Annotated in this window: 114 protein-coding genes and 2 tRNA genes (2 of these 116 running past the window's edge); 55 read left to right on the top strand and 61 right to left on the bottom strand. The window is 56.5% G+C overall.

The features are described 5' to 3' along the window. From ispE to C1N56_RS08405, 3 genes are all read left to right on the top strand, one after another. Positions 1-71, top strand: partial view of a 4-(cytidine 5'-diphospho)-2-C-methyl-D-erythritol kinase gene (gene ispE, locus C1N56_RS08415; RefSeq protein WP_058774563.1) — the 3' portion only. Its footprint begins 787 nt before the window's first position; the window shows 71 of its 858 coding nt (coding positions 788-858); the start codon falls outside the window, past its left edge; its stop codon occupies positions 69-71. A 137-nt stretch (positions 72-208) separates the two neighbouring features. After that, positions 209-1,156, top strand: coding sequence for a ribose-phosphate diphosphokinase (gene prs / locus C1N56_RS08410; protein WP_006118899.1), 948 nt, complete (start codon positions 209-211; stop codon positions 1,154-1,156). 225 nt (positions 1,157-1,381) lie between these two features. Beyond that, on the top strand, positions 1,382-2,551 hold the full coding sequence (locus tag C1N56_RS08405) for a GGDEF domain-containing protein (protein ID WP_394517385.1): 1,170 nt from the start codon (positions 1,382-1,384) through the stop codon (positions 2,549-2,551). Here C1N56_RS08405 and ychH read toward each other — a convergent pair. Beyond that, complete coding sequence (gene ychH / locus C1N56_RS08400; protein WP_021509933.1) at positions 2,548-2,826, bottom strand: stress-induced protein YchH; 279 nt, start codon at positions 2,824-2,826, stop codon at positions 2,548-2,550. The genes C1N56_RS08405 and ychH overlap by 4 nt on opposite strands. Before the next feature lie 261 nt (positions 2,827-3,087). Here ychH and pth point away from each other — a divergent pair, with 261 nt between their 5' ends. The 3 genes from pth (at position 3,088) to C1N56_RS08385 (ending at position 5,887) form a co-directional block, all read left to right on the top strand. Next, complete coding sequence (gene pth / locus C1N56_RS08395; RefSeq protein WP_394517384.1) at positions 3,088-3,675, top strand: aminoacyl-tRNA hydrolase; 588 nt, start codon at positions 3,088-3,090, stop codon at positions 3,673-3,675. 107 nt (positions 3,676-3,782) lie between these two features. After that, positions 3,783-4,874: a redox-regulated ATPase YchF gene (gene ychF, locus C1N56_RS08390; protein ID WP_021509931.1), complete on the top strand. Its 1,092-nt coding sequence runs from the start codon at positions 3,783-3,785 to the stop codon at positions 4,872-4,874. A 398-nt stretch (positions 4,875-5,272) separates the two neighbouring features. Then, positions 5,273-5,887 (top strand): Fic/DOC family protein, encoded by a 615-nt coding sequence (locus C1N56_RS08385; protein ID WP_394517383.1) that lies wholly within the window; start codon positions 5,273-5,275, stop codon positions 5,885-5,887. Between the two features lie 427 nt (positions 5,888-6,314). Here C1N56_RS08385 and uxuR read toward each other — a convergent pair whose 3' ends face one another. From uxuR to uxuA, 4 genes are all read right to left on the bottom strand, one after another. After that, the gene (uxuR, locus tag C1N56_RS08380; protein WP_031280188.1) at positions 6,315-7,091 is read right to left on the bottom strand and encodes a Uxu operon transcriptional regulator; all 777 of its coding nucleotides are present in this window, start codon (positions 7,089-7,091) and stop codon (positions 6,315-6,317) included. Positions 7,092-7,165: 74 nt separating this feature from the next. Continuing rightward, positions 7,166-8,584, bottom strand: coding sequence for a glucuronate isomerase (uxaC, locus tag C1N56_RS08375; protein ID WP_058780684.1), 1,419 nt, complete (start codon positions 8,582-8,584; stop codon positions 7,166-7,168). Continuing rightward, complete coding sequence (locus tag C1N56_RS08370) at positions 8,581-10,062, bottom strand: fructuronate reductase (protein ID WP_394517382.1); 1,482 nt, start codon at positions 10,060-10,062, stop codon at positions 8,581-8,583. The genes uxaC and C1N56_RS08370 overlap by 4 nt, the downstream gene beginning before the upstream one ends. A gap of 64 nt (positions 10,063-10,126) precedes the next feature. Then, a complete protein-coding gene (gene uxuA, locus C1N56_RS08365; RefSeq protein ID WP_264239888.1) occupies positions 10,127-11,305 on the bottom strand; it encodes a mannonate dehydratase in 1,179 nt (392 codons plus the stop codon). Positions 11,306-11,668: 363 nt separating this feature from the next. Between uxuA and C1N56_RS08360 the strand changes: the two genes are divergently transcribed. The 5 genes from C1N56_RS08360 (at position 11,669) to gap (ending at position 18,493) form a co-directional block, all read left to right on the top strand. Then, the gene (locus C1N56_RS08360) at positions 11,669-12,970 is read left to right on the top strand and encodes an MFS transporter (RefSeq protein WP_021509925.1); all 1,302 of its coding nucleotides are present in this window, start codon (positions 11,669-11,671) and stop codon (positions 12,968-12,970) included. Positions 12,971-12,981: 11 nt separating this feature from the next. Continuing rightward, entirely contained in the window at positions 12,982-15,375 is a 2,394-nt protein-coding gene (locus C1N56_RS08355) for a glycoside hydrolase family 31 protein (protein ID WP_394517381.1), read from the top strand. Positions 15,376-15,794: 419 nt separating this feature from the next. Next, positions 15,795-16,046, top strand: a complete 252-nt coding sequence (locus C1N56_RS08350; protein WP_146068790.1) for a hypothetical protein — start codon at positions 15,795-15,797, stop codon at positions 16,044-16,046. A 378-nt stretch (positions 16,047-16,424) separates the two neighbouring features. Next, positions 16,425-17,405 (top strand): GlxA family transcriptional regulator, encoded by a 981-nt coding sequence (locus tag C1N56_RS08345; RefSeq protein ID WP_059009576.1) that lies wholly within the window; start codon positions 16,425-16,427, stop codon positions 17,403-17,405. 77 nt (positions 17,406-17,482) lie between these two features. Further along, a complete protein-coding gene (gene gap, locus C1N56_RS08340; RefSeq protein WP_132462284.1) occupies positions 17,483-18,493 on the top strand; it encodes a type I glyceraldehyde-3-phosphate dehydrogenase in 1,011 nt (336 codons plus the stop codon). Between the two features lie 38 nt (positions 18,494-18,531). On the opposite strand, the gene C1N56_RS08335 is transcribed toward gap, so the two are convergent. Beyond that, a complete protein-coding gene (locus tag C1N56_RS08335) occupies positions 18,532-19,326 on the bottom strand; it encodes a helix-turn-helix transcriptional regulator (RefSeq protein ID WP_058757432.1) in 795 nt (264 codons plus the stop codon). An 86-nt stretch (positions 19,327-19,412) separates the two neighbouring features. Between C1N56_RS08335 and C1N56_RS08330 the strand changes: the two genes are divergently transcribed. After that, positions 19,413-20,588 (top strand): YbfB/YjiJ family MFS transporter, encoded by a 1,176-nt coding sequence (locus tag C1N56_RS08330; RefSeq protein ID WP_394517380.1) that lies wholly within the window; start codon positions 19,413-19,415, stop codon positions 20,586-20,588. Between the two features lie 5 nt (positions 20,589-20,593). Here C1N56_RS08330 and phoA read toward each other — a convergent pair whose 3' ends face one another. Further along, positions 20,594-22,000 (bottom strand): alkaline phosphatase, encoded by a 1,407-nt coding sequence (phoA, locus tag C1N56_RS08325; protein WP_278708643.1) that lies wholly within the window; start codon positions 21,998-22,000, stop codon positions 20,594-20,596. 245 nt (positions 22,001-22,245) lie between these two features. Here phoA and C1N56_RS08320 point away from each other — a divergent pair. Beyond that, a tRNA-Ser gene (locus C1N56_RS08320) sits at positions 22,246-22,333 on the top strand. Positions 22,334-23,133: 800 nt separating this feature from the next. Further along, positions 23,134-23,694, top strand: a complete 561-nt coding sequence (gene hxlB, locus C1N56_RS08315) for a 6-phospho-3-hexuloisomerase (RefSeq protein WP_059009582.1) — start codon at positions 23,134-23,136, stop codon at positions 23,692-23,694. Positions 23,695-23,855: 161 nt separating this feature from the next. Here the strand turns inward: hxlB and C1N56_RS08310 are convergent, their stop codons facing one another. The 7 genes from C1N56_RS08310 to putP form a co-directional block, all read right to left on the bottom strand. Next, positions 23,856-23,993, bottom strand: coding sequence for a hypothetical protein (locus C1N56_RS08310; RefSeq protein ID WP_021509915.1), 138 nt, complete (start codon positions 23,991-23,993; stop codon positions 23,856-23,858). Between the two features lie 196 nt (positions 23,994-24,189). Then, complete coding sequence (locus C1N56_RS08305; RefSeq protein ID WP_394517379.1) at positions 24,190-25,197, bottom strand: XdhC family protein; 1,008 nt, start codon at positions 25,195-25,197, stop codon at positions 24,190-24,192. Between the two features lie 98 nt (positions 25,198-25,295). Continuing rightward, a complete protein-coding gene (phoH, locus tag C1N56_RS08300; protein ID WP_058757427.1) occupies positions 25,296-26,084 on the bottom strand; it encodes a phosphate starvation-inducible protein PhoH in 789 nt (262 codons plus the stop codon). 574 nt (positions 26,085-26,658) lie between these two features. Continuing rightward, a complete protein-coding gene (gene efeB, locus C1N56_RS08295) occupies positions 26,659-27,939 on the bottom strand; it encodes an iron uptake transporter deferrochelatase/peroxidase subunit (protein ID WP_104093195.1) in 1,281 nt (426 codons plus the stop codon). A gap of 2 nt (positions 27,940-27,941) precedes the next feature. Next, positions 27,942-29,060 (bottom strand): iron uptake system protein EfeO, encoded by a 1,119-nt coding sequence (gene efeO, locus C1N56_RS08290; RefSeq protein WP_104093194.1) that lies wholly within the window; start codon positions 29,058-29,060, stop codon positions 27,942-27,944. Between the two features lie 51 nt (positions 29,061-29,111). Beyond that, positions 29,112-29,945: an iron uptake transporter permease EfeU gene (efeU, locus tag C1N56_RS08285; protein ID WP_264239916.1), complete on the bottom strand. Its 834-nt coding sequence runs from the start codon at positions 29,943-29,945 to the stop codon at positions 29,112-29,114. Between the two features lie 256 nt (positions 29,946-30,201). Beyond that, on the bottom strand, positions 30,202-31,686 hold the full coding sequence (putP, locus tag C1N56_RS08280) for a sodium/proline symporter PutP (RefSeq protein WP_058780697.1): 1,485 nt from the start codon (positions 31,684-31,686) through the stop codon (positions 30,202-30,204). Between the two features lie 445 nt (positions 31,687-32,131). Between putP and putA the strand changes: the two genes are divergently transcribed. Then, on the top strand, positions 32,132-36,076 hold the full coding sequence (gene putA, locus C1N56_RS08275) for a trifunctional transcriptional regulator/proline dehydrogenase/L-glutamate gamma-semialdehyde dehydrogenase (protein ID WP_394517460.1): 3,945 nt from the start codon (positions 32,132-32,134) through the stop codon (positions 36,074-36,076). A 155-nt stretch (positions 36,077-36,231) separates the two neighbouring features. Here putA and C1N56_RS08270 read toward each other — a convergent pair whose 3' ends face one another. The 8 genes from C1N56_RS08270 to C1N56_RS08235 all read right to left on the bottom strand — a co-directional run bounded on the left by C1N56_RS08270 (position 36,232) and on the right by C1N56_RS08235 (position 43,600). Further along, a complete protein-coding gene (locus tag C1N56_RS08270; protein WP_394517378.1) occupies positions 36,232-37,314 on the bottom strand; it encodes an acyltransferase family protein in 1,083 nt (360 codons plus the stop codon). 412 nt (positions 37,315-37,726) lie between these two features. Beyond that, entirely contained in the window at positions 37,727-38,479 is a 753-nt protein-coding gene (gene tcyN / locus C1N56_RS08265; protein ID WP_394517377.1) for an L-cystine ABC transporter ATP-binding protein TcyN, read from the bottom strand. Continuing rightward, positions 38,476-39,144, bottom strand: coding sequence for a cystine ABC transporter permease (gene tcyL / locus C1N56_RS08260; protein WP_058757420.1), 669 nt, complete (start codon positions 39,142-39,144; stop codon positions 38,476-38,478). The genes tcyN and tcyL overlap by 4 nt, the downstream gene beginning before the upstream one ends. After that, positions 39,144-39,944 carry a cystine ABC transporter substrate-binding protein gene (gene tcyJ, locus C1N56_RS08255; RefSeq protein ID WP_021509903.1) on the bottom strand — a complete coding sequence of 267 codons (801 nt, stop codon included), beginning with the start codon at positions 39,942-39,944 and terminating at the stop codon, positions 39,144-39,146. The genes tcyL and tcyJ overlap by 1 nt, the downstream gene beginning before the upstream one ends. A 150-nt stretch (positions 39,945-40,094) precedes the next feature. Beyond that, the gene (locus C1N56_RS08250) at positions 40,095-41,081 is read right to left on the bottom strand and encodes a D-cysteine desulfhydrase (protein WP_238561864.1); all 987 of its coding nucleotides are present in this window, start codon (positions 41,079-41,081) and stop codon (positions 40,095-40,097) included. 131 nt (positions 41,082-41,212) lie between these two features. After that, positions 41,213-41,716, bottom strand: a complete 504-nt coding sequence (gene fliZ / locus C1N56_RS08245; RefSeq protein WP_031280184.1) for a flagella biosynthesis regulatory protein FliZ — start codon at positions 41,714-41,716, stop codon at positions 41,213-41,215. 49 nt (positions 41,717-41,765) lie between these two features. Next, a complete protein-coding gene (locus C1N56_RS08240; protein ID WP_021509900.1) occupies positions 41,766-42,488 on the bottom strand; it encodes an RNA polymerase sigma factor FliA in 723 nt (240 codons plus the stop codon). A 143-nt stretch (positions 42,489-42,631) separates the two neighbouring features. Next, on the bottom strand, positions 42,632-43,600 hold the full coding sequence (locus tag C1N56_RS08235) for an HNH endonuclease signature motif containing protein (protein WP_021509899.1): 969 nt from the start codon (positions 43,598-43,600) through the stop codon (positions 42,632-42,634). Between the two features lie 320 nt (positions 43,601-43,920). Between C1N56_RS08235 and rfbA the strand changes: the two genes are divergently transcribed. Genes rfbA through rfbD form a run of 3 tightly spaced genes read left to right on the top strand, consistent with a single transcriptional unit; the run spans position 43,921 to position 46,203 of the window. After that, complete coding sequence (gene rfbA, locus C1N56_RS08230) at positions 43,921-44,787, top strand: glucose-1-phosphate thymidylyltransferase RfbA (protein ID WP_394517459.1); 867 nt, start codon at positions 43,921-43,923, stop codon at positions 44,785-44,787. Between the two features lies 1 nt (position 44,788). After that, positions 44,789-45,337, top strand: a complete 549-nt coding sequence (rfbC, locus tag C1N56_RS08225) for a dTDP-4-dehydrorhamnose 3,5-epimerase (RefSeq protein WP_021509897.1) — start codon at positions 44,789-44,791, stop codon at positions 45,335-45,337. Further along, on the top strand, positions 45,322-46,203 hold the full coding sequence (rfbD, locus tag C1N56_RS08220) for a dTDP-4-dehydrorhamnose reductase (protein ID WP_394517376.1): 882 nt from the start codon (positions 45,322-45,324) through the stop codon (positions 46,201-46,203). Before rfbC ends, rfbD begins: the two co-directional genes overlap by 16 nt. A gap of 32 nt (positions 46,204-46,235) precedes the next feature. On the opposite strand, the gene C1N56_RS08215 is transcribed toward rfbD, so the two are convergent. The 5 genes from C1N56_RS08215 to C1N56_RS08195 all read right to left on the bottom strand — a co-directional run bounded on the left by C1N56_RS08215 (position 46,236) and on the right by C1N56_RS08195 (position 54,492). Then, positions 46,236-47,387: a DegT/DnrJ/EryC1/StrS family aminotransferase gene (locus C1N56_RS08215; RefSeq protein WP_021509895.1), complete on the bottom strand. Its 1,152-nt coding sequence runs from the start codon at positions 47,385-47,387 to the stop codon at positions 46,236-46,238. Positions 47,388-47,571: 184 nt separating this feature from the next. After that, positions 47,572-51,084: a glycosyltransferase gene (locus C1N56_RS08210; RefSeq protein WP_394517375.1), complete on the bottom strand. Its 3,513-nt coding sequence runs from the start codon at positions 51,082-51,084 to the stop codon at positions 47,572-47,574. Between the two features lie 170 nt (positions 51,085-51,254). Further along, positions 51,255-52,187, bottom strand: a complete 933-nt coding sequence (locus C1N56_RS08205; protein ID WP_058757414.1) for a flagellin N-terminal helical domain-containing protein — start codon at positions 52,185-52,187, stop codon at positions 51,255-51,257. A 240-nt stretch (positions 52,188-52,427) separates the two neighbouring features. Then, positions 52,428-53,360, bottom strand: coding sequence for a flagellin N-terminal helical domain-containing protein (locus tag C1N56_RS08200; protein WP_021509892.1), 933 nt, complete (start codon positions 53,358-53,360; stop codon positions 52,428-52,430). A gap of 199 nt (positions 53,361-53,559) precedes the next feature. Beyond that, a complete protein-coding gene (locus C1N56_RS08195) occupies positions 53,560-54,492 on the bottom strand; it encodes a flagellin N-terminal helical domain-containing protein (protein ID WP_058771164.1) in 933 nt (310 codons plus the stop codon). Between the two features lie 235 nt (positions 54,493-54,727). Between C1N56_RS08195 and fliD the strand changes: the two genes are divergently transcribed. The 4 genes from fliD (at position 54,728) to C1N56_RS08175 (ending at position 57,762) form a co-directional block, all read left to right on the top strand. Then, on the top strand, positions 54,728-56,134 hold the full coding sequence (fliD, locus tag C1N56_RS08190) for a flagellar filament capping protein FliD (protein WP_238561862.1): 1,407 nt from the start codon (positions 54,728-54,730) through the stop codon (positions 56,132-56,134). Positions 56,135-56,146: 12 nt separating this feature from the next. Next, positions 56,147-56,548, top strand: a complete 402-nt coding sequence (gene fliS, locus C1N56_RS08185; protein WP_021509889.1) for a flagellar export chaperone FliS — start codon at positions 56,147-56,149, stop codon at positions 56,546-56,548. A 2-nt stretch (positions 56,549-56,550) separates the two neighbouring features. Beyond that, positions 56,551-56,910, top strand: coding sequence for a flagella biosynthesis regulatory protein FliT (gene fliT, locus C1N56_RS08180; RefSeq protein WP_088516921.1), 360 nt, complete (start codon positions 56,551-56,553; stop codon positions 56,908-56,910). 177 nt (positions 56,911-57,087) lie between these two features. Further along, entirely contained in the window at positions 57,088-57,762 is a 675-nt protein-coding gene (locus tag C1N56_RS08175; protein WP_058757411.1) for a class I SAM-dependent methyltransferase, read from the top strand. Between the two features lie 69 nt (positions 57,763-57,831). Here C1N56_RS08175 and yedD read toward each other — a convergent pair whose 3' ends face one another. After that, positions 57,832-58,293, bottom strand: coding sequence for a lipoprotein YedD (gene yedD, locus C1N56_RS08170; protein ID WP_058757410.1), 462 nt, complete (start codon positions 58,291-58,293; stop codon positions 57,832-57,834). Positions 58,294-58,500: 207 nt separating this feature from the next. Here yedD and C1N56_RS08165 point away from each other — a divergent pair, with 207 nt between their 5' ends. From C1N56_RS08165 to C1N56_RS08150, 4 genes are all read left to right on the top strand, one after another. Continuing rightward, on the top strand, positions 58,501-60,045 hold the full coding sequence (locus C1N56_RS08165; protein ID WP_125311399.1) for a methyl-accepting chemotaxis protein: 1,545 nt from the start codon (positions 58,501-58,503) through the stop codon (positions 60,043-60,045). Between the two features lie 9 nt (positions 60,046-60,054). Then, positions 60,055-61,347, top strand: a complete 1,293-nt coding sequence (locus C1N56_RS08160) for an ABC transporter substrate-binding protein (protein ID WP_058780709.1) — start codon at positions 60,055-60,057, stop codon at positions 61,345-61,347. A gap of 72 nt (positions 61,348-61,419) precedes the next feature. Beyond that, positions 61,420-61,743, top strand: a complete 324-nt coding sequence (locus tag C1N56_RS08155) for a DUF6388 family protein (RefSeq protein WP_127834271.1) — start codon at positions 61,420-61,422, stop codon at positions 61,741-61,743. 337 nt (positions 61,744-62,080) lie between these two features. Then, positions 62,081-62,320 carry a DinI-like family protein gene (locus tag C1N56_RS08150; RefSeq protein ID WP_021509882.1) on the top strand — a complete coding sequence of 80 codons (240 nt, stop codon included), beginning with the start codon at positions 62,081-62,083 and terminating at the stop codon, positions 62,318-62,320. Between the two features lie 17 nt (positions 62,321-62,337). On the opposite strand, the gene C1N56_RS08145 is transcribed toward C1N56_RS08150, so the two are convergent. Continuing rightward, positions 62,338-62,604, bottom strand: a complete 267-nt coding sequence (locus tag C1N56_RS08145; RefSeq protein WP_058757407.1) for a hypothetical protein — start codon at positions 62,602-62,604, stop codon at positions 62,338-62,340. 219 nt (positions 62,605-62,823) lie between these two features. Here C1N56_RS08145 and C1N56_RS08140 point away from each other — a divergent pair, with 219 nt between their 5' ends. Next, a complete protein-coding gene (locus tag C1N56_RS08140) occupies positions 62,824-63,414 on the top strand; it encodes an acyltransferase (protein WP_249042759.1) in 591 nt (196 codons plus the stop codon). A 24-nt stretch (positions 63,415-63,438) separates the two neighbouring features. On the opposite strand, the gene C1N56_RS08135 is transcribed toward C1N56_RS08140, so the two are convergent. From C1N56_RS08135 to C1N56_RS08125, 3 genes are all read right to left on the bottom strand, one after another. Then, entirely contained in the window at positions 63,439-63,963 is a 525-nt protein-coding gene (locus tag C1N56_RS08135; RefSeq protein WP_136548001.1) for a hypothetical protein, read from the bottom strand. 82 nt (positions 63,964-64,045) lie between these two features. Continuing rightward, complete coding sequence (locus tag C1N56_RS08130; protein ID WP_248295873.1) at positions 64,046-64,375, bottom strand: hypothetical protein; 330 nt, start codon at positions 64,373-64,375, stop codon at positions 64,046-64,048. Next, positions 64,356-64,745, bottom strand: a complete 390-nt coding sequence (locus tag C1N56_RS08125) for a hypothetical protein (RefSeq protein WP_031280179.1) — start codon at positions 64,743-64,745, stop codon at positions 64,356-64,358. Before C1N56_RS08125 ends, C1N56_RS08130 begins: the two co-directional genes overlap by 20 nt. A gap of 141 nt (positions 64,746-64,886) precedes the next feature. Between C1N56_RS08125 and C1N56_RS08120 the strand changes: the two genes are divergently transcribed. After that, a complete protein-coding gene (locus C1N56_RS08120) occupies positions 64,887-65,522 on the top strand; it encodes a S24 family peptidase (RefSeq protein ID WP_127834274.1) in 636 nt (211 codons plus the stop codon). 57 nt (positions 65,523-65,579) lie between these two features. Here the strand turns inward: C1N56_RS08120 and C1N56_RS08115 are convergent, their stop codons facing one another. Next, the gene (locus C1N56_RS08115; RefSeq protein WP_021509875.1) at positions 65,580-65,828 is read right to left on the bottom strand and encodes a hypothetical protein; all 249 of its coding nucleotides are present in this window, start codon (positions 65,826-65,828) and stop codon (positions 65,580-65,582) included. Positions 65,829-66,071: 243 nt separating this feature from the next. Here C1N56_RS08115 and C1N56_RS08110 point away from each other — a divergent pair, with 243 nt between their 5' ends. Beyond that, entirely contained in the window at positions 66,072-67,283 is a 1,212-nt protein-coding gene (locus C1N56_RS08110) for a diguanylate phosphodiesterase (protein WP_058757401.1), read from the top strand. A 36-nt stretch (positions 67,284-67,319) separates the two neighbouring features. Here the strand turns inward: C1N56_RS08110 and C1N56_RS08105 are convergent, their stop codons facing one another. Beyond that, a complete protein-coding gene (locus C1N56_RS08105; RefSeq protein WP_058757400.1) occupies positions 67,320-67,541 on the bottom strand; it encodes a hypothetical protein in 222 nt (73 codons plus the stop codon). Positions 67,542-67,782: 241 nt separating this feature from the next. After that, a complete protein-coding gene (locus C1N56_RS08100) occupies positions 67,783-68,046 on the bottom strand; it encodes a biofilm/acid-resistance regulator YmgB/AriR (protein WP_262264751.1) in 264 nt (87 codons plus the stop codon). A gap of 538 nt (positions 68,047-68,584) precedes the next feature. Between C1N56_RS08100 and C1N56_RS08095 the strand changes: the two genes are divergently transcribed. The 3 genes from C1N56_RS08095 (at position 68,585) to C1N56_RS08085 (ending at position 69,399) form a co-directional block, all read left to right on the top strand. Beyond that, the gene (locus C1N56_RS08095; protein WP_058757398.1) at positions 68,585-68,785 is read left to right on the top strand and encodes a hypothetical protein; all 201 of its coding nucleotides are present in this window, start codon (positions 68,585-68,587) and stop codon (positions 68,783-68,785) included. A gap of 169 nt (positions 68,786-68,954) precedes the next feature. Next, on the top strand, positions 68,955-69,140 hold the full coding sequence (locus C1N56_RS08090) for a hypothetical protein (protein ID WP_058785645.1): 186 nt from the start codon (positions 68,955-68,957) through the stop codon (positions 69,138-69,140). A gap of 85 nt (positions 69,141-69,225) precedes the next feature. After that, complete coding sequence (locus tag C1N56_RS08085) at positions 69,226-69,399, top strand: hypothetical protein (protein WP_158251397.1); 174 nt, start codon at positions 69,226-69,228, stop codon at positions 69,397-69,399. A gap of 45 nt (positions 69,400-69,444) precedes the next feature. On the opposite strand, the gene fliE is transcribed toward C1N56_RS08085, so the two are convergent. Further along, positions 69,445-69,756, bottom strand: coding sequence for a flagellar hook-basal body complex protein FliE (gene fliE, locus C1N56_RS08080; RefSeq protein ID WP_021509871.1), 312 nt, complete (start codon positions 69,754-69,756; stop codon positions 69,445-69,447). A 277-nt stretch (positions 69,757-70,033) separates the two neighbouring features. Here fliE and fliF point away from each other — a divergent pair, with 277 nt between their 5' ends. From fliF to C1N56_RS08005, 15 genes are all read left to right on the top strand, one after another. Next, positions 70,034-71,752 carry a flagellar basal-body MS-ring/collar protein FliF gene (gene fliF, locus C1N56_RS08075; RefSeq protein WP_211725780.1) on the top strand — a complete coding sequence of 573 codons (1,719 nt, stop codon included), beginning with the start codon at positions 70,034-70,036 and terminating at the stop codon, positions 71,750-71,752. Further along, positions 71,749-72,741 (top strand): flagellar motor switch protein FliG, encoded by a 993-nt coding sequence (gene fliG, locus C1N56_RS08070; RefSeq protein ID WP_021509869.1) that lies wholly within the window; start codon positions 71,749-71,751, stop codon positions 72,739-72,741. The genes fliF and fliG overlap by 4 nt, the downstream gene beginning before the upstream one ends. Continuing rightward, positions 72,734-73,438 (top strand): flagellar assembly protein FliH, encoded by a 705-nt coding sequence (fliH, locus tag C1N56_RS08065; RefSeq protein ID WP_394517374.1) that lies wholly within the window; start codon positions 72,734-72,736, stop codon positions 73,436-73,438. The genes fliG and fliH overlap by 8 nt, the downstream gene beginning before the upstream one ends. Further along, complete coding sequence (gene fliI / locus C1N56_RS08060; protein ID WP_021509867.1) at positions 73,438-74,793, top strand: flagellar protein export ATPase FliI; 1,356 nt, start codon at positions 73,438-73,440, stop codon at positions 74,791-74,793. The genes fliH and fliI overlap by 1 nt, the downstream gene beginning before the upstream one ends. 24 nt (positions 74,794-74,817) lie before the next feature. Then, positions 74,818-75,261: a flagellar export protein FliJ gene (gene fliJ, locus C1N56_RS08055; protein WP_021509866.1), complete on the top strand. Its 444-nt coding sequence runs from the start codon at positions 74,818-74,820 to the stop codon at positions 75,259-75,261. Further along, positions 75,258-76,523, top strand: coding sequence for a flagellar hook-length control protein FliK (locus C1N56_RS08050; protein WP_394517373.1), 1,266 nt, complete (start codon positions 75,258-75,260; stop codon positions 76,521-76,523). Before fliJ ends, C1N56_RS08050 begins: the two co-directional genes overlap by 4 nt. Positions 76,524-76,653: 130 nt before the next feature. Then, positions 76,654-77,139 carry a flagellar basal body-associated protein FliL gene (gene fliL, locus C1N56_RS08045; protein WP_021509864.1) on the top strand — a complete coding sequence of 162 codons (486 nt, stop codon included), beginning with the start codon at positions 76,654-76,656 and terminating at the stop codon, positions 77,137-77,139. Positions 77,140-77,143: 4 nt separating this feature from the next. Further along, positions 77,144-78,151 carry a flagellar motor switch protein FliM gene (gene fliM / locus C1N56_RS08040; RefSeq protein ID WP_021509863.1) on the top strand — a complete coding sequence of 336 codons (1,008 nt, stop codon included), beginning with the start codon at positions 77,144-77,146 and terminating at the stop codon, positions 78,149-78,151. Further along, positions 78,144-78,554, top strand: coding sequence for a flagellar motor switch protein FliN (fliN, locus tag C1N56_RS08035; protein WP_021509862.1), 411 nt, complete (start codon positions 78,144-78,146; stop codon positions 78,552-78,554). The genes fliM and fliN overlap by 8 nt, the downstream gene beginning before the upstream one ends. 2 nt (positions 78,555-78,556) lie before the next feature. Beyond that, the gene (fliO, locus tag C1N56_RS08030) at positions 78,557-78,952 is read left to right on the top strand and encodes a flagellar biosynthetic protein FliO (RefSeq protein ID WP_058757392.1); all 396 of its coding nucleotides are present in this window, start codon (positions 78,557-78,559) and stop codon (positions 78,950-78,952) included. Beyond that, positions 78,952-79,686, top strand: coding sequence for a flagellar type III secretion system pore protein FliP (gene fliP / locus C1N56_RS08025; RefSeq protein WP_031280176.1), 735 nt, complete (start codon positions 78,952-78,954; stop codon positions 79,684-79,686). The genes fliO and fliP overlap by 1 nt, the downstream gene beginning before the upstream one ends. Before the next feature lie 41 nt (positions 79,687-79,727). After that, entirely contained in the window at positions 79,728-79,997 is a 270-nt protein-coding gene (gene fliQ / locus C1N56_RS08020) for a flagellar biosynthesis protein FliQ (RefSeq protein WP_010618647.1), read from the top strand. Beyond that, positions 79,997-80,785: a flagellar biosynthetic protein FliR gene (fliR, locus tag C1N56_RS08015; RefSeq protein WP_021509859.1), complete on the top strand. Its 789-nt coding sequence runs from the start codon at positions 79,997-79,999 to the stop codon at positions 80,783-80,785. The genes fliQ and fliR overlap by 1 nt, the downstream gene beginning before the upstream one ends. Before the next feature lie 627 nt (positions 80,786-81,412). Next, positions 81,413-82,048 carry a transcriptional regulator RcsA gene (rcsA, locus tag C1N56_RS08010; protein WP_021509858.1) on the top strand — a complete coding sequence of 212 codons (636 nt, stop codon included), beginning with the start codon at positions 81,413-81,415 and terminating at the stop codon, positions 82,046-82,048. 163 nt (positions 82,049-82,211) lie between these two features. Beyond that, positions 82,212-83,915, top strand: coding sequence for a methyl-accepting chemotaxis protein (locus C1N56_RS08005; RefSeq protein ID WP_058776029.1), 1,704 nt, complete (start codon positions 82,212-82,214; stop codon positions 83,913-83,915). Positions 83,916-84,160: 245 nt separating this feature from the next. On the opposite strand, the gene dsrB is transcribed toward C1N56_RS08005, so the two are convergent. Both dsrB and C1N56_RS07995 read right to left on the bottom strand, forming a co-directional pair. Beyond that, positions 84,161-84,358: a protein DsrB gene (gene dsrB / locus C1N56_RS08000; protein WP_010618650.1), complete on the bottom strand. Its 198-nt coding sequence runs from the start codon at positions 84,356-84,358 to the stop codon at positions 84,161-84,163. A gap of 67 nt (positions 84,359-84,425) precedes the next feature. Beyond that, on the bottom strand, positions 84,426-84,584 hold the full coding sequence (locus tag C1N56_RS07995) for a YqaE/Pmp3 family membrane protein (protein ID WP_021509855.1): 159 nt from the start codon (positions 84,582-84,584) through the stop codon (positions 84,426-84,428). Positions 84,585-84,900: 316 nt separating this feature from the next. Between C1N56_RS07995 and C1N56_RS07990 the strand changes: the two genes are divergently transcribed. From C1N56_RS07990 to C1N56_RS07980, 3 genes are all read left to right on the top strand, one after another. Continuing rightward, positions 84,901-85,134 carry a YodD family protein gene (locus C1N56_RS07990; protein WP_058757390.1) on the top strand — a complete coding sequence of 78 codons (234 nt, stop codon included), beginning with the start codon at positions 84,901-84,903 and terminating at the stop codon, positions 85,132-85,134. Between the two features lie 359 nt (positions 85,135-85,493). Next, the gene (locus C1N56_RS07985) at positions 85,494-86,291 is read left to right on the top strand and encodes a mannosyl-3-phosphoglycerate phosphatase-related protein (RefSeq protein ID WP_394517372.1); all 798 of its coding nucleotides are present in this window, start codon (positions 85,494-85,496) and stop codon (positions 86,289-86,291) included. A gap of 26 nt (positions 86,292-86,317) precedes the next feature. Continuing rightward, positions 86,318-87,538, top strand: a complete 1,221-nt coding sequence (locus tag C1N56_RS07980) for a glycosyltransferase family protein (protein ID WP_058757388.1) — start codon at positions 86,318-86,320, stop codon at positions 87,536-87,538. Here C1N56_RS07980 and dgcQ read toward each other — a convergent pair. The 6 genes from dgcQ to C1N56_RS07950 all read right to left on the bottom strand — a co-directional run bounded on the left by dgcQ (position 87,535) and on the right by C1N56_RS07950 (position 91,598). Continuing rightward, a complete protein-coding gene (dgcQ, locus tag C1N56_RS07975) occupies positions 87,535-89,187 on the bottom strand; it encodes a cellulose biosynthesis regulator diguanylate cyclase DgcQ (RefSeq protein WP_104188848.1) in 1,653 nt (550 codons plus the stop codon). The genes C1N56_RS07980 and dgcQ overlap by 4 nt on opposite strands. A 133-nt stretch (positions 89,188-89,320) precedes the next feature. After that, entirely contained in the window at positions 89,321-89,500 is a 180-nt protein-coding gene (locus tag C1N56_RS07970; protein ID WP_394517371.1) for a YodC family protein, read from the bottom strand. A 181-nt stretch (positions 89,501-89,681) separates the two neighbouring features. Then, positions 89,682-89,816: a hypothetical protein gene (locus C1N56_RS07965; protein WP_254919505.1), complete on the bottom strand. Its 135-nt coding sequence runs from the start codon at positions 89,814-89,816 to the stop codon at positions 89,682-89,684. Between the two features lie 36 nt (positions 89,817-89,852). After that, positions 89,853-90,764, bottom strand: a complete 912-nt coding sequence (locus C1N56_RS07960; protein ID WP_058757386.1) for a DUF808 domain-containing protein — start codon at positions 90,762-90,764, stop codon at positions 89,853-89,855. Between the two features lie 11 nt (positions 90,765-90,775). Next, complete coding sequence (locus C1N56_RS07955) at positions 90,776-91,051, bottom strand: hypothetical protein (RefSeq protein ID WP_021509848.1); 276 nt, start codon at positions 91,049-91,051, stop codon at positions 90,776-90,778. Between the two features lie 70 nt (positions 91,052-91,121). Further along, entirely contained in the window at positions 91,122-91,598 is a 477-nt protein-coding gene (locus C1N56_RS07950; RefSeq protein ID WP_394517370.1) for a very short patch repair endonuclease, read from the bottom strand. Positions 91,599-91,754: 156 nt separating this feature from the next. Between C1N56_RS07950 and dcm the strand changes: the two genes are divergently transcribed. After that, positions 91,755-93,152, top strand: a complete 1,398-nt coding sequence (gene dcm, locus C1N56_RS07945; protein ID WP_338671011.1) for a DNA (cytosine-5-)-methyltransferase — start codon at positions 91,755-91,757, stop codon at positions 93,150-93,152. Between the two features lie 150 nt (positions 93,153-93,302). Continuing rightward, positions 93,303-94,898, top strand: coding sequence for a methyl-accepting chemotaxis protein (locus C1N56_RS07940; protein ID WP_394517369.1), 1,596 nt, complete (start codon positions 93,303-93,305; stop codon positions 94,896-94,898). A gap of 40 nt (positions 94,899-94,938) precedes the next feature. Here the strand turns inward: C1N56_RS07940 and C1N56_RS07935 are convergent, their stop codons facing one another. Together C1N56_RS07935 and C1N56_RS07930 are read right to left on the bottom strand one after the other, a co-directional pair. Next, a complete protein-coding gene (locus C1N56_RS07935) occupies positions 94,939-95,184 on the bottom strand; it encodes a hypothetical protein (RefSeq protein WP_021509844.1) in 246 nt (81 codons plus the stop codon). Between the two features lie 70 nt (positions 95,185-95,254). After that, positions 95,255-95,959, bottom strand: coding sequence for a phosphohydrolase (locus tag C1N56_RS07930; protein ID WP_058757381.1), 705 nt, complete (start codon positions 95,957-95,959; stop codon positions 95,255-95,257). 580 nt (positions 95,960-96,539) lie between these two features. Between C1N56_RS07930 and C1N56_RS07925 the strand changes: the two genes are divergently transcribed. From C1N56_RS07925 to C1N56_RS07915, 3 genes are all read left to right on the top strand, one after another. After that, positions 96,540-97,220, top strand: a complete 681-nt coding sequence (locus C1N56_RS07925) for an ASCH domain-containing protein (RefSeq protein WP_058771148.1) — start codon at positions 96,540-96,542, stop codon at positions 97,218-97,220. Positions 97,221-97,457: 237 nt separating this feature from the next. Then, positions 97,458-98,234 carry a DgsA anti-repressor MtfA gene (mtfA, locus tag C1N56_RS07920; protein ID WP_394517368.1) on the top strand — a complete coding sequence of 259 codons (777 nt, stop codon included), beginning with the start codon at positions 97,458-97,460 and terminating at the stop codon, positions 98,232-98,234. 103 nt (positions 98,235-98,337) lie between these two features. Further along, positions 98,338-98,413 (top strand) — tRNA-Asn (locus C1N56_RS07915). Positions 98,414-98,470: 57 nt separating this feature from the next. Here the strand turns inward: C1N56_RS07915 and ybiX are convergent. From ybiX to C1N56_RS07840, 15 genes are all read right to left on the bottom strand, one after another. After that, positions 98,471-99,148 carry a PKHD-type hydroxylase YbiX gene (ybiX, locus tag C1N56_RS07910; protein WP_394517367.1) on the bottom strand — a complete coding sequence of 226 codons (678 nt, stop codon included), beginning with the start codon at positions 99,146-99,148 and terminating at the stop codon, positions 98,471-98,473. A 51-nt stretch (positions 99,149-99,199) separates the two neighbouring features. Further along, on the bottom strand, positions 99,200-101,485 hold the full coding sequence (locus C1N56_RS07905) for a catecholate siderophore receptor Fiu (RefSeq protein ID WP_394517366.1): 2,286 nt from the start codon (positions 101,483-101,485) through the stop codon (positions 99,200-99,202). 348 nt (positions 101,486-101,833) lie between these two features. Beyond that, on the bottom strand, positions 101,834-102,001 hold the full coding sequence (locus C1N56_RS07900; RefSeq protein WP_021313248.1) for a hypothetical protein: 168 nt from the start codon (positions 101,999-102,001) through the stop codon (positions 101,834-101,836). A 288-nt stretch (positions 102,002-102,289) separates the two neighbouring features. Further along, positions 102,290-103,480: a cytochrome c biogenesis protein/redoxin gene (locus C1N56_RS07895; protein WP_104188843.1), complete on the bottom strand. Its 1,191-nt coding sequence runs from the start codon at positions 103,478-103,480 to the stop codon at positions 102,290-102,292. Positions 103,481-103,616: 136 nt separating this feature from the next. Next, positions 103,617-104,927: a sensor histidine kinase gene (locus C1N56_RS07890; RefSeq protein WP_127834284.1), complete on the bottom strand. Its 1,311-nt coding sequence runs from the start codon at positions 104,925-104,927 to the stop codon at positions 103,617-103,619. Next, on the bottom strand, positions 104,924-105,664 hold the full coding sequence (locus C1N56_RS07885) for a response regulator (RefSeq protein ID WP_021509836.1): 741 nt from the start codon (positions 105,662-105,664) through the stop codon (positions 104,924-104,926). Before C1N56_RS07885 ends, C1N56_RS07890 begins: the two co-directional genes overlap by 4 nt. A 73-nt stretch (positions 105,665-105,737) precedes the next feature. Continuing rightward, positions 105,738-106,733, bottom strand: coding sequence for an alpha/beta fold hydrolase (locus tag C1N56_RS07880; RefSeq protein WP_141495279.1), 996 nt, complete (start codon positions 106,731-106,733; stop codon positions 105,738-105,740). Between the two features lie 17 nt (positions 106,734-106,750). Continuing rightward, positions 106,751-107,203, bottom strand: coding sequence for a DUF6130 family protein (locus C1N56_RS07875; protein ID WP_394517365.1), 453 nt, complete (start codon positions 107,201-107,203; stop codon positions 106,751-106,753). A gap of 203 nt (positions 107,204-107,406) precedes the next feature. Next, positions 107,407-108,153 (bottom strand): aspartate/glutamate racemase family protein, encoded by a 747-nt coding sequence (locus C1N56_RS07870; RefSeq protein ID WP_275028535.1) that lies wholly within the window; start codon positions 108,151-108,153, stop codon positions 107,407-107,409. Further along, positions 108,146-108,850 (bottom strand): class I SAM-dependent methyltransferase, encoded by a 705-nt coding sequence (locus tag C1N56_RS07865; protein WP_394517364.1) that lies wholly within the window; start codon positions 108,848-108,850, stop codon positions 108,146-108,148. The genes C1N56_RS07870 and C1N56_RS07865 overlap by 8 nt, the downstream gene beginning before the upstream one ends. Positions 108,851-108,866: 16 nt before the next feature. Beyond that, a complete protein-coding gene (locus C1N56_RS07860; RefSeq protein WP_394517363.1) occupies positions 108,867-110,096 on the bottom strand; it encodes a DUF711 family protein in 1,230 nt (409 codons plus the stop codon). Further along, complete coding sequence (locus C1N56_RS07855) at positions 110,096-110,767, bottom strand: NTP transferase domain-containing protein (protein WP_059012212.1); 672 nt, start codon at positions 110,765-110,767, stop codon at positions 110,096-110,098. Before C1N56_RS07855 ends, C1N56_RS07860 begins: the two co-directional genes overlap by 1 nt. After that, a complete protein-coding gene (locus tag C1N56_RS07850; protein ID WP_058757367.1) occupies positions 110,760-111,149 on the bottom strand; it encodes a ParB N-terminal domain-containing protein in 390 nt (129 codons plus the stop codon). The genes C1N56_RS07855 and C1N56_RS07850 overlap by 8 nt, the downstream gene beginning before the upstream one ends. Continuing rightward, on the bottom strand, positions 111,146-111,925 hold the full coding sequence (locus C1N56_RS07845) for an NTP transferase domain-containing protein (protein WP_394517362.1): 780 nt from the start codon (positions 111,923-111,925) through the stop codon (positions 111,146-111,148). Before C1N56_RS07845 ends, C1N56_RS07850 begins: the two co-directional genes overlap by 4 nt. Then, positions 111,915-112,439: the end of a glycosyltransferase family 25 protein gene (locus tag C1N56_RS07840; RefSeq protein WP_211725533.1), read on the bottom strand. 1,326 nt of this gene lie beyond the right edge of the window; the window shows 525 of its 1,851 coding nt (coding positions 1,327-1,851); its start codon lies beyond the right edge, outside the window; it ends in the stop codon at positions 111,915-111,917. Before C1N56_RS07840 ends, C1N56_RS07845 begins: the two co-directional genes overlap by 11 nt.

Raw genomic sequence — 112,439 nt, 5'->3', positions numbered from 1 at the left:
AATGGATGTGCGGATTTGTGGCGCGTGGGCTTAATCTCTCGCCGTTACAGCGTACCCTTTCCGGGCTCTAAGCGTAAACGTGACAGTGTCACCCTGTTCCAGACACTGCACGTGACGCATTAACACACCCGTATGAACAGGCTCAAATGTATTCGCCGGTTATTTTTGAGCGGTTCATTCTCTGGACGCCAAGCCTGAGGTTCTTCTCGTGCCTGATATGAAGCTATTTGCTGGTAACGCCACCCCGGAACTAGCACAACGTATTGCCAACCGCCTTTACACCAGCCTTGGAGACGCCGCTGTCGGCCGTTTCAGCGATGGCGAAGTAAGTGTACAGATTAATGAAAATGTACGCGGTGGTGATATTTTCATCATCCAGTCCACCTGTGCCCCCACCAATGATAACTTGATGGAGCTGGTTGTGATGGTCGACGCACTGCGTCGGGCTTCTGCTGGTCGTATTACTGCTGTAATCCCTTACTTTGGCTATGCCCGTCAGGACCGCCGCGTGCGTTCTGCCCGCGTGCCAATTACCGCCAAAGTTGTGGCTGATTTCCTCTCCAGCGTCGGCGTGGACCGTGTACTGACGGTTGACCTGCACGCTGAACAGATCCAGGGCTTCTTTGATGTCCCGGTGGATAACGTGTTCGGTAGCCCGATTCTGCTGGAAGATATGCTGCAGATTGGTCTGGAAAACCCGATTGTGGTTTCTCCGGACATCGGTGGCGTGGTGCGCGCTCGCGCTATCGCCAAACTGCTCAACGACACCGACATGGCCATCATCGACAAACGTCGCCCGCGTGCGAACGTGTCGCAGGTGATGCACATCATCGGTGACGTTGCTGGTCGTGACTGCGTACTGGTCGACGATATGATCGACACCGGCGGTACGCTGTGCAAAGCGGCTGAAGCACTGAAAGAGCGCGGCGCGAAACGCGTGTTCGCTTACGCCACCCACCCAATCTTCTCTGGCAACGCGGTGGAAAATCTGCGCAAATCAGTGATTGATCAGGTGATTGTTTGCGACACTATTCCGCTGTCGGAAGAGATGAAGTCGCTGCCAAATGTGCGTACACTGACGCTGTCTGGCATGCTGGCCGAAGCCATTCGTCGTATCAGCAACGAAGAATCGATTTCGGCGATGTTCGAACATTAATTGTTCGCGAAAAACCGGGCACCCTGCCCGGTTTTTTATTGCCTGAGCGCGGAGTAATATCCCGATAAAGCCGCTTCCGCTGCCACTATTTGCGCGATAAATGGCCTCAAAATCCGCCAATCTCCCCGCCTTCCACTCTTTTTATCAGACAAGCGCATCCGGGCTTTAGCGGTCCAGTGATTAGTGATATTTTTCACCACACTTTTGCTAAGAACTCCGACCACCATGCCACTCGACATTTATACGTTGTTTATTTGCGAGCTCTACGTGCTGGGGTTTCTGAGCATTATTTTGATTTTTGCCTGGGTCGGGGCGCAGTACGACCGGGTGCTGGGTTTTACCACGCTGACGCTAATACTGACGCTTGCCGCCGTGCTGCTCAGCAGCCTGCGCAGCGCCGGTTTGCACTTTTTGCCGGTGGCGGTCGGGAATGTCATCATGCTGCTGGCTTACGGCACCCTGCTCAACGCCTTTCGTACTTTTTGCCGCTTTCCGCTTGGTTTTTGCTGGATCACTGGTGCGCTACTGTGGGCCCTGCTTTGTGCCTTTCCGCAGTTCTATCACGGCCAGCCGAAACGCGTGCTGGTCATGTGCCTGCTGTGCATCATCTTTACCGCCGCGCTGATTCGTCTGCTGTGGCAGGCACGCGCCACGCTGACCGTCACTTTCTGGCCCGCGCAGATACTGCTGTGGATCCACTTACTGTTCCATCTGGCGCGCATTTTCCTTGACGATGCGGTAGCCACCCCCGTACCGGGCGCCATTGGCGGGTCCGGCTTTTCGGTGTATGTGATTCTGGAGTCGATCCTCTTCGTCATCGGCCTGACATTCACTATCCTGGCGATGGTCAATGAGCGTACGCAGATCGCCCATAAGCTGGCGTCGCTGCACGATCCGCTTACCGGCGTCTGGAACCGGCGCGCACTGTTTGAAGCCGCAGAAAAACTGCTGCTGCGCCACGCACGTTTGCCGCAGCCTTATATTTACAGTGCTGTGCTATTCGACCTAGATCATTTCAAAAGCATCAACGATCGCTATGGCCATCAGCAGGGGGATCGGGTGCTGGTGGATTTTTGTCAGGTGGTAAAAGCGTTAATGCCGGTTGAGGGTCAGTTTGCCCGGCTGGGCGGTGAGGAGTTTGCCGCGTTGCTTCCTGGCGACAGTGAGCAGGCGCAGCGCATATGTGAGCGTATCCGGCTGGCGACACAGCTGTCGCTACCCAACGACATCGGTTATACGGTGAGCATTGGCTTTGCCACTGCCAGCCAGCGGCATCAGGCGTTTCCCGACCTGCTGGCGCTGGCTGATGAAGCCTTGTATCGCGCTAAAGCCGCCGGACGTAACCGCGTCGAAGGTTATCAGACGCCGCAGGCGGCAATGGCGGAAGCCGGTTAGTGCGTTGAGTGGTGATCGCGACGGCAGCGTTTGTCACCGTAGTGACGCAGCCAGTAATAGCGGTCTTCCACCCTCTCCCGTCCGCTGACGCGTGCGCCGACCAGCCACAGTAGCGCACCCACAAAAATACTGAACATCGCTCCATGCGCGAGGAACTGTGGCAGGTTGACCGACGGTAGCTGGTTAATGATGGAATAACCCACCCCTAGCACCATGGTTAACAAGCCGAGACACATCAAACCATTACCGACAGTGCGGCAGTGTTGACGTTTCATGATTTACCTCCATCCTTTTCAGCAACGCAGAAAACAGCACGTTTGGTTAACTGGCCATAAGTTTAGGCAATGGCTGGCGGTTAAGATGCGTACAGGATCACACATCCTTCACAATGTCTGACAAAACTTTACCGCCAGCGCCTTGATTTCGATAGAAATTGATTAGTCACCTTAGGTCATTAATCTGTCATTGCGCCCTTTGTCATCCCTGCCGGCAGGCAGTAAACTATCGCCCTTTCGCAGCGAGACAGGATAAACATCGTGAGCAGCATTAAACTGATTGTGGGGCTGGCCAATCCCGGCGCTGAATACGCGGCAACGCGCCATAACGCTGGCGCCTGGTATGTGGATTTACTTTGCTCGCGCCATAATCAGTCCCTCAAAGAGGAGCCGAAATTTTTCGGCTACACCGCGCGCCTGTCGCTGGCCGGCGAGGATGTGCGCCTGCTGGTGCCCACCACCTTTATGAACCTGAGCGGCAAAGCGGTGGCGGCGATGGCAACGTTCTATCGCATTACGCCGGAAGAGATTCTGGTGGCACACGATGAAATGGACCTGCCGCCAGGCGTGGCTAAATTCAAACAGGGCGGCGGCCATGGCGGTCATAACGGCCTGAAAGACATCATCAGCAAGCTCGGTAATAACAACAATTTTCATCGCCTGCGCGTCGGTATCGGCCATCCGGGCGATCGTAACAAGGTCACCGGATTTGTGCTCGGCAAGGCACCGGCCAGCGAGCAGAAACTGATTGACGAGGCGATCGACGAAGCGGTGCGCTGCACCGAGCTGTGGCTGAAAGAGGACAAGATCAAGGCGATGAACCGCCTGCACGCCTTCAAAGCCAGCTAAGCCAATTCCCGCGCCGCCGCAGGGAATTCTGTGTATAATGCGCGAAAATTTTTGAATCAGTCGGCGCTGTCTGCCAGCGCTGCACACTCAGTGAGAAAGGTAAGATCATGGGATTTAAATGCGGTATTGTGGGCCTGCCGAACGTCGGTAAATCCACCCTGTTCAACGCGCTGACCAAAGCGGGTATCGAAGCAGCCAACTTTCCGTTCTGCACCATCGAACCCAACACCGGCGTTGTGCCGATGCCTGACCTGCGCCTCGATCAGCTGAGCGAAATTGTTAAGCCACAGCGCGTGGTGCCAACCACCATGGAGTTCGTGGACATCGCCGGTCTGGTAAAAGGTGCGTCGAAAGGTGAAGGCCTGGGCAACCAGTTCCTGACCAACATCCGCGAAACTGAAGCCATCGGCCACGTAGTGCGCTGCTTTGAAAACGACAACATCATCCACGTCTCCGGTAAAGTAAACCCGGCAGAAGATATTGATGTCATCAACACCGAGCTGGCGCTGTCGGATCTCGACACCTGCGAACGTGCCATACAGCGCTGCCAGAAGAAAGCCAAAGGCGGCGACAAAGATGCTAAAGCCGAACTGGCCGCGCTGGAGAAGTGCCTGCCGCATCTGGAAAACGCCGGTATGCTGCGCTCGCTGGCGCTGGACGCCGATGAGAAAGCGGCGATCCGTTATCTCAGCTTCCTGACGCTGAAGCCGACCATGTACATCGCCAACGTCAATGAAGACGGTTTCGAGAACAACCCGTATCTCGACCAGGTGCGCGCGATTGCTGAAGCCGAAGGCTCAGTGGTGGTGCCGGTCTGTGCGGCAGTGGAATCGGATATCGCCGAGCTGGAAGATGAAGAGCGCGACGAATTCATGGCCGAACTGGGCCTGGAAGAGCCGGGCCTCAACCGCGTGATCCGCGCTGGTTACGCCCTGCTCAACCTGCAGACTTACTTCACCGCAGGCGTGAAAGAAGTGCGTGCCTGGACCATCCCGGTTGGCGCCACCGCACCGCAGGCAGCCGGTAAAATCCACACCGACTTCGAGAAAGGCTTTATCCGTGCTCAGACTATCGCCTTCGAAGATTTCATCACATACAAAGGTGAACAGGGCGCGAAAGAAGCCGGCAAAATGCGTTCAGAAGGTAAAGAGTACATCGTGAAAGATGGCGATGTGATGAACTTCCTGTTTAACGTTTAAATAAAATGTGCCGTCTCATGAGGTTTCACCGAGCCTCATAGAGAGCGCAATAACTATAAAATCCACGCAATTGCGTGGATTTTTTATTACATGCTTTTTACGGGCGGGGATAAATTGCCAGCGCCAGTCACATCGCACTCTTTACGGCGGCTGGTCAAAATCTCGGCTGCAGCGCTACTTATAGCTCCCCTTACCGAACCACATTACCTGTTTGATCGAAACGGGCAACCGGGCTGATGCTATTGAGGTACAGCCTGGCTGCAACCAACGGTACTCCCTGGATATACAGCAATTTAACTTATCCTGATGAACGAAAGGTTTCGAGGCAGGATTGGCTGATAAACCTGATGGACCTAAATATACTTACGCTTCGTTTGTCATTATTACAGAGCGCACTCATGAGCCGATACCATGTTACTGGCAGTGAAGGTAAGTTTGAAAAAGACTCAGGCGAGCAGGTCATGGCCAATAAGCTGGGGCTCACCGATTCCACTGAGATGAACGAGGCAGAACTTGTTCTGTTAGAACAACTCTACCAGTCAGTTTTTGAAGAAAACTTTCCCGAAGGGAAACTTAACGTCGCGCTACTAAAAAGCTGGCATCGCCGCTGGCTGGGTAACATCTACGAATGGGCTGGACAAGAGAGAACGGTCAATATTAGCAAGAGTGGTTTTATGTTTGCGCCTTCAGCACAATTGCCAAAACTGCTGAACGAATACAACAAGTATCTTGCGCATTACACGCCCTGTAACGTCATGGAAGAAGAAGAACTCATCATTGCTATCGCCGTTACCCATGTCGAGCTGATACTTATACATCCCTTCAGAGAAGGAAACGGACGTTTGTCGCGGCTGTTAGCGGATGTCATGGCGGTTCAGGGAGGATACAAACCGCTGGATTATCAAAGCTGGGAGCAGAATAAAACCCAGTATATTTCGGCTATTCATGCTGGTATGTCAATGGACTACGCGCCAATGAAATACTGGGTCAGTCGGGCACTGAGAAGACACTAAGCCAGTCGAAGATGCGCGAATTTTTTGCGCGCGGCTTCAAGTGAGGCCTCGACGCTAGCTGAGGACTGGCCGGTTTCAACAGCCGTTGACGTTGCTACTGAACGAATGATATCGGAGCGAGAAGGTTTAGCATAACCTGAGTGCGCTTTTTTTCTGTTGTTGGTCATTAAGCCCTCTCTACATCAGTGCAGTTGCGTAAGACACCATAGCCTCAAGAGTATATCAAAGCTTTGAACCAACATCACGTTCCCTTCTGGCTCGGCAAGCTGATGTCCCATCAGGCTTCAAACAATCTCATGAGCCCGGTAAATAAACCCCACGCAAGGCGATGAATCGCGCCGCTACGGCTATTGTGCGAATTGCGGTTTCATTGACTGAATGGCAGCAACGCGGCCGCGCGAATGATTACTGAAGCAGCTACGCCAGGCTAATTATCCGATCCGTTAGTGGCATACAGCGGCCATGACTCAAACAGGTAGCCGTCGAAATCAATGTCGTCCACATCGGAGAACTCCAGCAGCAGCTGCTTGACGTTTTCCAGGTGCTGCCACATCGCCTGTTTCGCGGCGCGGGCGTCTTTCTTGATTAAGGCGGCGAGGATCTTTTTATGATCGTCGAGCCACTTTTTGCGGTAGTTGGTGTTGATCAGATGCCGGTGCAGCTGGCTCCACATCACATTGTCTTCACGCCACTGCCAGGATTGTTTGAACAGCTCCACCAGCATGCTGTTATGCGTGGCTTCGGCAATCGCCAGATGGAAATTACGATCCCCGTTTTCGCTGTCGTTCACTGCGCCTGACGCCAGTTCGCGCTCTTCCAGCGCCAGCGCCTGGCGCATTTTGATGATGTCCTCGCGCGTCGCCTGTAACGCAGCGAATTCGGCGATATTACTTTCCAGCAGCTGGCGGGCCTGTAGCATCTCAAACGGACCGGCCGCATTGCAGGCGGTTTGCGCAGCGGCACGCGGTGCCGGCGTGTCGTTGATCACATAAATGCCTGCGCCACGCCGCACTTCAATCAACCCTTCCAGCTCCAGCATAATCAGCGCCTCACGCACCAGCGTGCGCGTGACGTTCAGCAGCATCGCCAGTTCACGTTCCGGCGGCAAGCGCTCACCAATCGCGTACTGTTTCTGCGTAATCATGTTGCGAAGCATCTCGCCCACTTCCTGATAGGGTCGCTGTGCTGAAGCTTGTGGTTTCATAACGCTCTTTTCTGCTGGTTCAGACATTAGGCCGCCAAATTTTCTACCCTGCACTATAACACAGGGCGTGATTTTCACCGTGGGTTAAGGGTGAAGTAGCGTCGGGCGTTATGGAAGCAGATATCCTGCAACATCGCGCCCAGCGCAGCTTCATCGTGCGGCACAATACCGTCACGCACCCACTCGCCAAACAGGTTGCACAGAATGCGGCGGAAGTATTCGTGCCGCGTATAAGAGAGAAAACTGCGCGAATCGGTCAGCATGCCAACGAACTGGCTTAGCAGCCCCATCTGCGCCAGCTGCTCCAGTTGCCGCAGCATGCCGTCACGCTGATCGTTGAACCACCAGCCAGAGCCGAACTGCATCTTGCCCGCCATCCCTGCGCCCTGAAAGTTACCCGCCATGGTAGCCAGCACTTCGTTGTCACGCGGATTGAGGCAGTAAAGAATGGTTTTTGGCAGCTGGTCATTGGTGTCCATCGCGTCCAGCAGGCGCGCCAGCGGCCAGGCAACAGGATGGTCGCCGATGGAGTCGAAACCGCTGTCCGGGCCGAGCTGACGGAACATGCGCGTGCTGTTATTGCGGATCGCACCGATATGTAACTGCATCGCCCAGCCACGGCGGGCATACTCCGCGCCCAGCCACACCAGCACAGCGGTACTGAACTGCGCAATCTCCAGCTCGCTCAGCGCCGCATTGCTGCGGCGTCTGGCGAGAATGCCATCCAGCACGCTGTCGGCTGGCACCGCAGCATAGCGCAGCGTTTCAATGCCGTGGTCGGCGGCACGGCAGCCATGGGCGGAAAAGTGGTCCAGTCGGCGCAGTAACGCCACACGCAGCGCATCAAAGCTGTCGATACTGACATCTGCGGCGGCTTCCAGCCGGGTCAGGTAATCGGTGAATCCTTCCAGTTCAATCTTGAACACCCGGTCCGGACGCCAGCTCGGTGCCACCTCAATATCAAAGCTGCTGTCTTCAGCTATCTGACGATGGTACTGCAGGGAGTCGATCGGATCGTCAGTGGTGCCCACCATACGCACGTTCATCTGGCGCATGATGCCGCGCGCGGAAAATTCAGGCGTGGCCAGCTTCTCCGCACACTCATGCCAGATGCGTGGTGCGGTTTCTGGTCCAAACAGCGTGTCTGTGATACCAAACGGCCGGCGCAGCTCCAGATGCGTCCAGTGATAGAGCGGATTGCCGAGCGTTTTTGGCACGGTCTGCGCCCAGGCGAGATATTTATCGTAATCGCTGGTGGTGTTACCGGTGATCAGTGATTCCTCTACGCCCGCCGCGCGCAGTGCGCGCCATTTGTAGTGATCGCCCTCAAGCCAGATTTGCCCGAGGTTGGCAAACTGCCGGTCTTCTGCAATCTCCTGCGGATTGAGGTGGCAGTGGTAATCATAGATCGGCATCTGCGCCGCCACGTCGTGATACAGGCGACGCGCCACCTCGCTGTGCAACAGAAAATCGTCATCCATAAAACGCTTCATTTGGCCTCCGGATTGAGGGATGCAACCGCGGCTCTGGCACCCTGCTGGCACAGGCGGTCATAGGTGTGTTGCAGGGCGGCAACAAAGGCCGGATTGGCGGGTAAGTCGTCCGCGAAGATCTCGTTAATGCCCAGCAGCGCCTGCACGCGCGCGGGACCTGAAGGGAACTGCTGATTAATCCGCTCAAACTTAGCCACCAGCGGATCAGCCACCGGGTAGCGCTCGCCCTTTTCGTCTTCGCCGAGGATATATCGCATCCAGCCCGCGATGCCGAGCAGCAGATGCCGGCAGTCACTGCCGTGGTGCAGATGATAGCGCAGCGAATCCAGCATGCGCTGTGGAAGTTTCTGACTGCCATCGCTGGCAATTTGCGCCGTGCGATGGCGCAGCGACGGATTACTGAAGCGCTCAAGCAGTTGATGCGCATACGCGTTCAGATCGCTGCCTGCCGGCATCGTCAGCGTGGCACGCTGTTCAGTCAGCATCAGCGACAGCGCGGCCTGACGGTAAGCGGGCAGCTGCATGGTATCAGCGATAGTTTCACAACTGCCGAGGTAGCCGAGATACGCCAGAAACGAGTGCGTACCATTCAGCAGACGCAGTTTCATCAACTCGTAAGGGGCGACATCCGGAACAAATTGCGCACCAACGCGCTGCCAGTCGGGACGTCCCGCCACGAAGTTATCTTCGATCACCCACTGACGAAACGGTTCGCAGGCGACACCACAGGGATCGGCGATGCCCAGCAGCCCGGTAATCTCGCGCTGCGTCTCTTCCGTCACGGCCGGCACGATGCGGTCAACCATGGTGCAGGGAAATGTAACCTGTTGGTCAATCCATGCCGCCAGCGCCGCATCCTGCCGTTGTGCCAGACTGATGACCGCAGCCCGCGCGACGTGGCCGTTATCACGCAGATTGTCGCATGACAGCACGGTAAAAGGCGCTAACCCGGCTTCACGCCGCAAGCGCAGCGCCTCAACGATAAAGCCAATGGCGGATTTCGGCTGCCGCGGATGGGCCAGATCGTGCACGATCAGCGGATGAGTACTGTCCAGTTCGCCGGTTGCGCCATGAGTGCAATAGCCTTTTTCGGTTACCGTCAGCGAGACGATGGCGGTTTCCGCGCGGGCAAGCGCGTTGAGAATGCCGTCACAACCGTCCAGCGCCGGGTGCAGCGCGGAGTGTACGGAACCAATGATTTTGACGTCATGACGCGTCGCGCCTTGCTCGGTGACGCTGTAGAGCAAATTCTGCGCGCGCAATTGTTCCACCAGCTGTCTGCCGCTGGCCGACATCAGGTTGACCTCGCAAATGCCCCAGTCGCTGTCGCTCATCTCGAGCAGATGGTGCTGATAGAGCGCCTGATGCGCGCGATGAAACGCACCGCAGCCGATGTGCACGATGCGCGGCACCAGCCGCTGCTGCTGCCATGCGGGCCGCGCCACCTTAATGCTGGCGTCGGCAAGGTTGTGTTGCATGTGAACTCCTCAGTGTCCGGCGCGACTGCGCGTCCGCCGGGCAAGCGGTACAGGGCGACCGGCGTCAGAAAAAGGCGCGGTGTATCGCCAGCTCAACGCCACGAATCTCAGCCAGACCTTTCAGCCGGCCAATCGCGGAATAACCCGGGTTAGTTTTCTTATGCAGATCGTCCAGCATCTGATGCCCGTGGTCGGGCCGCATCGGGATCAGGTCTTCCTGCCCCGCATTACGACGGCGCTGCTCCTCTTCGGCAATCGCTTTGATCACCGCAAACATATCGACATCGCCGCCAAGGTGCGCGGCTTCGTGAAAGGTTTTGGGGTTGGCTTCACGCCGGGTTGAGCGCAGATGGGCAAAATAGATGCGCGGCCCAAAACGTTTCACCATGCCGGCTAAATCATTTTCCGCCAGTACGCCGTAGGAGCCGGTACACATCGTGAAGCCGTTGGCCGGGCTGTCGATGGTGTCGATCATCCACTGCAGGTCGTCGGCATTGGAAACGATACGCGGCAGGCCGAGGATCGGGCGCGGCGGATCGTCAGGATGTACCGCCATGCGAATACCGACCTCTTCAGCGACCGGGATAATGCCGCGCAAGAACGTGGCAAAGTGCTCGCGCAGCCGGGCTTTGTCGATGCCGTCATAGCGCGCCAGCTGAGCACGGAACTGCGCCAGCGTATAGCCCTCTTCCGCGCCGGGTAATCCGGCGATGATGTTACGCGTCAGCCGCAGCTTGTGCTCTTCGCTCATGCTGGCGAAGCGCGCAGCAGCCTGGGCTATCTCGTCAGCGCTGTAATCATTTTCTGCGCCCTGACGCTGCAGGATATGCAGCTCAAATACCGCAAATTCAATCTGATCGAAGCGCAGCGCTTTCGCGCCATCCGGCAGCTCGAACGCCAGATCGGTGCGCGTCCAGTCCAGAATCGGCATGAAGTTGTAGCATACGGTGTGGATGCCGCACTGCGCCAGATTGCGCAGCGACTGCTGATAGTTGCTGATCCACTTTTGGCACTCCCCGCTGCCGGTTTTGATCTCCTCATGGATCGGCACACTCTCCACCACCGACCAGACCAGCCCGGCCGCCTCAATCATCGCTTTGCGCTGCAAAATCTCCTCAACCGGCCACACCTCGCCGTTAGGGATGTGATGCAGGGCAGTCACAATGCCGGTAGCGCCCGCCTGTCGGGCATCGGCGAGTGAAACGGGATCGTCAGGGCCATACCAGCGCCAGGTCTGCTTCATGTCGTTCTCTCCTGCGGGCCTGAGCATCATCCTCAAAGCCCTTCCATTTTGGTTGACCAATTTTACAAGCGAAGCGCTTTATGAGTCATAAAAAGCGCCTGCGCAGCGTCAAATTCGGCTTTTCACCGGCGGAAGTCAACCTGATAAATGATTTTGGTTAACCAGATCACAAATACCGCATCAGGCTGGCGACCACCTGGCCTAACTGTGGTTCACTCCCGGCGGATAGTTAAAACAGGACGCATCACGCCACGCCCGGCAATCAAGGGCCAGGGTTATGCGCTGGCCGGTATGGACTCCACCTCCGGCCAGGCAGTCACAGACGTTGCTCACACATGCTGTTAATAATGAATGGAGAATCCGATGAACCGCAGTTTGAACCCAGGGATTGCCGCAACCGGCACGAAACGCGTCATCCGTCATCTGCGCTGGTGGGTGCTGGTGCTGTTTCTCGCCGGTGTCACCGTCAACTACATTACCCGTAACTCGTTAGGCATTCTGGCCCCCGAGCTGAAAACCAGTCTCGGCATCACCACAGAACAATATTCATGGATAGTCGGCGCTTTTCAGCTGGCTTATACCTTCTTTCAACCAATCTGCGGCTGGCTGATTGACGTCATTGGCCTCAAACTCGGCTTCTTCATCTGCGCCACCATCTGGGCGCTGGCCTGTCTGTTCCATGCCGGCGCCGCCAGCTGGTTGCACCTGGCCATCTTGCGCTTTGTCATGGGCGGAGCTGAAGCGGCCGCCACGCCAGCTAACGCCAAAGTGATTGGTGAATGGTTCCCGAAAAAAGAGCGTCCGATTGCGGCCGGCTGGGCCGGCGTCGGCTTCTCGATTGGCGCTATGCTGGCACCTCCCATCATCTACTTTGCCCACGCCTCGTTCGGCTGGCAGGGCGCATTCCTGTTTACCGGCTGTCTGGCTCTGGGCTGGGTGGTGCTGTGGTGGCTGTTGTATCGCGATCCGGAACGTAACCCGAATCTCAGCAGCGATGAGCTGGCCTTTATTCGTCAGGATAATGAGCCACCGGCGGTCAAACTGCCCTTTTTCAAAGCCCTGAAAACCGTCTCCAGAAACAAGCGTTTTTACGGTATCGCCATTCCCGCTTTTATGGCTGAACCGGCATGGGGCGTGTTGAGTTTCTGGGTGCCGCTCTATCTGGCAAAAGACCTGGGAATGGACCTGAAACAGATTGCCATGTTCGCCTGGCTGCCGTTCCTCGCGGCGGATCTCGGCAGTGCAGCCAGCGGCTACCTGACGCGCATCTATACCCGGCTGTTTGGCTTCAGGCAGGTGAATTCCGTTGTCGCCAGCTCGGTCACCGGCGCCTTTCTGATGCTGTCGCTGGCGCTGGTGGCGATGACCAAAGACCCCTATGTCGCGATTGCTCTGATCTCGATTGGCGGTTTTGGTCATCAGATCATCTCCTGCATGTTGAGTGCGCTGGTGGTGGAAAAATTTGATAAGGGCCAGATGGCCACGGTGAATGGCATGCGCGGCTCGTTTGCCTGGATCTCCAGCTTCCTGTTTTCGCTGGTGATTGGCGTGACGGCTGACAAAATCGGCTTTAACCCGCTGTTTGTCGCCATGGGCTTCTTTGACCTGATCGGTGCAGTCTTCCTGATTGCGTTTATTGCTGAGCGTCGTTCAGCGACCCAATGAAGTAGGTAACGATGAAAACCTTAAAAAACTGGTCTTTAGCCCATTCTGATCATCACCATGTGGTGCTTAACGTCGATGGCAAACACCATCTGTGCCTGTACGTGCTGGAAAAAGGTCTGTTCCGCGTGGTGATCAAGCGCCACGGCAACTACAGTCTGGACCGCACCTGGAGCATTGCACCGGAACAGGATGTTCCATGGGAAGGGCGTCCGCGCGACAGCCTGGCCGGGTTTAGCCTGCCCGGTTTTACGCTGGAGGAAGAAGCCAATTGTCTGACCATCAGTACCGACACGCTGCGCGTGATAGTGCGTCAGCCGCTGGCGCTGGAGTGGCGGTACCGTGATGCCGCAGGCGACTGGCAACTGCTGACCGGCGATCGCCCCACCAGCGCCTATCAGATCAACGCACACGGCGACGGCGTGGCGCACTATCAGCGCCGCATGGCGGACGACCGCTACTACGGTCTGGGCGAAAAAACTGGCGATCTGCAACGCAACGACAAACGCTTTGAGATGCGTAATCTGGATGCTATGGGTTACAACGCCTCCTCCACCGATCCGCTGTACAAACATGTGCCCTTCACCCTCACGCGGCGTAACGACGTCAGCTTTGGCCTGTTCTACGATAACCTCAGCACCAGCTGGTTCGATCTGGGTAACGAGCTGGATAACTATCACCAGCCGTATCGCCGCTGGCAGGCGGAGAGTGGCGATATCGATTACTACCTGTTTGTCGGTAAGCGGGTGCTGGATATCACCAAAACCTTCGTGCGCCTGACCGGCAAAACGCTGTTCGGCCCCAAATGGAGTCTGGGCTACAGCGGCTCGACCATGCACTACACCGATGCGCCGGACGCGCAAAACCAGCTGATGAACTTCATCCGCCTGTGTGAGGAGCACGCTATTCCGTGCGACTCCTTCCAGATCTCTTCGGGTTATACCTCGATCAATAACAAGCGTTATGTGTTCAACTGGAACTACGACAAAGTGCCGCAGCCGGAAGCGATGAGCGAGGCATTTCACGATGCCGGGCTGCGCCTGGCGGCCAACATCAAACCCTGCCTGCTGCAGGATCACCCGCGCTATGAAGAAGTCGCGGCTCAGGGACTGTTTATCCGCGATTCGGAAGAAGATGTGCCAGAGCGCTCGGTGTTCTGGGATGATGAAGGATCGCACCTCGATTTCACCCATCCGCAAACGGTGGCCTGGTGGCAGGAGAACGTCACCCGTCAGCTGCTGGAAAAAGGCATCGACGCCACCTGGAATGATAACAACGAGTATGAAGTCTGGGACGGCGAAGCGCGCTGCCACGGCTTCGGTACGCCGATTGCCATCAAGCATATTCGCCCGGTGATGCCGCTGCTGATGATGCGCGCCTCGATGGAGGCGCAACAGCGCTTTGCCCCCGAACAGCGACCGTTCCTGATTTCGCGCTCCGGCTGCGCCGGGATGCAGCGCTACGTGCAAACCTGGAGCGGCGATAACCGCACCAACTGGACCTCGCTGCGCTACAACATTCGCATGGGCCTCGGCATGAGCCTGTCCGGCTTGTATAACGTCGGTCACGACGTCGGCGGCTTCTCGGGGGATAAACCCGACGCAGAGCTGTTTGTGCGCTGGGTGCAGAATGGCGTCATGCATCCGCGCTTCACCATTCATTCGTGGAATGACGATCACACCGTGAATGAGCCGTGGATGTATCCTTCGGTCACACCCGCGATTCGGGCGGCCATTGCGCTGCGCTATCGCCTGCTGCCGTATCTCTACACGCTGCTGTGGCAGGCGCATGCGGACGATGAACCGATGCTGCGCCCGACGTTCCTCGATCATGAACACGATGCCCAGACCTTTGCTGAGTGTGATGAATTCCTGCTCGGCCGCGATCTGCTGGTCGCCAGCGTAGTGGAACCTGGCCTGCGTGAACGCCGCCTGTGGCTGCCCGACAACCAGACCGGCTGGTATGATTTCGCCACGCAGCAGTGGTACAGCGGGGGTCAGTGGATCACCTTGCCTGCGCCCCTGGAAACGCAGCCGCTGCTGGTGCGCGCGGGTGCGGCACTGCCACTCAGCGAGCGTATTGCTCACGTCGACGCCGCCGCAGACGATCGTCGCACGCTGCAGCTCTACCCGTTGCAGGGCAAAGGCGTTAGCCACGGCGAACTGTTCGAAGATGATGGCGAATCCTGGGGTTATCAGCACGGCAATGCGCTGTGGCTGCAGTGGGAAATGCGCTGCGAAGCCACAGCCATTCACCTTACGTTGCGGCGCAAGGGTGATTATGAGCCGGCATGGCAAACGTTGCAGATTGCCCTGCCCGCCGGTGAACAGCGTGCGCTGTTTATCGATGGTGTCGCCGCAGGCGCTGCGTCAGCCGACGTGACGCTGGCGCAGATTTCCCGCAGCTGATAAAAGCAAGAGCGCACCGATGTCGGGTGCGCCTGCTTAACTTCACCACAGCCCGCTTTTCTCTCCCTCAGCGGCTTACACCAACACGCTATCTGCCCGTTTTCTGTCCTGACGTTATCGCGCTAATAAATCTATCCGGTTTAATACGCTTATTTCACCGCCCTGCTCACCCGATTAATCCTGGTTGCTTACTAATATAATAGCTGCGCTTAATGCAGGCATAAGCGTTTATTGCTGAGGCGATTGCGTAAAACATGACGACGCACTGGCTAAGCCATCGTAATAATATGCCTTAACACGGAAACGCCGCGGTTTAAGCAATATTCAACTGTGGCGCGCTATTAGTCATTAAGACGACATTAACCGGGTAATTCCCGACTTCTCAAAGGGCCTCTGTGATGAAAAGATTGCTGTTACCGATGATAGCTTTACTTACCAGCCACGCTACCCTTGCCGCCGACGGTCAAATCACGTTCGTCGGCGCGATCGTTGAACCCTCCTGTGATTATGCCGTGACGCGCAGCGTCTCGCTGAACTGCACGCGCGAAGGGATTAAAAAGAGCGAAACCCTGCAGGTTAATGGTGCCGCGCGTGAATTACCTTACGCGCTGGGCACCGCGCGCATTATCCGTGAGCGTGGTTTGACTTTTCTGCAGGTAGAATATAATTGATGGTTTTAAGCCTGATTTACTCAGCTGCTCATTATCGTAGTCATTATCACTGCATGGCAAAGGAATGCTTTATAAAACAGTGTTTCTCTTAACCTATCCTGGCATTTCACTTCCAAAATAACAGGCACCTGATTAATCTGGCATCCAACGCTTCAGTCTGCAGATATTTTTAACTGCACGATGAGGGAAATAAGCATCATTTGCGACATCATGATTTTATATAAATATAGCGCCTGAACCAACAGGCCCGAGCCGATCAGCGCCTGTACGGTGCCGCCGGAAATGCCCAGTCTGATGGCCGCGGCCGGGTATTCAGCTCGCGCGCCTGATAGCCCTTGCTACATTGACTTCTTTCGTGGCGCAGGTACATTTTACGCCATGAAAACCTTTCTGATTATTGTCCCGGACGGCGGCATGCTGTTCGAAGCGGCGGGTATCGCCGACATCCTCATGCACGCCAACCTGCACCTGCCGGTGGGCGTGGCTGGCGCACGCTATCGTATCAGCATTGCAACCACGCAGCCGCACCAGGTGATCCACGGCCAGTCCGGCCTCAATCTGCTCGCCGACCTCAAACTGGCTGAACTCGATCCGCGCGAACGCTGGGACACCATCATGATTACCGGCCGCGGTGATAACCCCGAAGAACGCAACATGGTGGTGGACTGGATTAAGCTGGCTGCCCCGCAGGCGCGCCGCGTGGTGTCGATTTGCGGGGCGGCAATGCTGCTGGCGGAGGCGGGATTGCTGGATGGCCGGCGCGCCACCAGCCACTGGCGTCTGCTGGACACGCTGCAGGCCAGCTATCCACGCGTGCAGGTTGAAGGCGGCCCGCTGTATATCCAGGATGGCCCAATCTGGACCTCTGGCGGCGTCAGCTCCGGCTTCGATCTGACGCTGGCGCTGGTAGAGGAAGATTTTGGTTTCAGCGTGGCGCGCGACATCGCACAGGATATGGTGATGTATCTGCGTCGTCCCGGCGGCCAGATGCAGTTCAGCCGCTTTCACCTGCAGTCCGTCAGCGAGTCGGGGCCGATTGCTCAGTTGCAGAGCTGGATCGCCGCCCATCTGGCGGAAGACCTGTCGGTGGAGAAACTGGCGGCCCAGGTGGCGATGAGCCCGCGTAACTTTACCCGCGTGTTCAGCCGCGAAACCGGCGTTTCACCGGCGCGCTATGTGGCTGAAGCGCGGCTGGCGGCGGCGCGCGAACGGCTGGAGCAGACGCGCGAGACGCTGGAACGCATCGCCATCGCCACCGGCTTTGGCAGCAGCATTAACCTGCGGCGCAGCTTCGAGCGCCAGCTGCATCTCACGCCCAACGAATATCGCCAGCGCTTTCACAGCCGCAAAATGGCGTAAAGTGATCCTTTTTTGTCGTTTACGCCAGCGCGCCTCCGGCCTAAAGTGACTGCAGTAACTTCACTAAGGAGTCAGTCATGATCAAGGTAGGCATTAACGGTTTTGGCCGTATCGGACGTAACGTATTCCGCGCCGCGCTGGGCAGCAGCGACATCGATATTGTGGCGATTAACGATCTCACCGACAGCAAAACGCTGGCGCATCTGCTGAAGCACGACTCCCTGCTGGGTCGGCTGCCGGCAGAAGTCAGCGCTGGCGACGGCGAGCTGCGCATTGATGGCAAACCAGTGCGGGTGTTCAGCGAGCGCGATCCGGCCAATATTCGCTGGCGTGAAGTGGGCGTGGATATCGTCATCGAAGCCACCGGCTTTTTTACCGAGCGTGACAAGGCCGCGGTGCATATCACGCACGGCGGCGCCAAACGCGTGATCATCTCTGCGCCGGGCAAAAATGATGATTTGACGATTGTGATGGGCGTCAACGACCAGCGCTACGATCCGCAACTGCACTTTGTAGTGAGCAACGGCAGCTGTACCACTAACGGCCTGGCGCCCGCCGCGCAGGTGCTGCATCAGGCGTTTGGTATTGAGCACGGTCTGATGAACACCACCCATGCCTACACCAACAGTCAGGCGCTGCACGACCAGCCAGAGAAAGATCTGCGCGGCGCGCGTGCGGCGGCGCTGTCGATTGTGCCCTACTCCAGCGGCGCGGCTAAAGCGCTTGGCCGGGTAATTCCGGAACTGGAAGGCCGCTTAACTGGTTACTCGCTACGCGTGCCGGTGCCGGTGGTCTCGGTGGTGGATCTGACGGTGACGCTGAAACGCGACGTGACGGCCGAAGAGGTGAATGACGCCTTTAAAGCCGCTGCTGCTGCCGGTCCGCTGCAGGGTATCCTCGGCTACAGCGATGAGCCGCTGGTCTCCAGCGATTATCAGGGCGATGCGCGCTCATCGATCATCGACGGCTTATCGACGCTGGTGATTGGTGGCAACCTGGTGAAGATCCTTGCCTGGTACGATAACGAATGGGGCTTCTCCAACCGTCTGGTTGACCTCGCACGCCTGATGGCACAGCGCGGTCTGTAATCTCCCCGGCGGCGTGCGCCCGACCCGCGCACGCCGCGCTAATGCGCCAGATAGAAGATCAGATGCATTCCCGGTGCCTGCTCAATTTGCAGTGAGGTAAAGGTATATGTCTGCATCCTGCCTTCGACATCAATCAGGGTTTTATTGCCCGCGCCGATTTTCCCCACATCATGGTCATTCCACAGCGTGCGAAACCCGGCGCTGCGCGCCAGCAAATCCTCGATCACCACTTCGAATTCCTGCGCCTGATTGCTGGCGGCATAACCGGCGCGAAACGCCGACAGCGTATGGCGCGCCGCCTCTTCCCAGCCATGAATGCGCTGCTGGTAGGCTTCACTGATGAACATCAGCTTGAGCGAGTTGCGATCCGCCGGTGGCAGGGCCGCCCAGTCGACAATCAGCGACTGCGCCGCCGGATTCCAGTAGACAATATCCATGTTGGCGCGGCGCACAAACGCCGGATGTGGGTCCAGCGCATCCACCATCGCCCTCACCTCAGGCGGCAATTCATGACTGAAAGGTTGCGAATGTGCGTTACCAAACACCAGCGCTTCAAGATACTCCTGCTCGGTGACCGAGAGCTGTAGCACTTTGCCGATGCGCTGCAGCGCAGCGGGCGAAATACTGATGTCGCGACCCTGCTCGAGCCAGGTGTACCAGCTGACGCTAACCGCCGCCAGCTGTGCCACTTCTTCGCGCCGTAGTCCGCTGACGCGCCGGTTTTGCCGGCTGAAGCCATAGATCTGTGGATCAATACGCGCGCGCTGGCGGGTAAGGAAGTTTTTCACATCTTCACCACGCGATTTTACGGCCTGGGTATGACCTGTAGTCATAGGATAAACCACCCCATTTTTCACTGACTGATTGACATTTACTATCACCGGACAGAGTAAGGTATCTCAGCGGAGTAAAGCAAAGTATGTCAGCAGATTCAGTTTCCGCCGGACGGCAAGCAGTCCGGCACACCCGGGTGAGCCTGATCACCATGCTCACCGGCATGGTGACCCTGATTGTGGTAATGGGTATCGGCCGCTTTTCACTCACGCCGCAGATCCCGCTGATGATCGCCAACGGTCACCTGACCCTCTCCAGCGCTGGTGTGCTGGCGGCGATGAATTACATCGGCTACCTGCTGGGTGCACTGCACGTGAGCCGGATCACCGCCCATCACGCGCGCTACCTGAAGGCCGGTTTGCTGGCCACCGCGCTGGTGACTCTGCTCTCCGGCTTTAGTCATGCCTGGGTGCTGCAGTGCCTGTTCCGTGTGGTGGCGGGTATCGGTGGTGCCTGGGCCCTGATTATCGTCACCTCCTGGACGCAGATGGTGCTGGCACAGCAGCAGGCTCCGCGCATGTCCGCCGCGGTATTTGCCGGCCCGGGAGCTGGCATCACCCTGAGCGGCGTGCTGGCGTGGCTTATCACCCGGTTACACCTGAATGACGATCGCGCCTGGCAACTCTACGGTGTGGTCGCGCTGGCTGGCGTGCTGCTGCTGTGGCGCGCGCTGCCCGCGTCGCTCCCCGCACGGCAGCGGGAAAGTGCGTCGGCGGCTCCGGGTAGCGCGGTTAAACGGCTATGGCTGGCCTATACGCTGGCCGGTTTCGGCTACATTTTGCCCGCGACGTTTCTGTCACAAATGGCGCACAGCCTGTTTGCTCAGGGTCAGCTGGCAGCGCTTTTCTGGCCGCTGTTTGGACTTTGCGCAGTGGCTGGTGTGGTGCTGATTATGCTGTTTTCAGCGCGCCTGAATACGCGCCTCAGCCTGGCGTGGGTTATGTTCCTGCAGGGGTTGGGCGTGGCCAGCGGCGTGCTCATCCCGGGCGTGAGCGGGCTGCTGATCTCAACGGTGATGGTCGGGCTGGGGTTTCTTTCGATTATGCAGCTGTCGATGCAGCTGGCGCACGCCGTCTCCAATATCAGCGTGGCAAAAACCGTGGCGATATTGACGTCAGGCTATGCCACTGGCCAGCTAATCGGGCCGCTGATCTCCGCCGCCAGCGTGCAGATTTTTGCTTCCCTGCACCCCGCGCTGCTGCTGGCCGCTGGCGGACTGGTGCTGGGCGGACTGCTGGTGCTGCGCATCCGCCCGCACTGACGCGCTTACTTCAATGCCATCGCCTGCTTTAGCGTGAAGAACAGGTCGGTCTGATCGGTCAGGCCGACCACATTCGCCGCGTGCGGACCGTAGGCCGCGATGCGCAGCTGGGTGCCGGTGTGCTCCTGGGAATCCTCTTCCGAGTTACCGTAGCTGATGGTCATCACTGCGCCATCTTTGGTGTTGAGCGCCTGAGTCAGACCCGGCGCTTTAGTGCCGTTTTCGACGATCTGGCTGCTGTGCGCGTGATCGGCGGTGACCACCACCAGCGTATCGCCATGCTCGCGCGCATACGCCAGCGCCACCTGCACCGCCTCATCTAAATCGACGGTTTCACCAATCTGACCGCACGGGTTGGCGGCGTGATCCTGCTTATCAATCGACGCGCCCTCCACCTGCAGGAAGAAGCCGTTGTCGTTGTGGCTGAGCAGGTCGATGGCTTTTTGCGTCATCTGCGCCAGGGTTGGCATTGATGCCGGACGATCTTTGTTGACCTCACAGGTCACCACCGGTTTATCCAGATTACCGTGATAGCTGGCTTTCGGCCCCTGCCAGCGCACCGGCATGTTGCCCTCCGAGAACAGCCCCAGCAGTGGCGTCTGTTGATTCGCCTGCTGTACCGCATTCAGCGCGGCAAGATTATCGACCAGCTGGAACCCCCGTATTTCGGCCTGCTCGCGCAGGGTTTTGCCCTGATAGTCGCCCGCTTTAGCCCGCTCAGCGAAAGATTTGGCACCGCCGCCCAGCGTGACGTCGGGACGGGTTTGCAGCAGCTGCTCGCTGATCGATCCTTTCCCGCCCTGCTCCAGCGCGTTACCCGGACACAGCTCGCTGGTTTTTTCCGGGCCGTAGCATTTGCGCGAGGTAACGTGCGCCATCAGCGCGGCCGGCGTGGCATCCTGCAGTTCTGCGGTGGAGACGTTGCCGGTGGCTTTGCCTGCTGCTTTGGCCAGCTCAAGCAGCGTGACCTGATCTGTGCCGTTGACATCGACGCCAATCGCGCCGTTATAGGTCTTCGTGCCGGTGGCCCAGGCGGTGGCCGACGCGGCAGAATCCGTTACGTAGTTTGGCTTATGCGTTTTCTTGTCCAGCGAGTAATGGGTGTACTGGCCTGTGAGCGGCAGCGCATCAATACCGGGAAAGAAACCGCCGGCCCCCATTGCCTGATTGCGTGCCGCGGTGATTTCGGAATCGCCCATGCCATCGCCAATCAGCAGGATGACATTTTTCGCCGTGCTATTGCTCAATGAGGCTTTCAGCGCCTCGGTCTGGTCGCCGCTCAGGCGACGCGCGCCGCCGTGCTGGGTGATATCGCCGGTGGCGGCGCGTTGATAGCTGGCGCTCTCTGCCAGCGCGGACGTGGTGGTGAGTGAAGCCAGCAGAGAGAGCGTGAAAAGAGGTAAGCGTTTCATTTATCAGCATCCTTATCCGTAGATATAACCAAATGTTTCCGCCGACAAGTCTGCGACAGTGCGGTGACACTTTTGTGTCAGTTAAGGAATATTTTGATGACAAAGCCGGCAAAGTGGAGAGGCTTAAGGCAATCTGCGCAGAGGTTAAGCGAATAGAAAAAAAGGAGAAAATAGCCCTTGACCCTTATCGCTGAACTCCCTATAGTAGCGCCCCGTTGACCCAGTGCGGTCAGCAAACAAAATGTGGTGAGGTGTCCGAGTGGCTGAAGGAGCACGCCTGGAAAGTGTGTATACGGCAACGTATCGGGGGTTCGAATCCCCCCCTCACCGCCATCATTTAGAGAAGAGCCTGTACGCAAGTACGGGCTTTTTTCATTTATATTCTCCACGCGTGGGGGGATGAGAATCCCCGATGGGGGTTCGACAACTGGCGCATGCCAGTTGGACAGCGGAGCCTGCGACGCTGCCCGCAGGGTGAGCGAAGTGACAAAACGGCAGGATAGCCGTTTTGCATGGCTGCAAGCCCCCCGAAGGGCGAGGCACAGGGATGTGCCGAGTGACATCAATCCCCCCCTCACCGCCATCATTTATATAAAAGTGCCCAGTTAATAGCTGGGCATTTTTATTTGTATATTCTCCCGACCTGGGGGGATGAGAATCCCCGTTGGGGGGTTCGACAACTGGCGCATGCCAGTTGGACAGCGGAGCCTGCGACGCTGCCCGCAGGGTGAGCGAAGCGACAAAACGGCAGGATAGCCGTTTTGCATGGCTGCAAGCCACCCGGAGGGCGAGGCACGGGGATGTGCCGGGTGACATCAATCCCCCTCACCGCCATCATTTATATATAGGTGCCCGGTTAACAGCTGGGCATTTTTATTTGTCTGTTCTCCGAACGCTTTTGTGCCACAGGACGCATAATCGAAAGATCCCCTTTCGCTGCAATATCGCGTGGGCAGCGGACCGTGTACTCTTACCGGAAATTCTGCAGGGTATCCTTTTCATCCACTGATGAGGTCTTTGAATTAAGAGGGAATGCGCTATGACCAGACTGAAAAAGTACCGGCCCTGTTCCGACCACTCTTCTCACTGTTTAATGAGACGGACGAACCATTGCCTGACGGGAGTGCATTAACATGGCCGTTCAGTCAAACGTATCCCATATTCTTACCGAACTCGCGCACAACGCCCGGCAGATAGACGAGAGCCAGGCGCAGGCATTGATCGCACAAATTCGCAGCGCGAAACACATTTTCCTGCAGGGCGCCGGGCGCAGCGGCATTGCTATCCGCGCGTTCGCTAACCGTCTGTTGCATCTGGGTTTCTCGGTCAGCCTGGTCGGTGAAATCTCGTCACCCCACTCCAGACCTGGCGATTTATTGATTATTGGTTCTGGCAGTGGCGAAACCGCGAGCCTGAAAGCGCTGGCGCTGAACGCCGTTGAGCGCGGTGTCGATGTGGCGCTGATTACCCTGAAAGCAGATTCGGGCATCGGCAGACTGGCCAAATGCGTGTTGGTATTACCCGGCAACGTTAAAACCGATAACGCACGCAGCGCCGGACGATTCTCGCAGCCAATGGGCTCGGCCTTTGAGCAACTCTGCTTCATTACCTGTGACGCCATGGTGCTTGAAATCATGCATCAGTGCGGTGAAACCAGCGAGAGCATGTTCAGCCGCCATGCGGACTTTGAATAACAGAATAACGCGTTTCACGAACGTCGCTGATTTATACGCGGCAAATCTGACACCAAAACCCTGTGTGCTGACACGGTGTCGCCGTTGATACGGGTGTGCAGGTTAGATAATTTATTCTGTTTATATTTAAGCGTAATTGATTTCCCTGGTGCCGGAGTCAGTTATTGATGTGGATAAGGCCACGCATGATCGAGGCCGGTTGATGACAGGATGCCTGTGACGGCCAGCCAGGCGATCACCAGCGCGAAGACAATAATTGCCGTAATTTCAATTGATTTAATCCAATGACGCTTAGCCATAAATACCCCTTCTCAGTTCAGGTGTTTGTACACGCTTCTCTGAAGATAAGATGTTACCGGTAAAGCGCAAGCGTTGATCACATCATGAAACATAAAGCACAGCTTATTGATTATTTGCGGCGCGAAAATTTGGCATAGCCGTTTGCCCGTCTGCTGGCATTCTGGTGCATCCGGGTTTTTCGTGGGGTGAGTGATGTTATCCTTCAGACGCTGCGTGCACCGGGCTGAGCGCATCCGTTGCCGCTAACCCATTTTTGTGACGCACAATATCTGCCATGATTGCCAGCGCGATCTCCGCCGGGGTTTTGCTGCCGATATCCAGCCCAACCGGTGCGTGAATGCGCTGCAACTGCGCCGGCGTCAGCTCCGCAATCGCGCTCAGGCGCGCTTTGCGTTTTGCGCTGTTGCGCTGCGAGCCCATCGCACCGAGATAAAATGCTGGCAGATTGACCGCTTCCATCATGGTGAGATCGTCAATACGCGCATCATGCGTCAGCGAGAGAATCGCCGTGGCGGCATGACAGCCCTCGCGTTCCAGATACACCGCGGGAAACTGCTGCACCAGTTTGACGTCCGGTGCCAGTTCGGCCGCCATATTGCTCAGCACCTCTTCACGGTGTTCACAGACGATGGTTTCGAATCCCAGCGCCAGCGCGAAGTTGGCACAGTAAACGGCGACGCTGGAGAGTCCGGCAAGGATCAGGCGCGGCGCGGCACTCAGGGTCAGAACGATTTCACCGTCAGTGACCTGGGTGCGGGTGCGGTGGGTATAAGGCGCAGGTTCGAGCGCGTGACACGGCTGCGGCAGCGTCAGGCGTTTGGTGATGGCACGCGCGCCGGTCAGCGCATCCTCCAGCTGCTGTAAGTAGCGCAGCGTGGCGGCACCTGCAGGCAACCATTCGACCAGAATATCCAGTACGCCGCCGCACGGCAGCGCGCGGTCAGGCGTGTCGCCCCCCTCACCGTAACGCACCAGTTGACTGGCGGCAGAGAACGCCTGCTGCTGAACGCGGGTGATAAAATTCTCCTCGACGCAGCCGCCGGAAAGGGAACCGCTATAGCGCCCATCGGCGCGAATCACCATCATCGCGCCCGGCGGGCGCGGCGATGAGCCGTACGTGCTGAGCACGGTACACAGCCACACCGGCTGCGCTTCCGCCCACTGCTGCGCCATCCTTACCACCTGCACATCAAGAGAGTGCATGACTTTCTCCGCTCATCGTTTCCGCCCTTTTTCTTCCCGTAAGCATAGCAATGAAAAACCCGGCCGCAGCCGGGTTGAGATTAGCTATTTTTTCAAGGTTAACTGTAAGCATGCAGCGTGCGCTGGCACAGTGCCGAGCGAACGCAGTCGTCTTTACCGAAACGCACCACGCCAATCATCTCATCCTCTTCGAAGCGCGCCAGCGCATCGGCAAGGCCAGATTTGACGCTGGCGGGCAGGTCGCACTGGGTGATATCCCCGTTGACAATCACGGTGACGTTTTCGCCCAGGCGGGTCAGGAACATCTTCATCTGCGCAGCGGTGACGTTTTGCGCCTCATCCAGAATCACCACCGCATTCTCAAAGGTACGTCCGCGCATATACGCGAAGGGCGCGATCTCTACCTTGGCGATTTCGGGTCGCAGGCAGTACTGCATAAAGGAAGCGCCGAGACGTTTAACCAGAACGTCGTAAACCGGTCGGAAATAGGGGGCGAATTTCTCGGAGATGTCTCCTGGCAGGAAACCGAGATCTTCATCCGCCTGTAAAACCGGGCGCGTCACAATGATCCTTTCGATGTCCTTATTGATCAGGGCCTCGGCTGCTTTCGCAGCGCTGATCCAGGTTTTACCGCAGCCGGCTTCACCGGTCGCGAATATCAGCTGTTTCGTTTCTATGGCGTTAAGATAGTGCGCCTGAGCATCGTTTCTGGCCTCAATTGGTGACCGGTCACGCACATCGCGCGCCATGCCAATTGCATCCAGCCCACCCATCTGCACCAGCGAAGTGACCGATTCTTCTTCACGCTGACGATGACTGCGAGAGTCACTGCGAAGCACTCGGCGGGCTTCACGACGCGCTTTGATCACTGCTTTCTGTCTTCCCATAGTGGCACCTTACAGTTGGTTTCATTTATCGCGGCGGATCACCCGCGGCGATGATTTGAACGCTTTAGAGGTTTTGTTGGCTTCCTTGTAAGCCGTATCGAGCCAGTGAGAAAAGTGTGCAACAACGCCGAAACGCTGCCGCGCACCGGTAAACATCGGAAAAGAATTCGAAGGCGATAAAAGAAAAGTGAAGAGGATTCTCACGCGGGAGGCAATCCCCCGCAGCGTACTGCGCTAGCTGAAGTGTATTTAACTGTCCGTATAAGGACCGGGCCATGCGCGAACTCCAGTGGACTTAGCCACACAACTGACGACGCTATGACTAAAGTTCATCATATTTCCGCCGATTTGCAACACTATTTTTACTTTACGGCAAAGAAAACCCGCGTGGCGCTGCATCAGCCCGGTGCGCTTAAATTAAATTAATATTAATATTCAGCAGGATAGGTAATTCAGCACTTAACAAACTGTTTCAGAAAATTCGGACATCACAGCGAGACAGGAGAAATTTAAGACGGGCTTAACAGCAGCGCCTGGCACCGCGAACGGCGGACAAGCGCTGTACATTAATTAATCAGGCTTCGAGCAACGGCTGCCCCAGATAATGATTTTTGTCCGCCACGCCGGGCAAAACAAAAAAGTATCCGCCGCCGATGGGACGAATATATTCTTCCAGCGCTTCGCCGTTGAGTCGTTTCTGCACGGTAATAAAGCCTTTGCTTAAATCGTGCTGATAACAGACGAACAGCAGCCCCATATCCAGCTGCCCTGCCCCGGTAATCCCCGAGGAATAGCTGTAGCCGCGCCGCAGCATCAGGCTGCTGTCGGTTTGCGGCGTGCGCGGATTGGCGAGCCGGATATGCGCATCCAGTGCGATAATCTCGCCGTCCGGATCGCGGGCGTAATCCGGCACGTCGTGCTCGTGCTGCATCCCCAGCGGCGCGCCGGACAACTTCTCACGACCAAAAATGGTTTGCTGCTCGCCCAGCGGCGTACGGTCCCACATTTCAACGTGAAAACGGATGATGCGTACCGCCTGATAGCTGCCGCCGTGCGTCCACGCCGGTTCCTGCTGTTCTGGTGTCACCCACAGCAGTTGGTCCATCAACTGAGTATTGTGGGTATCCGGATTGGCGGTGCCATCCTTGAAACCCAGCAGGTTGATCGGCGTTTCGCGCCCTTTGCTGCGTGCAGCGTGATCGGCGATAAAGCCGTCGCGCCGCCAGCGCACCGCCAGCAGATCCGGCGTGTGCTTGATGATATCGCGCAGCGCGTGAATCACCGTATCCTGGGTATTGGCGCAGATCTGAATCAGCAGGTCGCCATGACACTGGGCGGCGTCGAGCGAATCGTTGGGAAAGCGTGTCATCGTCTGCAGCTGGCTGGGTTTATGCGCGGCCAGCCCGAAGCGCTCGTCGAACAGTGAATGCCCCACCGACAGCGTCAGGGTCAGGTTATCGGGCGCGATGTCCGCACCCAGGATGCCGGAGTCGAGCGGCGGCAGCTGCGGATTGGGCACCGCCGGCGCCGGTCCGCCCTGGGTGAGAAAGGCAAAGCGCTGCGTCAGCAGCCGCAGCAGGCGTTCCAGTTCGGCTTTATCACCGGCCAGCACATCAAACGCCACCAGCATCATAGATGCCTGCTGCGGCGTCAGGATGCCGGCCTGATGAGCGCCGTAAAACGGTTGCGCCTGCTGGCGCGCGTCGGGTGCTACCGTACCGGGTGAGAAACTCTCTGCCGCGCTGGCGGCATGGAACGGACAGCCGCCGCCCAGTGCCGCCGCGCCACCCAGCATGCCCAATCCCTGTAACAGACGACGACGCGACGGTTGCGCCGCGTCATTTTTTTTACTCATGATTAATCAAGACCTAAAGTGCCGCGCAGCAGGGAGAGATCTTCCGCCAGCGTGGTGATGGGCCCTTTCAGCGCATTACGGTCGCTGGTGGTCAGCTTTTCATAGGAAGCAAAACCGTCTTTGGTGCGGTATTTGCTGAGAATGCCATCCACCTTCTTAAAGTTCGCGTCCACTTTCGCCAGCAGCTGCGGATTGGCTTTTTGCAGCAGAGGACGCAGCAGATCAACGATTTTCTGTGCGCCGTCGATGTTGGCCTGAAAATCGGACAGATCGGTACGGCTGTAGCGATCTTCCTCACCGGAGATTTTGCTGGACGCTACCTCTTCAATCAGGCCTGCCGCGCCACCGACCACTTTCGCCGGCGGGAAGGCCAGCTCGCTGACGCGGGTTTGCAGATCCTGCACATCCTTATACAGCTGGTCAGCGAACGCGTCCGCGCCTTTGGTGGTGTTGTCGGCGAACAGCAGTTTTTCCAGCCGGTGGAAGCCGGTAAATTTCGGATCTTCCGCTTTTTTCTCGAAGTCATCTTCACGCGCGTCAATACTGCCGTCGAGGTCAGAGAACAGTTCGGCAATCGGCTCGATGCGCTCATAATGCACACGCGTCGGCGCATACAGCGCTTTGGCTTTTTCCACGTCACCGGCTTTTACCGCGTCGGTAAAGGCTTTGGTGCCGGCCACCAGCGCGCTCACTTCTGCCATCACGTAGACTTTGTAATCGGCAATCGGCCCGACCAGCTGCAGCACATCTGGCTTGCCGCTGCTGGCGGTTTTGCTGTCACCGCTGACCACCAGCTTGCCTTTCGGATTAGTGAGCAGACCGCAGGTCATGTCATATTCACCCGCTTCCAGGTTGGCGGTGAGCTTCTGGCTGAAGCCGGGCGCGATGTTTTCGCGCTCTTCCACCACCATCACGCCTTTGAGGATTTCCCACTCCAGCGCTTTCTGGCTGTTGTTTTTGATAATGAACTGGGTTTTACCGGCCTGCACGTTGAGCGACATCGGCTCGCACTGCTTGTCAGTGACCGTCACCGTGACCTGCGGTACGGCAGCGGCAGAAGCGGCACCGGACAGCGCCAGCATGGAGAGCAACAGCGCCTTACGGCGGAAGCGAATCGTCATAGTCATATCCCTGTTACATGAAGGTACAGGCGCACGCGCGCCTGCGAAAAGTTAGCGCACCGACCGTGCGGCGCTGGGTGCCGGACGCGCCGGGAAGAAAAACAGCAGCAGCGCCGGGATCAGGTAAATCAGCCATACCGCGACTTCGCTGACGCTCGGCGCTTCCTGATAACCCAGAATGCCTTCCAGCAGCGTGCCAAAGATCGAATGGGTCGAGAGCGTGTTGCTGAAGTCAAACGCGGTCGCCTGGAAGTGGTTCCACAGTCCCGCCTCATGGAAGGCGCGGATCGCCCCCGCCGCCAGACCTGCCGCCACCATCAGGATGAACAGGCTGGTCCAGCGGAAGAAGTGCGCCATGTTAAGCCGCACGCCGCCGTAGTAAATCAGCATGCCGAGCACGATGGCGGTCGCCAGACCCAGCACCGCGCCAATCGGCGGCGCATAACCGACATCCTGGGTGAAGGCCGCCAGCAGAAAGAACACCGACTCCAGCCCTTCACGCGCCACGGCGAGAAACACCATCAGCACCAGCGGCAACCCGCTGCCGCCCGGCTTCTGCAGCGCCTGATCGACGGATTTTTCCAGCGTGGCTTTGATATTGCGCGACACCTTGCGCATCCAGAACACCATCGAGGTGAGGATCACCACGGCAATGACCGCCACGATGCCCTCGAACAGCTCCTGCTGTTTCTGCGGGAACTCACCGGTGGTTTCGTTGATGAAAATACCGAGCGCGAGGCACAACACCGCAGCGATAAACACGCCGGCCCACATCGCGGGGAACCACTGGCTGCGCTGGGTGCGTTTGAGATAGCTGGCAATCAGGCTGACGATGAGTGCTGCCTCGAGACCTTCGCGCAGCATAATGAGAAAGGGAACGAACATCACCAACCTCTTGAATGTTAAGGAGGGTAAACCTTAGGTAAAAATACGTAAAGTGCGAACGATATCGATTATCATTATCGCGGATAAAAATACAAGTCACCGCGCGAAATTAATTTTGCTTTTGCGGGTCAGAGTGCGATGCGGGAAAGTCAGGGTGGAGTGACAAATTAGGCTATGAATCGTGCGCAGAGGACGTGACACTAACAGTGCGGGGAGCACGGCACTCGCGCTCCCCGCTTTACTCAGGCCATCACCGTTATTTGGTGTTGTATTCCGCTTCGGCAGCAATAAAACGCTGCTGCGCTTCAGCCGACGGTTCGCGACCGGCCAGGCTCACCACGACAATCGCGATGCTGGCAAACAGGAAGCCCGGGATGATTTCATACAGATTGAGCCAGGCGTACTGCTTCCAGATCAGCACCGTGGCGGCACCGATAATCATGCCAGCCAGCGCGCCGTTGCGCGTCATGCGCTTCCAGCACACGCCGAACAGCACCACCGGACCGAATGCAGCACCAAAGCCTGCCCAGGCGTAGCTCACCAGGCCGAGCACGCGGTTCTCCGGGTTAGAGGCCAGCGCAATCGACACCAGCGCAATCACCAGCACCATCAAACGGCCAACCCATACCAGCTCTTTCTGGCTGGCATTTTTACGCAGGAAACCTTTATACAGGTCTTCGGTCAGCGCGCTCGAGCACACCAGCAGCTGACAGCTCAGGGTCGACATCACCGCCGCCAGAATGGCTGAGAGCAGAATACCGGCGATCCACGGATTGAACAGAATACGTGCCAGTTCGATAAACACGCGCTCGCCGTTTTCGCTCACGCCCGCCGCCTGATCCGGATGGTTCTGGAAATAGGCGATGCCGAAGAAGCCCACCGCGACGGCGCCGGCCAGGCACAGGATCATCCAGGCCATGCCGATGCGGCGTGCGGTACGAATAGAACGGTGCGAGTCTGCCGCCATGAAGCGCGCCAGAATATGCGGCTGGCCGAAGTAGCCGAGCCCCCAGCCGAGCAGTGAAATCACCGCCACGAAGTTGAGGCCCTTCAGCATATCGAGGTTTTCCAGGCTTTTCGCTTCAATCACCGCCAGCGAATCATCCAGTCCGCCGACAGCGATAATCACAATCACCGGCGTCAGGATCAGCGCAAAAATCATCAGGCTGGCCTGCACGGTATCGGTCCAGCTCACCGCAAGGAAGCCGCCCACCAGGGTATAAAGAATGGTTGCTGCCGCGCCGGCCCACAGCGCGGTTTCATAACTCATGCCGAAGGTGCTTTCAAACAGGCGCGCGCCGGCAACGACGCCCGAGGCACAGTAAATAGTGAAGAAGATCAGGATTACCAGTGCCGAGATGACACGCAGAATTTTGCTGTGGTCTTCGAAGCGGCTGGTGAAAAAGTCTGGCAGGGTTAAGGCGTTATTGTGATGCTCGGTCTGCACGCGCAGGCGACCCGCAACAATTTTCCAGTTCAGCCACGCGCCAATCGTCAGGCCGATGGCAATCCAGCTCTCAGAGATCCCGGAGAGAAAAATCGCGCCCGGCAGTCCCATCAGCAGCCAGCCGCTCATGTCCGAGGCCCCGGCTGACAGCGCGGTCACCACGCTGCCCAGGCTGCGACCGCCCAGAATATAGTCGTCAAAGTTTTTGGTTGAGCGGTACGCGATAAAACCAATCAACACCATCCCGAGGATGTAAATGATAAATGTCACCAGCATCGGTGTACTTACTGTCATCTGTCTCTCCACTTATTATTTGATCTCTTAAGAGAAATCTTTTTCCTGCGTTACCGGAACGGGATAACGTCAGGGCTTTACCGCATCCAGAGAAAGCGATTTCTCATAAGGCGCGGTATCCTGCCGCAAAGGTGCGACGCGCACAATGCATTTAACACAGCTGTTACCTGGGTTTCACCTGACTTTGCATTTTTCATGCTCACAGGTTGCGCCTGTTCACATTTTAAGTTGCACCTGATGTCAGCCAGGAGGCGTGATGTTGCGGTGGGTTGCAACTCTGGCGAGATTCTTGCAGCAAGTTCTGTGCCGCTTTTGCTGCGTTAACAAAAAAGCCGGTTAAAAACGTGCAACCGAGGTCACATTTAACACGGTTGCACAAAGTTGCAACATGAGTAATAGTGCAGCCCACGCTGAAGTTGATTCACACTTTGAGGACGAGGAAATCATGGGAACCACCACCATGGGGGTGAAGCTGGATGAAGCCACCCGCGATCGCATTAAACTGGCGGCGCAAAAGATTGACCGCACGCCGCACTGGCTGATCAAGCAGGCAATTTTTAACTATCTCGGCCAGCTGGAAGCGGGAGAAACGCTGGCGGAGATCCCGCTGCAGCTGAATGATGCCGTAGACGATGAGCGCGTGCCGGAAGAGAGTTTCCAGCCTTTCCTCGACTTCGCCGAACACATTTTGCCGCAGTCGGTCAGCCGCTCGGCCATCACCGCCGCGTGGCGTCGTCCGGAGACCGATGCGGTGCCGATGCTACTGGAGCAGGCGCGTCTCCCTGCCCCGCTGGCAGAGAAAACCCACCAGCTGGCATACAGCCTGGCGGACAAGCTACGGCACCAAAAAGGGGCAACCGGACGCGCCGGCATGGTGCAAAGCCTGCTGCAGGAGTTCTCGCTCTCGTCTCAGGAAGGCGTAGCGCTGATGTGTCTGGCGGAAGCGTTGCTGCGTATTCCTGACAAGCCCACCCGCGATGCGCTGATCCGCGATAAAATCAGCAACGGCAACTGGCAGTCACACCTGGGCCGCAGCCCGTCGATGTTCGTCAACGCCGCCACCTGGGGCCTGCTGTTTACCGGGCGTCTGGTCTCCACGCACAATGAAGCCAACCTGTCTAAATCGCTGAACCGCATCATCGGCAAGAGTGGCGAACCGCTGATCCGCAAAGGCGTGGATATGGCGATGCGCCTGATGGGTGAACAGTTCGTCACCGGCGAAACCATCGCCGAGGCGCTGGCCAACGCGCGCAAGCTGGAAGAGAAAGGCTTTCGCTACTCGTATGACATGCTGGGCGAAGCGGCACTCACCGCCAGCGATGCCAAAGCCTATCTGATCTCCTATCAGCAGGCGATTCATGCCATTGGTAAAGCCTCCAACGGACGCGGCATTTATGAAGGTCCGGGCATTTCCATCAAGCTGTCGGCACTGCATCCGCGCTACAGCCGCGCGCAGTATGAGCGGGTGATGGAAGAGCTTTATCCGATCCTGAAATCGCTGACGCTGCTGGCGCGCTCGTATGACATCGGCATCAACATCGATGCCGAAGAAGCCGATCGCCTGGAGCTGTCGCTCGATCTGCTGGAAAAACTCTGTTTTGAGCCGGAGCTGGAAGGCTGGAACGGCATCGGTTTCGTGATTCAGGCTTATCAGAAGCGCTGCCCGTTTGTGATTGATGCGCTGGTGGATCTGGCCCAGCGCAGCCGCCGTCGTCTGATGATCCGTCTGGTGAAAGGCGCTTACTGGGATAGCGAAATCAAGCGCGCGCAGATGGAAGGCCTTGAAGGCTATCCGGTTTACACCCGCAAGGTATACACCGACATCTCCTACCTCGCCTGTGCGCGTAAACTGCTGGCGGTGCCTAACCTGATTTATCCGCAGTTTGCCACCCACAACGCCCACACGCTGGCGGCGATCTACCAGCTGGCGGGCAACAACTACTATCCTGGCCAGTACGAATTCCAGTGCCTGCACGGCATGGGCGAACCGCTGTACGAGCAGGTGGTGGGCAAAGTGGCCGACGGCAAGCTGAACCGGCCGTGCCGGATTTATGCGCCGGTCGGTACCCACGAAACGCTGCTGGCCTACCTGGTGCGTCGCCTGCTGGAAAACGGCGCCAATACCTCGTTCGTCAACCGCATCGCTGACAACACGCTGCCGATTGACGAGCTGGTGGCCGACCCGGTGGCTGCGGTGGAGAAAATGGGTGTCGCAGAAGGCGCCATTGGCCTGCCGCATCCGAAGATTCCGCTACCGCGCGATCTGTATGGCGACAAGCGTGTTAACTCTGCCGGTCTGGATCTGGCCAACGAACACCGCCTGGCGTCGCTCTCCAGCGCCCTGCTCTCCAGCGCCAGCCAGCCGTGGCAGGCTCAGCCGATCATTGATGGCGAGCTGGGTAGCGGCAGCAGCCGCGCGGTGATCAACCCGGCCACGCCGGCGGATATCGTCGGTAGCGTGCGGGAAGCCACCCCTGAAGAGGTCTCCTGTGCGCTGGATGGCGCGGTGAATGCCGGACCGATCTGGTTCGCCACGCCGCCGCAGGAGCGCGCCGCGATCCTCGAACGTGCCGCACAGACAATGGAAGACCAGATGCAGCAGCTGATTGGTTTGCTGGTGCGTGAGGCGGGTAAAACCTACAACAACGCCATTGCCGAAGTGCGCGAAGCGGTAGACTTCCTCTACTACTACGCCGGCATGGTGCGTGACGATTTCGATAACGAAACCCATCGCCCGCTCGGTCCGGTAGTGTGCATCAGCCCGTGGAACTTCCCGCTGGCGATCTTCACCGGCCAGATTGCCGCCGCCCTGGCGGCTGGCAACAGCGTGCTGGCGAAACCCGCCGAGCAGACGCCGCTGATTGCCGCGCAGGCAGTGCAGATCATGCTGGATGCCGGCGTACCGGCTGGCGTGCTGCAACTGCTGCCCGGTCAGGGCGAAACGGTGGGTGCTCAGCTGACCGGCGACGAGCGGGTGCGCGGCGTGATGTTCACCGGCTCAACGGCGGTCGCCACCCTGCTGCAGCGCAACCTCGCTGGCCGCCTCGATCCGCAGGGTCGTCCGACGCCGCTGATCGCCGAAACCGGCGGCATGAACGCCATGATCGTCGACTCTTCGGCGCTGACCGAACAGGTGGTGGTGGATATCGTGGCGTCCGCGTTTGACAGCGCCGGTCAGCGCTGCTCGGCGCTGCGTCTGCTGTGCATCCAGGACGATGTGGCTGACCACACGCTGAAGATGCTGCGTGGTGCCATGGCCGAATGCCGCATGGGCAATCCGGAGCGTCTGTCGACCGACGTCGGTCCGGTGATCGACGCTGAAGCCAAAGCCAACATCGAGCGTCATATCCAGGCGATGCGCAATAAAGGCTTTACCGTGTATCAGGCGGTGCAGGAGCATCCGCAGGACAGCAAAGAGTGGCACAGCGGCACCTTTATCAAACCGACGCTGATTGAGCTCGATCAGGTCAGCGATCTGGATAAAGAGGTGTTCGGTCCGGTGCTGCACGTGGTGCGCTTTGCGCGCAACAACCTGCCGCAGCTGATTGAGCAGATTAATGCCTCGGGATATGGCCTGACGCTCGGCGTGCATACCCGTATCGACGAAACCATTGCGCAGGTGACGGCCGGGGCGAAAGTCGGCAACCTGTACGTTAACCGTAACATGGTGGGCGCGGTGGTCGGCGTGCAGCCGTTCGGCGGCGAAGGCCTGTCGGGCACCGGTCCGAAAGCCGGCGGTCCGCTCTATCTCTACCGCCTGCTGGCACATCGTCCGGACGGTGCTCTGCGCATCACCTTTGATCGTCAGGATGCCGAACGGCCGGTGGACAGCAGCGTGCGCACTACGCTGCTGAGCGCGCATCAGGCATTGCAGAGCTGGGCACAGGATAAGCCGGAACTGCTGGCGCTATGTCAGCGTTACGATGCGCTGAGCCAGGCCGGAACCGTGCGACTGCTGCCAGGCCCGACCGGTGAGCGCAACACCTTTACGCTGCTGCCGCGCGATCGGGTGCTGTGTATCGCAGATAACCAGCAGGATGCGCTGATTCAGCTGGCGGCGGTCACCAGCGTCGGTAGCCAGGCACTGTGGCAGGATGACGAGCTGCACCGGACGCTGCGCCAGTCGCTGCCGGCTGCGGTGCAGGCGCGCATCACGCTGGCGAAAGATGTGCTGGCGGCGGAGTCTGATGCGGTGATCTATCACGGCGATGCCGATCAGCTGCGCAGCCTGTGCGAACAGATTGCCGCCCGCGAAGGCGCGATTGTGTCAGTGCAGGGCTTTGCCCGCGGCGAGACCAATCTGCTGCTGGAACGTCTGCTGATTGAGCGCTCGCTGAGCGTCAATACCGCGGCCGCCGGCGGCAACGCCAGCCTGATGACCATTGGTTAAATAAAGCAGGATCGCCATGGATGGCGTAATGGAGATCGGTGAAGGACACCGCAAGTTGTAACAAGGCCGTAGCGGCGCCATTCATTGTGCGATGAATCGCGCCGCTACGAAACGTTCCGTCGTTTTTGTACCACTTTAAACCTTACCAGCGCACATCACGCCACCGACTTACTGCGTTTCAAACCAATCAGCGTCGGGAACACAAACAGCGACTGCCCCAGCCCACGGTTGGTCAGCGACCACACCGCCACCGAACACAGCGAACAGATGCCGACAATTGCCAGCGGATAGAAGCACGCCCACAGCAGTGCAAACCACGCCTGCTCAAACAGATGATGGCGCTGCGCAAACAGAATCGCCGACATGCCGAAGAACTCAATAAAAATGCGGTGGATAACGTAGATCTGCAGCGTGTTGCGGCCAATCCAGTTGAAGTAACGCATGCTGAAGTGCGCGTTGAGCCAGCGGCACGCCGCCACGCTCACCAGCACCGCGATGATGCACATGAACAGGCTCTTATCGAGGCCAAAAATCACGTGCAGACCGGACAGCGCCGCCAGCGCGGCCCACGGCAGAAGGTTCTCGCGGCGCAGCTGACTCAGGCGCAACATCAGCGGGCTCCAGAACGCGCCCAGCAGGAAGAACAGGAAATACTGCGCCACGCTCTGCGGTCCCCAGTAGGGAATGATCTTCTCCACCGCCAGATAATTCAGCACCACCGCCGCCGCCAGCAGCGCCACTTTGTGCTGACGGAAGATTTTGGCGCACAGGAAGTAGATCGCCAGACCGTACAGGTACCACGAGGTGCTCATCGCCAGGAAGGTCAGCTTAAGGAACTCCAGCAGCGAACCGGCGTAAGCCGCGTTGAGGTTCTGCGAGATACGCTGGCCGGTGATTTCAGTCGAAATGCCGACAATCGACCACCACTGAATAAAGCCCCACAGCACATAGAGATAGAACAGATTGGTAATGCGGCTGGTAAATACCTGTTTCCACGGTCGGTTGAGAATGCCGTTGGTGGCAAGCAGGCCGGAGACGAAGAAAAAGGCGGGCATACGCAACGGTGATAACACCGTATTAAACTGCACCCATATTTCCGCCGGGATCCAGCCGGCGCTAAGATATTTAACCGTGCCTTCAAAGCCGGGTAATACGGTGTGATACAGCACCACCAGCAATATGCACACCCCTTTCAGGGTATTCACCCATGCAATATCTTCTTTCCTGGCGTTATTCATATTTTTGACTCCTGCTGCGGTGTAGGTCTTAAAGGAGAAGAATGAAGAAACAGGCAGTGAAGCCTTTATGGTTATTCAACGATTATTCAACAAGCAGCAGGGGCTGACTCTAGCGAAACTCCTAAAACTTTTTCGCTGGTCCTGATATAACAATACTTTACAGTACCAGAGATAAATTGACCGCCCGGCGGGTTAGCCGTGAATAGCTGTTATTTAAGCCTTCATGGCATAAATTGACGGTGCGCCGCGCACGTAATGCCGCGTGGAAATTAAGAACATTCCGCAGCGGAGTAAACCAGCATTAATTATATCGCCGGGAAATAAATTTATTAATGCGTCAAAAAGGTAAGCGCGGTATTTAATATTTTGCTAGAGGAAAAATAATTCGGGCCAGCGAACCGGCCCGGAGAGATTATTGATTGAGAAACTTGTCGAGAAATTGCCGGGTGCGTGCCTGTTGCGGATTGCTGAACAGCGCTTTAGCCGGGCCCTGCTCCACAATACGCCCCTGATCCATAAAGATGGCGCGATCGGCGACGTCACGCGCGAAGCTCATCTCATGCGTAACGATCACCATAGTGCGTTTCTCCTGCGCCAGCGCGCGGATGGTGCTGAGCACCTCGCCCACCAGTTCAGGATCCAGCGCCGAGGTTGGCTCATCGAACAGAATCACCTGCGGACGCATCGCCAGCGCCCGGGCAATTGCGACGCGCTGCTGCTGACCGCCGGAAAGACGGCGCGGGAAACTCTCTTCCTTACCGTGCAGACCGACCTTCTCCAGCAGCGCGCGCGCGCGCGCAATGGCTTCCGCCTTCGCTTCGCCTTTGACGATCACCGGCCCTTCAATGATGTTCTCCAGCACCGAACGGTGCGGGAACAGATTGAAGTTCTGGAACACAAAGCCGACCTGCTGGCGCAGCTGCCGCACTTTATCCTTCTGCTTATGCAGGCCGAGGCTGGCGTCGATGCTGATGTCACCGACTTTGACCAGGCCGCTTTCCGGCACTTCCAGCAGATTAATACTGCGCAGCAGCGTGGTTTTGCCCGAGCCGCTCGGACCGATGATCGCCACCACTTCGCCGGGCGCGACATCGAGGTCGATGCCATGCAGCACCGTCTGGCCGTGAAACTGTTTCACCAGCTGACGGACTTCAATTGCACTCATCTTGCCTCCCGATCCTGACGATTGACGTGCGCTTCCAGCCGGTTTTGCAGCGCCGACAGCACCGTAGCCATCACCCAGTAAATCAGCGAAGCCGCCAGATACATGGTGAACACTTCCAGCGTGCGCGAGGTGATCAGCTGCGCCTGCCGGAACAGCTCCGGCACCTGAATGGTGGCCGCCAGCGAGGTATCTTTCACCAGGCTGATAAAGCTGTTACCGAGCGGCGGCAGTGCGGTGCGCGCCGCCTGCGGCAGAATAACGCGACGCAGCGTCTGCCACGGCGTCATGCCGATACTGGCGGCCGCTTCCCACTGACCGCGCTCAATAGCCGCAATCGCGCCACGCAGCGATTCCGAGGCATAGGCCGCGGTGTTGAGCGACAAACCAATCATCGCCGATGGAATCGGGTCGAGCTCAATGCCAAACTGCGGCAGACCGTAGTAGATCATAAACAGCTGGGCAATCAGCGGCGTGCCGCGAAAGATAGACACATAGAAACGCGCCAGCCAGTTAACCGGCCAGAAGCGTGACAGGCGCATCAGCGCCAGCACGAAGCCGAGTATCAGGCCGAAGAACATCCCGCCGATACTCAGCTGCAGCGTGAACAGCGCGCCCTTCAGCAGAAAAGGTGCTGAATCCAGCACCAGCTGTAAACTTTCCTGCATTATTTCGTGACGTCCGCGCCGAACCACTTCTCAGACAGCTTGCTCAGCGAGCCATCCTTCTGCATGTCGGCAATCGCACCATCAATCGCTTTCAGCAGCGATTCATTGCCTTTGCGCAGCGCCACGCCCGCTTCCAGACGGGAGAACGCCGGGCCAGCCACCGCCATGGTATTGCCGGTTTTCTTCACCAGATCCAGCGCGGCTAAGCGGTCAACCAGAATGGCATCAACGCGGCCTGAACGCAGATCCTGATATTTGGTTGGGTCATCATCATAGGTGCGGATATCGACGCCTTTGACGTTGTCGCGCAGCCACTGCTCATAGTTAGAACCGAGACCCACGCCAACTTTCTTGCCGGACAGATCTTCCGGTTTGGTGATCGAGCCCGCGTTCTTCTTCAGCGTCAGCGCCTGCACGCCAGAGATGGTGTACGGCGTGGAGAAGTCATACTTCTTCTTGCGCTCGTCGGAGATGGTCACCTGGTTGATCACCACGTCGATACGTTTGGAATCCAGCGAGGCCAGCATACCGTCCCATTTGGTCGGTTTGAGATCCGCTTTCACGCCGAGGTGTTTTGCCAGCTCCTGGGCAAACTCGACTTCAAAACCGGTCAGCTTGCCGTTTTCATCCTGGAAGCTGAACGGCGGATAGGTGCCTTCCAGCCCGACGCGCAGCTCACCTTTGCTCTTGACCTGCGCCAGCAAATCTTCTGCCGCAAAGCTTTTTACGTTCACGCCCGCCACCAGTGCGACCGCCATCATTCCCATCACCAGCTGGCGACGAATCGGAGAGAAAGCCATGTTTACCCCATTATTGTGATGTGTTGTGTGCTTATGGTTAATTAACGCTCATTTTGGGCGCGGCGTGCTTTATCTCGCAATAAAGGGTGCCGCTCCGGCATGTGCTCTTTGTAATAACCGCTGGATTATAAACCTTTTTTTGCTGCTGTCTCATACCGAAGGATGATAAGCAAATAACGCTGGTGCGCCGCCGGTATGCACAAACAGCAGCGGCCCTTCCCGGCGGAAACGGTTCTGGCTGATGCCATCAATCAGACCCGCCATCGCTTTGCCGGTGTAGACCGGGTCGAGCATAATGCCCTCCAGCCGCGCCAGCAGGCGCACCGCTTCCATGCCTTCGTCATTGGGTTCGCCGTAGCGTGGCGCAAAATAGTCATCCCACAGTGTTACCGGCGCACGCGCTTCCAGCTCCAGCTGCTGTGCCAGCGCGCTGCGAATGCGCTCCACCATCGGCAGCTGCGCCTCGACCTTGCGCGACACCGTCACGCCCACCAGCTCGCTATTCGGCAGCAGCTGTTCCAGACCGACCGCCAGCCCGGCATGCGTCCCGGCACTGCCCGACGCCACCACCACCGCAGCGAAATCCACCACGCCTTCGCTTTGATGGGCAATCTCCTGCGCGCATTCGACGTAGCCGAGCGCGCCAAGCGCATTCGAGCCGCCCACCGGCACAATGTAAGGCCGGAAGCCCTGCGCTTCCAGCCGTTCTGCCTGCTCTGCCAGCTGTTGCGGCGGATTGTGCAGCGCATCAACCATCACAACCTCGACATCCATCAGGTCCAGCAGCAGGCGGTTGCCGTTGCTCAGATAGTTGGCGGCGTCGGTGCCAATCGGGTTCTCCAGCAGCGCCACGCACTTCAGGCCCAGACGCGCCGCCACGGCTGCCGTCTGGCGCACGTGGTTGGACTGGATCGCGCCGGCGGTCAGCAGCACATCGGCGCCTTCACGCAGCGCATCGGCAGCGAGAAACTCCAGTTTACGCAGCTTGTTACCGCCCAGCGCCACCGGCGTGACGTCATCACGTTTAATAAAGATATCGCGTCCGAGGTAATCAGACAGGCGTGGCAAATGCTCTAACGGCGTCGGTGCGCCAAGCAGTTCAAGACGGGGAAACTGGTGCAGAAGATGTAAGGACAATGCAGCCTCCATTCGGGCAATGTGCAGTTATCCCTACAGTGTTGCAGAAGATGAGAAAAGTCGCATCCGGAATTGATCGCGACGCGCCCCGGTTGCTGGCATGCTCACCAGTAACCGGGGCTGAATCACCCTTAGCCGCGCTGCCAGCCTAAGAACTGGTCATATTTGCGCAGTGCAATACGGTAGTTATTGTTGCCCGCATCGGGCAGATCGTTTTGCAGACACTCATGCCAGCTGTTGCCCCGTAACCTTTCTGCCGGGAAATTTTTCGCTTTCAGCATGTCATCAAGACGACGCAGACGCACCACATATTCACGAATGGTACTGTGACTCATCTCGGTCTGCTCAAACAGATATTGTTTGAACGCCATGATATCGAAGTAATTCGGATGGGTATTACAAAAAATATCACTGCAGAAACGGCACAGCGCCGTCAGTTCCGGCTGGAGTTTCATCCATACCTGATCGTCAATCATCTGGTCCATGCGTGCGATGGCCTCTTTGTTGATGATCTGGCCGCGGAACACTAACGCCATACGGTCTAAAACTTTGCCACAGTGTGAACAGTTGCTTTGGCTGTGTTTGTAGTCTTTAAGGTAGCGACTTAACGGTCTGGCTTTAACTTTGGCTCCCATTGCTGAGTCCCCGGTTTTTTTATTTTTGGTTCCCCAGGAACTGAGTCTGTTAGCGCGCTCCCGTCAAACGGGCCCGCAGGCGTTTGATCGCCTGACTGTGCAACTGGCTGACGCGGGATTCCCCCACTTCCAGCACCGCGCCAATCTCTTTCAGGTTCAGTTCTTCCTGGTAGTACAGTGTGAGCACCAATTTTTCGCGTTCAGGCAACGCCTCAATCGCTTCAATCACGCGTTCACGCAGGTTTCCTTCCATTAACTGATGCAACGGGTTGGCTTCCTCATGCCCCTCCGTGACCAGTTCCGCACTGTCGCCGTGTTCTTCCCGATACTCGTCGTACGAGAAAAGCTGGCTGTTATTGGTATCCAGCAGAATCTGCCGGTACTCTTCCAGCGAAACATTCAACCGCTCAGCCACTTCCTGCTCGGTAGCCGCGCGCCCCAACGCTTGCTCTACCTGATGCATAGCGCCGGCCACCTCGCGCGCATTACGACGTACGCTGCGTGGTGCCCAGTCGCGGCTGCGCAGCTCATCCAGCATTGCGCCCCGGATACGCTGCACGGCGTAGGTGGTAAAGGCGGTGCCCTGCAGCGCGTCATAGCGCTCCACGGCATTCAGTAAGCCAATACCACCGGCCTGCAGCAGATCGTCAAGCTCAACGCTGGCTGGCAAACGCACCTGCAGGCGCAGCGCTTCATGCCGCACCAGAGGAACGTAGCGCTGCCAGAGCGAATGTTTATCCATCACGCCATCGGCGGTATAGAGATCGTTCACGTTGACTACCCTGCGTTAATAAAGTTATCGGCATGATTATCCAATTCTGTAGCGGTTTCGATTGGCAGAATAGGCAGGCAAAAGCGAGGTTATTTCAAATTTGTTATGGATGGCGGTGGATCGCACCGCCATTGTGCGCAGGTTCAGCGCAGATTACGCAGCCGCTGCCTTGTGCCAGGCGGGACGGCGTCCCACAGCGCACAGGTTTTGCCCTCAAGCGCCTGATAAAAAGGGCTAATGGACTCGTCGCATTCCAGCGCGGAATTAAACAGCACCTGACCGGTTTCTGCGTCAATGCTAATCATTTTATTGATAAACAGCCGCTGCAGGTCGCTGCGCAGGAACAGGCCGTTGTCGACGCTGTTATCCGCCAGAAAGCCCTCTTCATTCTCCTGGGTGTCGATATGGCAGGCTTCCACCCACGGCCAGCTGTGGCGCTCGGTTAAGCGCGTGCCGGTAATAATGCAGGCACCATAGCGCGCTTTCACCGCCGCGCTGAACTCCGCCTGGCTGGCGCGCTGGAACACTTTCGCCTTGACGCGCCGCCCCACTTCGGTACCCGGCATCACCGCGCTGGGCATTTTCTGCTGCGGCGTGCTGAGCACCACTAAAAACTGGATCTTGCGCGACAGCGGGAAACAGGGATGCGCCTGCGGATCGAACAGCTGCCAGTACTCATCCTCTTCGGTCTGACGCATCAGCACCAGCTTGAAACCGCGGCTGTTGAGCAGGTTTTGCGCTTCCGCCGAGCGGGGATCGAGCATCGCGTACACCCGGGTTTCGCCGATCACTTTCCAGCGTCCGCTTTTACGCGCTTCATCGTTACGACGAAAATAGAGAAACGCCTGCTGGTTTTTAAGGTAATGCTCGAAGCGGCGCAGGTAGTTTTTGCGCTCGTTATCGTCGGAGACGAACAGCAGATCCTCCAGCGGACTGTTCAGCTCCTCCTGCGCAAACAGTGCGCGGATCACCAGGTTGCGGTAGCTGGTTGACGGGCTGAGCAACCCGCGGGCGGTGAGCTCCTTCTCATCAGGATGCTGCTGCGCATAGCGCAGCGCGATCTCATCGAAGGTCAGTTGCTCACCCGGTAACAAGTCATAATTGAAGCGCATAGACACCCCAGAAACAGGAAAAATAGAGCGTAAAAATTGGAATGATTCTGAAGAGGGTTATCGGCAGTTCTGACCCAGGCTGTAACAGGATGGTTACTTTTTTGAGGTTATGATGCGCAAGGGGAAATCGTCTGCCGCGCAACAGCCCAATTTGATTTAGCTCAGCAGGAATGCCCACGCGCTGCTTTTCTCTCCTTCCGCTTATCCCCGGCAATGCCCGCTTTTTTATCGGTTATTCGCGCCATCAATTATTCCTGCGCGCTCGTATGCTCACAGCATGACTCTGTGGAGAGCAGAGACGCGTAATAAGGAAGGCAATGATGAAAGGTATAGTGCTGGCGGGCGGGACAGGTTCCCGCCTGCATCCCGTAACCTGCGGCGTATCGAAGCAGCTGTTACCGGTTTATGACAAACCGATGATTTACTATCCACTTTCGGTGCTGATGCTGGCAGGCATTCGTGACATCCTGGTGATTACTACCGCTGAAGATCTGGCGGGATTCCAGCGTTTGCTGGGCGACGGCAGCCATTTCGGCGTCAATCTGCAGTTCGCGGTGCAGCCATCGCCCGATGGCCTGGCGCAGGCGTTTATCATCGGTGAGTCTTTTATTGCCGGTGAGCGCTGCGCATTAGTGCTGGGCGATAACATTTTCTTTGGGCAAAGCTTTGGTAAAAAGCTCGAAGACGTGGTTGCGCGCCCTCAGGGCGCTACGGTATTTGGCTATCAGGTGATGGACCCCGAGCGCTTCGGCGTGGTGGAGTTTGATAAGCAGTTCCGCGCGCTTTCCATTGAAGAAAAACCGCCACAGCCAAAATCGAACTATGCCGTCACCGGCCTCTATTTTTACGATAAAAACGTCTGCGCCATGGCGCGGGAAGTTCGCCCTTCTCCCCGCGGCGAGCTGGAAATTACCACCCTCAATCAGATGTATCTCGACGATGGGTTGCTCAACGTCGAAGTGCTGGGACGTGGCTTTGCCTGGCTCGACACCGGTACCCATGAGAGCTTACTCGAAGCGTCACACTTCATTCATACCATTGAAAAGCGCCAGGGCTTCAAAATTGCCTGTCTGGAAGAGATCGCCTGGCGCAAGTGCTGGATCGGCAGCGAGTCGCTGCTGCAGCGCGCCGCCTATCTCGGCAAAACGCAGTATGGTCACTATCTGAAGATGCTGGTGGAGGAGTGAGATGGAGGTCATCACCACGAAAATTGCTGATGTCAAAATTATCCAGCCTAAAGTGTTTGGCGATGCCCGCGGCTTCTTCCTCGAAACCTTTGAGAAGCGGCGTTATCAGCAACTGCTGGATATCGACCTGGATTTTGTGCAGGACAACTACTCCCGTTCGGCGCGTAACGTGTTGCGCGGGCTGCATTTTCAGAAAACCCAGCCGCAAGGCAAACTGGTGCGCGTGGTACGCGGCGCGGTGTTTGACGTTGCCGTCGATATCCGTGCGGATTCGCCCACCTTTGGCCAATGGACCGGGCTGGAGCTGTCTGAAGAGAACAAAACCCAGTTGTGGATCCCGCCGGGTCTGGCACACGGTTTTGTGGTGCTCTCCGAGGTCGCTGACTTCGAATATAAATGTACTGATTACTACAACCCACAGGATGAAGCCTGCCTGATGTGGAATGACGCTGAAATTGCGGTGCAATGGCCGGTAGCGACGCCTCTGCTATCGGTAAAAGATCAACAAGGACTCTCCCTGCAGGAGTTAGTGCAATGCGCGTTTTGTTAACCGGTGCTTATGGCCAGCTTGGCCGTTGTTTACTGGATCGGGTGCCGGCAGAGTGGGTGCTGCTAGCCTGTGGCTCTGCCGAGTTAGATATTACCGACCGCCCGGCGGTGGAACGGGTGGTGAAGAAATTCCGTCCCGATGTGATCATCAATGCCGCCGCATATACCGCGGTCGATAAGGCTGAAACCGACCGTATCCGCGCCATGAAGGTCAACGCCATCGGCCCGGAAAATCTCGCCATCGCCGCTCACCAGCAGGGCGCCCGCTTGATTCATCTCTCCACCGATTACGTGTTTGATGGCAGTAAAAAAACGCCTTATACCGAAAGCGATCTGCCCTGCCCGATTAATTTCTACGGCCTGAGCAAATGGGAGGGTGAGAAACGCGTATTCTCAGTGCTGCCGGACGCCGTAGTGATTCGCACCTCGTGGGTGTTCAGTGAGTACGGTGCAAACTTTGTCAAAACCATGCTGCGGCTGGCAGAAACCCGCAGCGAAATCAGCGTGGTGAACGATCAGTGCGGCTGCCCGACCTATGCCGGCGATCTGGCACAGGCGATTATCACCCTGGCATCCCGCGCGGAAGCCGCCGGCGTTTATCACTACTGTGGCGATGTGGCGGTCAGCTGGTGCGAATTCGCCCAGGCGATTTTTGTGGCCGCGCAGCGGGATGTGCTGGTGAAAGGGATTGGCAGTGCGCAATATCCGATGGCAGCGGCAAGGCCGGTAAATAGCGTACTGAATACCGTGCGGATAGCGGCGCTGGGGGTTGAAGCATCGGACTGGCAAAACCGCGTGCAATCCGCCTGCTTAGCCGGTGATTCAGCCATCGTTCAGCCCGTTCCTGACATCACCGCCCTGCAATAAATATAAAACAAGGCGTCTCAGACGCCTTGTTATTATCCCACCAGAGGTAACGCGCGGCTTGTTAGCTTTTGCTCAGCCAGGCGGTGAATGATTTGCACAATATTGTCAACTTCGGCCAATGCTAAGCCAGGATAGACCGGCAAACATAACACGCGCTGAGACATTTGTTGTGCAATCGGTAAGGCCGCTTCATCAGCGCTAGGTAATCCACGATACATTGGGAAACTGGTGATCAGCGGATAGAAATAACGGCGGGCAATAATGTTGTGCTCACGCAGATGGGCATAAAGCTCATCACGACTCAGCGGAAAATCTTCGGTTACCATCACCGGCAGATAAGAGTAGTTCCATTCAACATCAGCCGGAATATGCGGCAGCGTAATGCCATCGATTTCCGCGAGCAAATCATAGTAGTGCGCCTGAATACGCGCCCGCTCCGCTAATGCCTGGTCGATGTGCTTTAACTGCAGCAGGCCAAAGGCCGATTGCACCTCGTTCATCTTGCCGTTAATGCCGGTCGCCACAATGGTGGTTTCATCTGCAAAGCCAAAATTCTTCAGGTAATCGATGCGCTTTTTGGTTTTAGCATCCGGGCAAATAATTGCGCCACCTTCAATGGTATTGAAAACCTTCGTTGCGTGAAAACTTAAAATCGACAAGTCACCATAATTCAATATGCTGTTGCCGTTTTTACGGACGCCAAAGGCGTGAGCCGCATCGTAAATGACTTTCAGCCCGTACAGGTCAGCGATGCGCTGAATATTCTCCACGTCGCACGGATTGCCGTAGCAGTGCACCGGCATAATGGCTGTGGTTTGCGGTGTAATGGCCTGCTCTATTTTGGAGGCATCGATATTACAGCTTATCGGGTCGATATCGACAAACACCGGGGTTAACCCATTCCACAACAGAGAATGCGAGGTGGCGACAAAAGAATAAGGTGTGGTGATGACTTCACCGGTAATACGCAACGCCTGCAGTGCCGTCAGCAACGCCAGCGTGCCATTGGTAAATAAGCAGAGATGCTCAACACCTAAATAGCGTGCCAGCTCCTGTTCAAGTTGCTGATGGAAGGGCCCGCCGTTGGTCAGGACTTTATTCTGCCAGATCTGTTCAAGGTAAGGCATGAACTCTTCCAGCGGTGGCATAAGCGGGCTGGTTACATACACAGGTTTATTATTCATAATCGTTCACCTCAGCAGAGTGCCTTTTCACACCAACCCACTCTTGAAGGTTATCAGCCGGGTCATTCCCTGCAGAACAGGTATTCGCCTCAGCCAGTGATGAGGCGGTGAATGACCGCAGAGTGTGGTGTTATCCAGATAGATTGAAACTGCATTGACCCGCTGCGGTGCAGCAGGTCAAAAATTAACGCTTCAGCGTCCAGGCTTGTGACCAGCTTTGCAGGTTCTCGCCTTCCAGCATCCAGTCCTGGCGAATTTCCTGCTGCAGCCTGGCGCCCATTTGGGCACTCGCTGCGGGGTCCAGCAGATGCATATTGATGGCGTCCACCCAGTCTTTGTGGCGGTTCTTCACGCGCGTGACGGTTAAATCACCGCGATAACACGCCACATCACTGCAAATCACCGGAATGCCGCAGGCACCATATTCCATCAGGCGCAGATTACTTTTACAGGTGTTGAAAAAGTTATCTTCGACAGGCGCTAACGCCAGGTCGAGATTAAGCGAAGCCAGTTTGGCCGGATAACGCTCAATTTCTACGCCGTGGTGATATTCATGAATAAAAGGCCGCAGCTTTGGCGGGCACATGCCAAAAAACACCCATTCAACGTCATTAGCAAAATGGCGCACTACATCGACAATCATTTCCAGATCGCCGGTATGACTGGAGCCCCCGGCCCAGCCAACGCGTGGTTTTTTTCCCTGATTGCGCAGCGACTGCAGCTTGCCCCACCAGTCATGCGAAAGACGGTTTTTACGCACCACAATATCGTGGTGCATATCCGCGAACGCTTCGGCTAGGGGTTCGGTGGATACGACAAAGCGATCCATATAACTCAGGCTGCGCCGCATCAATTTTTTAACATCGTTGCCAAACTGTGAGCGATGATGATTTTTGAGCGGAATATTGGGCAGGTAGTCGTCGAGCTCATAAATTTTGAACGCCTGCGTATGCTTACTGACTTTCTCCAGCCATTCATGGAACTCGGCGTCAATCCGACGCTGGAAAATCAGGCTATCGGGCGCGAAGCGATTGAGCTCGGCAACATTTATCAGCGTGGAGGATAGTTTGCCATCCACCAGGCCGGCATCGCGCATCGCCTCATAGGGCTTGATGATGCGATAGTAACCACAACCGGCAAAATCAGCCATGAAAGGCATAACCACCGGCAATGGCCGCCACGAAAGCGGACGCCATGTCAGTTCGCTGTCGGAGGACACGCTAAAGTTGATGTTATTGAGCGTCAGGTTGGGGTTATACGCCGGATCCTGGGTCACGATGGCCTGCCATTTCTGCAGCTGACGATCTTCCTCCTGGCTTCGACTCTGCGTGTCGATCGTCAGTTCAGGATTAACCTGCCGCAGCATACGCACGTACGGTGTCCAGACCGTCATCAACCCGGCTTCGCGCACGCGCAGACAGAAGTCGACATCGTCGAAATGCTGCAGCGTCTCATCCAGACCCTCAACGGCGCGAAACACCTCGGTACGCACCATCATCAGATCGCCTGACACCGCGCTGTAGTTCTGGTCGGCTTGCAAACGCGCCATGTGTCCCGCGGTTTCATGGCTCTCACCATAGAACGGCTCACCTACCAGGCCGTTAATCCCCAGCACATAACCGGCGTGGCGTACCTGGCCATTTGCGTAGATTTGCCGGGCGCCAACAATAGCGACTTCCGGACGTTGGGCATGGTTAAGCAGATTTTCCAGCCAGCTGTTATCAAGCATGGCCAAATCGCTACTCAGCAGCAGCAGGTAATCGCCTCTGGCCACAGCGGCGGCGGCATTGACCATTCTGGCGCGATGAAAACCGCCCTCAATCTGCAATGTGCGAATGCGTGCCGGGTCGATCTCAGCGATACCGCGCAGCCATTCGTCCTGGGCGGCACTTCCGCCCTGAGCAGAAACCAGGAGCAATTCATAATTCTGTGAGGCGGTTTTTTCCATCAGTGAGGTGACGCAACTCACCAGGTTCGGGAGGTGATTACTCACCAGAACGATGATGGAAACCGGGGCCGACTGCGGGTGACCATAATGCAGCTGATAAACATTATGTGGGCTCAGGCTGACATCGGCCTGTGCGTAGCCGCGGTGCTGCAGGTGGGTGCGGATGAGGGCGCGCTCTTCATCCACCGGCTGTCGTAATGAGGCGGTCTGCACTAACGGCTCAGCCAGATGCCCAATCACATTAAAAGGCTGGCTTTCGATGGTGCGCAGAATCACGTCCAGTTCAAAACAGCCCGGCCAGTGCGTGGCAAACCCGCCAGTCTGTTGCAAAAATTCGCGGCGGAACAGCCAGTGGCAGGCCATTCTCGATGGGTTACTGAGCAGCAGGTCAAGATTAAAGTCAGGGCGGAAGGATGCGCCAACCGGACGGCCATTGACCGGATACACCTCATCGGCATAAATCAACTGGCAATGACCGACCTCCGGCAGCACCGTTCCCAGCGCCTGCAAACCTGAGGTATACAGCTGACTGCCGGCCCGTAATACTATCAGCCAGTCGAAATGTCCCTCATCGGTCAGCGTGTTGAGCGCAGCAACTACCTGATTGTCGCGCACATCAATACGCTGCACAGAGGCCGGAATAAACGATTGATACGGTGCCGCCAGCACCACCGGCTGCAGGCTCAGGCCGGCCACAGAGACATCCAGGCTGGCCTGTGTCAGCAGCCACTCGGTCTCAGTCGCGTCGCGAACATCAATCACCACGGCAATACGTGCGACCGGCTGACTGGCAAGATGCTGTGCAATCAGCTGTTGTTCGATGGACCGCAGTGTGCGTTGACGGAACCACTCGGCAAAATGGCTCTCTACCCGCGCATTCTGCAGCGCCGTTGTCAGGTCAAACGGCTGGAAGTCCTGCTGGCTGCGCAGCGTGGCGTGACGGATCCAGCCCTGCGGCAGCTGCTCATCATACCAGCCCAGTTTTTTGATCTCTTCCGGAAAGCGCTGGTGAGACTGACTGGCTATATTGCCATCGAGGCGCGCTTCCTGACTGGTTTGCTCACGCGAGATACGAATCTGCGCCAGCACCTGCGGTAAATAGACCAGATGACCATGACGTAGCAAGCGCAGGTAAATCACCAGATCGGCAATGAACGGTAGCCCTTCATCGATCAACGCATGCAGCTCGCGCGGTTCGTCCACCAGCTTGCGCAGCGCCGCGCTGCGCACTAAAACGGCACTGGGTTCACCGATAAAGTTGTTCAGGAAATCAGCCTGCCAGCGGGCCATATCCTGACCATGAAAAATCGTGTCTTCTAATACCGGCGATACGCTGTAAATCTCGTCTGCCATCGCTTTACCGACGGAATCAATGCGATTACGTCTGGCTGTCGCCATCACCGCTTGCGGCACCTGCGACAGCGCCGCGACTAATTGCGACACGGCCTGCGGCAGAAGTACATCATCATCATAAAGGAATTTTACGTATTCGCCTTTGGCGCGACGTATTGCCTGACTGAGGTTGGCGATTTCGCCTAATGCGGGATGATGATGCTGGTAATAGATGGGAAATTTACTGTTTACCTGATACGCACTAACAATATCCTCGATTTTTGCATCAGGGCAATCATCGCCAATGATGATTTCACAATGAGGGTAATCCTGTGCTAATGCACTTTTCAGCGCCAGTTCAAACCAGGTGGCTTTATAAGCAGGAATGATTATGCTTACCAGTGCGTTCGCGTTCATTGTCGGTTGTATCCTCAGCCTCGGCGATAACTCACGTCTGTGTGACGTCTCTTTCAGCTCAGAATACGCGGCGCGCCTGGAAACAATCGCGCCATTATCCAGTAAAAAAGCGGTTAATCCCGCCCATAAAAAAGGCCCCCAGTTGGGGGCCTGATCTGCGTAAGAAAGAATTAACGCAGCAGAGACAGCATGGTCTGTGGCACCTGGTTGGCCTGCGCCAGCACCGAAGAACCCGCCTGCTGCAGGATCTGCGCGCGCGACATGTTCGACACTTCTGTCGCGTAGTCAGAGTCCTGAATACGGCTGCGCGCAGCTGACAGGTTGTTCACGGTGTTGTTCAGGTTGGTGATGGTTGACTCAAAGCGGTTCTGTGAAGCACCCAGCAGGCTGCGCTGTGAGTCAACAGATTTGATGGCCGCATCGATGTCTGCCAGTGGCGTGGTGCCGGACGCTGCGCCAGACGCGCCGCCGGTAACTGCGCCTTTCAGCACGTCAAAACCAACGGCTTCAGTAGAGCGCGCGGTACCGTTAACGGTATCGCCTGAGGTCATCGCACGGGTGTTCAGCGCGGTGCCGCTGGTGCCGGCTTTCGCCAGGTTGTAACCATCGCTGGAGCTAATGGTGATAGCGATGGTTTCGCCATCTTTTGAACCCACCTGGAAGCTGTAGTCGGTAGAGCCGGAACCGGTGTTCAGCACTTTGATGCCGTTAAAGTCGGTCTGCGACGTTACGCGGTTGATCTCTTCCATACGCTGGTTAACTTCAGCCTGGATGGAGTCGATGTCTGAGGCCGAGTTGGAGCTGTTCTGCGCCTGTACGGTCAGGTCACGTACACGCTGCAGGTTGTTGTTGATCTCGGACAGCGCGCCTTCAGCGGTCTGAGCCAGTGAGATACCGTCGTTGGCGTTACGGGCAGCAACGGTCAGGCCGTTGATGTTAGAGGTGAAGCGGTTAGCAATCGCCTGACCTGCAGCGTCATCTTTTGCGCTGTTAATACGCAGACCAGAAGAGAGACGCTCAATAGCGGTACCCAGAGAAGCCTGAGACTTTGACAGGTTGTTCTGAGTCGTCAGCGACAATGTGTTGGTATTAATCACTGCCATAGCAAGTTTCCTTTATTAAGAGAGATAATTCAGCCCTTCAGGCCTGCGGTTCAACACCGTATTAAAGTTATCGACAGGCTGCGCAAAAACTTCACTCTTTTTAATATTGATTTTGTCGTCTTTGCAGACAAAAAATAGATGTTAATAATCAGAAAATTAGCAACGAGGCTGTGGCTACTCTCTTCCGGAAATAAAAAAAAACGGAGCCAGCTGGCTCCGTTGAAGGCTGCGTGTTTGCGATTAACGCAGCAGAGACAGCATGGTCTGTGGCACCTGGTTGGCCTGCGCCAGCACAGAAGAACCTGCCTGCTGCAGGATCTGCGCGCGCGACATGTTCGACACTTCTGTCGCGTAGTCAGAATCCTGAATACGGCTGCGTGCAGCTGACAGGTTGTTCACGGTGTTGTTCAGGTTGGTGATGGTTGACTCAAAGCGGTTCTGTGAGGCACCCAGCAGGCTGCGCTGTGAATCGACGGCTTTGATAGCGGAGTCGATGTCTGCCAGAGGCGTGCTACCGGACGCTGCACCAGACGCGCCGCCGGTGACTGCGCCTTTCAGCACGTCAAAACCAACGGCTTCAGTAGAGCGCGCGGTACCGTTAACGGTATCGCCTGAGGTCATCGCACGGGTGTTCAGATCCGTACCGCTGGTGCCGGCTTTCGCCAGGTTGAATTTGTCGCTTGAGCTCAGGGTGATGGCGATGGTTTCGCCATCTTTCGCACCTACCTGGAAGCTGTAGTCGGTAGAGCCGGAACCGGTGTTCAGCACTTTGATGCCGTTGAAGTCGGTCTGCGACGTTACGCGGTTGATCTCTTCCATACGCTGGTTAACTTCAGCCTGGATGGAGTCGATGTCTGAGGCAGAGTTCGAGCTGTTCTGCGCCTGTACGGTCAGGTCACGCACACGCTGCAGGTTGTTGTTGATCTCGGACAGCGCGCCTTCAGCGGTCTGAGCCAGTGAGATACCGTCGTTGGCGTTACGGGCAGCAACGGTCAGGCCGTTGATGTTAGAGGTGAAGCGGTTAGCAATCGCCTGACCTGCAGCATCATCTTTGGCGCTGTTAATACGCAGACCAGAAGAGAGACGCTCAATAGCGGTACCCAGAGAAGCCTGTGACTTGGACAGGTTGTTCTGCGTGGTCAGCGACAAGGTGTTAGTGTTAATGACTGCCATGATGTTTATTCCTTAACTGATGATGAATTCAGGTCGAAAACCCGTGGCGTTCTCGCCGTCGCCAAAATTTATCGGCAGCCGCTGCGTAAGCTTTAATGATGATTTCATTAAAATTAAGCGGTAAGTAACGATCGAAGAAAATCTCAGCAGCAGAAATAAAAAAGGGCCCCATGCGGGGCCCGGTCTGTGCGCGAGAGAATTAACGCAGCAGAGACAGCATAGTCTGTGGCACCTGGTTGGCCTGTGCCAGCACAGAAGAACCTGCCTGCTGCAGGATCTGCGCGCGCGACATGTTCGACACTTCTGTCGCGTAGTCAGAATCCTGAATACGGCTGCGCGCAGCTGACAGGTTGTTCACGGTGTTGTTCAGGTTGGTGATGGTGGACTCAAAGCGGTTCTGTGAGGCACCCAGCAGGCTGCGCTGTGAGTCAACAGATTTGATGGCCGCATCGATGTCTGCCAGTGGCGTGGTACCAGAAGCTGCACCAGATGCACCACCGGTCACTTTACCTTTGAGTACGTCAAAGCCAACAGCTTCAGTTGAACGCGTGGTACCGTTAACGGTATCGCCGGAAGCCATTGCACGGGTGTTCAGATCCGTACCGCTGGTGCCGGCTTTCGCCAGGTTGTAACCATCGCTGGCGCTGATGGTGATAGCGATGGTTTCGCCGTCTTTTGAACCCACCTGGAAGCTGTAGTCGGTTGAGCCGGAACCGGTGTTCAGCACTTTGATGCCGTTGAAGTCGGTCTGCGACGTTACGCGGTTGATCTCTTCCATACGCTGGTTAACTTCAGCCTGGATGGAGTCGATGTCTGAAGCCGAGTTGGAGCTGTTCTGCGCCTGCACGGTCAGGTCACGCACACGCTGCAGGTTGTTGTTGATCTCGGACAGCGCGCCTTCAGCGGTCTGAGCCAGTGAGATACCGTCGTTGGCGTTACGGGCAGCAACGGTCAGGCCGTTGATGTTGGAGGTGAAGCGGTTAGCAATCGCCTGACCTGCAGCATCATCTTTGGCGCTGTTAATACGCAGACCAGAAGAGAGACGCTCAATAGCGGTACCCAGAGAAGCCTGTGACTTGGACAGGTTGTTTTGCGTGGTCAGCGACAATGTGTTGGTATTGATAACGGCCATGATAAATTCCTTGAGTCAATGAGTTGAGATTCTATCGGGCTTTTGGCCCGAGGCCATTCAGCTTGCTTTGGTTATCGTCGGTGCCTGAGAAAACCTTAGCTATTTTTTTAAACCCCGAAAACAGGCCCTTATCCCTTCTTTATTTGCCTCATTGTTTTTTTATATTTTGTCTAATATTTTTCCGCTCACTGCCGATACCCTCCTCAGTGATTATCCACCTATAAAGGATTACAACATGGCAAGTGTAAGTAACCTCAATGCTGGTAATAGCCTGGGTTTGAGCGATCTGTATGACCAGCTTGAAACGGCAGAAAAAGCCAACCTGACGCCAATTACAAATCAGCAAACCTCTTATAAAGCCAAGCTGACAGCATGGGGCGTCGTGCAAACGGCACTGGCGAAAGTCCAGACAGCTGCCGCTGCGCTCAAAGACACGTCTGCAATTGCCTCAACAAAAGTCAGTAGCACCAATACTGCGTTCACCGCCACGCTGGCCAATGATGCGGCGGCCGGTAACTTTTCGGTTGAAGTCACCCAACTGGCTAAAGCGCAGTCGCTGCTGTCGAAAAGCGCGACCAGTAAAGATGGCGATTTAGGCGATTCCAGCCTCGCCTCGCGCACCATCACCATTACGCAACCGGGTCAGAAAGACCCAATGACCATCACGCTGAGCAAAGATCAAACCAGCCTGACGGACATTAAAGATGCGATTAACAAACAGCAGGGCAGCGTTACCGCCAGTATCATCAAATCCGATGACAATACCTATTATCTGGCCCTGACCTCGCGTGATACCGGCACCACCAACGAGATGACGGTTTCTACCGATGACAGCGCCCTGGCGCAGTATATTGGTTTTACCAAAGGTGGCAGCAGCAATGGCATGACAGAGCAGGTAACCGCTGCCGACGCCAAACTGAGCATCAACGGCGTCGCCATCACCCGCAGCAGCAACACCATTACTGATGCGCCGGAAGGCGTCACGCTGAATCTGACCAAAACCAACACCGGCAGCCCGGAAACCTTATCCGTCACCAAGGATAATGCGCCGATGATCGCCGCGGTGCAGGCTTACGTTGACGCGTACAACTCGCTGCAGACCACCATCAGTAACCAGACCAAATACACTGCCGTGGATCAGGGCAGTACCTCGCAGGACTCCAGCAATGGCGATCTGTTAGGTGATGGCACGCTGCGTAACATTCAGACCAGCCTGCGCTCCAAGCTGTCCACCAGTGCCCAGAGCGGCGGCAGCATTTCCCTGCTGTCACAGATTGGCATTACCCAGGATGTAAATGGCAAGCTGACCGTCGACAGCACCAAACTGAACAAAGCGCTGGATGAAAAATCGGCGGATGTGGTCAGTTTCCTGTCCGGTGACGGCAAAACCACCGGCTTTGCGACGCAAACCAGTAACTATCTGGATCAGATTTTAGGCAGCAATGGCTCTGTACAGAATGCCACTGACGGCATCAATAAAACGCTGAAAAAACTGTCTGACGATTACGATCGGGTAAACGCACAGATTACCGCCACTATGGCGCGCTACAAGACCCAGTTCACGAACCTCAATACGCTGGTCTCATCCATGACCCAGACTCAGAACTATCTGACGCAGCAGTTCGCGAACATGAGCAGTTAACAGGAGTTAAATATGTACGCTAAATCGGGAACGCAGGCCTACGCACAGGTCGGTCTGGAAAGTGCCGTGTTAAGCGCCAGCCCACATCAGCTGGTGGTTTTACTGTTTGATGGCGCGCTCAGCGCCATGAAGAAAGCCACCATTCTGATGGATCAGGGCGACATTCCCGGTAAAGGCCAGGCGCTGTCGAAAGCCATTAATATCATTACTAATGGCTTACGCGCCGGGCTGAACCATGAAGCCGGTGGAGAGATTTCTGCCAATCTGGATAATCTTTACGAGTACATGACCCGCCGTCTGCTGGAAGCCAACCTGCACAACGATCCGGCAGCGATTGCGGAAGTCGAGCGCTTGCTGAGCAACATTGCCGACGCGTGGAAACAAATTGGTCCTCACGCCGTTCAGGAAGCGTAACCATGACTTCAGATAACGACCTGCTGCAGGGGTATCAGCGTTTGCTCAGCCTGAGTAATCAGATGTTGAAACAGGCGCGCCAGGGGCACTGGGATGATTTAGTGGCCAATGAGGCAGTTTACGTGAGCAGCGTTACGCACGTAGCGCGCGACCGCGATACCTCCGCCCTGCCTGCTGCGCTGCGTGTCCAGTTACGGCCCATGCTGAAGCAGGTGATGGACAATGAGCTTGAGATTAAGCAGTTGATGGCGACCCGCATGGAAGAACTGCGTTCGCTGGTCCAGCAAACCACGCAGCAACAGAAAGTCACCAACGCGTATGGTCGTTTTTCCAGTCAGGTGCTTTACCCCAGCGATTTATAATCCTCTCTGTCAGGGAGACGCTGTTCTCCCTGGATTCTTACCGCCCCGCCATGCTAAGCGTTTAATTACCCCCTTAAACTGAGCCTTATTACCGCCTTGAATGATGGCAACTGTGGCACATTTAACGCAGACCTTTTCAGCCTTGCCGGCTGCATTCTCTCTTTATAAGGCAACAACATGCTCGATATCGCGGATTTAAAAGTTTTTTTTCAGGAGCCTGAAATACAGCAGCTCATCGATGACACCTGGGATAAGGTCGGTGATGCTCTGGCACAGGCGCAGGCAGAATTACCGGCAGAGCTGGCCATGGCGCGCCGTGAACTCTCTTTCCATAGCCATGTAAAATGCCTGGGTTATCTTTGCTGGTTACTCGAGCATAATAATGTGGCGGGTGACATCATTGAAATCGGCGTGTGGAAAGGGAAATCGACGGCTTTCATGAATGAAATTTGCCAGCATAAACGTCGCATTATCAGCATCGATCCCATGGAGCTGGCAAATCAGGAAAGTGAGCTGCGCTTTTATCACGAAAAGCTGTTTCCCCAGGTTAATCTCATCCGTGGCTACTCTGAATTAAGTATTGAGCGGGTGCAGGCCCTTAATCCGCGTACCGTATTACTGCATATTGACGGCGGACACGAAGGCCGCCATGTATTGCTCGATTTCCTGTTATATTCGCCCACCCTGGTGCAAGGCGGCTTTATCGTCTTTGACGATTATCGCGATCACCAGTATTCACCGCAGGTCGGTCCTGCTGTGGATTTATTACGCGCGGGTGGCTATTTTAATGGGTTCGATGTGATTGGCAGTTTGCCCGGCTTTGAAAACAGCTATTTATTGCAGAAGCGATAACCGTTCCAGCCTGATGAAATGTCCTCTCCCGCAGCCGGGAGAGGAAGAAAAGCATTTCAGCTCTGTCCTTTATTTCTCTGCCGTGACCGGCCTGAGAATCTGCGGCTCAATATCCTGAATCACCGCATCGCCAGGACGCTTTGCCACTTCGTCCAGCGCCTGCTGGCACTCGACGGTTGGGCGATCCACTTTACGCAGCGTCAGGCCATCGTAGTGCAGCTCACCGTTCTCCAGCGAGAGCGGCATCACACGCGCCTGACGGTTAACATTAACCCAGTCATCATCCAGGCGCGTCAGCTTGCCCGGTTTGGCAATCACCCGCTGCCACTGGCGGCAGTCAAGGGTAGTGCCATCAGCGCTGACGATCAGGCTGGCCATAGCCTCGCTGCTGATCAGCTTGCTCTGCGGTCCCATCGTCTGCCAGTTACCCTGCAGCTCCAGCGGTGCCGGGGTTTTTACCGCTTCGTCATAACTGTTGATTTGCGCACAGCCGCTCAGCGCCAGCGCGGCCAGTACCATCCACTTTTTCATCTTCGGTCCCTACACTCGCATCAATGGCGGCTACGTTATAATGTTTTCCCGGCGTGACGCAAGGTATCTGCGGTGGATTCCCCCTTCTCTTTCTCCGGCGCCCTCAAGCTGTTCAACTCTTCGCCGATAACCTGATGTGAAGTCTAAAGCACCTGCACCCATAACAATATTGACGACTTACTCACCCTGGTTTCGGAGAACGCTGTTATGCGATTGACCCTTCGCGCACGTCTGGCTGCGATTGTCAGCCTGCTGTGCCTGTTACTGATTATTGCTGCCGTCTGGGGAATTATCGGCCTGCGCGCTGCCGATCAGCGCGCGCAAAATGCCTATCAGAACGAGCTGCTCCCGCTGCAATACTCTTCACGCCTGTACCGCATGGTGCAGGAGCAATCCGCTACCCTGTTCGATGCGCTGCGCTACTGGACCGACAGCAGTGAAGTGGAAAAACGCCTGGCACGCATTGCGCAGTACGGTCAGCAAATCAACGCCGATCGCCATACCTGGCAGCAGCTGGCGTTTGATGCGCAGACCAAACCGCTGAGCCAGCGCTTCCTGACCCATCTCGACGGCTGGCAGGGTGCGCTGCACGAAGCCGGTGAGCTGCTGAAAGGCGGTAACCCGTCCGCCGCACTGGTGGTGATCGAAACCCGCCTGCGCAGCGGCAGCCAGTTGCTGCAGCAGGATATCGATCAGCTGGATACGCTGATGCGCCAGCATGCGCAGACGGCCTGGCAACAAGGCAACCGCGACTACCTGCTGGCACGCAATAGCCTGTTCGCCATCCTGCTGTTGGGTCTGAGCCTGGCGCTGGTCTCCGGCTGGCTGCTGATCCGCTCGATTAACCGTTCCATCGCCCAGGCGCGCGAGCTGGCGGATGCCATTGCCGGCGGCGAGCTCAATCACCGTATCGGTACGGTAACGCGCGATGAGATGGGGGAACTGATGCAGGCGCTGCTGCGCATGGATGTGCGGCTGGCGGAGATCGTGCGCGAGGTGGGCGAAAGTGCCCATGCACTGAGCGATGCGGCACGCCAGATGGCGGATGGCAACGACGATCTGTCGGAGCGCACCCATGCGCAGGCCAGTTCGCTGGAGCAGACTGCGGCCAGTATGGAGCAGATGACCGCCACGGTGAAACACAACGCGGACAACGCCGCGCAGGCCAACGAGCTGGCAAGCGATGTGCGCCATCAGGCCGAGCGCGGCAGCGGTGTACTGCGCGACGCGGTGAGTGCGATGGAGGAGATAGAATCCTCCAGCAAGCGCATCGCGGATATCAACCGCGTGATTGATGAAATCGCCTTCCAGACCAACCTGCTGGCACTGAATGCGGCGGTAGAAGCGGCGCGCGCCGGGGAACAGGGACGCGGCTTCGCGGTGGTGGCGTCAGAGGTGCGACAGCTGGCGCAGCGTTCGGCCGGTGCCGCACAGGAGATCAAGGCGCTGATCGATGCCAGCGTAGGTAAAGTCGAAGCCGGCAGCGCGCTGGTGCAGCGCTCTGGCGAGATGCTTAACGACATCAACCACGGCGTGGCGCGCATGGTGGATATCGTTGGCGAGATCGCTGTGGCCAGCCGCCAGCAATCCAGCGGCATTGAGCAGGTGAACACCGCGGTAATCCAGATGGACGGCGCCACCCAGCAGAATGCATCGCTGGTGCAGCAGGCCAGCGCGGCCAGCCAGACGGTGAGCCAGCATGCCGGTTTGCTGGTGGAAAAAATGGCATTCTTCCGCCTGCAGCAGCCATAAGGAGCCGCCATGAAGCGTACCATAATCGCGCTGCTGGCCGCGCTGCCGCTGCTCAGCCAGGCCGCCACCACGCTCAATATCGCCACCATTGCCAATGGTGACATGACTATCATGCAGCAGCTGTCGAGCCGTTACGAACAGCAGCATCCGGACGTGAAACTTCAATGGCACGTGATGGATGATGGCGCCCTGCGCCAGGCGGTGCTGGCAGCCATGAACAGCGGTGACGCAAAATTTGATGTGATTACCGTGGGTACCTATGAAGCGCCGCTGTGGGGTAAAAAAGGCTGGCTGGCGCCGCTCAATAACCTGCCGCCAGAGTATGACAGCGACGATCTGCTGACGCCGGTGCGCAAAGCACTATCCTGGCAGCAAACGCTGTACGCGCTACCGTTTTACGGGGAAAGCAGCATGACCTATTACCGCAAAGATCTGTTTGCGGCGAAAGGGCTGACCATGCCAGACGATCCCGACTGGACCGACATCAAAAATTTTGCGGCGAAACTCACCGATCCTCAGCACGGTATCTATGGCCTGTGCCTGCGCGGCCAGCCCGGCTGGGGCGATAACGTGGCCCTGCTCACCACCATGGCCAACGCCTATGGTGCGCAGTGGTTTGACGATCGCTGGCAGCCGACGCTGAATTCGCCAGAGTGGCGTGAGGTATTGACCGATTATCTGGCGATGGTGAAACAGGACGGTCCGCCGGATACGGCCAGCAATAGCTTTGGCCAGATCCTGCGTCTTACCGCACAGGGAAAATGCGCGATGTGGATCGACAGTACCGTCGCCGCCGGGCTGCTGATTAACCCGCAGATCTCGCTGGTAGCGGACAAGCTGGCGTTTGCGCCGGCGCCGGGCGGCATTACGCGCAACGGCTCGCACTGGCTGTGGTCGTGGGCGCTGGCGGTACCGGCTAACTCACCGCAGCGCGCCGCCGCCGTGGACTTCATCAGCTGGGCGACCTCGCGGCAGTATATTCAGCAGGTCGCGGATACCGTCGGCTGGGGAGCGGTGCCACCCGGCAGCCGCAACTCCACCTACCAGCAGCCAAACTACCAGCGCCTGGCGCCTTACGCCGCTCAGGTGCGCAGCGCGATTGAATCCGCCACCGTCGATCAACCGACATTGAACACCGTACCTTACACCGGTGTGCAGTACGTCAGTATTGCTGGCTTTGATCAGATGGGTAACGCCGTCGGGCAGAATCTGGCGGCGCTGCTGCAGGGCAAGCTGACGGTGGACCAAACGCTGGAAAAAAATCAGCAGGACGTGACGCGCCTGCAGGCCGCACAGCAGTAAACATTCGGGGTTCCTGACAAGTCGCCGTGTGCGGGTTACACTAACGCGCAATTTGACCGGCAGGAACCCCGAATGAAAACCCCTGAAGAGTATTACGCCCAGGCCCGCAGCCTGTTTTTCACCGCCCACCCTGATTTTCAGTCCGCGCTGGATGAACTGAGTGAGAGTGATGCGCGCGCCGCCAATATGTCCCTGCGTGAACTGCGCGCGTGGCACGCCGAGCGCATCTATGCCGCGTTTCTGCGTCAGAAGAAGCTCGACGGCATGCTGTTCTCCATCCAGCTGGCGGAACCGGATAAAGCAGTTGCTGCACAAGCGATTGAAACCTATCTGAAATCTCACGCGGAAGCGCTGGGTATGACGTGGGAAGAGTTCTGTATTAAGAACGAGTTATAAGCAATGCACTGATAAAAAGGCGATCGGAGAGAAATTTCCGGGGAAAAAGTTGTACAAGATGGGAAAAGTTGTATAACTTAATACTCACGACGACTGTCGTCGATTGTCCTTGAACGAAAGGTGCTATTGCACCGCCTCTGGAGGTGTTGCTGGATTTCCACCTCCAGAGGTTCGATTTTTTGCGTGCACCCTCTGCTTTTGCCCGCTTTGTTCCCCTGTCGTTGCAACTTTACTCCGCGCTGTTTCACCCCCATGAAAATAATTGCCGCCCTGCCGCTTGTCACTGGTTTTATTTACAGTAATATGACGCTCCCACTTTGATTACTGGAATGCCCTGATGTTTGTGGAGCTGATTTACGACAAGCGCAACGTAGCCGGTTTACCGGGCGCGCGCGAAATGATTTTGCAGGAGCTGGAGAAACGCGTGCAGCGCGTGTTTCCGGATCTGGAAGTGCGAGTTAAGCCGATGGAGCGTAACGCCATCGAAACCGATATGAGTAAAAACGACAAGGCGACAATTGCGCGTATTGTTGAAGAGATGTTCGATGAAGCCGAGATGTGGCTGGTGGCCGATTAGGCCACCAGTTGCCGCGCTTAGCTTTCCTGCTCGCTGTGATTGATGGCGATTTCCAGATCCTGAATCGCCTGATCGATATCATCCAGCAGCTGTCCCTGCTTGTTGATCAGCGTATCAAAACGCGTGGCGTACTCTTTATCCTTATACTCCCCGGCATCAAAGGCCAGCCAGTGGCTGGAAAGCGTCTCAGTGTTGGTCTGCGCATAGTGACGCATCTCTTTTAGCTGTGAGGTGACATCACGCAGGTAGTCAGTTTTGGTTTTGATTGCCTCTGTATCACTCATGCTATTTTCCTTTTTGCTGATAAAGCCAGTTAAAATAACGCCTGAGCAATTAAAGTTAGCAGATAATAGCGAAGCCGCCTGCAGAATTATCTTAACTTAGTCTCCATTCGTGGCTGATTGCGATGAATTGAAGTCAGATTTAGCGCTTTTCTTCCGCTACAGACTGTTGCCTTCACACCTATAATGGCACACCAGCCCCGATCATCCGGAGAATGCACTGTGTCGACTGAACCTTTCAATCCTGGTTATTACACCGAACATGAGCTGAATAGTTTCGGCTTCAAACACGTCGGCAGGCAGGTCATGGTGGCCAAAAATTGCACCATTATTGGCCTGCACAATATCACTCTTGGCGATCACGTGCGCATCGACGGATTCTCGACCCTCGTGGCTGCCGGCGATGGGTATCTGACGCTTGGCTCCTACATTCATATTGGCGGTTACTGCGCCATACTGGCAGGTGCCGGTGTGGAAATGGAGGATTTCTCGGGGCTTTCGCAGGGCGTAAAAATCTACTCGAAAAGTGATGACTACAGTGGGGAATTCATGACCAATCCCACCGTGCCTGCCCACCTGACCGGCGTCACCTCGGGGAAAGTGGTGCTGGGCCGACATGTTATCGTCGGTTCGCAATCCATTATTATGCCAGGCCTTACGCTGGCAGAGGGAACGGCGGTAGGCGCAAATTCACTGATAACGCGCGATACCGAAGCGTGGTCGATCTACTTCGGCTCGCCCGCTAAAAAGATTAACAGCCGGCAGCGAAACCCGCTGGAACTGGAAAAGCAGATCACGCGACCGAACAGGTGATCAGGGCATCCCTGCCCGTCTGAATTACAGATACTTCTTCGCCAGCGCAATAAGTTCATCCTTTGCGGCGCTGCCCAGCTTCAGCACGCCCTGTTCAACAAAGCTGAAGGCCTGGACAAAGTCCTTCACCCCGGCGCTGATATCCTGCGCCACCGCATCGCTGGCGGCGATCGCAGCAGCCGGCGTGTCGGGGGCAACAACCGGTGCGGTGGCCTGCGCGTTGCGCACACCAGGCGTGGCGGCCGCCGAGGCGCCTGCGCTGGCCGAGCCGTTCGCCAGCGTATCCTGCGTTGCCAGCTGCTGATCGAGATCGACCGGAGCATCCGCATGAAACGGTTGCTCAGCGCTGGCGGGCGCTGCCGGTTGCGCAGCTGGCGTTGCGACTACCGGCGTTGCGGCTGCCGGCGGCGTCGCTGGCTGGGCAACGCTGTCAGCTGCGCTGTCAGCGGCAGCCGGCGCGCTGGCCGTTTCGTTGGCAAAACTCTCCAGCGGTGACAATTCCTGTTGCGCCGCAGCGCTGGTTGGGTTGATGACAGTTTGATCGCTCATAATTTTCTCCTTATTGCTAAATAAAGACCGCAGTTGCTGCAAACGGACTGCGATCCGCTCAGTAATACGCATCAGGTCCTCCTTAGCGCCGCGGCTGTGGCGCGGTTTGCTGACCGGCCGGCGGCGTGGAGGGCGTTGAGGTGTGGCTGGTGCTGCGCGGCGGCTGGGCATCCAGCTTTTTCTGCAGCTCAACCAGCTGGCTGGTCAGTTCGGCGACCTTTGCTTCGCGTCGATCAGAGATCGCCCGGTACTGCTGGCGAATCTCCTCCACGCGCCGGTTGGCGTCGTTATTGACGTAAAGAAACAGAATGGTCATCGCCACACACAGCAGCGATAACAGCATCAGCAGGCCACCCAGCATCAAATGACGGCGGTGGCTTCGCACCAGCAGTTCACTGTTTATCTGCACCATCGCGGTTCTCCTCCAGAGTGGTGATCAATTGATTAATCTGGCTGCGAAACTTATCGCTGTGCTCGGCTTCGGTGGTCGCCAGCAGGATACCGAGTGCGTTCTTGATCAAACGCAGATCGGTCTCCAGCGATGAGATACGCCGCAGGTTTTTGTCGTGACGGATACGCAGTTCATCGTTTTCCTGGCGCATCAGCGCATGGCTCTCCTTGAGAAGCAGCACCTGCTCTTTGTAGCTGGTGATGATCTCGCCGCCCGCGCGATTGCTGGTGACGATTGACGCGATCCCCGCCATCAGGGGTTTCCAGAACACCGCTGCCGCGCCACCGCCAAGCAGCAGTGCGCCTACGCTGGTGACCAAACTACTCTCCATGCCCTACCTCTCTCACCTGGCGAGGGTTAGCCGGACACCCCGCTGACCTCCCTCGCCAGTATCACGGCCAGCGGCATATTTAAGTTTACTTTAAATAATGATTTTAAGTATACTTAAGTCAAGCCTGGAGGAGTTGTCAAGATGATGAAAAAAGAATCTGGTGGTGAGCGCATTCGCCAGCGCCGTAAGGCACTGAAATTAACGCAGCAGGCGCTGGCCAATGGCATTGGCGTGTCGCACGTTGCGGTTTCGCAGTGGGAGAAAGAAGAGACGGTGCCGCGTGGTGAGCATCTGCTGCGGCTGGCGGAGTTGCTGCAGTGTAGCGCGGCGTGGATTATTGATGGCGACGGCCAGCCGTTTGCCAGTACGCACGCTTCCCCCGCTCTCACTGCCGTGCCGCTGGTCACGCTGGTGCAGGCCGCGGACTGGCTGGATGAGCAGCGACTGCAGTGGCAGCAGCAGGCCGTCCGCTTTCTTTACAGTGACGAAGCACTGAGCGACAGTGCGCTGGCGGTAACGCTGGAAGATGACGCCATGAACCCGGCGTATCGCGCCGGCGACCGGTTGATCTTTGATCCGCAACGCGTGCCCCAGCCGGGTGATGTGGTGCTGGCGCGGGTAGATGACGCCGCGATGGTGCGAATTATTCGGATGCACGACGAGCAAATTTTCTCGTTACGGCCGCTGAACGAAGATTTTCCCGTGCAGCAGAGTCAGAAAAGTACGCTGGAACTGATTGGCACGCTGGTAGAAATGCGGCGGCGCGGCAGCCGCTGAAGCAGCAAAAAACCCGCCACGCGGCGGGTCAAATCCAACAAAAGACTACGGCAAAAATCACAACGTGTCGGTGAGATGATCGACGATCACCCTTCCCTCGGGATCGGTTTGCGTTATACGGTAACTAACGCGATAAGAGCGACGGTTACTCAGTTTATCGAACAGCGCCACGCTGCCCTTTTGCTCACCGTTGGCACCGACAATGTGCCATTCGGTGACATCTTCCTGTCCACGGTTATGCAGGCGTAACAAGCTCTGCTCAACTAAACGATCGCTTTCATCAATCTTCAAATAATCACGCAACATCTTTATCACCTCCGGTTAACCCGGCTAACGATACGCTTTTCATTTATCCTTTCAATCGAATTTATTTATCGTTAACCTCGCTGACCCGCTGTTGAGTAAAAATTCCCCCTGCCGTGAGCCGCCAGCCGCTTCGGTTAAGTGGAATTTTATAAAATAGTTAACGATCACGCGTCTCAGCGCTGGACAGATCCTGCCGTCTGGCTGTTAATGTAAGGCAAAATAACGATAGCGCCGGACAATCTCATGCTGACTACCATCCTTTACCGCAGCCACCTCTATGATCACGTTCCCATCAAAACGCTGGAGGATATGGTTGGCAAAGCCAATAAGAAAAACGAAGTTTCAGATGTCACCGGCATTCTGTTGTTTGATGGACGACATTTCTTCCAGCTGCTTGAAGGGCCCGATCAGGCCGTTCAGGGCATTTACGACCGTATCTGCCGCGACGCCCGCCATCACAATCTGGTGGAGCTGATGCATGACTTCGCGCCAGCCCGGCGCTTTGGTAACGTCGGAATGGAGCTGTTTGACCTGCGCGAGCACGACAAATCCAGCGTGCTGCAGGCGGTGCTGGATAAAGGCACTTCGCGTTACCAGCTCACCTATGACGACCGTGCACTGCAGTTCCTGCGTACCTTCGTTGAGGCGCGGGAAAAAGAGAACTATTTCGAGATCCCGCCGGCGAATACCTGGGAATTTATTACTGATGCGGAAAGCCAGCGTCAGCTGGAGAGTCTGCAGCACTATGTACAGGATTGCCGGTTTGCGTTTCAGCCGATTGTCGATCCCTTCTCGCGGCGTATTACGGCCTATGAAGCACTGATTCGCACGCCGGACGGCGGTTCACCTCAGGAATACTTCTCTGCGTTTGGCGGTGATGCGATTTACCACGCCGATATTCAGTCCAAGAGTCTGGCCTTCAACCTGGCGAAAAATCTCGGCCTCGGCGAGCAGACGCTGACCATCAATCTGCTGCCGATGTCGCTGGTCACCGTCCCGAATGCGGTGGATTTCCTGCTACAGGAAATCGCGGCCAACGGTCTGGTACCGGAGCAGATCGTGGTGGAAGTGACGGAGAATGAAATCATCTCGCGTGCTGAAGAATTTACGGCAGAAGTAAGAAAACTTAAGGCGGCGGGTATCAGCCTGGCGCTGGATGACTTTGGTGCCGGGTTTGCGGGGTTGTCGCTGCTGTCTAAATTCCAGCCGGATAAGATCAAAATCGACCGGGAAATCATCAGTGACGTGCACAAAAGCGGCCCAAAACAGGCGATTGTGCATGCCATTATTAAGTGCTGCGCTTCGCTGGAGATCGCGGTGATTGCTGAAGGCGTGGAGAAAGCCGAGGAGTGGATGTGGCTGGAAGCGGTCGGTGTCAGTCAATTCCAGGGCTATCTGTTTGCCCGCCCACAGTTTAATGGTTTCCCGGCAGTAGCCTGGCCGGAGATTAAGTAACCGGCAAAGCTGACCGCCGTAACGGCGGTCACAGGCTTAACACTCAGTCTCACGCGCCGGTTCTTCCAGCCGTTCACTCAGCACTACGTACTTCATCATCTCAAAGGTACGCTGCGTCATTGGCACCGCGCTGCACGGGCGAAACCAGCCAAACTGCTTCTGGTACAGCCACACTTCCGGATAGCGCTCGCCATCTTTAATCCAGTAATAACCATCATTCATAGGTTTGCCCAGCGGCCTGAGCCGCGAATCAGACATTCATGCGTGCCCGATAAAGTGATACGCCCTCTGGCGTAATGAGTAACCCTGCTTGCATGAAAGCTTACTCCAGCTAAATACTGTAGCAGAGAATAGAGGCAATTGTGCATTTCACGCTGGGCTTATTCAGGCAGGAAACGAGACGCGAAGAGAATAAATGCCCCTAAGCTAAGGGGCGAAACAAACAGGCAACTAAACGTCCGTGTTTCGGCAATGGAGTGGAGTACGACAGACACAGGTTTCAGGAAGCGATATCGTCAGGCGTGCGCTGAACAATAAGTTCCAGTGCCTGGCGATAAATATCCAGCTGAACCACGTCATGTTCAGACTCTAATCGCTCCAGCAGCGCCAGAATAATATCTTTATTGCTCACGCGCAGTTTCACCGCCGCCAGCTGTTTGTAAATCAGCGCGATGATCTCTTTTTCACTGGCATATTCTGAACCCGCGTGCTGGAAATATTCTGACAATTGAGACTCTGCTGACGTCGATGCATTCTGTTTCATAACAAGCCTCATCGGGTAAGCTGCAGTGCAAACTGCAGTGATTAATCGGTTACTCAGGTTAAATTTTTGAATCAGCACAGGTAAAAAAGCAGCCTCTGAAAGTGGAAATCCACAACACCTTCAGAGGCGATGCAAAGCATCATTCGTTACGTGTGACTGACTGCCACAAGCGAGAAGTTATACAAAGATGGAAAACTTGTACAACAATTTAGTTAGCATTTCGTGTGGTCAGAGGAGATTTGCACAATAATTTTGCCATTCTCTTCAACAATAAATCACCATTTTCGCAGGAAAAATCATGCAGTTAACCTGAATAAAATATCAGGCGCTGTGCTAAGCCTCTCTTTCTGCTCAACAAAATTATTTTTACTCCTTGCTGACGCGTGCACTTCTATACAGCCCCCATAAACTTGTACAACTTTGCAAAACTGTACAATTTAGCCGTTCTGCGTGTAGAGTGTGAAAACGATTACGGCCGCCAGAAACGGCCAGCGATCAGCTAAAATTCATCACAACAAAACCCCTGCTGGAGAGAAAGATGAAACAACACGAAACCAACAAGGAGCGTAAAAACGAGGGCGAGGTACACAAGGGTTTACCGGAAGCCGCGCCGCATGCAGGTAATGCTTATGAGGAAGATGATCATCCAGCCCATGATGATGCTCGTGAGCACGGCGAAATCCCGCGTACACGCGATGACAGTCAGGATGACAAAAAAGATCCTTATCAGGATCAGTAAAATACCTTCGATGATATCTGGACCGACCCACCGGATGTTATTTTCGTGGCCGCTGACTGCTGGCGTTAATAAGCGAAGCGGCAACCGAGATTGATCATTGAGTTTAATTAAGACATTATTTTGCGGAAATTAGAGAAGGCGTGCCTTCATTCATTTCTGGAGAGCACTGATGGATACGGGTTTTTACTGGGTAGGCAGCAGCACAACTGAGCCTGAGGTATGGTACTGGGATGCTGGACGCGGTTTTTATCGCCCGATGGAGCCGATACCGCTTTCTCTGCCTCGTTTTAAATCTGCCGGTTTTAAACTTCTCAGTGGCAAACTGATGCCACCGGAAGAGGTGCAATCTGCTTAGGTTTTCGTCTGCAGGTGAGAATATTGTCAGTTACGCTGTTAAGCGCAGCGTAGCTGAACTATATTCCTGTGAGGAGGACATGATAATGCAGGAAGGATTTTATTGGGTGCAGCGCGGCGCAGAACAGCCAGAAGTCTGGTTTTTCTCAACCAGTGGAGAAGGTGCCTGGTTTGAACCCACCAAAAACGATGCCATCAGCAAGCAACGCTTCGCTGAACAGGGCTACAGGACGATCAGCGAAAAACTGTCACTGCCCTGACCCTGACGAAACCGCCTCTCTCAGGCGGTTTTTTATTGCGCGCCGCTAGACCTGCATGCTCATGATCTCGCTGTAGGCATTCACCAGCTTGTTACGCACCTGAATCCCCATCTGCATCGAAATTGACGATTTCTGCAGATCGACCATCACATCATTCAACTGGATGCCCGGTTTACCCAGCTCAAAATCCTGCGCCTGACTGCGCGCAGCGGTCTGGGTGGCGCTGATTTTATCCAGCGCGGCTTTCATGGTGGCACCAAAATCGAGCTGACTGGCGGACTCGGTCGGTTTGCCACTGGCCTGCAGTGACGTCAGCTGCAGCTGCTGCAGTACGCCATCTATTGCCTGAATTGACATTGCCTGTACCTCATAGATGAAGGGTTCTTTTTTTCACGGAGGAAAAGTTAACACACTGTCAATAGGACAAAGGCGCTAAATGACTGCAAAAAACCCGGCTTATCCAGCCATCGAAGTGACACGATTCATCAAATAATGCCAGGCATTAGATTGGAATTTCATTTTTTCCCCTACCCCGTCGGCCAGCTACACGGCATCAACGGGCGGGGATGCGTATCAGGGAGTCAGTTTTGTCACCTACATACACCCGGTCAATTATGTCAGGCAGGAATTGGTCATGAATGCGAGTGCAGCCGCCACACAGGATACAGCAAAGAAAGGCTTTAATGACCTTCTCGCCCGCCTGCGCGCAAATCCGCGTATTCCATTAATCGTTGCTGCCGCGGCCGCTATCGCCGTGGTTCTGGCGCTGGTGCTGTGGGCCAAAGCGCCCGACTATCGCGTTCTCTATAACAACCTCTCTGATGAGGATGGCGGCGCGATTGTTACCCAGCTCACCCAGATGAACATCCCTTACCAGTTCGCTGAAAACGGCGGCGCCCTGATGGTGCCCGCCGATAAAGTGCATGAGCTGCGTCTGCGCCTTGCCCAGCAGGGACTGCCGAAAGGAGGTTCGGTAGGCTTTGAGCTGATGGATAAAGAGAAGTTTGGTATCAGCCAGTTCAGTGAGCAGATTAACTACCAGCGTGCGCTGGAAGGTGAGCTGGCGCGCACCATCGAAACGCTCGGACCGGTGAAGAGCGCGCGCGTGCATCTGGCGATGCCAAAACCGACGCTGTTCGTGCGCGAGCAAAAATCCCCGTCTGCCTCAGTAACGCTGAACCTGCAACCGGGCCGTGCGCTGGATGAAGGCCAGATTCAGGCGATTCAGCACATGGTCTCCAGCAGCGTGGCCGGTCTGCCACCAGGCAATGTGACAGTGGTCGATCAGGCGGGTCGCCTGCTGACGCGCTCCGACAGCGAAGGCCGCGATCTTAATGATGCCCAGCTGAAATATGCCTCCGAAGTGGAAGCACGCTATCAGCAGCGCATTGAAGCCATTCTGAATCCGATTCTCGGTCAGGGTAATGTGCATGCGCAGGTGACCGCGCAGATTAACTTTGACCGCAGCGAGCAGACGGACGAGAAGTATCAGCCAAACGCGAACCCGAATAACACGGCGATTCGCTCACGCCAGACCAGCACCAGCGATCAGAACGGCAGCCCGTATCCGGGCGGCGTACCGGGTGCGCTGTCGAATCAGCCTGCGCCGGCCAATACCGCGCCGGTCACCAACCCGCAGCAGCAGAACAATAACAACGCTAACGGCCAGCAGAACAACAACGCGCAGAATGCCGGCACCTCGACCAGCACCGCGCAGAGCAGCGGCCCGAGCAGCTCCAGCCGCAACGACACGGTGAACTACGAGCTGGATCGCACCATTCGTCACACCAAACTCAACGTCGGTGACGTGCAGCGCCTGTCGGTCGCCGTGGTGGTCAACTACCGCGATGACGGCAAAGGCAAAGCGGTGGCGCTGAACGATCAGCAGATCAAGCAGATTGAAGATCTGACCCGCGAAGCGATGGGCTATTCGCAAACGCGTGGCGACAGCGTCAACGTGGTGAACTCGCAGTTCAACACTACCGAGCCAACCGGCGGCGACCTGCCCTTCTGGCAGCAGCAGTCGTTCTTTGATCAGCTGATGACCGCCGGTCGCTGGCTGCTGGTGGCACTGGTTGCCTTCATCCTCTATCGCAAAATGGTGCGTCCGCAACTGCTGCGTAAACGTGAAGCCGAGAAAGCCGCCGCCGAAGCCGCCGCTGCCCGTGCTGCCGCCCGTGAGGAAGAAGCCGCTTACAGCGTCCAGATCAACAAAGACGAGCTGGACCAGGAGCGCAAATCTAACAACCGCATGAGCGCCGAGGTGATGAGCCAGCGCATCCGCGATATGTCTGAAAACGATCCGCGCGTTGTGGCGCTGGTTATCCGCGAATGGATGAGTAACGAACTATGAGTCTGACCGGTACTGAAAAGAGCGCCATTCTGATGATGACCATTGGCGAAGAGCGTGCGGCAGAGGTGTTCAAACACCTCAACCAGCGTGAGGTGCAGCACCTCAGCGCCGCGATGGCCAGCATGAAACAGATTTCGCATAAGCAGCTGACTGAAGTGCTGCGCGAGTTCGAAACCGATGCCGAACAGTTTGCTGCGCTGAGCCTCAACTCCAACGACTACCTGCGTTCGGTGTTGATCAAGGCGCTGGGCGAAGAGCGCGCCTCCAGCCTGCTGGAGGACATCCTCGAAACGCGCGAAACCACCAGCGGCATGGAAACCCTCAACTTTATGGAACCGCAGGCGGCGGCGGATCTGATCCGCGACGAGCACCCGCAGATTATCGCCACCATTCTGGTGCACCTGAAGCGCGGCCAGGCGGCGGATATTCTGGCGCTGTTCGACGAGCGTCTGCGCCACGATGTGATGCTGCGTATCGCCACCTTCGGCGGCGTACAGCCGGCGGCGCTGGCGGAGCTGACCGAAGTGCTCAACGGCCTGCTGGATGGCACCAACCTCAAGCGTGCGAAGATGGGCGGCGTGAGAACCGCAGCGGAAATCATCAACCTGATGAAAACCCAGCAGGAAGAAGCGGTTATCGAAGCAGTACGCGACTTCGATGGCGAGCTGGCGCAGAAGATCATCGACGAGATGTTCCTGTTCGAAAACCTGGTGGAAGTGGACGACCGCAGCATCCAGCGTCTGTTGCAGGAAGTGGAGTCCGAGCAGCTGCTGATTGCCCTGAAAGGCGCCGAGCAGCCGCTGCGCGAGAAATTCCTCAAAAACATGTCGGCGCGCGCCGCCGATATCCTGCGCGACGACCTCGCCAACCGTGGCCCGGTGCGTATGTCTGCGGTGGAGAACGAACAGAAAGCAATCCTGCTTATCGTGCGCCGTCTGGCGGAAGCAGGCGAGATGGTAATTGGTGGTGGCGAGGAAACCTATGTCTGATGCCTTTTCCGCCCGTGCATGGCAGCGCTGGCAGCCTGATGATTTAGGCGCACCGCAGCCGCCCGAACCTGAACTGCTGCTGGCGGACGAGCCGGACAGCGACCTCGTGCTGAGCGAGGAAGATGAACAGCAGCAGCAGCTGGAACGTCTGCAGCAGCAGATGCGTAAAGATGCGCAGACGCAGGGCTACAGCGAAGGTTATCAGAAAGGCTTCGCCGAAGCGCAGCAAAACGGCTATGACGCCGGGTTCCAGCAGGGACTGGCCGATGCCCAGCAGCAGCAGGCTCCGCTGCAGGCGCGTATGCAGCAGCTGGTCACCGAGTTCCATCACACGCTGGAAGCGCTGGATAGCGTGATTGCGTCGCGCCTGATGCAGCTGGCGCTGGAAGCGGCGCGCACGGTGATTGGCCAGGCAACGCAGGTGGATGGCAGCGCCCTGCTGCGCCAGATCCAGCAGCTGATTCAGCAGGAGCCGATGTTCAGCGGCAAACCGCAGCTGCGCGTGCACCCGGACGATCTGCAGCGCGTTGAGCAGACGCTGGGCCCAACGCTCGATTTACATGGCTGGCGTTTGCTGGCCGACAGTTCGCTGCATCCCGGCGGCTGTAAACTCAGCGCCGAAGACGGCGATCTGGATGCCAGCGTCGCCACGCGCTGGCAGGAGCTGTGCCGTCTGGCGGCACCGGGAGCATTCTGATGACGTCACGCCTTTCGCGCTGGCTGGGCGCGCTCGACAGTTTTGAAGACCGCATCAGTCAGGTGCAGACGGTGCGCCGCTATGGCCGCCTGACGCGTGCCACCGGTCTGGTGCTGGAAGCCACTGGCCTGCAGCTGCCGCTGGGCGCCACCTGCATTATTGAGCGCCACGACAACGGCACGATTACCGAAGTGGAAAGCGAAGTGGTCGGCTTCAACGGCCAGAAACTGTTTCTGATGCCGCTGGAAGAGGTCGATGGCATTCTGCCCGGCGCGCGTGTATATGCCCGCGTGCACGGCGATCACAGCGGTAAACAGCTGCTGCTGGGGCCGGAGCTACTCGGCCGCGTGCTGGACGGCAGCGGCAAGCCGCTGGATGGCCTGCCCGCGCCGGAAACCGGCTACCGCGCGCCGCTGATCACCGCGCCGTTCAACCCGCTGCAGCGTACGCCGATCCACGATGTGCTGGATACCGGCGTGCGGGCGATCAACGCCCTGCTCACCGTGGGCCGCGGCCAGCGTATGGGTCTGTTTGCCGGCTCCGGCGTGGGGAAATCAGTGCTGCTCGGCATGATGGCGCGTTACACCAAAGCCGACGTCATCGTGGTGGGCCTGATTGGTGAACGTGGCCGCGAAGTTAAAGAGTTTATCGAGAACATTCTTGGCGCCGAAGGGCGCGCGCGCTCGGTGGTGATCGCCGCGCCGGCCGACGTTTCGCCGCTGTTGCGTATGCAGGGAGCCGCTTATGCCACGCGCATCGCCGAAGATTTCCGCGATCGCGGTCAGCACGTGCTGCTGATTATGGACTCCCTCACCCGCTACGCCATGGCGCAGCGTGAGATCGCGCTGGCGATCGGCGAGCCGCCGGCCACCAAAGGCTATCCGCCTTCGGTGTTCGCGAAGCTGCCGGCGCTGGTAGAACGCGCCGGCAACGGCATTCACGGCGGCGGTTCAATCACCGCGTTCTATACCGTACTGACCGAAGGCGACGACCAGCAGGACCCGATTGCCGACTCGGCGCGCGCCATTCTCGACGGCCACATCGTGCTATCGCGTCGCCTGGCGGAGGCCGGTCACTATCCGGCCATTGATATTGAAGCGTCGATCAGCCGTGCCATGACCTCGCTGATTGATGAAACCCACTATGCGCGCGTGCGCCAGTTCAAGCAGTTGCTCTCCAGCTTTCAGCGTAACCGCGATCTGGTGAGCGTCGGCGCTTATGCCGCAGGCAGCGATCCGATGCTGGACCGGGCCATTAAGCTCTATCCGCAGATGGAAGCTTTCCTGCAGCAGGGCATTTTTGAACGCAGCGATTATGACGATGCCTGTCTGCACCTGCAGGCGATGTTCGGCTAACGCCGCCCGACTTGAGGTAACGCGATGAAGACAGCCAATGCGATTGATACGCTGCGCGACCTGGCGGAGCAGGATCTGGAACAGGCGGTGATCCACCTCGGCGACATGCGTCGCGGTCAGCAGCAGGCCGATCAGCAGCTCAGCATGCTGCTCGATTACCAGGATGAGTACCGTAATAAGCTCAATCAGGATATGTCCGGCGGCATCGCCAGCACGCGCTGGAGCAATTATCACCAGTTTATTCAGACGCTGGAAAAAGCCATCGAACAGCATCGCCAGCAGCTTAATCAGTGGAACCAGCGGCTGGAACAGGCGCTGAGCAACTGGCGTGAAAAGCATAAGAAGCTGAATGCCTATCAGACGCTGATTACCCGCGCGGAAGAGAACGCATTACGACAGGAAAGCCGTCTCGATCAGAAACGGATGGATGAATTTGCCCAACGGGCCGCATTGAGGAAAGGCGAATGAACACGCTGCCAACACTGCTGACACAGCTTGCCAAAACCGGCAAAGCGCAACCTTCAGCGGCAGTGGACAATCTGTCCGCTGCTGACACCCTGCCGCAGGGATTTATCACCGAGCTGGGCAACCGCCTGCTGACGCTGGTTAAGCAGCAGGGAAATGGCGCACAATCCGCTGATCTGGCGGCAGAAATTGACGCGAAAAACGTCACAAAAGCGTCATTAAGCGCCCTGCTGCAGGCACTGGACAAACCAGAGGCGTTAAACGCACTTTTACAGCCGGAAAACACTAAAGCCGGACTGAAATCAGCCGATGATAATGACAAGCGCGCAGCAAGTTCGTTAACTGCCAGCGACTTACAGAATGTGCAGGCGCTGTTTGCCATGTTGCCAGCGGTGGTCGAAAACCGCAGCAACCCGCCAGCGGATAACAGCACCGCGCTGGAAACCCGGGGTGAGGCGCGCACCAGCTTAAACGCTGCGTTACTTAACAGTTCGCTGCAAAGTGCGCTGAAAGAGGAACAGGCGAAGCCGGATAGCCAGCCATCTAAAGGCAGCGATGTGCTGACCAGCCAGACCGGTGTCAGCCATAGCCCGGTGCAGAGCGCGGCCGCCAGCGGCACGTCGGCCAGCAACAGCGGTATGACGCTGGATGAGAGTTTTCAGCAGGTGCTGAGCACGCTGAGCAAACCGGAAGAGCGGCGCGAGATGCTCAGCAGCCATGACAGCAGCGCGCCGGCCATCAGCAGCCCGCTGAGCAGTACCAGTCCGCTGGTCAGCACCACGGCCAGCACCAGCAGCGCGCCTTCCACGCCGATGCTGAATGCGGAGCTGGGCAGCAACGAGTGGCAGCAGGCGCTGAGCCAGCAGATTGTGATGTTCAGCCGTAACGGCCAGCAGAACGCCGAATTACGTCTGCATCCGGAAGACCTCGGCGCGATACAGATCAGCCTGACGCTGGATAAAGATCAGGCACAGTTAACAATGGTTTCCAGCCACAGCCATGTGAGGGCCGCGCTGGAAGCGGCGCTCCCACAGCTGCGTACGGCGCTGGCGGAGAGCGGCATTAACCTGGGACAGAGTAACGTCAACAGCGACGCCTTCGCACAGGGCCAGAGTTATCAGGGCCAGCAGGAAGGACGTCGCGACGGCCAGTACGGCAGCTTTACCCTCTCCCAGGACAGTGACAACGAGATAACGCCTATTGCCGTCCCGGCAGCCCTCCAGGCGCGCGCGACCGGCAACGGCGCTGTCGATATCTTTGCCTGACAGCGACTAAACGCTGAAGGTAAGCGTAAAACCCGCGTCTTTTCTTCCCATTGTTTGACTTAAGACGCGGGATAATCTGTCCAGGTAAGCCGAGAGGCTTGCCCATAATTCACAGGAAGTAACTGCAAACATGTCTGATAACGCGAAAGCTAAAGGCCGCAAACGTTCATTACTAATTCCGGTGTTACTGATTGTAACGCTGGCCGCTTGCAGCGTGGCAGGCTATGCAGTCTGGCGAATGATGAATAAACACGAGGGTGACAAGCCGGAGGCTGCCAAAGTGGAGCCGCCGCCCGCCCCGGTATTTTTTGCAATGGATACGTTTACGGTTAACCTGGTCAATCCCGATAACGATCCCGATCGCGTGCTGTACGTAGGCTTTACCCTGCGTCTGCCGGATGAGGATACCCGTCGTCGGCTGAATGACTACCTGCCTGAGGTGCGCAGCCGTTTGCTGCTGCTGCTTTCACGTCAGAGCGCCAGCGCGCTGGCAACCGAGCAAGGCAAACAGGCCCTGGTTGAACAGATCAAACAGGTGCTGGCGCCACCGCTGGTAAAAGGTCAACCTGCGCAGGTAGTCAGTGACGTGCTGTTTACCGCCTTCATTTTGAGGTGACTTAATGGGCGATAGCATTCTCTCCCAGGCTGAGATTGACGCGCTGCTCAATGGCGACAGTGACAGTGCGGAAGTAGAGAACAGTTCCAAAGGGGCCGATGGCGATATCCGCCCCTATGATCCCAATACCCAGCGTCGCGTGGTGCGCGAGCGTCTGCAGGCGCTGGAGATCATCAATGAGCGTTTTGCCCGTCATTTCCGTATGGCGCTGTTCAACCTGCTGCGCCGCAGCCCGGATATCAGCGTTGGGGCAATCAAGATTCAGCCGTACCATGAGTTTGCCCGCAACCTGCCGGTGCCAACCAACCTGAACCTGATTCACCTGCAGCCGCTGCGGGGGACTGCGCTGGTGGTGTTCTCGCCGAGCCTGGTGTTTATCGCCGTGGATAACCTGTTTGGCGGCGACGGTCGTTTTCCGACCAAAGTGGAAGGCCGTGAGTTCACCCACACCGAGCAGCGCGTGATTCGCCGCATGCTCAAGCTGGCGCTGGAAGGCTACAGCGACGCATGGAAAGCCATTTATCCGCTGGAAGTGGAATACGTGCGTTCTGAAATGCAGGTGAAGTTCACCAACATCACCACCTCACCGAACGATATCGTGGTCAACACACCGTTCCAGGTGGAGATTGGCAACCTGGTGGGTGAGTTCAATATCTGTATTCCGTTTTCGATGATTGAGCCGCTGCGCGAGCTGCTGGTCAATCCACCGCTGGAGAACTCGCGTCAGGAAGATAACCACTGGCGCGACAATCTGGTGAAACAGGTGCAGCACTCGGAGCTGGAGCTGATTGCCCACTTCGCTGAAACGTCGCTGCGTCTGTCACGTATTTTGCAACTGAAACCTGGTGACGTCCTGCCCATTGAGAAGCCGGACCGCATCATTGCCCACGTCGACGGCGTACCGGTACTGACGAGCCAGTATGGCACGCTCAACGGCCAGTATGCGCTGCGTGTAGAACATCTGATTAACCCGATTTTGAATTCGCTGAATGAGGAACAGCCCAATGAGTGACAGCAAAAAACCGTCCGATGATATCTCTGCGGACGATCTGTGGGCTGAAGCGATGAACGAGCAGGCGGCGACCAGCAGTGCAGCGGAGCCAGGCGATAACGTATTCAAGTCGCTTGAGGCCAGCGCCGCCAGCGGCTCGCTGCAGGACATCGATCTGATCATGGATATCCCGGTCAAACTGACCGTGGAACTGGGCCGTACCAAGATGACCATCAAAGAGCTGCTGCGCCTGACGCAGGGTTCGGTGGTGGCGCTTGACGGCCTGGCCGGCGAGCCGCTGGACATCCTGATCAACGGCTATCTGATCGCGCAGGGTGAAGTGGTGGTGGTGAACGACAAATATGGCGTGCGCATCACCGACATTATTACCCCGTCCGAACGTATGCGTCGTCTGAGCCGCTAATCATGTTAAAAAACGCGCAAACCGTTCAGCCCGCTCACGCCCAGCCGGTGGTGTCTACCAGTTCGGTCGTTGGGCAAGTCAGCAGCGTGCTGGCGGTGATCGTGCTGCTGATTCTGGCCTGCGGCTGGCTGGCAAAACGCCTCGGCTTTGCGCCGAAAGCGGTGAGCGGCCAGGCGCTGAAAGTCAGCGCCAGCGTGCAGGTTGGCCGTCAGGAGCGGGTGGTAATTGTTGATACCGCCGATGCGCGTTTAGTGCTGGGCGTCACCGCTCAGCAGATCACCCATCTGCACTCGCTGCCGCCGCTGCCACCGGAAGCGTCTCTACCTGTCAGCGCGGCGCCGCAGGATTTTCGTCAGCTGTTTCAGAACCTGGTTAAACGTCCCGGAAAACCCCAATGATGCGTCGATTGCTCCCTCTTCTGCCGCTGCTGATGCTGCTGGCACCGGCTGCCCATGCGCAGCTGCCGGGTTTGATCAGCCAGCCGCTGGCCAATGGCGGCCAGAGCTGGTCGCTGCCGGTGCAAACGCTGGTCTTCATTACCTCGCTGACCTTTATTCCGGCGGTGTTGCTGATGATGACCAGTTTCACCCGCATCATTATTGTGTTTGGTCTGCTGCGTAACGCCCTGGGTACGCCGTCCGCGCCGCCGAATCAGGTGATGCTGGGTCTCGCGCTGTTCCTGACCTTCTTTATCATGGCGCCGACCTTCGACAAGATTTACACCGATGCCTATCTGCCGTTCAGCCAGGACAAAATCAGTATGGACGTGGCGATCGACAAAGGTGCCCAGCCGCTGCGTGAGTTCATGCTGCGCCAGACGCGCGAAGCCGACCTGGCCCTGTTCGCCCGTCTCGCCAACAGCGCGCCGATTCAGGGTCCGGAAGCGGTGCCGATGCGCATTCTGCTGCCCGCCTACGTCACCAGCGAGCTGAAAACCGCTTTCCAGATTGGTTTTACCGTCTTTATTCCGTTTCTGATCATCGACCTGGTGGTCGCCAGCGTACTGATGGCGCTGGGGATGATGATGGTGCCGCCGGCCACGATTTCGCTGCCGTTTAAGCTGATGCTGTTCGTGCTGGTGGATGGCTGGCAGCTGCTGGTGGGATCGCTGGCGCAAAGTTTTTACTCCTGAGTGGCTTTCCGCCCTCACCTTTCTCTCGACAGGAGCGCAACATGACACCGGAATCGGTAATGGTAATGGGCCAGGAAGCGATGCGTATCGCCCTGATGATGGCCGCTCCGCTGCTGCTGGTGGCGATGGTGAGCGGTTTGCTGATCAGTATTCTGCAGGCGGCAACGCAGATTAACGAACAGACACTGTCGTTTATACCGAAAATTCTTGCCGTGGCGGCCACTGCTGTGGTGGCCGGACCGTGGATGCTCAACCTGATGCTGGACTACATCCGTACCCTGTTCAGCAACCTGCCTTACATCATCGGCTAATGGTCACCCTCGACAGCAGCCAGCTGGTGCACTGGGTGGCGCAATTCTTCTGGCCGATGGTGCGTTTGCTGGCGCTGTTTGCCAGCGCTCCGCTGCTGAATGAACGTTCGATTCCAAAACGGGTCAAAATTGGACTGGCGGTAGTCACCACCTGGATTCTGATGCCGCTGCTGCCGCCGGTCGAAGTGACGCTGTTTACTCCGGCCGGTTTCTGGATGCTGGTGCAGCAGCTGCTGATTGGCGTCGGGATTGGTCTGACCATGCAGCTGGCTTTTTCTGCCGTGCGGCTGGCCGGTGAGATGATTGGTCTGCAGATGGGTCTCTCTTTTGCCACCCTGCTCGACCCGAACAGCCGGATCAACATGCCGCTGCTGGCCCGTTTTCTCGACATGCTGGCGATGCTGCTGTTCCTGACCTTCAACGGTCACCTGTGGTTGATCTCGTTACTGGTGGACAGTTTTCACACATTGCCGATTAACGATCAGCCACTCAACGCCAACGCCTTCATGGCGCTGACCAAAGCCGCCAGCTTAATTTTCCTTAATGGCATGATGTTAGCGCTACCCTTAATAATTCTGCTCCTCACGCTAAACCTGGCACTAGGTTTGTTAAACCGCGTTTCACCTCAGCTGTCGGTTTTCGCCATCGGCTTCCCAATCACCTTAACGGTAGGGATCCTGAGTCTGGGTATGATGATGCCGTTGCTTGCACCTTTCTGTGAACATCTGTTCGGTGAAGTCTTTGATTTACTCGCGCAGTTTGTATCAGAACTTTCCCCTGCCCGTTGATTAACGATACTGTTAACCTTCTTATACGATAGTTAAGTAATCAAAAACATTCTGTGCATTTTTCGAACCATATTTTTCAGAAATCAACTGAGGATATTCTGATAAATGCGCATTTATGGTGAAAATTATTCTTATTAAACGGCGCTTCGCGTATTTTAGTCAGACGATTCCTAAGCCGGTTAAGCCGGTGAATCGGTTGATAAAATGCTCAAAGGGCTGTTTTTAAACAAAAAAAATATTACAGCGATTTTTCTTGTCTAAATCCCTTTTTTCCGGCATTGTCAACACTCGCTGAAACGTCACACTTTCGCGATTCAAATGTTTTTAAGAATTGTCCTATCAGATTTGTCTGTGACTTGCGCGATAGTGACAGGGCTCTCAAAACAGAGCGAAAGAAACACATAAACCAAATTCCCGGCGATTCCCACTATCGCGGGGACAAGAGTGACGTGGAAGTAACACAATAAACTTCGCAGAACGGGTCAGGGACGAGTCAAGATGGCGCAGGAATGCATTACGCCAGTCTGCCGAGCAGAATAAAAAAGTGTCTTTGGAAATCTCTCTCGTACCGCAAACGCGTATTCATCGTTGATTTAAACGGATAACAAATTGGTGAGGGTCGCTATAATGCCAACGATTATTATGGATTCATGTAACTACACACGCCTGGGTTTGTCAGACTATATGTCGGCAAAAGGAGTCAAAAAGAAAAATATTACTTCCGTGTCTGACATCGAACAATTGCAACAACGGTGTGAGCAATTAAAACCGGGCGTAGTATTTATTAACGAAGAATGCTTTATTCACGAATCCGATTCCAGCGATCGCATTCGTTCTATTATCATGCAGCATCCGGATACGCTATTCTTTATTTTTATGGCGATCTCGAATATCCATTTTGAGGAATACCTCTACGTTCGTAAGAACCTGATTATTACGTCAAAATCGATAAAAACATCGACACTGGACTCCCTGCTGGGCACCTACCTGCAAAAGAAACTCAATGCCTCACCGCGCATTTCTGCCGGGCTGGATATTCATCCACTGACATTGAGCCAGACTGAATCGAATATGCTGAAAATGTGGATGTCAGGTCATGACACCATTCAGATTTCGGATAAGATGCAAATCAAAGCGAAAACTGTTTCGTCACATAAAGGCAATATTAAACGCAAAATTAAAACGCACAATAAACAGGTTATTTATCATGTGGTGCGCCTGACAGATAATGTTACCTCGGGCATTTATGTCAACGTGCGATAATTTCACCTTACGATAATACGCTTTGTGGTCAAGGCCAGTCCCCGCGACTGGCCTTGATTATTTTTGAGCGTTTTGCGAGCGCGATCCCACTTCCCCGCTAAGCCTTTATCCCCTGCTGCCGATGCTTGTTTTCAGAACCCCTTACCACTATGAGAGCAAGGAAATGAAAACAGCATCGATAGATGAGCAACATAAGCTCAGCATCTGGCAAAACCTACGCCTGATGCCTCTGTTCAGCATGATCTTTGGTGGCATTCTGCTGCTTTTTGCCCTATGCATTGGACTCGCCAGCTACTTTCTGATTCAGAGCAATAATTCCCTCAATGACGCCACCGATGAGATTCAGGTGCGCATGGGCATTTCTAACAGCTCAAACCATCTGCGAACCGCACGCCTTAATGTACTGCAGTCGGGCGCGGCGGCGCGCATCGGTGAAATGGATGGCTATCGTGCCGATCTGGCGCGCACCGAAACGCGCATTAAGCAGGCGCGCGAGGGCTTCAAAATTTATATGGATCGCAAAATGAAGACGCCGGCTGACCTGGCGCTCGACGGTCCGCTCACCACCAGCTTCAATGCCTATATTGATAAAGGCCTGAAGCCGATGATCGAGTCGGCGAAACAGGGCAGCTTTGAAGGGATTGTCGCGCAGGAGACCGATGTCACGCGCAAGCTGGATGATGCCTATAATGCCGTGCTGCTGAAGGCGATTAAGATCCGCACCGAGCGCGCCGAAGCGATTAACGCCGAAGCGGCGCATCAGTCGCGCGTCGGTTTTATCGCGATGGCTGCGGCTTTTGCCGCCGCGCTGCTGCTGGTGCTGCTCACCTTCGTGTTCCTGCGCCGCGTGGTGATCAATCCGCTGCGCCTGTCGGTGGGTCGCATTGAGCGCATCGCGCAGGGCGATCTCACCGCCCCCGAGCAGGCCTATGGTCGCAACGAAATTGGCAGCCTGCTGCACAACCTGCAGCTGATGCAGGCGTCGCTGGTGCGCACCGTTGGCACTGTCCGTGAAGGCGCGGTGGCGATTTATCAGGGCTCCAGTGAGATCTCCGCAGGTAACACCGATCTGTCATCACGCACCGAGCAGCAGGCTTCCGCGCTGGAGCAGACTGCCGCCAGCATGGAGCAGCTCACCGCCACGGTGAAGCAGAACGCCGAAAACGCCCATCACGCCAGCCAGCTGGCCGCCGATGCGTCTGGCAAAGCGCGCAGCGGTGGTGAACTGGTGAGCGGCGTGGTGAAAACCATGAATAACATCTCCGGCAGCTCGAAGAAAATTGCCGAGATTACCAATGTTATTAACAGTATCGCCTTCCAGACCAATATCCTGGCGCTGAACGCCGCGGTAGAAGCCGCGCGCGCCGGGGAACAGGGCCGTGGCTTCGCCGTGGTCGCCAGTGAAGTGCGCAATCTGGCGCAGCGCAGTGCGCAGGCAGCGAAAGAGATTGAGTCGCTGATTGCCGAGTCGGTGGATTTGATCAGCAATGGCTCGCATCAGGTCGGCGAAGCCGGCAGCACCATGGGCGAGATTGTCGAAGCGGTGCGCCGCGTTACCGACATTATGGCCGAGATTGCGGCAGCGTCTGATGAGCAGAGCCGTGGCATTCAGCAGGTCAGCCTGGCGGTGACCGAGATGGATAACGTGACGCAGCAGAACGCCTCGCTGGTGGAGGAAGCCTCTTCAGCCGCGGCTTCGCTGGAAGATCAGGCCGGTAAACTGACGCAGGCGGTGGCGGTGTTCCGCCTGAATGATACGCCGGCTTCGCTGGTGGCTGCTGCGCCGCAGTCGGCGCTGAAAGCGCCAGCGCTCGCTCCACGTCCGACGCTGGCTGCAGCGGGCAATGATAACTGGGAGACGTTTTAAGAGGAGTGAGGTGGGGTGCGGTATTTTTCCCTCACCCCATCCCTCTCCCGCTTGCGGGAGAGGGGGCCGTCCGTGCGGCGATTAAATATCGTCTTCACTTAACGCCCTGCAAACAATCTATTTTAATCATCCGCACTGAACGGTTCACTCTCCCACGAGCAGGAGCGCTGAACGGTTCCCTCTCCCGCGTGCGGGAGAGGGTTAGGGTGAGGGCAACCTGAGAGCAATCTAATCGCAAAACCAGACTACCCTTCCCCCGCATACGGCTCGACAAACACGCCTTCGGCGTGATCGCTCTCATTAAAGAACCAGATCCCCAGCGGGTAATCCTCCAGCGCCACCAGATACATGGTGCCCTCATTAAAGCCTTCCACAGCCAGCACAGTACCGACGCGACGTGGGCCGCCGTCGGTTTTTACCGTTACCCGGTCATTGACCTTCATTGATTTCTCTCCAGAAACAGTCCTGCGCATAGTGTAACGGAAGATAGTCAGCGCTGCCTGATCGCGATCAGCGTCGGGCGATTACCCACACCGCATGCACGATGCCGGGGATGTAACCACACAGCGTCAGCAGAATGTTGAGCCAGAAGGCGCCGCCGAAGCCGACCTGTAAAAATACGCCCAGCGGTGGCAACAGAATGGCAATAATAATCCGAATTAAATCCATACTAACTCCCTGATAACCATAATAATCAACCAGCTGTAAGCATAGCTGCTTTACGCCAGAATGGGGAATGCAGCGGGTAAAGAAGTGTCAAAGCCGGGCTTTTCACTTTCTTAACGTTTCCCGGAAAGACTTTTGACGCGGCACCCTCGTACACTTGTCAGCACTGCACCAACCCCAAAGGGGCAGTCAACCTAAAAGTAACAAGGATTTTTGCCCGCGCAGCGCGGGCTTTTTTTTGCCCGTTTCCCGTCCACGTCCCTCGCCCGCTGTCACCGTCTATACTTGTCAGGAATTCGTTTGCCTCCGGGAGGCTGTCATGGCTACAGCAAAAGAGTACAGCGATAACGTGCAGCGCGAAGTGAACATCGACGTGGACGCGCTGCTGGAAGCGATTCAGAAAAAAACGTCAGGTGAAGTGCAGGAGTTTATGCAGGCTGAAGATGCGCATCGTGTGAAGGTGAATGGCGAAGCGTTTGACTCTTACACCGAACTGGCCGAGGCGTTTGAACTTGATATTCGTGATTTCACCATCACCGAAGTGAACCGCTGAAATCGATTTCAAAAAAAGACCCGGCACGCTGGCCGGGTTGAAAAAACAATAAATTCGTTACACCAGGAAAATCTTAACACCGCTTCAGAGTACGCCTTAGCTGAAGTAAGACAAGTCTCAATTCTGCACGCAATTCGAACAAATCTGCATAATCATGCACTGCTGTTACCGAAAACATCGCGCTACGGCTGACATTCTGCATGCACAAAACGTGCAGCCGCTTCGGTATCCGGGCGGTGTTTTAAGAATTATCCTGGATAGTGGCCGCGCCGGCGGCAAGGAAAAGTGTGATCGTGATTACGCTATTATACTGATTACACGTCGCTTTACGGATGCCTTTGGGCGTAAGGAGTGTATTGATGATCCCGTTAGATTCCTCCCTGCTGATCGTGACCGATCTCGATGGTTCGCTGCTCGATCATCATGACTATAACTGGCAGGCCGCCAGCGAGTGGCTGGCGCGTCTTAAGCAGCAACAGATTCCGCTGGTGATTTGTTCGAGTAAAACCGCAGCCGAAATTATTCCGCTGCAGAAGCGGCTGGGCATCGCCGGTGCGCCCTTTATCGCGGAAAACGGTGCCCGCGTCGCCTTTGCCGGGGAAGCGCAGATCGCCGAAGAGCCCGGTGCCGATTATCTTGCGCTCTGTGCCACGCTCAGCACCCTGCAGGCGGATTTTCGCTTCACCGGCTTTCATGACTTTAGCGACGCAGAAGTGGCCCGTTTCACCGGCCTGACGTTGACGGAGGCCAGCCAGAGCCGACTGCGCGATGCGTCTGAAGTCATCGTATGGCGCGATGATGAAACGCGGCTCGACGCCTTCCGCGCGGCGCTGGCCGGGCATCAGCTGGCCCTGACGCAGGGCGGACGTTTCTGGCACGTGATGCCGGCGGGCAGCGGTAAAGGCGTGGCGCTGGAACAGTTATTGCAGCAGTTGCAGCAGCAGGAAGGCATGAAGCGCACCACGATTGGTCTGGGTGATGGCCCTAATGATGCGCCGATGCTGGAGCGCGTCGATTATGCCGTGGTGATTAAAGGTTTCAGTAAAACCCCGGTGGTGCTGCAACGCAGCGATCATCATAACGTTTACCACACCGCACACGTTGGCCCTGAGGGCTGGCGCGAAGGTCTGGATTACTTTCTTGCCCAACCTGAATAACGGCAGCTGACCAGAAGGATGAGACGATGAGTGATTTTTACCAGAACGGCGTAATTACCAACTTTCATAATCTCACCCACCGCAGCGTGGAGTCGCTGGAAAAAGAGATGGTGCGCTTTGCGCGCAAGCGCAAAATGGGGCTGATTCTGCCCTCGCTGTTTTCCGAGCTGGAAGGCCCGGCGCTGGATAATATCGTCAACGAACTGGCGAAAGTGCCCTATCTGGAGGAGATTGTGATTGGCCTCGATCGTGCCGATCGCGATCAGTTTCTTTTCGCGCGCGAGTTTTTTTCTCGCCTGCCGCAGCGCCACCGCATTTTGTGGAACGATGGCCCGCGGCTGAAAGCGCTGGACGCCGAGCTGGATAAAGAGGGCCTGTCGCCCAGCCAGCCCGGCAAGGGGCGCAACGTGTGGTTCTGCACCGGCTACACACTGGCCTCCGACCGCTCGCAGTGCGTGGCGCTGCATGACTGCGACATCGTGACCTATGAGCGCGGCATGCTGGCACGTCTGCTCTACCCGCTGGCCAACCCGGCGTTTCAGTATGAATTCTGCAAAGGTTTCTATGCGCGCGTTGCGGACGGTAAGCTTAATGGCCGCGTCGGGCGTCTGCTGGTGGGCCCGCTGCTGCGCTCGCTGCAGAAAGTCTACGGCCATTCGGAGTATCTCGACTATCTCACCAGTTTCCGCTATCCGCTGTCCGGCGAGTTTGCCATGCGCACCCACGTGCTGAACGGCATCAAAATCCCTGGCGACTGGGGGCTGGAGATTGGCGTGCTGTCAGAGATTTATCGCAATTACACCACGCGGCAGACCTGCCAGGTTGAAATCGCGGACAACTATGACCATAAGCATCAGCCGCTGGCGGAAGAGGATGGCACCGGTGGCCTGAAACGCATGAGTAACGATATCGTGCAGTCGCTACTGCGTAAGCTGGCGACAATGGGCGTGCCGCTCACCAGCGACTCGTTCCGCGTGCTTAAGGCCACCTATTATCGCAACGCGCTGGACATGATGGAGATCTACAACCACGAAGCCACCATGAACGGACTGAAGTTTGATCAGCACATTGAAGAAGCGGCGGTCGAGATGTTCACTCAGGCGATTCTCGACGCCGGCCAGTCTTTCATCGAGCGGCCAAACGAGAAACCGTTTATCCCCAGCTGGAGCCGCGTGCAGTCGGCGTTCCCCGATATCCTGCAGCGCATCTACCAGGCGGTAGAAGAGGATAACGAGGGCAAAGTCTAACCAGCCGCGCACACCCGATTGCGACCGCCGCTTTTCGCCAGATACAGGCGGTGGTCCGCTACCGCCTGCAGACTTTCTGCATGGTAACTGCCCTGCTCAGTACTGCAGCTGACACCTGCCGACAACGTAACGCTAAAGGTGGTGCTGGCGTTGACCAGAATGGTTTTGGCCGCCAGCCGGCTGCGGATACGCTCTGCCACGCCCTGCGCCTCAGCCAGCGTGGTGTGCGGCAGCACGATACAAAACTCCTCGCCGCCGATGCGTCCGGCCACGTCGTAAGGGCGCAGCGTATGTTTGATGACGCCGGCCACGCGCATCAGCGCCTGATCACCCGCGTGATGGCCCCAGCTATCATTGACCTTTTTAAAATGATCGATATCGAGCTGGATCACCGCCAGCGGCTGTTGCTGCTGTTCGCAGCGCCGCGCCAGCGCGATAAACTGGTCGAAAAAGGCGCTGCGATTAAGCAGGCGCGTCAGGCCGTCATAATTAGCGCGCCAGGCCAGTCGCGCCGAGAGATCTTCCAGTCGCCTCACCAGGCGGAAAATCACCTGATGCGCCAGCGCCAGTAACAGCACGAACAGCAGCCACATGCCCAACAGAAACAGCGCTACCCGCCCCAGCTCCTGCGCCAGCCCCTGGCGCAAGCTCTGCACGTTGATTAGCCAGGCATCGACATTTTTTAACTTAACCCAGCTGGCCAGCTGACTGCCCAGCCACAGTGTTCCGGCCGGCTGCAGGTGAATCGCCTGCATCAGCTGGCCGCGCTGCGCGGGGGTCAATGCCACATCGTGCGGTGCCGGCAGCCGGGTGATCTCGTTGAGTGCGCGATCTTCGAGCACCAGCTTGCCCTGCAGCACGCTGTGACGCGACTGGTGCAGCAATGCATTTATTCGCTGCTGGGTGAAGTCCATCGACAACACGCCGTACCAGTGCTGATGGGCGATCACCGGTGCGCTCACCGTCAGCATCAACCCTTCGTTGAACTCCCCCTGATAGGCTTCGGTCCAGTGCCATCGCGTCTGCGGCGCCCGGCCCGGCTGCTGGTCGCGAAAATAGGGTCGCTGCGTCATGGTGGCGTAACTTTGTGCCAGCTCCTGCGCGTCGCGCGGCGGACGTGAGCTGATGTAATAGCCCGCGCGCGAGGTGTACCAGAAGCGTGAATGAAAGTCCTGCGCCTCATCGCTGAACTGCATGATAAAGCTGAACTCCAGCGCAGCGCGCAGCTCGGGCAGCAGATAAGTATCATCGCGCTGCAGCAGCGCATCACGCTGCAGCCATTCGTCGCTGACGCCGTTAATCGGCATACTGCGCAGGTTAGCGATCTGCAACTGCCACACCGGCTGATGGCGCAACTGCTGAAAACGCTGCAGGGCGTGCTGACCATAATCGGCATTCAGCGGGTGCGTCAGCGCGTAGCTGAGCATCCGCTGATAGTAATTAAGCTCGTCCAGACTCTCCTGAAAGCGGCTATCGAGGCTGCGCTGGATCTCGGACAGCTGGGCGCGCTGCCGCTGCTGATAGTTATTTTTTAATTCCAGCGCTTCATGGACGGTGAGAAAAAGTGAAAAGAGAAAGACCGCCAGAAAACAGAGATGCACGCGCAGCGCAGGCGTCATGCGGCGTGATGACAGTGGCGAGATTGGCATCAGTAGCCAGGCTCCGGATAACAACGAATTGAAGAAGTGTAGTCAGGCGGGAAAACGGCGTACAGGCAGAGATCAGGAAAAACGTGAAAAGTGACAATGACATCGGGACGGCGCGCTGACCGTCCCGAGGGGCTCAGCTGGCCAGCTGGCGCGCGGCCGACAGATGCGTCAGCTCATCACTGCGGAACGCTTCGCGGCGTACACTGTAGCCATCATACCAACGACACTCTACCATTCCGCTGGCATAGCCGGTCACCACCATGGTGGGTCCGCCCTGTTTGTACTGAACTTCGTCACTGATTGCAAAGGTCATACCGCGCCCTCCCTTCTCACCGTTGATTGAACGGATTAAGGTATAGCAGCTGTGCGCGTTTTTTGCCTATAGGATATTGCTATTACTGTGACAAATTCGGAATAAGCAGTGAAAAATGCCGTAAATAAACAAAGCCGATAAAAGTTATTATCGGCTTTGAACGATTTTCCCGGGTGGAAAATCAGATTTTGCAACCTTCGCAGTCGGCTTCGTCGCTGATATCTGCCGGCACTTCACTGGCTTTTTCTGCCGCTTTGGCTTCCGCCTGCTCCAGCTGTGCATCGATATCAAATTCAAACATATCGTCGTTCATCATCGTTCTCCTGACCCGTGATTAGAAATTTCCTGCGCTTTATACCGATTTACCGCGCAGCTTCGCAACCAGATTTACCACTAACAGCACAATCGACCCAACAATAAAGCCCAGCACCAGATTCGCGCCGTTGCTCAGCAGCATGGAAACCACACCCGGGAAGCCGCTGCTGTACTCTTCAATAGCATGATGCAGCGGCGCGATACCGTGCACGATAATGCCGCCGCCCACCAGGAACATCGCGACGGTGCCAACCACCGACAGGATTTTCATCAGCCACGGTGCCAGCGCCAGCAGCGCGCCGCCGGTGGCCTGCGCCAGCGTGGAAGACTTCTCACGCAGCCAGTAGCCGAGATCGTCAATCTTAACGATCATCGCCACAATACCGTACACGCCGATGGTCACCAGAATGGCAATACCGGCGAGGATTAACACCTGATTGAGCAGCGGCGCATCCGAAACAATGCCCAGGGTAATCGCCACAATTTCGGCCGACAGAATGAAGTCGGTGCGCACTGCGCCTTTCACCTTATCTTTTTCGAACTGGCGCGGGTCCTGCTGCGCCAGATTATCCAGCCGCTTTTGCCGCGCTTCCGGGCTCTTCTCCGCTTTGTCGTGGTGCAGGCTGTGCAGCACTTTTTCCACCCCTTCAAAGCACAGATAGGCGCCGCCAATCATCAGCAGCGGCGTAATCAGCCAGGGCGCAAATGCGGAAATCAGCAGCGCCAGCGGCACCAGGATCAGTTTGTTGATAAACGAGCCTTTCGCCACGCCCCACACCACCGGGAGCTCACGATTGGCCTTCACGCCCGTCACCTGCTGTGCATTGAGCGACAGGTCATCGCCCAGCACGCCGGCGGTCTTTTTTGCCGCCACTTTGCCCATGACGGAAATGTCGTCGAGCAGCGTGGCAATATCATCCAGAAGAGTCAGTAAGCTGGTTCCTGCCAAAATGTCATTCCTTATTCCGGTTCGTGATCCTGACAACAGGGGCACCGCTCAATCGCCGTCACCGTCATATCGGCGATGCCCGCACAGTCCCATTCGACGCGTAACGTTTTCCCGTGCAGATCGTCGGCGTGCAGATACTTGCTCACCGGACTTTCTGTCATGCCGCTTATCTCCTCGGTGGCCACCAGCGTATCGTCCAGATAAATGCGCGCCGTGGCATGGGCATTGACCATGCGCTCGTCGCGCAGTTGATACAGGCGTCTGACCGTCAGTTTGATGCTGCTCATGCTGGTGTTCCGCGTCCCAGAGAAAACGCTGATCTAAACTGTTATGGCAGGTAAAAGCAATCACCCTGCCTTAATCCGCCCGATAGTGATGCAATCCCTGATGATCGATCTCGCTGCTGTGCATGGCAGCCAGCAACCACTCTTCCAGCCGCTCCACCAGCGCTTCATCTTCCAGCCGCAGTTTGCCGCGCAGCGCGCATTCCCAGACGATCAGCACCTTCCAGCCGCTTTCCTGCAGCTGCTGCACATAGCGCCGGTCACGCTCCACGTTACTGTTGATTTTGCCGCTCCAGAATTCGGTACGCGTGGCCGGCATTTTGAACAGATAACAGTGGTGACGATGCCAGAAACAGCCGTGCACAAAGATAATGGCTTTGTGCTGCGGCAGCACAAAATCCGGCCGGCCCGGCAGCGCTTTATCCTGTACACGAAAGCTAAAGCCGCGATCTTTCAGCAGCAGCGCAATACGCTGCTCAATCGCCGTATCCTGATTGCGAATGGCGCGCATATTTTTGCTGCGAATATCATGCGAGTGGACGTCTGCCATGGCGTCTCCTTTTTTCCGGGCTTCTTCAACTTTAGCGCGTTGAGGCGAAAGCGAAAGTTTGTGCAGAGCAGATTGCGAGACGCTGCGCAGCCATCGTTAATTTCCACGCCGCGCCAGGAGTGGTAGCATAGCCGCTTCACTGTTAAGGAAAAACGCATGCTTGCACTCGATCCCGCCGCGACGGCTTCGCCCTCCCCGCACTCCGCTGATGATGACGCCACCGCGTTACTGCTGCAGGTACTGGATATCTACGCGGCCCGCGATCTGGTGGTCATCCTGAGCGAGGCCGGCGGCCGCGACTGGAGTATCACGCAGCTTAACCGTATTCGCGCGGGAAAAAGTGCCGCGCCCGCGCTGTCAGCGGCGGAGGTCGCCCGTCTGCAGGCGCTGCTGCCGTCGCGACCGGCGCATTATGACAATCCCCGCTTTCAGTTTATCGATCTGTTTGCCGGCATCGGGGGTATTCGCCGCGGCTTTGAGCAGATTGGTGGCCAGTGCGTATTCACCAGCGAGTGGAATAAAGAAGCGGTGCGCACCTATAAAGCCAATCACTACAGCGATCCCGCCCGGCATCAGTTCAACAGTGATATCCGGCTGATTACCCAGCCGGCCGGTTTGCCGGATGAGCAGGCGATTTATCAGCATATCGATAAGACGATTCCCGACCATCAGGTGCTGCTGGCCGGCTTTCCCTGTCAGCCCTTTTCGCTGGCCGGCGTCAGCAAGAAGAATGCGCTGGGTCGCGCCCACGGTTTTGAATGTGAAGCCCAGGGCACGCTGTTTTTTGATGTGGCGCGCATCCTCGCCGCCAAAAAACCGCCGTTTTTCGTGCTGGAGAATGTGAAGAACCTCAAGAGCCATGATAAAGGCCGCACCTTTGCCATTATTATGGCCACGCTGGATGAGCTGGGTTACGACGTCGCTGACGCGGCTGACGACTCATCGCCGGATGCCAAAGTGGTCGATGCGCGTCACTTCCTGCCACAGCACCGCGAGCGCATCGTGCTGGTGGGGATCCGGCGCGATACCGGCCTGAGCGAGGGTTTTTCGCTGCGCGCGCTGGCGGCGCTCTATCCGCCTGAAGTTCCGCCGCTGCACAGCCTGCTGGAGCCGCAGCCGGCGGCAAAATATACCCTGTCGCCCACGCTGTGGCACTATCTGTACCAGTATGCGAAGAAGCATAAAGCCAAAGGCAACGGTTTTGGCTTTGGCCTCAACGATCCGCGCAATCCGCACTGCTGCGTGCGCACGCTGTCAGCACGCTACTATAAAGACGGGTCGGAAATCCTGATCGATCGCGGCTGGGATCACGCGCTGGGCGAGCAGGATTTTCAGCAGGCCGCGAACATAGCGCGCCGCCCGCGCCGCCTGACGCCGCGTGAATGTGCCCGCCTGATGGGCTTTGAAGCGCCGGGCGAAGCGCGCTTCCGCATTCCGGTCTCCGACACACAAGCCTACAAACAGTTTGGTAACTCGGTGGTGGTACCGGTGTTCGCCGCCGTAGCGAAACTGCTGCTGCCGCTGATTGAGCAGCACGCGCGTCAGCGCCGCTGAAAACGCAGCCGCGCTTCACGCCCCGGTTTTCCGCCCCGCAATTTGCTTTAGTAACGCGCGATGTGCTGTTTTGCCGCACATCGCGCGCACTGTCACCGGACTGTCACGCATCAAACCAATACTGCGTTTTATTTTTTGCGGAGCTGTTTGATGTCTCTCCTGTCTGTAATCTCCCTGCCGCTGCGGCTGCGACCTCGTTTTACCCTGCGTCTGCCCGTCTGGCTCTCCAGCCTGCGCAGCCAGTTCATGCTGTTTATTTTGCTGTTTTGTCTGCTGCAGTTTGCCGGGGTGCTGTTGCTCAACCAGCACGTGAATCAGACGCAACACTCATTGCAGCAGGCCAGCCAGCTGCGCGAACGGCTGGCCCTGCTGGATAAAGCACGCATTGAGTTACTCACCGCCAGCGACAACAGCCATCGTGCCGGTATTTATCTGATGCAGGACCAGCAGAGCGGTTCGGTCGACAGCTGGAAAAGCCTGGCGGCGGCAGCTACTACCTCATTGCAGCAGGCGCAGCAGCTGTTTGCTGCCTATCAGGCGAAAAGCGATAGCCCGCTGGCACAGGGCTTCGTGCTACTGGCCGGCGGGCTGCAGGAGCAGCTGAAAGGGCTGGCAGCCAATGATATCAACGCATTTTTTATGGTGCCGATGCAGGCTTTCCAGCAGCAGTTCAACGATGCCTGGTTTAGCGAAATCGAACAGGCCAATCAGCAGCTCGGCAGCGTCAACCAGCATTCGCTCAGCACGCTCAAGCAGAGCCGCAATCTGGCGCTGGCGATCGCCGCGTTATTGATGGCGCTGCTGCTGCTGGCCGCCGCGCTGCTGATGCGCGGCGTGTTGCTGCCGCTGCGTCACGCCAACGCCCAGCTGGCACAAATCGCGACGGGCGATCTGGTCGCCAGCCCGGCGCCGACGCGTCGTCAGTCGCTGGAAACGCGCCAGCTGCTCCTGTCCATCGATACCATGCGTCAGGGTTTGCAGCAGATCGTCAGCGACATTACGGCGGTAGCAACCCGTGTGGCGGCCGGCGCTGACGAGATGCAGCAGCATAATCAGCAGGTGATGCAGCAGCATCAGGCGCAAAATGCCAGCTTCCATCATCTGTCGCAGCGGCTGCATCGCGTGTCAGAAGAGGTGGAAAAAGGTGCACACTTCTCGCAACAGGCGACTCACGACGCGCAGTCCGCGGATGCGCTGATGCGTCACTGCGCCCATGAAGTCGACAATATGGATCACCAGATGCAGCAGATCGTCGCGGCAGCTGGCGATATCGCTGGCATCGTCGGCATGCTGGACAGCCTGTCGATGCAGACGCGTCTGCTGTCGCTTAATGCGGCGATAGAATCTGCGCATGCTGGCGCTTACGGGCGCAGTTTTTCGGTCGTCGCCAAAGAGATGGGATTGCTGTCGCAGCAGAGCGGCGCATCCACGCGGCAGATCGACGGTTTAATCCAGCACACGCAGCAGCACGTGCAGGATGGCTTTGCGAAGGTGCAGGCGCTGGAAGTGCTGTTTGCGCGGATTGGCCAGGCGGTATCGGGCGTGGTCAGCCAGCTGAATGAGCTGCAGGATAACAGTACGGCGCAGAGCCATCGCGTGAGCAAAATTGCCCAGGAAGTGGTGGAAATGAGTCTTCAGCTCCAGCAAAACGAAGCCCTGACTGATCAGCAGGTGCAGGCAGCGGCGCAGCTGAGTGAACTGTCAGCACGACTGACGCAGCGCGCGCAGCAGTTCCGCGTTAGCTAAGGTGCAGAAAGAAAAAACCCGTCAGCGACGGGTTTTGGTGTTATTTCTTTTTCTTACTTTTCTTCAGCAGTGCACGCACCTGCTTCAGCTCGGCGGCGCTCAGTTGATCGCCCGCCTCTTCGGTATGCAGGCTGTCGACGGCCGGTGGCTCAACGGCATCTAAACTGGCCTGCAGGCGGTTAACGATCTCCTGACTCATGGAGATTTGGTTATCAGCGGCTAACTGTTTAATGTGCTCTTTCAGCGCCGGGTCAATTTTAATGGTTAAGTTAACGGTCTCGGTCATCTTCACACTCCCTCTTGATTTACAACAACGTAGCGGAAGCAGATGAAAGTTAACAGACTGTCATAAAAATTTAATATTGTGCCGGAATGGGACTGAAATCGCGTAACACGGACTCATCAATATCGGTCAGATTGCCCTGCAGTTCGGCGCACAGCTTCGCCATATAGCGGACGAGAAAATCAGCGTTATGTTCCGCCAGCAGACGGCCGGTTTCCGTCTGCATGGTCTGCGGCAGGCTCAGCAGTTTCTTCTGGAAATGATCCAGCGTCCACTTTACGTCATCCAGTTCACGATCTTTACCCAGCGGATCATCGCTGTCGAACAACGGCCGTCCCAGCGCACCTGCGGTATAGAAAACGCGCGCAAGGCCAATCGCGCCTAATGATTCGAGACGATCGGCATCCTGAACGATCTTCGCTTCTAACGTTTTTGGCGTAATGCGGGCGCTGAAACTGTGGGCCTGCACCGCATGCGCCACGCTGTCCAGCAGCGCTGAGGGGAAGTCCGGAAAATCCTGTTGCAGAATGCGGCGCGTCTCTTCCGCCGCGTAAGTCGAAGCCAGATGGCGTTCCGGATGGTTTTTCGGCAGGTTCACCACATCGTGGAAATAGCAGGCAGTCAGCACCACCAGCGGATCGGCATTGGTGTTTTGCATGATGCGGGCCGCGCTCATCCAGACGCGGCGCAGGTGCGCGATATCATGGGCTTTATCATCGTGCAGCCAGTTCAGCTGCAGCCAGCTTTCGTAACGGTGTTGCCAATGGGTCAGTGACATCGTGCTTCTCCTGTTATTGCTATTATTTCGCACCGGGTACGGCTTGCGTCTCATCATAGCGGCCCGGTGATGACACTTTCTTTACACCCTTCCCGGATGTCCAGCGCAAAAAAATGCGATCCCGATCATGTTATAGCGCTGTTAAAGCCGCTTGCCCAGCCGCGATACCGTTTTCAGTATTTCCTTAACCTGTTTTAGTTAAGCCACTCTGTTTAATTTCGGTGATGCATTTCCCGCTGGGTGAATTTTCAGCATCGCCAAAGGTCCAGTTTAGCCTGTCGCAACCCCAGCATTAAAACGCCCCTTTGCATAGCGACATAATCTGAAAAGATTCCCATTGCGACCGTTATAACGTACTGTATAGGGGAAATTTACGGCTCTCACCTGTACCCGGAGCCTTCGTCAGCACACTGTTTGCTTATGAGCCATTTTTAATACCGGAAGCGGCAGTTATTGCCCGATAATAAGGCGACAAATTATTAAGCAAATTGATTCAAACCCATTATGCTAATGCTCTCATCCGAGGATACGGATGTTTCGTCGAAGTTCTCCGGGTACGTGATACAACATGAGGTACATAATGAAAGAACGGCCGATTCTTTTTTCCGAACAGCGGGTGCGCGCCCTGCTGGTTGGCCAGCAAACTCAGACCCGGCGCATTATGAAAACTCAGGCGTTTGGCCCGGGACAGGATCATCATGAAGGCGTGCACGCGTTTGATGTCAGCGCTAATCATCTGCATGGCTACAAGCTGATGTCGATGGCGGACATTGGCGCCCAGTGCCCGTTTGGCCAGGTCGGCGATCGCCTGTGGGTGCGTGAAACCTGGCGGGGTCCGATTGTGCCTGAGGCGCAGCTGGCGGAATACGAGCGCGATCCGCTGCCGTTCCGCAATCCGGCATTTTGCCAGTATCGCGCCGACAGCCATGAACTTGGACAACAGGAAGAAAATCAGCAGGTCGCCGAGCAGTTTGGCTGGCAGACCGCCATCCATATGCCGCGCTGGGCCAGCCGCATCGATCTGGAAATCACGGCGGTACGCGCGGAGAAAATTCAGGACATCAGCGAAGACGACATCATGGCGGAAGGCGTGCAGACCGATTCGCACTTCCTCAATAATTTCTTCACTATGAACATGAATTCCGAATCGCCGAAAGAAGCTTACCGCAAGGCGTGGCAGAAGCAGTACGGCGCCACCAGCTGGGAGGTGAATCCCTGGGTCTGGGTCATCGCATTCCAGCGTGTGGAGCGTGAAGGCTAACCGTTTGCCCTCTTCCGCACAGAAGAGGGCGTCATCTTTTGCGCGATTCAGTGAATCATCAGCCCTTGCCCCCTCGCCGGCGGCACAGCGCGCCCCTTTCCCACCTTGCCAGTTTGCAATCCCTGTCACAGACAAATCCGCCGCTAACAGGTTGAATAAGCGGCTTTGATTCCACGCTGGCAATTTATCGTCTGCCGCGTCAGGATATGATTTCCGCCCTGCAGAGTGAGTGACGCAATGATCAAATGGCCGTGGCGTGCACAAAAAGATGCTGCCGTGACTGCCCTGCCCTGGCAACAGGCGCTGGGGCAGCCGATCTTTTCTCTGCTGAACAGCGACGAACAGCAGGCGCTGGTAGCGCTGGCGCAACGCTTCCTGCTGCAGAAAAAAATCACTCCGCTGCAGGGTCTGGAACTCAGCGAACTGCGTCTGGCTCGCCTGTCGTTGCTGTTTTGCCTGCCGGTATTAAAGCTGGGTCTGGAATGGCTCGACGGCTTCCACGAAGTGCTGATCTACCCGGAGCCGTTCAGCGTTGACGATCGCTGGGAGGACGACAGCGGCCTGGTGCACCACGCGCCGGCCGTGCATGCCGGCCAGAGCTGGACGCAGGGACCGGTGGTGCTGAACGCGCTGGACATCCAGGACTCGTACGATCTCTCTGGTTACAACCTGGTGATCCACGAAGTAGCGCACAAGCTCGACGCGCGCGGCAGCGGTTACACCAGCGGCATCCCGGCCATCGCGCTGCGCGATGTGGCCAGCTGGGAGAAAGATTTACTGCAGGCGATGGCCGAGATTGAAGCGGAAGTGGATCTGGTGGGTGAACAGGCCGCGACCCTCGATCCTTATGCCGCCAGCGATCCGGCGGAATGTTTTGCCGTGCTGTCGGAGTACTTTTTCAGCGCCCCGGACCTGCTCGCCAGCCGTTTTCCGGCCATGTATCGCCACCTGCAGCAGTTTTACCATCAGGATCCGCTGGCGCGTCTGGCGCAGCAGGCATCGGAATCTGCTTAAATCACGATCGCTTTGCCGCTTTGCTAGCCAGTTGAATACAAATGTGTTTTTAGCGGTTGACACCCACAGGGGCTGCCATTAATATTCGCCTCGTTCCAACGATTCCTCTGTAGTTCAGTCGGTAGAACGGCGGACTGTTAATCCGTATGTCACTGGTTCGAGTCCAGTCAGAGGAGCCAGATTTAAAGAAGCCCGCTCAGGGAAACCTGAGCGGGCTTTTTGTTATTGCGTGACGGCTAAACCTCCGTCCAGCCGCGCAGCAGGTTGTGGTACATATTCAGCAGCGACAGCAGTTCTTCGCTGTCACCGTGGCGCGCTTTCAGGCTTTGAATGTTGCGGTCCAGTTCAAACAGCATCGCGCGTTGCTTATCATCGCGCACCATCGACTGAATCCATAAAAACGAGGCGACCCGCGCGCCGCGCGTGACCGGCGTGACGCAGTGCAGGCTGCTGGAGGGATAAAGCACCAGGTCGCCCGCCGGCAGTTTTACGCGGTGCTGACCGTAAGTATCCTCGATCACCAGTTCCCCGCCCTCATAGCTGTCGGGTTCACACAGAAACAGCGTGGCGGAGAGATCGGTACGCATCCAGCCGGCCGCGCCATTGTGGCGTACCGCACCATCCACGTGAAAACCGTAGGTTTCCCCCTGCTGATAACGGTTGAACAGCGGCGCAGAAAGCGTGCGCGGCAGCGCGGCGGCAAAGAAGAGCGGATGGCTATTCAGTGCCTGAAGCACTGCAGCCTGCAGCCGATCGTAAAGTGGCGTGCTGGTGTCAATCTGCTGGTTATTTTTTACGGTCGCGCCCTGGCTGCCGACCGTCGCCCGTCCGTCAACCCAGTCAGCCTGCTGCAGCTGTGCGGTAAAGTGCGCCAGCTGTTCAGCGTTAAGCACGGCAGGAATGTGATACATCATTGCGGAGTTCTCGCCATTAAGCGTGGAGCGCGAACGCCCCACGGTTGACCATCAGAAATGCACGTTAGCCGTCAACAGGAAGGTACGCGGCTCGCCCGGATGATAGCGATAACCACTCTTGTTGATCGATGCCACATAGTTGGTATCAAACAGGTTATACACGTTGAGCTGCAGGTCGAGGTTGTTGTTGACCTTATACCCGAGCTTCGCGTCAGCCACCCAGTAGCCTTCGGTGTGATCCGGCGTGCCCACGGCCCCATCGCTGCCGCGACGCAGGCTGCCAACGTAACGTGCGCCCGCGCCCACCGACAATGCATCAGTAGCCTGATAGTTGGTCCACAACGTGAAGGCGTGCTTCGGCGTATAGGCCAGCGCAGATGAGCCATCCTGCGCCACGCTTGCGCCTTCACGCACCGACGCGTGCTGCATGGTGTAACCGGCAATGATTTCCCAGTCTGGCGTTATGTTGCCGGTTGCTGAGAGTTCATAGCCTTCCACGCGCTTCTTGCCGGTTTGCGAGTAAGTGCCGTCATCGTTGGCATCGACCTCATTTTCGATGTCGGTGCGGAACAGTGCGGCGTTCAGCAGCAGCCGCTTGTCCAGCACCTGCCACTTTGTCCCTACCTCGCTGGATTTGGCCTTCTGCGGTTTAAAATCGGTACGGTTGGCGCTGTTGCCGCTGCCACCCGCCGCCAGCGCGAAGCTGCTGCCACCCGGCGGCTGCTGGGAGATGGCGTAGTTCACATACAGGTTGCCCTGTTCGGTCAGACGATAGAGCGCCCCCGCTTTCCAGTTCACCAGATTGCCGGATTTTGCCGTATCCACCGTGGTCACCGGCGTATTGCGCGCCACACCCGCCGGACAAGCCAGCGCGCCGCGTCCGGTGCCGCCACAGGCCGTCGCGCTGTCGTACTCGGTGTGATAGTTGTCGAGACGAATGCCGCCGTTCAGCTCAAAGTCAGGGGTAATCGCCAGCGTATCAAATGCATAGATGCCAAACGTGTCAGTCTGCCCGTTAGCGTTCGCACCGTTGCGGTCCAGACCGCCAATCGAAATGCTGCTGATGGGATGGTAGATATTCACCGCAGGTGGGGTCAGCGCGTTAACGCCATAGGTGGTCTGGTTTTCACGCGTGAACTCTACGCCCGCACTCACATCATGCCCGACGGAACCGGTGGCAAATCTCGAGGTGATATTGGTCTGGTTGGTGAGAATACGGTTGCTGATATCTTTGGTGTTTGCCAGGCGCGACCAGCGCCAGCTGCCAACATCGTTCGGGTTGGGTGCAGTAATGTTACTGGCTCCGCCCATCACCGCCGTCAGCAGATACTCCTGCTTCACCCGCGACCAGCGCGTGGTGTTGCGCAGCGTGGTGTTATCGCTCAAATCGTGTTCAAAGCGCAGCGTGGCACTGTCGGTAGTCGATTTGTCGAAATCAGAATCGGTGCCGTAGTAGTTGCTGGTGGCGACCTTGCCGGAATTGTTCAGCGCAGCATACGCGGCAGACGGTGCCGAATAGCCGGGCAGGCCAACGGTCGGAATACCGCCGTCCGGTGTGTTGTTCTGGTGGACGTGTAAATAGTTGACGTACAGCCGCGTTGCGGTGTCCAGCCCCAGCGCCAGCGAAGGCGCGACGCCATAACGCTCGTTCTGGATGTGGTCACGCGCCGCATCATGGGTTTTCTCACCCATCAGGTTAAGGCGAAACGCCGCATTGTCGTTGATTGCCTGGTTGTAATCGAGCGTGCCGCGGCGCATCCACGCGCTGCCGGCGCTGACTGACGCGTCAAGCCCGGTATCCAGCCGCGGTTGTTTGCTGATCATATTGATCGAGCCGGATGGCGCGCTGCGACCATAATCGGTGCCGGAAGGCCCTTTGATCACTTCCACCTGCTGCGTGTTGAAGGTGTCACGCGTGACGCTGGCGATGTCGCGAATACCATCCACGTAAATGCTGTTGGAGGTATCGACACCGCGCATGTACACCGCATCGCCGGTGGTTGAGCTGCCGTTTTCCCCGGCATAAAACGCCCCGACGCCCGGCACGTTTTTCAGCGCGTCGGTCAGATTGGTGACGCCCTGATCTTTAATGACCTGATCCGGAATCACCGTCAAGGTGCGGGTGGTATCCGCCAGCGGACGGGTAAATTTGGGATCGGCCGAGGCATTTGGCGCGTACAGCGACGGCGTGCGCGCTTCAACCACCAGCGTATCATCAGATTTTTTGCCGGAGTTATCGGCCCCCAGCGCCGCAGCCGGCGAAATACCAATACAAAGCCCGGTGAACAGGGTCAGCGAATTGAAGCTACCAAACGGCAGCTGGCGATTTTTATCCATGTTAAAAGGTGAGTTTCTTATCGTTATTAACGCACTTATTGTCTTAACCGCACCAGCCATTCAGGCATAGCACTGAATCAACACGGTTTTCCCAGACAACACCTAAATGATAACGCCAATGGTTATCATTTACCTTTATATTCTTACACGCGCGCTGCCGCTTGGGAATACTTTTCTTTACGTTAAAATTACGAAATCAATACAATTGAACAAACCGGCGGGAGGTTACGGCAATTTTTTCATCAGGCGGGTAAACAGCATAAAAAAACCCGCTCGGCGTGAGCGGGTTTTTAGTCTGGCGTGCACAGTTCATTCCAGTAGCAATAGCGCATGCGCTGGTGGCGGCGGTTATCGTTCATAGTAGCGATACACGGAAGGATGAAACTCCACGCCGTACAGCTGGCTGATCGGGATCAGCAGATCGATATGCTCACCGGGGTCGAATTCGCGCCCGTCAGGGGTGGCGGCTTTGCTGGCTGCCAGACGCGCCAGCCACTGCTGCAGGATCTTCTTCATTGTCAGCTTCTCCAAAAAAGGTTAACGCTGACAGTAAACCCCAGCCTGGACGCGGAACCAAACGACAAGTTATGCGTAGGATTACTGCATTTTGCATATCGGGGTGATAAGGGTGGCTGCGCCATGACGGTCACTCTGCAGGGTGACCTTACGGGCTGGGAGGTCCCCGGCAATGCCGCACGCTGTTTACCTGATAGTCCCTGTGAAACCCCCGGCTTTCAACGTCATCCCCCGCGAACCACAACCTAAATGAGAAGCAGTGGCGGCCCGGGCGGACCGCCTGAGCTGTCATGCACGCGCCTCTTTCAGCAACTGCTGAATCACCCTCTCCTGCTCTTCATAGTTGCCTTCACCAAACGCGGTGTAGCGCAGCTGTCCGTGTGCATCAAAGATGTAGTGCGCGGGCCAGTACTGATTACCAAAACGGTTCCAGATGCTGTAGTGGTTATCCGCCACTACGGTGTAGGGCAGCTGCCAGCGCGTAATCGCGCGCTTCAGCGCCTTTTCATCCCGCTCCCACGGGTACTCCGGCGTGTGCACCCCCACAACGACCAGCCCGTCACGTTGGTACTTACTGGCCCAGTCGCGCACGTATGGCAGCGTATGCTGGCAGTTAATGCAATCCCAGGTCCAGAAATCGACCAGTACCACTTTGCCCTTTAACGTGGCAGGCGTCACCGGCGCCCCGTTCAGCCACGCTGTGCCCCCCTCCAGCGACGGCAACGCGCTGCTGGTTTGCGGCTGGCTAACCGGCTCCAGGCGTACTTTGGGTGCCGGCGTGGTCAGCCACTGGCTCAGCTGCTGCTCCAGGTTCAGGGCAAAAGCGGGCGCTGCCTGCAGCTGGCTCTGTGAGCCGGTAACAATCACGCCCACCGAGGCGAGCATCAGCACGCCCGCCGCCTGACGCAGCCGCGCACTCATCGCCAGCCCCGGACGCAGTCGCGCCACCAGCGATCGTCCGGCGAAATAGAGCAGCGCCAGCATCAGCGCGGCACCGCTGCCATACGCCAGCAGCAACACGCCAACCGACAGGGGATGATCGCCCACGACGGCCAGGCTGAGGATCGCGCCCAGCACCGGTCCGGCACAGGGCGACCACAGCAGACCGGTTGCCAGGCCCGCCAGCAGCGCGGCGAGCACCCCGCTTCGCCGCTGGCTGGCATCGTTGAGGCGATTACCCAGCGCGACAAACGGCCGGGTAACGCGTTGGGCGATGCGCGTGGAGATTAACGTCAGTGCGACTATCGCCAGGAACAACAGCGCCAGGTCGCGACCAATGCTGGTGACCTGACTGACCCAGTGGCTGGTAAGCGATACCAGCAGCGCCACCAGCGTGAACATCAGGACCATGCCACTCAGCAGCGCCAGCAGCTGTCCGCGACGGCCGCGTACGCTGGCAAATACAAAAGGAATAATCGGTAAGGTACAGGGGCTGAGCAGCGTCAGCATCCCGGCAAGAAAAGCGATAAGCAGTGTCATAAAGAACCTCATACGGTGGATAAACGTCTGCGCGTCCGGCAGTACGTCTATTACATCCACCGCATGTGTTCAGGCTGTGTCGCGGGAACGCCGTTTTGTCGGGTTATGTGTGTAGCGGGCAGGCAGATACATCAGGTTACACATCCTGCTGCTGCAGGATGATGCACGCTTCCAGCCCGCCAGCTGCCCGGTTACGCAATTGCAGGCTGCCCGCCATCTGGCTCACCAGCTGGGTGGCGATCGCCAGGCCGAGCCCGGTCCCGCCGGTGTGGCGATTGCGTGAACTCTCCACGCGGTAGAAGGGCTCCAGCACCGCCTGTAACGCCTCCTCCGGGATGCCAGGCCCGTTATCACGCACCCGAATCTCCACGCTGTCACCCTGGGGCGAACAGAGTTCAACCTCCGCTTCGCCGCCAAACTTGAGCGCATTGTCGATCAGGTTGGTCATGATGCGCCGGAGTGCCTGAGGCCGCACGGCGAAGGTGTCATGGCCTGTGCACGGCACAAAGTTCACCGCTTTACCGACATCCTGATAGTCACAGACTACGCTATCCAGCAGCGCGTTGAGGCTGACGCTCTGGCGCTTCTCCTCCAGCACTTCCGATGAGCGTGCATAGGCGATGCCCTCGCGCACCAGGCGGCTCATGTTATCGAGATCGCTCAGCAGTTTGTCGCGCAGCTCAGGCTGCTCCGCCATCTCCACCCGCAGCTTCATGCGCGTGATCGGGGTTTGCAGATCGTGGGAGATGGCCGCGAGGATTTGCGCACGCGCTTTGAGGTGATCCTGAATCCGCAGCTGCATAGCGTTAAACGCACGCGCCGCCTGCTGCACTTCATCCGGGCCGTTCTCTGCCATCAGCTGTGCGTGGCTGGCGGCCGGTTTGAGCGCATCAACCGCCTGGGTAAAGCGCACAAACGGTCGCACCACCTGCCGCACCGCCAGCCACGCGCAGCACAGCAGCAGCAGGAGCTGCCCCATCAGCACCAGCGGCAGCCAGCGCGCAATCGCCGGCATGCGCGGCCAGAGATCGAGCGTGAGCGGCGCGCCGTCATGCAGTGTCAGATGCACCTGAATATGCTCCCGCGGCCCCGGAATCGCATGAATGCTCATCTGATAGCGCCCGCCAAGTGTCTCCTGCAGTGAGCGTACCGCGTCGCGCGTGCGCCAGCTGGAGGGATACGGCCCCGCTTCGCCCGGCGACAGACTGTAGCGATAGTTGCCGCGCGCCAGCTTCGCCAGCCAGCCCGGACGCTCGTCCGCCGGCAGACGATCGAGGATTGCCACGCTGGTCGCCACATCGTACTCCAGGTTGCCCAGCATCACGCTTTTAGCGCTGCTCATGCGTTCAATCAGCAGGCTTGCCAGCGTGAGAGTATTTGCCAGCAGCAGCCCGCCCAACACGATAATCAGCAGGCGTGACAGCAGCGATCGCGGCCATAGCCTCATTGATGCGCCTCTTTGATCACCACCGTGCTCGCCAGTACGTAACCTTCGCTGCGTACCGTTTTGATGTAGGCCGGTTCACGGGCATCTTCGCGTAACCGCTGGCGCAGCCGGCTAACCAGCAGATCGATCGAGCGCTCAAACAGCTCCGCGTCGCGGCCCTGCGTCAGGTTGAGCAGCTGATCGCGATTCAGCACGCGCTGCGGATGGTCGAGAAACACGCGCAGCAGGCGGTACTCTGCGCCACTCAGCGCCACAATCACGCCGTCGCTGTCCAGCAGATGGCGCGCGGAGGTATCCAGCTGCCACTCGCCAAAGGCAATGATGCGGCCGGCCCCGGTAATATGTAAATTCGGCGGCAGCGCCCGGGTACGGCGCAGGATCGCTTTGATGCGCGCCAGCAGCTCACGTGCCACAAAGGGTTTGATCAGGTAATCATCCGCCCCCATCTCCAGCCCGAGAATGCGATCGGTCTCTTCGCTGCGGGCAGTAAGCATCAGTACCGGCAGGTTCTGCCGGGGATCGCTGCGCAGCTGACGGCACAGCGTCAGGCCATCGTCACCCGGCATCATGATATCCAGCACCACCAGATCCACCAGGCTGCTGCTCAGCACGGCGCGCATTTCGCGGCCATTGGCCGCACCGGTGGCGCGGTAACCGGACTTAATCAGATAGTCGGTTATCAGTTCGCGGATATCCCGGTCATCATCCACCACCAGAATGTGATCAACGTGCTCCAAAACAGCCTCCTGTCAGCCACTTATGCAAAAAAGACCGGCACGCGATGGCCGGTCCGGGTCGTGAATTACTCCGCTACAGTGCGGCCGCATCCTCAACGGCTTGCACAAACGCCTGCGGGGCTTCCGCTGGCGGATTGTGTCCGATATTGCCCGTGAAGGTGCGATGCTGGTACCTGGCGCTGAACCTGGTACGGTACGTCTCCGGTGCCGGGTGCGGCGCCCCGTTATTATCCCCTTCGATGGTGATGGTGGGGACGCGAATTGCCGGTAATGTGGCTAATGTTTTCTCATAAGCGGCATATTTTTGCTCGCCTTTTTCCAGGCCCAGGCGCCAGCGGTAGTTGCTGATAGTGATCGCCACCTGATCCGGATTATCCAGCGCTTTGGCGCTCTGGTTAAAGGTGGCATCGCTGAATTTCCAGCCGGGCGATGCCTGCTGCCAGATCAGTTTCGCAAAGTCATGGGTATGGGCGGCATACCCCTGCTGACCGCGATCAGTGGCGAAATAGAACTGATACCACCACTGCTGTTCGGCCTGTGGCGGCAGCGGTTTTTTACCCAGCTGCTGGCTACTGATCAGATAGCCGCTGACCGACACCAGCGATTTTACCCGTTCCGGCCATAGCGCCGCGACGATGTCCGCCGTACGTGCGCCCCAGTCAAAGCCGCCCAGCACGGCCTGTTTGATATTGAGCGCATCCATCAGCGCCACGACGTCCGCTGCCATTGCCGAAGGCTGGCCGTTACGCGGCGTTTTATCCGACAGGAAGCGCGTGCTGCCGAAGCCGCGCAGATACGGCACGATCACCCGATACCCTTTTGCCGCCAGCGCCGGTGCCACCTGAGCATAGCTCTGGATATCGTACGGCCAGCCGTGCAGCAGGATCACCGCCTGACCATCACGCGGACCGATGTCCACATAGCCTGTATTCAGCACGCCCGCATTGATCTGCTGAACGTGGCTGAAGTCAGCGGCGTAATCGTGTGAGGCCGGGGTGGCGGCAAACGCGGTGCCTGCCGCCGTGAGAACCAGCGTTGCCAACAGAGTCTGACGTAACAGTGTTTTCATGATTTATCTCCGGGTCATCAGTGCGGTGCAATCTGTACGGGCACGTTAAAGGTGATGGTTTTGCTGTCGATCGGTTTATGCGTGGGATCGGCAAGAATAAGGGTGACCTTGTGCGGCCCGACAGGCAGACCGACCAGAATCACCGGCTCACCGCTGGTGTCCGCCCAGTGCCACGGGTTGTCATCCACGATGACGTGAATGTGGCCGATGCGCGGCGTGATTTTCAGCGCTTCCTGGCCAAACACGGGCTCGATGCGCAGGTTTTCTGCCCGGTACTGGATAAACACCGCGCCCTTGCGCAGCGGTCCGGCCAGCGGCGCATCGACAATTAATCGCGCAGGCGGCTGGGGATGATCCAGTGACGCCACGGCCGCCGGGCCGAGCACGTCAGCAGCGCTCAGTCGCTCCGCCCAGGCGCAGGTCGCAGAGGCGCCCATCAGTAACATTGAAATAAACAGTCGGGTTAACATCGTGGTATCTCCATGCATTCAGTTGATGCGTACAGAAGACCACGGCGATGTATAGCGGATATGTACAGACTGGCGGGTTATGCAACGGCGTGTGTGCTGTGTGGCGGGAGATACAGTGTGATACAAATTGATGTTTACCCCGCCCGGGGGCGGGAAAATTAATGAGTTAAGCGGCCCTTCGACGTTGAAATAATTCGTCCGCCTTAATTACGCAGGCGGCGAAATGATATGGCGCGCAAAGCGGCACGCGCGAGAGCTTCGCTCGAATCAATTAACGTCATTTCCTGCCAGATCGCGCTGTGTTTTAACAAACTCAACTCTGTGCAAGCCAGAATAATGTGCGTAGCGCCCTGTTGCTTCCAGCTATTTACGGCGTCCGCTAACTGCCGCATTGATAGTTCAGACACGCTTTTTGTGGCTTTTATCTCGTTAATGCAGCGTGTCAAAAGCTGTTGGGTGGATGCAGCGACATTGACGATCTCGGCGTGCTGTTGCGTAAGCGCATCCTGATACAGCCTGCTCTGGTACAACATTTGCGAACCGAGCACAACGACCCGCTTGCCCTGAGGCGCAATATGCTCAAGTGTGGCATCAATAATATTAATAACCGGAATAGCTGCGTCCTTGCTCCAGCGCGACCAAAGGAGATGAGCGGTATTACAAGGCACAACGGCAACCGTCGCACCCGCAGCAGCGAGTTCTGTAATAGTTGCGTGGATCCACGGAGAAGGATCACGTTCACCCAGTTGCAAATGACGCCCGCGGCTGGGAATTTTACTATTATTATCAATAATAAGTCGCGGATATTGCCACTCTTTATCTGCCTGAACCAGGCCATACAGCTGCTGGCAAAAATCCAGTGTTGCCCAGGGGGCTACGCCTACGACGCCTAAAACACCTTCATCTGCCGGCCAGCTAACATCGTCATAGAGAGGTGAGATATTAACCATTTTTTTGCTCAAAGTGATAAAGACGTAATCGGGTTTCAGGATACTTATTAAGCATATGACCTTCAGGGAACATATTTTCACTCCTGCTTAAGCTGAAACCATGCCGCGCAAATAGGTCTTCGTATTGCTCAGCAGTTCGATATGTAGCCGAATACTCTGCTTGCAGATTCGCAGAATAGCGGTTATTGATTTCGAACCTTTCACCGACCCCCGTACCATCACGCAATAATATAGTGCTTTCTGATTTACTGTAAGTACGCAGATTACTTAACAATTTTTCAGCTTGCTCATCATTAAGGTAGATCATCAGGCCAGATATGAAAATGACATCGTACTGCTCTGAGCTACAATAACTCTCGGCAGATGAAAGAATGAAATCGATATTTTCAATATTGCGTTTTCTGGCTTCAAGCTTACCCACTTCAATCATTGCAGCTGAAAACTCTACAGCGGTGATTTTTTTTGCGCCCTTATGCTGAAAGCGAAAAGCCCACTGCCCGACCCCGGCGCCGAGATCAAGTAGCGTTTTCCCTGTCAGGTCAGGCAACCAGGCAAAAACTTTTTCCATCTCTGTGCGAATTTTAATATCGAGAAATTTTGGATCGTTTTCCAGATTTGCTAAACTTTCAAACGATAACTTATTGTAATTATCGGGTCGGCGATCCCAAAAATCCTTCACTTTTTTTGCATCTAACATTTCATTAAGCCTGATTTTAGCGATACGTCCAGCGTTCATTATCAGCAGAAAAATCAACATCACTTTTCGCGACATTCATAATGCGGCTATTGCAGAGAAAGTCATAATTAAAGCGTGTAAATTCATTTACCTCTCCGCCAGGAATAGGTAATAAACGTACACCGAGCGGTTTCGTTAACCGCACCGCGAGTGCAGCCGTATCAAGAATAATCGCGGCAATATCTTCAGGCAGTGTCGAACCTGGCACCGGGAGCATATCTAATCCACAACCACAAACAGTTGACCATGCATTAAGCGTATCAATGCTTAATGCACGACGATTATTGGTACTCGCCAGGGCATCATCTTCCAGTACTGAGAACATGACGCCATTGAAACCCGTTGCGCGAGCACCACTGATTGCGACTGCGCTTTTAATCGCATTCGTCAGAATACTGGTTATAAAGAGTGATCCCTGAACGCCACCAGGACGCGCACCAAGATTTTCAACTAACCTGCCGACAGAAATACTGCCATCCGGAAAAGGCGCCAGCGAGGCATCCAGACCGGCATACTCAAGCCCTGAATCAGACGCCAGCTCATGACCGAATGCATCAATTTTGCGTAAGCGTGCGCAGAGTCGAAGAATAAACTGGTCAGCAAAGTCCGCCAGCAGCATGTTGCCTTCCCGCACCTGCTCACTCAATTCCAAAGCAATATCGGTAGTTTCGAGGGCAAAACTAAACTTCAGTGTCTCACCTTCATGCCGGGAAAACGGAAAAAACGGGGCATTTGGCGGACAACGCAATGAGGCACCGAGGCGGAAATTATCAAAGCCATTATTACTGCGATGTGCTACCTGCAACATGAAACGGGCAACGTCATGGCTGGCTCGAATATTTATACCCTGCTCATCGGCTACCATCAGATTCAGAAACATACGCGGTTGCCTGAAGAGTAAAGCAAACGCGGCATCTAACCGTCCGCGGTAATTATCGCCATGCGTTAAGTCCAGCGGTAAGCAAAACCAACGAATATCAAGTCTTTCAGCCAACGCATTGATTGAATTTATTCGTGCTGGCAGGGTATAAATCTCATCTTCATCACGATCATTCAATGGTGGCAGGGTTAAACGTAATGTTCGCAGTGGCCAGCGACGAGACTGGAGTTTATCAATCACTAACGTGCGAAAGTGATGTAAACGTGACTCAGAATGCCCGTCGGAAATAGCGGAGTAAGGCAAGCCCAGCGTAATAGCTCGTATCATTAACCGTGATCCTCCTGCATCAGACGCCAGTAATCTGCCAGCGTATTAATTTCATTAAATGCATGCTCCCCCAGGTCGTGAGCGTAGAGTGCTGTCGTTTTCTGACACGGTAACGTTTGGGCGGCATACAAATTACCATAACGCAGGCATTGCTTATGCCACTGACTCAGGAGTGCCATATCACTGACTTTAAACAGACCCATAGCCTCAGGGTGCTCTGCGGCGCGTATCGGTCCCAGATACGTCTCCTCCACGATGCCCTGGCGATTAACGTCACAATGAATGGAGGTCAGCATGCGATTATGCCGCTGGTGAGTCAAAACGAGATTTCCCTCAGCGTGATCCATTTCATTGATAAGCTGAGGAGAAAAAAACATATCTCCCGAGACAACGTACGTGGGGCTATTAATCTGATTCAGGGCCAATCCCAGACTCATTGCATTATTAGTCGTTGCCCAGTTGTCATTGATAACGTAATTCAGATCGGGGTAGGACTCCATAATCTGTAACGCACCAAAGCCAATCACTACGGTGATTTTTTTCCCATGAAAGGCATCAATAGCATAGTCGAGAATCGTTTTCCGCGTTTTGGGATGGCGAATTAAAACTTTATTTTTACCGTCCAGTTGCAGGCTTCTGCCGGCGGCCAGAATGATGGCATTTTCAACCATGATAGCCTAACTCCTGCAGCGAAAATTGACATACCGGCATGGGTACAACGAAATCATGCTTTACCGTTTTATAAGGGTAGATGTCATTGATTAATGCACGCCTCGCCACTTCCTGCCAGTCAAATTGATGATTTTCGCGCAACGATCTTAAGGGCACCGAGGCGTAATCAAATCGTACGACCGGCACTCTTTTTAGTCCCAGACTGAGCGCGACTTCCATACGGTGCTGGCCGTCCAGTACCAGATTATGGTGTAGATCAAGCGCCAGAGGTTTTACCCATACGCCTTCCTGAATAATTTTATTACGCAACCATTCAACGCGACGTGAACTGAATTTTTCAATATGACGCAATTTTTGTGGTTCAAAAAACTCTACATTCATTTTAGTGCCTCAAAATTTTCTAATAATAAATGATAATCCGCAACCGCCTGCCGGTAATCGACTTCTTCGTTGAAAGATCTTGCAAACAAATCCGTAATATCTACAGCACGGCAGGGTAAGCAAGAGCGGTGTACAATCCAGGGGGCCATGTAATATTGCTGGGTGCTTTGCTGTAAAAACGTCTGCCGCAGGCGTCGATCGTTTTCCACCTGTTCCGGAGAGACACTTAGCAAGCCGACCATTTTCATCCAGCCATCAAACGCGGAGTCGTAATCGGGCACATAGGCAATTTTCTTTATAGCAGGTTCAGCTTTACTGGCTTCGACAATACCGCCAGTAAGGCAAGCGTTGTAATAACCATGGGTGAGCCAAAAACTGTCACTGCCCATTTCAGCTTGCATTAACCGCGGCCATACACGTGGATCCAGCAGAACATCCGTTTCAATAATTGTATAGCCATATTCAGGATGATTAAGCGCGCTGACACCTTTTTCAACGGATAATATGTTGACATCATTTTTATAATTATCATTGTGCGCTAACTTAATATTAGCATCAGCATAATTATCTTTAATCCAGCGTTCTACAACTGATGACTGATGACCGGTAACCAGTACAATTTCACGCTCGCCGCATTTTAACAGCTCAGTCAGCAACGTATCCAGCACGGTGATTTCACCGACCGGCAGCAAGCATTTAGGGTAATTCAGGGTCAGATGCCCCATTCTCGTTCCCTGACCAGCAACCAGTAATATTGCGGCGCGTTTAGAAGACATTGTGATGAACTCCAGCGGGCATAAGGGTTTTTTCAATGATTTTTACAATCTCACTGCCTGCGCCCTGCTCTGGCATATGAAGTTCATCACGTAAAACCTGCAGTCGCTTATCACGCATGGGATCCTTGCCTGAAACAAGATTATCAACGAAAGTTTTAATATCTGCGGATTCATTCGCAACGTCATAAGCGTCATAAATAAATTCAGCGCTACTGTTAATACCGAGGCAGTTTTTATGAGTCAGGAAAAGGATTGGCTTACGCGAAGGTAAATACTCCAGCAAAAACGATCCTGCATCTGCCATCAGCGCATCTGATTGTGAAAAGGCGTAGCGATAATCTGCAGAAAAATCCCACTCCACATGTGATTTGAGATGAGAGTATTCGCGCAGCATTTGCCAGTTGTGAGCAGTTTCGCTGTGTGTTCCGCGCTCTATACGAATATCCAGAAATTGTTTAAAAAGCGGATGTGGCCGAATAATCAAATTAACGTCATCACGTTTGATGATATCGAG

This window comes from Pantoea sp. SGAir0175 (assembly GCF_043547855.1).
Note: the sequence above shows the minus strand (reverse complement) of the source record. Positions and strands in the feature narration are given on the sequence as shown.

What these genes read in the sequence shown, in the direction of transcription:
- C1N56_RS08405 (WP_394517385.1), top strand. Translation starts at nt 1,382, where the DNA reads ATGCCACTCGACATTTATACGTTGTTTATTTGCGAGCTCTACGTGCTG.
- ychH (WP_021509933.1), bottom strand. Translation starts at nt 2,826, where the DNA reads ATGAAACGTCAACACTGCCGCACTGTCGGTAATGGTTTGATGTGTCTC.
- ychF (WP_021509931.1), top strand. Translation starts at nt 3,783, where the DNA reads ATGGGATTTAAATGCGGTATTGTGGGCCTGCCGAACGTCGGTAAATCC.
- C1N56_RS08385 (WP_394517383.1), top strand. Translation starts at nt 5,273, where the DNA reads ATGAGCCGATACCATGTTACTGGCAGTGAAGGTAAGTTTGAAAAAGAC.
- uxuR (WP_031280188.1), bottom strand. Translation starts at nt 7,091, where the DNA reads ATGAAACCACAAGCTTCAGCACAGCGACCCTATCAGGAAGTGGGCGAG.
- uxaC (WP_058780684.1), bottom strand. Translation starts at nt 8,584, where the DNA reads ATGAAGCGTTTTATGGATGACGATTTTCTGTTGCACAGCGAGGTGGCG.
- C1N56_RS08370 (WP_394517382.1), bottom strand. Translation starts at nt 10,062, where the DNA reads ATGCAACACAACCTTGCCGACGCCAGCATTAAGGTGGCGCGGCCCGCA.
- uxuA (WP_264239888.1), bottom strand. Translation starts at nt 11,305, where the DNA reads ATGAAGCAGACCTGGCGCTGGTATGGCCCTGACGATCCCGTTTCACTC.
- C1N56_RS08360 (WP_021509925.1), top strand. Translation starts at nt 11,669, where the DNA reads ATGAACCGCAGTTTGAACCCAGGGATTGCCGCAACCGGCACGAAACGC.
- C1N56_RS08355 (WP_394517381.1), top strand. Translation starts at nt 12,982, where the DNA reads ATGAAAACCTTAAAAAACTGGTCTTTAGCCCATTCTGATCATCACCAT.
- C1N56_RS08350 (WP_146068790.1), top strand. Translation starts at nt 15,795, where the DNA reads ATGATAGCTTTACTTACCAGCCACGCTACCCTTGCCGCCGACGGTCAA.
- C1N56_RS08345 (WP_059009576.1), top strand. Translation starts at nt 16,425, where the DNA reads ATGAAAACCTTTCTGATTATTGTCCCGGACGGCGGCATGCTGTTCGAA.
- gap (WP_132462284.1), top strand. Translation starts at nt 17,483, where the DNA reads ATGATCAAGGTAGGCATTAACGGTTTTGGCCGTATCGGACGTAACGTA.
- C1N56_RS08335 (WP_058757432.1), bottom strand. Translation starts at nt 19,326, where the DNA reads ATGACTACAGGTCATACCCAGGCCGTAAAATCGCGTGGTGAAGATGTG.
- C1N56_RS08330 (WP_394517380.1), top strand. Translation starts at nt 19,413, where the DNA reads ATGTCAGCAGATTCAGTTTCCGCCGGACGGCAAGCAGTCCGGCACACC.
- phoA (WP_278708643.1), bottom strand. Translation starts at nt 22,000, where the DNA reads ATGAAACGCTTACCTCTTTTCACGCTCTCTCTGCTGGCTTCACTCACC.
- hxlB (WP_059009582.1), top strand. Translation starts at nt 23,134, where the DNA reads ATGGCCGTTCAGTCAAACGTATCCCATATTCTTACCGAACTCGCGCAC.
- C1N56_RS08310 (WP_021509915.1), bottom strand. Translation starts at nt 23,993, where the DNA reads ATGGCTAAGCGTCATTGGATTAAATCAATTGAAATTACGGCAATTATT.
- C1N56_RS08305 (WP_394517379.1), bottom strand. Translation starts at nt 25,197, where the DNA reads ATGCACTCTCTTGATGTGCAGGTGGTAAGGATGGCGCAGCAGTGGGCG.
- phoH (WP_058757427.1), bottom strand. Translation starts at nt 26,084, where the DNA reads ATGGGAAGACAGAAAGCAGTGATCAAAGCGCGTCGTGAAGCCCGCCGA.
- efeB (WP_104093195.1), bottom strand. Translation starts at nt 27,939, where the DNA reads ATGAGTAAAAAAAATGACGCGGCGCAACCGTCGCGTCGTCGTCTGTTA.
- efeO (WP_104093194.1), bottom strand. Translation starts at nt 29,060, where the DNA reads ATGACGATTCGCTTCCGCCGTAAGGCGCTGTTGCTCTCCATGCTGGCG.
- efeU (WP_264239916.1), bottom strand. Translation starts at nt 29,945, where the DNA reads ATGTTCGTTCCCTTTCTCATTATGCTGCGCGAAGGTCTCGAGGCAGCA.
- putP (WP_058780697.1), bottom strand. Translation starts at nt 31,686, where the DNA reads ATGACAGTAAGTACACCGATGCTGGTGACATTTATCATTTACATCCTC.
- putA (WP_394517460.1), top strand. Translation starts at nt 32,132, where the DNA reads ATGGGAACCACCACCATGGGGGTGAAGCTGGATGAAGCCACCCGCGAT.
- C1N56_RS08270 (WP_394517378.1), bottom strand. Translation starts at nt 37,314, where the DNA reads ATGAATAACGCCAGGAAAGAAGATATTGCATGGGTGAATACCCTGAAA.
- tcyN (WP_394517377.1), bottom strand. Translation starts at nt 38,479, where the DNA reads ATGAGTGCAATTGAAGTCCGTCAGCTGGTGAAACAGTTTCACGGCCAG.
- tcyL (WP_058757420.1), bottom strand. Translation starts at nt 39,144, where the DNA reads ATGCAGGAAAGTTTACAGCTGGTGCTGGATTCAGCACCTTTTCTGCTG.
- tcyJ (WP_021509903.1), bottom strand. Translation starts at nt 39,944, where the DNA reads ATGGCTTTCTCTCCGATTCGTCGCCAGCTGGTGATGGGAATGATGGCG.
- fliZ (WP_031280184.1), bottom strand. Translation starts at nt 41,716, where the DNA reads ATGGGAGCCAAAGTTAAAGCCAGACCGTTAAGTCGCTACCTTAAAGAC.
- C1N56_RS08235 (WP_021509899.1), bottom strand. Translation starts at nt 43,600, where the DNA reads ATGCGCTTCAATTATGACTTGTTACCGGGTGAGCAACTGACCTTCGAT.
- rfbA (WP_394517459.1), top strand. Translation starts at nt 43,921, where the DNA reads ATGAAAGGTATAGTGCTGGCGGGCGGGACAGGTTCCCGCCTGCATCCC.
- rfbC (WP_021509897.1), top strand. Translation starts at nt 44,789, where the DNA reads ATGGAGGTCATCACCACGAAAATTGCTGATGTCAAAATTATCCAGCCT.
- rfbD (WP_394517376.1), top strand. Translation starts at nt 45,322, where the DNA reads ATGCGCGTTTTGTTAACCGGTGCTTATGGCCAGCTTGGCCGTTGTTTA.
- C1N56_RS08215 (WP_021509895.1), bottom strand. Translation starts at nt 47,387, where the DNA reads ATGAATAATAAACCTGTGTATGTAACCAGCCCGCTTATGCCACCGCTG.
- C1N56_RS08210 (WP_394517375.1), bottom strand. Translation starts at nt 51,084, where the DNA reads ATGAACGCGAACGCACTGGTAAGCATAATCATTCCTGCTTATAAAGCC.
- C1N56_RS08205 (WP_058757414.1), bottom strand. Translation starts at nt 52,187, where the DNA reads ATGGCAGTGATTAATACCAACACATTGTCGCTGACGACTCAGAACAAC.
- C1N56_RS08200 (WP_021509892.1), bottom strand. Translation starts at nt 53,360, where the DNA reads ATGGCAGTCATTAACACTAACACCTTGTCGCTGACCACGCAGAACAAC.
- C1N56_RS08195 (WP_058771164.1), bottom strand. Translation starts at nt 54,492, where the DNA reads ATGGCCGTTATCAATACCAACACATTGTCGCTGACCACGCAAAACAAC.
- fliD (WP_238561862.1), top strand. Translation starts at nt 54,728, where the DNA reads ATGGCAAGTGTAAGTAACCTCAATGCTGGTAATAGCCTGGGTTTGAGC.
- fliS (WP_021509889.1), top strand. Translation starts at nt 56,147, where the DNA reads ATGTACGCTAAATCGGGAACGCAGGCCTACGCACAGGTCGGTCTGGAA.
- fliT (WP_088516921.1), top strand. Translation starts at nt 56,551, where the DNA reads ATGACTTCAGATAACGACCTGCTGCAGGGGTATCAGCGTTTGCTCAGC.
- C1N56_RS08175 (WP_058757411.1), top strand. Translation starts at nt 57,088, where the DNA reads ATGCTCGATATCGCGGATTTAAAAGTTTTTTTTCAGGAGCCTGAAATA.
- yedD (WP_058757410.1), bottom strand. Translation starts at nt 58,293, where the DNA reads ATGAAAAAGTGGATGGTACTGGCCGCGCTGGCGCTGAGCGGCTGTGCG.
- C1N56_RS08165 (WP_125311399.1), top strand. Translation starts at nt 58,501, where the DNA reads ATGCGATTGACCCTTCGCGCACGTCTGGCTGCGATTGTCAGCCTGCTG.
- C1N56_RS08160 (WP_058780709.1), top strand. Translation starts at nt 60,055, where the DNA reads ATGAAGCGTACCATAATCGCGCTGCTGGCCGCGCTGCCGCTGCTCAGC.
- C1N56_RS08155 (WP_127834271.1), top strand. Translation starts at nt 61,420, where the DNA reads ATGAAAACCCCTGAAGAGTATTACGCCCAGGCCCGCAGCCTGTTTTTC.
- C1N56_RS08150 (WP_021509882.1), top strand. Translation starts at nt 62,081, where the DNA reads ATGTTTGTGGAGCTGATTTACGACAAGCGCAACGTAGCCGGTTTACCG.
- C1N56_RS08145 (WP_058757407.1), bottom strand. Translation starts at nt 62,604, where the DNA reads ATGAGTGATACAGAGGCAATCAAAACCAAAACTGACTACCTGCGTGAT.
- C1N56_RS08135 (WP_136548001.1), bottom strand. Translation starts at nt 63,963, where the DNA reads ATGAGCGATCAAACTGTCATCAACCCAACCAGCGCTGCGGCGCAACAG.
- C1N56_RS08130 (WP_248295873.1), bottom strand. Translation starts at nt 64,375, where the DNA reads ATGGTGCAGATAAACAGTGAACTGCTGGTGCGAAGCCACCGCCGTCAT.
- C1N56_RS08125 (WP_031280179.1), bottom strand. Translation starts at nt 64,745, where the DNA reads ATGGAGAGTAGTTTGGTCACCAGCGTAGGCGCACTGCTGCTTGGCGGT.
- C1N56_RS08120 (WP_127834274.1), top strand. Translation starts at nt 64,887, where the DNA reads ATGATGAAAAAAGAATCTGGTGGTGAGCGCATTCGCCAGCGCCGTAAG.
- C1N56_RS08115 (WP_021509875.1), bottom strand. Translation starts at nt 65,828, where the DNA reads ATGTTGCGTGATTATTTGAAGATTGATGAAAGCGATCGTTTAGTTGAG.
- C1N56_RS08110 (WP_058757401.1), top strand. Translation starts at nt 66,072, where the DNA reads ATGCTGACTACCATCCTTTACCGCAGCCACCTCTATGATCACGTTCCC.
- C1N56_RS08105 (WP_058757400.1), bottom strand. Translation starts at nt 67,541, where the DNA reads ATGTCTGATTCGCGGCTCAGGCCGCTGGGCAAACCTATGAATGATGGT.
- C1N56_RS08100 (WP_262264751.1), bottom strand. Translation starts at nt 68,046, where the DNA reads ATGAAACAGAATGCATCGACGTCAGCAGAGTCTCAATTGTCAGAATAT.
- C1N56_RS08095 (WP_058757398.1), top strand. Translation starts at nt 68,585, where the DNA reads ATGAAACAACACGAAACCAACAAGGAGCGTAAAAACGAGGGCGAGGTA.
- C1N56_RS08090 (WP_058785645.1), top strand. Translation starts at nt 68,955, where the DNA reads ATGGATACGGGTTTTTACTGGGTAGGCAGCAGCACAACTGAGCCTGAG.
- C1N56_RS08085 (WP_158251397.1), top strand. Translation starts at nt 69,226, where the DNA reads ATGCAGGAAGGATTTTATTGGGTGCAGCGCGGCGCAGAACAGCCAGAA.
- fliE (WP_021509871.1), bottom strand. Translation starts at nt 69,756, where the DNA reads ATGTCAATTCAGGCAATAGATGGCGTACTGCAGCAGCTGCAGCTGACG.
- fliF (WP_211725780.1), top strand. Translation starts at nt 70,034, where the DNA reads ATGAATGCGAGTGCAGCCGCCACACAGGATACAGCAAAGAAAGGCTTT.
- fliG (WP_021509869.1), top strand. Translation starts at nt 71,749, where the DNA reads ATGAGTCTGACCGGTACTGAAAAGAGCGCCATTCTGATGATGACCATT.
- fliH (WP_394517374.1), top strand. Translation starts at nt 72,734, where the DNA reads ATGTCTGATGCCTTTTCCGCCCGTGCATGGCAGCGCTGGCAGCCTGAT.
- fliI (WP_021509867.1), top strand. Translation starts at nt 73,438, where the DNA reads ATGACGTCACGCCTTTCGCGCTGGCTGGGCGCGCTCGACAGTTTTGAA.
- fliJ (WP_021509866.1), top strand. Translation starts at nt 74,818, where the DNA reads ATGAAGACAGCCAATGCGATTGATACGCTGCGCGACCTGGCGGAGCAG.
- C1N56_RS08050 (WP_394517373.1), top strand. Translation starts at nt 75,258, where the DNA reads ATGAACACGCTGCCAACACTGCTGACACAGCTTGCCAAAACCGGCAAA.
- fliL (WP_021509864.1), top strand. Translation starts at nt 76,654, where the DNA reads ATGTCTGATAACGCGAAAGCTAAAGGCCGCAAACGTTCATTACTAATT.
- fliM (WP_021509863.1), top strand. Translation starts at nt 77,144, where the DNA reads ATGGGCGATAGCATTCTCTCCCAGGCTGAGATTGACGCGCTGCTCAAT.
- fliN (WP_021509862.1), top strand. Translation starts at nt 78,144, where the DNA reads ATGAGTGACAGCAAAAAACCGTCCGATGATATCTCTGCGGACGATCTG.
- fliO (WP_058757392.1), top strand. Translation starts at nt 78,557, where the DNA reads ATGTTAAAAAACGCGCAAACCGTTCAGCCCGCTCACGCCCAGCCGGTG.
- fliP (WP_031280176.1), top strand. Translation starts at nt 78,952, where the DNA reads ATGCGTCGATTGCTCCCTCTTCTGCCGCTGCTGATGCTGCTGGCACCG.
- fliQ (WP_010618647.1), top strand. Translation starts at nt 79,728, where the DNA reads ATGACACCGGAATCGGTAATGGTAATGGGCCAGGAAGCGATGCGTATC.
- fliR (WP_021509859.1), top strand. Translation starts at nt 79,997, where the DNA reads ATGGTCACCCTCGACAGCAGCCAGCTGGTGCACTGGGTGGCGCAATTC.
- rcsA (WP_021509858.1), top strand. Translation starts at nt 81,413, where the DNA reads ATGCCAACGATTATTATGGATTCATGTAACTACACACGCCTGGGTTTG.
- C1N56_RS08005 (WP_058776029.1), top strand. Translation starts at nt 82,212, where the DNA reads ATGAAAACAGCATCGATAGATGAGCAACATAAGCTCAGCATCTGGCAA.
- dsrB (WP_010618650.1), bottom strand. Translation starts at nt 84,358, where the DNA reads ATGAAGGTCAATGACCGGGTAACGGTAAAAACCGACGGCGGCCCACGT.
- C1N56_RS07995 (WP_021509855.1), bottom strand. Translation starts at nt 84,584, where the DNA reads ATGGATTTAATTCGGATTATTATTGCCATTCTGTTGCCACCGCTGGGC.
- C1N56_RS07990 (WP_058757390.1), top strand. Translation starts at nt 84,901, where the DNA reads ATGGCTACAGCAAAAGAGTACAGCGATAACGTGCAGCGCGAAGTGAAC.
- C1N56_RS07985 (WP_394517372.1), top strand. Translation starts at nt 85,494, where the DNA reads ATGATCCCGTTAGATTCCTCCCTGCTGATCGTGACCGATCTCGATGGT.
- C1N56_RS07980 (WP_058757388.1), top strand. Translation starts at nt 86,318, where the DNA reads ATGAGTGATTTTTACCAGAACGGCGTAATTACCAACTTTCATAATCTC.
- dgcQ (WP_104188848.1), bottom strand. Translation starts at nt 89,187, where the DNA reads ATGCCAATCTCGCCACTGTCATCACGCCGCATGACGCCTGCGCTGCGC.
- C1N56_RS07970 (WP_394517371.1), bottom strand. Translation starts at nt 89,500, where the DNA reads ATGACCTTTGCAATCAGTGACGAAGTTCAGTACAAACAGGGCGGACCC.
- C1N56_RS07965 (WP_254919505.1), bottom strand. Translation starts at nt 89,816, where the DNA reads ATGATGAACGACGATATGTTTGAATTTGATATCGATGCACAGCTGGAG.
- C1N56_RS07955 (WP_021509848.1), bottom strand. Translation starts at nt 91,051, where the DNA reads ATGAGCAGCATCAAACTGACGGTCAGACGCCTGTATCAACTGCGCGAC.
- C1N56_RS07950 (WP_394517370.1), bottom strand. Translation starts at nt 91,598, where the DNA reads ATGGCAGACGTCCACTCGCATGATATTCGCAGCAAAAATATGCGCGCC.
- dcm (WP_338671011.1), top strand. Translation starts at nt 91,755, where the DNA reads ATGCTTGCACTCGATCCCGCCGCGACGGCTTCGCCCTCCCCGCACTCC.
- C1N56_RS07940 (WP_394517369.1), top strand. Translation starts at nt 93,303, where the DNA reads ATGTCTCTCCTGTCTGTAATCTCCCTGCCGCTGCGGCTGCGACCTCGT.
- C1N56_RS07935 (WP_021509844.1), bottom strand. Translation starts at nt 95,184, where the DNA reads ATGACCGAGACCGTTAACTTAACCATTAAAATTGACCCGGCGCTGAAA.
- C1N56_RS07930 (WP_058757381.1), bottom strand. Translation starts at nt 95,959, where the DNA reads ATGTCACTGACCCATTGGCAACACCGTTACGAAAGCTGGCTGCAGCTG.
- C1N56_RS07925 (WP_058771148.1), top strand. Translation starts at nt 96,540, where the DNA reads ATGAAAGAACGGCCGATTCTTTTTTCCGAACAGCGGGTGCGCGCCCTG.
- mtfA (WP_394517368.1), top strand. Translation starts at nt 97,458, where the DNA reads ATGATCAAATGGCCGTGGCGTGCACAAAAAGATGCTGCCGTGACTGCC.
- ybiX (WP_394517367.1), bottom strand. Translation starts at nt 99,148, where the DNA reads ATGATGTATCACATTCCTGCCGTGCTTAACGCTGAACAGCTGGCGCAC.
- C1N56_RS07905 (WP_394517366.1), bottom strand. Translation starts at nt 101,485, where the DNA reads ATGGATAAAAATCGCCAGCTGCCGTTTGGTAGCTTCAATTCGCTGACC.
- C1N56_RS07900 (WP_021313248.1), bottom strand. Translation starts at nt 102,001, where the DNA reads ATGAAGAAGATCCTGCAGCAGTGGCTGGCGCGTCTGGCAGCCAGCAAA.
- C1N56_RS07895 (WP_104188843.1), bottom strand. Translation starts at nt 103,480, where the DNA reads ATGACACTGCTTATCGCTTTTCTTGCCGGGATGCTGACGCTGCTCAGC.
- C1N56_RS07890 (WP_127834284.1), bottom strand. Translation starts at nt 104,927, where the DNA reads ATGAGGCTATGGCCGCGATCGCTGCTGTCACGCCTGCTGATTATCGTG.
- C1N56_RS07880 (WP_141495279.1), bottom strand. Translation starts at nt 106,733, where the DNA reads ATGAAAACACTGTTACGTCAGACTCTGTTGGCAACGCTGGTTCTCACG.
- C1N56_RS07875 (WP_394517365.1), bottom strand. Translation starts at nt 107,203, where the DNA reads ATGTTAACCCGACTGTTTATTTCAATGTTACTGATGGGCGCCTCTGCG.
- C1N56_RS07870 (WP_275028535.1), bottom strand. Translation starts at nt 108,153, where the DNA reads ATGGTTAATATCTCACCTCTCTATGACGATGTTAGCTGGCCGGCAGAT.
- C1N56_RS07865 (WP_394517364.1), bottom strand. Translation starts at nt 108,850, where the DNA reads ATGTTAGATGCAAAAAAAGTGAAGGATTTTTGGGATCGCCGACCCGAT.
- C1N56_RS07860 (WP_394517363.1), bottom strand. Translation starts at nt 110,096, where the DNA reads ATGATACGAGCTATTACGCTGGGCTTGCCTTACTCCGCTATTTCCGAC.
- C1N56_RS07855 (WP_059012212.1), bottom strand. Translation starts at nt 110,767, where the DNA reads ATGGTTGAAAATGCCATCATTCTGGCCGCCGGCAGAAGCCTGCAACTG.
- C1N56_RS07850 (WP_058757367.1), bottom strand. Translation starts at nt 111,149, where the DNA reads ATGAATGTAGAGTTTTTTGAACCACAAAAATTGCGTCATATTGAAAAA.
- C1N56_RS07845 (WP_394517362.1), bottom strand. Translation starts at nt 111,925, where the DNA reads ATGTCTTCTAAACGCGCCGCAATATTACTGGTTGCTGGTCAGGGAACG.